At 37.2% G+C, this 115,343-nt stretch carries 115 protein-coding genes and 2 riboswitches (2 of these 117 cut by a window edge); of the genes, 33 read left to right on the top strand and 82 right to left on the bottom strand.

The features are described 5' to 3' along the window. The 25 genes from ispD to ACQKNZ_RS17215 form a co-directional block, all read right to left on the bottom strand. Nucleotides 1–73, bottom strand: the start of a protein-coding gene (ispD, locus tag ACQKNZ_RS17095; protein WP_151112034.1) for a 2-C-methyl-D-erythritol 4-phosphate cytidylyltransferase. It extends 620 nt beyond the left edge of the window; only the first 73 of its 693 coding nucleotides appear in the window; its start codon is at nt 71–73; its stop codon lies beyond the left edge, outside the window. A gap of 64 nt (nt 74–137) precedes the next feature. Continuing rightward, entirely contained in the window at nt 138–1,229 is a 1,092-nt protein-coding gene (locus tag ACQKNZ_RS17100; RefSeq protein WP_144540921.1) for a PIN/TRAM domain-containing protein, read from the bottom strand. 240 nt (nt 1,230–1,469) lie between these two features. Continuing rightward, on the bottom strand, nt 1,470–2,840 hold the full coding sequence (gene radA, locus ACQKNZ_RS17105) for a DNA repair protein RadA (RefSeq protein ID WP_144540919.1): 1,371 nt from the start codon (nt 2,838–2,840) through the stop codon (nt 1,470–1,472). A gap of 196 nt (nt 2,841–3,036) precedes the next feature. Then, nucleotides 3,037–5,487 (bottom strand): ATP-dependent Clp protease ATP-binding subunit, encoded by a 2,451-nt coding sequence (locus tag ACQKNZ_RS17110; RefSeq protein ID WP_151112030.1) that lies wholly within the window; start codon nt 5,485–5,487, stop codon nt 3,037–3,039. After that, the gene (locus ACQKNZ_RS17115; protein ID WP_144540916.1) at nt 5,484–6,581 is read right to left on the bottom strand and encodes a protein arginine kinase; all 1,098 of its coding nucleotides are present in this window, start codon (nt 6,579–6,581) and stop codon (nt 5,484–5,486) included. The genes ACQKNZ_RS17110 and ACQKNZ_RS17115 overlap by 4 nt, the downstream gene beginning before the upstream one ends. Then, nucleotides 6,571–7,113 carry a UvrB/UvrC motif-containing protein gene (locus ACQKNZ_RS17120; protein ID WP_144540914.1) on the bottom strand — a complete coding sequence of 181 codons (543 nt, stop codon included), beginning with the start codon at nt 7,111–7,113 and terminating at the stop codon, nt 6,571–6,573. Before ACQKNZ_RS17120 ends, ACQKNZ_RS17115 begins: the two co-directional genes overlap by 11 nt. Before the next feature lie 15 nt (nt 7,114–7,128). Next, nucleotides 7,129–7,602, bottom strand: coding sequence for a CtsR family transcriptional regulator (locus ACQKNZ_RS17125; RefSeq protein ID WP_144540913.1), 474 nt, complete (start codon nt 7,600–7,602; stop codon nt 7,129–7,131). A gap of 166 nt (nt 7,603–7,768) precedes the next feature. Continuing rightward, on the bottom strand, nt 7,769–8,227 hold the full coding sequence (locus ACQKNZ_RS17130; protein WP_144540910.1) for a GNAT family N-acetyltransferase: 459 nt from the start codon (nt 8,225–8,227) through the stop codon (nt 7,769–7,771). A gap of 11 nt (nt 8,228–8,238) precedes the next feature. Next, nucleotides 8,239–9,246, bottom strand: coding sequence for a ribosome small subunit-dependent GTPase A (gene rsgA, locus ACQKNZ_RS17135; RefSeq protein ID WP_144541042.1), 1,008 nt, complete (start codon nt 9,244–9,246; stop codon nt 8,239–8,241). A gap of 381 nt (nt 9,247–9,627) precedes the next feature. Beyond that, on the bottom strand, nt 9,628–10,527 hold the full coding sequence (locus ACQKNZ_RS17140) for an ABC transporter permease (RefSeq protein WP_144540909.1): 900 nt from the start codon (nt 10,525–10,527) through the stop codon (nt 9,628–9,630). Further along, nucleotides 10,505–11,428, bottom strand: a complete 924-nt coding sequence (locus ACQKNZ_RS17145) for an ABC transporter ATP-binding protein (protein ID WP_144540906.1) — start codon at nt 11,426–11,428, stop codon at nt 10,505–10,507. The genes ACQKNZ_RS17140 and ACQKNZ_RS17145 overlap by 23 nt, the downstream gene beginning before the upstream one ends. A gap of 99 nt (nt 11,429–11,527) precedes the next feature. Beyond that, on the bottom strand, nt 11,528–12,256 hold the full coding sequence (locus ACQKNZ_RS17150) for an ATP-binding cassette domain-containing protein (protein ID WP_427660835.1): 729 nt from the start codon (nt 12,254–12,256) through the stop codon (nt 11,528–11,530). Next, nucleotides 12,253–12,621 (bottom strand): GntR family transcriptional regulator, encoded by a 369-nt coding sequence (locus ACQKNZ_RS17155; RefSeq protein ID WP_144540902.1) that lies wholly within the window; start codon nt 12,619–12,621, stop codon nt 12,253–12,255. The genes ACQKNZ_RS17150 and ACQKNZ_RS17155 overlap by 4 nt, the downstream gene beginning before the upstream one ends. After that, the gene (locus ACQKNZ_RS17160) at nt 12,614–13,414 is read right to left on the bottom strand and encodes a hypothetical protein (protein ID WP_427660837.1); all 801 of its coding nucleotides are present in this window, start codon (nt 13,412–13,414) and stop codon (nt 12,614–12,616) included. The genes ACQKNZ_RS17155 and ACQKNZ_RS17160 overlap by 8 nt, the downstream gene beginning before the upstream one ends. Before the next feature lie 531 nt (nt 13,415–13,945). Further along, on the bottom strand, nt 13,946–14,908 hold the full coding sequence (locus ACQKNZ_RS17165; RefSeq protein ID WP_427660839.1) for an ABC transporter ATP-binding protein: 963 nt from the start codon (nt 14,906–14,908) through the stop codon (nt 13,946–13,948). A gap of 11 nt (nt 14,909–14,919) precedes the next feature. After that, nucleotides 14,920–15,843, bottom strand: a complete 924-nt coding sequence (locus ACQKNZ_RS17170) for an NlpC/P60 family protein (RefSeq protein ID WP_427660841.1) — start codon at nt 15,841–15,843, stop codon at nt 14,920–14,922. Further along, a complete protein-coding gene (locus ACQKNZ_RS17175) occupies nt 15,840–16,934 on the bottom strand; it encodes a mandelate racemase/muconate lactonizing enzyme family protein (protein WP_154312059.1) in 1,095 nt (364 codons plus the stop codon). Before ACQKNZ_RS17175 ends, ACQKNZ_RS17170 begins: the two co-directional genes overlap by 4 nt. 14 nt (nt 16,935–16,948) lie before the next feature. Further along, the gene (locus ACQKNZ_RS17180) at nt 16,949–17,872 is read right to left on the bottom strand and encodes a S66 peptidase family protein (protein ID WP_154312058.1); all 924 of its coding nucleotides are present in this window, start codon (nt 17,870–17,872) and stop codon (nt 16,949–16,951) included. Between the two features lie 82 nt (nt 17,873–17,954). Further along, entirely contained in the window at nt 17,955–19,613 is a 1,659-nt protein-coding gene (locus tag ACQKNZ_RS17185) for a peptide ABC transporter substrate-binding protein (protein WP_427660844.1), read from the bottom strand. A gap of 57 nt (nt 19,614–19,670) precedes the next feature. After that, the gene (locus ACQKNZ_RS17190; RefSeq protein ID WP_144540889.1) at nt 19,671–20,795 is read right to left on the bottom strand and encodes an ABC transporter ATP-binding protein; all 1,125 of its coding nucleotides are present in this window, start codon (nt 20,793–20,795) and stop codon (nt 19,671–19,673) included. A gap of 6 nt (nt 20,796–20,801) precedes the next feature. Continuing rightward, nucleotides 20,802–21,749, bottom strand: coding sequence for an ABC transporter permease (locus ACQKNZ_RS17195; protein ID WP_427660846.1), 948 nt, complete (start codon nt 21,747–21,749; stop codon nt 20,802–20,804). Then, complete coding sequence (locus ACQKNZ_RS17200) at nt 21,749–22,684, bottom strand: ABC transporter permease (RefSeq protein WP_154312054.1); 936 nt, start codon at nt 22,682–22,684, stop codon at nt 21,749–21,751. The genes ACQKNZ_RS17195 and ACQKNZ_RS17200 overlap by 1 nt, the downstream gene beginning before the upstream one ends. A gap of 13 nt (nt 22,685–22,697) precedes the next feature. Beyond that, a complete protein-coding gene (locus ACQKNZ_RS17205) occupies nt 22,698–23,522 on the bottom strand; it encodes a M55 family metallopeptidase (protein ID WP_427660848.1) in 825 nt (274 codons plus the stop codon). Between the two features lie 210 nt (nt 23,523–23,732). Beyond that, a complete protein-coding gene (locus ACQKNZ_RS17210; RefSeq protein WP_427660850.1) occupies nt 23,733–24,053 on the bottom strand; it encodes a hypothetical protein in 321 nt (106 codons plus the stop codon). A 125-nt stretch (nt 24,054–24,178) separates the two neighbouring features. Next, a complete protein-coding gene (locus tag ACQKNZ_RS17215; protein ID WP_427660852.1) occupies nt 24,179–24,916 on the bottom strand; it encodes a cyclase family protein in 738 nt (245 codons plus the stop codon). 394 nt (nt 24,917–25,310) lie between these two features. Between ACQKNZ_RS17215 and ACQKNZ_RS17220 the strand changes: the two genes are divergently transcribed. From ACQKNZ_RS17220 to ACQKNZ_RS17230, 3 genes are all read left to right on the top strand, one after another. Then, entirely contained in the window at nt 25,311–26,801 is a 1,491-nt protein-coding gene (locus tag ACQKNZ_RS17220) for a glycine betaine uptake BCCT transporter (RefSeq protein ID WP_151112010.1), read from the top strand. A gap of 107 nt (nt 26,802–26,908) precedes the next feature. Next, nucleotides 26,909–27,871: a magnesium/cobalt transporter CorA gene (gene corA, locus ACQKNZ_RS17225; protein WP_427660854.1), complete on the top strand. Its 963-nt coding sequence runs from the start codon at nt 26,909–26,911 to the stop codon at nt 27,869–27,871. A gap of 20 nt (nt 27,872–27,891) precedes the next feature. Then, nucleotides 27,892–28,986, top strand: a complete 1,095-nt coding sequence (locus ACQKNZ_RS17230; RefSeq protein WP_191697376.1) for an RtcB family protein — start codon at nt 27,892–27,894, stop codon at nt 28,984–28,986. Between the two features lie 61 nt (nt 28,987–29,047). On the opposite strand, the gene ACQKNZ_RS17235 is transcribed toward ACQKNZ_RS17230, so the two are convergent. From ACQKNZ_RS17235 to ACQKNZ_RS17250, 4 genes are all read right to left on the bottom strand, one after another. Beyond that, on the bottom strand, nt 29,048–29,857 hold the full coding sequence (locus ACQKNZ_RS17235) for a hypothetical protein (RefSeq protein WP_427660857.1): 810 nt from the start codon (nt 29,855–29,857) through the stop codon (nt 29,048–29,050). A 468-nt stretch (nt 29,858–30,325) separates the two neighbouring features. Beyond that, complete coding sequence (locus tag ACQKNZ_RS17240) at nt 30,326–30,700, bottom strand: hypothetical protein (RefSeq protein WP_151112008.1); 375 nt, start codon at nt 30,698–30,700, stop codon at nt 30,326–30,328. A gap of 18 nt (nt 30,701–30,718) precedes the next feature. Continuing rightward, nucleotides 30,719–31,222 (bottom strand): acyl-CoA thioesterase, encoded by a 504-nt coding sequence (locus tag ACQKNZ_RS17245; RefSeq protein WP_144540869.1) that lies wholly within the window; start codon nt 31,220–31,222, stop codon nt 30,719–30,721. A 52-nt stretch (nt 31,223–31,274) separates the two neighbouring features. After that, complete coding sequence (locus ACQKNZ_RS17250; RefSeq protein ID WP_191697374.1) at nt 31,275–32,237, bottom strand: DUF4003 family protein; 963 nt, start codon at nt 32,235–32,237, stop codon at nt 31,275–31,277. 93 nt (nt 32,238–32,330) lie between these two features. On the opposite strand from ACQKNZ_RS17250, the gene rluF reads away from it, so the two are divergent. After that, the gene (rluF, locus tag ACQKNZ_RS17255) at nt 32,331–33,035 is read left to right on the top strand and encodes a 23S rRNA pseudouridine(2604) synthase RluF (protein ID WP_154312051.1); all 705 of its coding nucleotides are present in this window, start codon (nt 32,331–32,333) and stop codon (nt 33,033–33,035) included. Nucleotides 33,036–33,080: 45 nt separating this feature from the next. Here rluF and ACQKNZ_RS17260 read toward each other — a convergent pair whose 3' ends face one another. Then, complete coding sequence (locus ACQKNZ_RS17260) at nt 33,081–34,622, bottom strand: Mur ligase family protein (protein WP_225216064.1); 1,542 nt, start codon at nt 34,620–34,622, stop codon at nt 33,081–33,083. Nucleotides 34,623–34,887: 265 nt separating this feature from the next. Next, nucleotides 34,888–35,181 carry a DUF6509 family protein gene (locus tag ACQKNZ_RS17265; RefSeq protein WP_154312049.1) on the bottom strand — a complete coding sequence of 98 codons (294 nt, stop codon included), beginning with the start codon at nt 35,179–35,181 and terminating at the stop codon, nt 34,888–34,890. A 96-nt stretch (nt 35,182–35,277) separates the two neighbouring features. Here ACQKNZ_RS17265 and ACQKNZ_RS17270 point away from each other — a divergent pair, with 96 nt between their 5' ends. After that, entirely contained in the window at nt 35,278–35,460 is a 183-nt protein-coding gene (locus ACQKNZ_RS17270) for a hypothetical protein (RefSeq protein ID WP_144540072.1), read from the top strand. A gap of 3 nt (nt 35,461–35,463) precedes the next feature. Here ACQKNZ_RS17270 and ACQKNZ_RS17275 read toward each other — a convergent pair whose 3' ends face one another. The 4 genes from ACQKNZ_RS17275 to ACQKNZ_RS17290 all read right to left on the bottom strand — a co-directional run bounded on the left by ACQKNZ_RS17275 (nt 35,464) and on the right by ACQKNZ_RS17290 (nt 40,507). Continuing rightward, on the bottom strand, nt 35,464–36,483 hold the full coding sequence (locus ACQKNZ_RS17275; protein ID WP_427660861.1) for a serine hydrolase domain-containing protein: 1,020 nt from the start codon (nt 36,481–36,483) through the stop codon (nt 35,464–35,466). 23 nt (nt 36,484–36,506) lie between these two features. Continuing rightward, the gene (locus ACQKNZ_RS17280) at nt 36,507–39,128 is read right to left on the bottom strand and encodes a cation-translocating P-type ATPase (protein ID WP_427660968.1); all 2,622 of its coding nucleotides are present in this window, start codon (nt 39,126–39,128) and stop codon (nt 36,507–36,509) included. 268 nt (nt 39,129–39,396) lie between these two features. Next, a complete protein-coding gene (locus ACQKNZ_RS17285) occupies nt 39,397–40,050 on the bottom strand; it encodes a glyoxalase (RefSeq protein WP_151111998.1) in 654 nt (217 codons plus the stop codon). Between the two features lie 13 nt (nt 40,051–40,063). Further along, nucleotides 40,064–40,507: an ASCH domain-containing protein gene (locus ACQKNZ_RS17290; protein WP_151111996.1), complete on the bottom strand. Its 444-nt coding sequence runs from the start codon at nt 40,505–40,507 to the stop codon at nt 40,064–40,066. Between the two features lie 202 nt (nt 40,508–40,709). Between ACQKNZ_RS17290 and ACQKNZ_RS17295 the strand changes: the two genes are divergently transcribed. The 6 genes from ACQKNZ_RS17295 to ACQKNZ_RS17320 all read left to right on the top strand — a co-directional run bounded on the left by ACQKNZ_RS17295 (nt 40,710) and on the right by ACQKNZ_RS17320 (nt 45,951). Then, nucleotides 40,710–41,882, top strand: coding sequence for an alanyl-tRNA editing protein (locus ACQKNZ_RS17295; protein WP_427660864.1), 1,173 nt, complete (start codon nt 40,710–40,712; stop codon nt 41,880–41,882). Nucleotides 41,883–41,945: 63 nt separating this feature from the next. Next, nucleotides 41,946–42,380 (top strand): hypothetical protein, encoded by a 435-nt coding sequence (locus ACQKNZ_RS17300; protein WP_191697370.1) that lies wholly within the window; start codon nt 41,946–41,948, stop codon nt 42,378–42,380. Between the two features lie 153 nt (nt 42,381–42,533). After that, complete coding sequence (locus ACQKNZ_RS17305; protein WP_144540086.1) at nt 42,534–42,938, top strand: MarR family winged helix-turn-helix transcriptional regulator; 405 nt, start codon at nt 42,534–42,536, stop codon at nt 42,936–42,938. A 6-nt stretch (nt 42,939–42,944) separates the two neighbouring features. Further along, nucleotides 42,945–44,120 carry an MFS transporter gene (locus tag ACQKNZ_RS17310; protein ID WP_427660866.1) on the top strand — a complete coding sequence of 392 codons (1,176 nt, stop codon included), beginning with the start codon at nt 42,945–42,947 and terminating at the stop codon, nt 44,118–44,120. A 194-nt stretch (nt 44,121–44,314) separates the two neighbouring features. Beyond that, entirely contained in the window at nt 44,315–44,851 is a 537-nt protein-coding gene (locus ACQKNZ_RS17315) for a superoxide dismutase family protein (RefSeq protein WP_427660868.1), read from the top strand. 17 nt (nt 44,852–44,868) lie between these two features. Then, entirely contained in the window at nt 44,869–45,951 is a 1,083-nt protein-coding gene (locus ACQKNZ_RS17320; protein ID WP_427660870.1) for a CAP-associated domain-containing protein, read from the top strand. Nucleotides 45,952–46,003: 52 nt separating this feature from the next. Here the strand turns inward: ACQKNZ_RS17320 and nfsA are convergent, their stop codons facing one another. The 3 genes from nfsA to adh form a co-directional block, all read right to left on the bottom strand. Continuing rightward, nucleotides 46,004–46,735 (bottom strand): oxygen-insensitive NADPH nitroreductase, encoded by a 732-nt coding sequence (nfsA, locus tag ACQKNZ_RS17325; protein WP_427660872.1) that lies wholly within the window; start codon nt 46,733–46,735, stop codon nt 46,004–46,006. A 206-nt stretch (nt 46,736–46,941) separates the two neighbouring features. After that, on the bottom strand, nt 46,942–47,304 hold the full coding sequence (locus ACQKNZ_RS17330; protein ID WP_144540310.1) for a DUF779 domain-containing protein: 363 nt from the start codon (nt 47,302–47,304) through the stop codon (nt 46,942–46,944). A 26-nt stretch (nt 47,305–47,330) separates the two neighbouring features. Further along, nucleotides 47,331–48,851 carry an aldehyde dehydrogenase gene (gene adh / locus ACQKNZ_RS17335; protein ID WP_427660874.1) on the bottom strand — a complete coding sequence of 507 codons (1,521 nt, stop codon included), beginning with the start codon at nt 48,849–48,851 and terminating at the stop codon, nt 47,331–47,333. A 314-nt stretch (nt 48,852–49,165) separates the two neighbouring features. On the opposite strand from adh, the gene ACQKNZ_RS17340 reads away from it, so the two are divergent. Next, nucleotides 49,166–50,062, top strand: coding sequence for a YitT family protein (locus ACQKNZ_RS17340; protein WP_404814897.1), 897 nt, complete (start codon nt 49,166–49,168; stop codon nt 50,060–50,062). Nucleotides 50,063–50,414: 352 nt separating this feature from the next. Here ACQKNZ_RS17340 and ACQKNZ_RS17345 read toward each other — a convergent pair whose 3' ends face one another. The 3 genes from ACQKNZ_RS17345 to ACQKNZ_RS17355 form a co-directional block, all read right to left on the bottom strand. Continuing rightward, nucleotides 50,415–51,932: an acetyl-CoA hydrolase/transferase family protein gene (locus ACQKNZ_RS17345; RefSeq protein WP_427660876.1), complete on the bottom strand. Its 1,518-nt coding sequence runs from the start codon at nt 51,930–51,932 to the stop codon at nt 50,415–50,417. A 227-nt stretch (nt 51,933–52,159) separates the two neighbouring features. Continuing rightward, entirely contained in the window at nt 52,160–52,804 is a 645-nt protein-coding gene (locus ACQKNZ_RS17350) for a LytTR family DNA-binding domain-containing protein (protein ID WP_144540100.1), read from the bottom strand. Between the two features lie 25 nt (nt 52,805–52,829). Beyond that, nucleotides 52,830–53,783 carry a TRM11 family SAM-dependent methyltransferase gene (locus ACQKNZ_RS17355; RefSeq protein ID WP_427660879.1) on the bottom strand — a complete coding sequence of 318 codons (954 nt, stop codon included), beginning with the start codon at nt 53,781–53,783 and terminating at the stop codon, nt 52,830–52,832. A 157-nt stretch (nt 53,784–53,940) separates the two neighbouring features. Between ACQKNZ_RS17355 and ACQKNZ_RS17360 the strand changes: the two genes are divergently transcribed. Continuing rightward, a complete protein-coding gene (locus ACQKNZ_RS17360; RefSeq protein WP_427660881.1) occupies nt 53,941–55,599 on the top strand; it encodes an FAD-binding dehydrogenase in 1,659 nt (552 codons plus the stop codon). A 104-nt stretch (nt 55,600–55,703) separates the two neighbouring features. Here the strand turns inward: ACQKNZ_RS17360 and ACQKNZ_RS17365 are convergent, their stop codons facing one another. Continuing rightward, complete coding sequence (locus ACQKNZ_RS17365; protein ID WP_427660883.1) at nt 55,704–56,513, bottom strand: serine hydrolase; 810 nt, start codon at nt 56,511–56,513, stop codon at nt 55,704–55,706. A gap of 94 nt (nt 56,514–56,607) precedes the next feature. Here ACQKNZ_RS17365 and ACQKNZ_RS17370 point away from each other — a divergent pair, with 94 nt between their 5' ends. After that, nucleotides 56,608–57,504 (top strand): AraC family transcriptional regulator, encoded by an 897-nt coding sequence (locus tag ACQKNZ_RS17370; RefSeq protein ID WP_340863922.1) that lies wholly within the window; start codon nt 56,608–56,610, stop codon nt 57,502–57,504. Nucleotides 57,505–57,712: 208 nt separating this feature from the next. On the opposite strand, the gene ACQKNZ_RS17375 is transcribed toward ACQKNZ_RS17370, so the two are convergent. After that, nucleotides 57,713–58,945 (bottom strand): MFS transporter, encoded by a 1,233-nt coding sequence (locus ACQKNZ_RS17375; protein WP_427660885.1) that lies wholly within the window; start codon nt 58,943–58,945, stop codon nt 57,713–57,715. Nucleotides 58,946–59,047: 102 nt separating this feature from the next. After that, nucleotides 59,048–59,236, top strand: a riboswitch (cobalamin riboswitch). 270 nt (nt 59,237–59,506) lie between these two features. On the opposite strand from ACQKNZ_RS17375, the gene ACQKNZ_RS17380 reads away from it, so the two are divergent. Then, nucleotides 59,507–59,683, top strand: a complete 177-nt coding sequence (locus tag ACQKNZ_RS17380) for a hypothetical protein (RefSeq protein ID WP_427660887.1) — start codon at nt 59,507–59,509, stop codon at nt 59,681–59,683. Nucleotides 59,684–60,030: 347 nt separating this feature from the next. On the opposite strand, the gene ACQKNZ_RS17385 is transcribed toward ACQKNZ_RS17380, so the two are convergent. After that, nucleotides 60,031–60,207, bottom strand: coding sequence for a hypothetical protein (locus ACQKNZ_RS17385; protein ID WP_427660889.1), 177 nt, complete (start codon nt 60,205–60,207; stop codon nt 60,031–60,033). Between the two features lie 334 nt (nt 60,208–60,541). Between ACQKNZ_RS17385 and ACQKNZ_RS17390 the strand changes: the two genes are divergently transcribed. The 5 genes from ACQKNZ_RS17390 (at nt 60,542) to ACQKNZ_RS17410 (ending at nt 66,006) form a co-directional block, all read left to right on the top strand. After that, on the top strand, nt 60,542–61,459 hold the full coding sequence (locus tag ACQKNZ_RS17390) for a metal ABC transporter solute-binding protein, Zn/Mn family (RefSeq protein ID WP_427660891.1): 918 nt from the start codon (nt 60,542–60,544) through the stop codon (nt 61,457–61,459). An 11-nt stretch (nt 61,460–61,470) separates the two neighbouring features. Continuing rightward, nucleotides 61,471–62,220, top strand: coding sequence for a metal ABC transporter ATP-binding protein (locus tag ACQKNZ_RS17395; protein ID WP_427660893.1), 750 nt, complete (start codon nt 61,471–61,473; stop codon nt 62,218–62,220). A gap of 15 nt (nt 62,221–62,235) precedes the next feature. After that, nucleotides 62,236–63,129, top strand: coding sequence for a metal ABC transporter permease (locus ACQKNZ_RS17400; protein ID WP_427660895.1), 894 nt, complete (start codon nt 62,236–62,238; stop codon nt 63,127–63,129). After that, on the top strand, nt 63,122–64,009 hold the full coding sequence (locus tag ACQKNZ_RS17405; protein WP_427660897.1) for a metal ABC transporter permease: 888 nt from the start codon (nt 63,122–63,124) through the stop codon (nt 64,007–64,009). Before ACQKNZ_RS17400 ends, ACQKNZ_RS17405 begins: the two co-directional genes overlap by 8 nt. A 71-nt stretch (nt 64,010–64,080) precedes the next feature. After that, nucleotides 64,081–66,006, top strand: coding sequence for a GTP-binding protein (locus ACQKNZ_RS17410; RefSeq protein ID WP_427660900.1), 1,926 nt, complete (start codon nt 64,081–64,083; stop codon nt 66,004–66,006). A gap of 101 nt (nt 66,007–66,107) precedes the next feature. Here the strand turns inward: ACQKNZ_RS17410 and ACQKNZ_RS17415 are convergent, their stop codons facing one another. From ACQKNZ_RS17415 to ACQKNZ_RS17425, 3 genes are read right to left on the bottom strand one after another with little or no spacing between them, the layout of a single operon-like run. Further along, nucleotides 66,108–66,716 carry an SAM-dependent methyltransferase gene (locus tag ACQKNZ_RS17415; RefSeq protein ID WP_427660902.1) on the bottom strand — a complete coding sequence of 203 codons (609 nt, stop codon included), beginning with the start codon at nt 66,714–66,716 and terminating at the stop codon, nt 66,108–66,110. Between the two features lie 19 nt (nt 66,717–66,735). Beyond that, a complete protein-coding gene (locus tag ACQKNZ_RS17420; RefSeq protein WP_340863927.1) occupies nt 66,736–67,797 on the bottom strand; it encodes a CapA family protein in 1,062 nt (353 codons plus the stop codon). 24 nt (nt 67,798–67,821) lie between these two features. Beyond that, nucleotides 67,822–69,021 (bottom strand): MFS transporter, encoded by a 1,200-nt coding sequence (locus ACQKNZ_RS17425; RefSeq protein WP_340863928.1) that lies wholly within the window; start codon nt 69,019–69,021, stop codon nt 67,822–67,824. A 479-nt stretch (nt 69,022–69,500) separates the two neighbouring features. Here ACQKNZ_RS17425 and tatC point away from each other — a divergent pair, with 479 nt between their 5' ends. Next, nucleotides 69,501–70,265 (top strand): twin-arginine translocase subunit TatC, encoded by a 765-nt coding sequence (tatC, locus tag ACQKNZ_RS17430; RefSeq protein WP_144540129.1) that lies wholly within the window; start codon nt 69,501–69,503, stop codon nt 70,263–70,265. A 102-nt stretch (nt 70,266–70,367) separates the two neighbouring features. After that, on the top strand, nt 70,368–70,571 hold the full coding sequence (gene tatA, locus ACQKNZ_RS17435; RefSeq protein ID WP_144540131.1) for a twin-arginine translocase TatA/TatE family subunit: 204 nt from the start codon (nt 70,368–70,370) through the stop codon (nt 70,569–70,571). A gap of 55 nt (nt 70,572–70,626) precedes the next feature. Here the strand turns inward: tatA and ACQKNZ_RS17440 are convergent, their stop codons facing one another. After that, nucleotides 70,627–71,625 carry an EAL domain-containing protein gene (locus ACQKNZ_RS17440; protein WP_313955912.1) on the bottom strand — a complete coding sequence of 333 codons (999 nt, stop codon included), beginning with the start codon at nt 71,623–71,625 and terminating at the stop codon, nt 70,627–70,629. A gap of 208 nt (nt 71,626–71,833) precedes the next feature. After that, nucleotides 71,834–73,000 (bottom strand): TraB/GumN family protein, encoded by a 1,167-nt coding sequence (locus ACQKNZ_RS17445; RefSeq protein ID WP_144540133.1) that lies wholly within the window; start codon nt 72,998–73,000, stop codon nt 71,834–71,836. 326 nt (nt 73,001–73,326) lie between these two features. Here ACQKNZ_RS17445 and ACQKNZ_RS17450 point away from each other — a divergent pair, with 326 nt between their 5' ends. Continuing rightward, nucleotides 73,327–73,665 (top strand): heme oxygenase, encoded by a 339-nt coding sequence (locus ACQKNZ_RS17450; RefSeq protein ID WP_144540135.1) that lies wholly within the window; start codon nt 73,327–73,329, stop codon nt 73,663–73,665. Between the two features lie 59 nt (nt 73,666–73,724). On the opposite strand, the gene ACQKNZ_RS17455 is transcribed toward ACQKNZ_RS17450, so the two are convergent. The 7 genes from ACQKNZ_RS17455 to safA all read right to left on the bottom strand — a co-directional run bounded on the left by ACQKNZ_RS17455 (nt 73,725) and on the right by safA (nt 80,677). Further along, nucleotides 73,725–74,432 carry a GNAT family N-acetyltransferase gene (locus ACQKNZ_RS17455; protein ID WP_151111972.1) on the bottom strand — a complete coding sequence of 236 codons (708 nt, stop codon included), beginning with the start codon at nt 74,430–74,432 and terminating at the stop codon, nt 73,725–73,727. An 11-nt stretch (nt 74,433–74,443) separates the two neighbouring features. Beyond that, complete coding sequence (locus tag ACQKNZ_RS17460; RefSeq protein ID WP_427660907.1) at nt 74,444–75,418, bottom strand: sensor domain-containing diguanylate cyclase; 975 nt, start codon at nt 75,416–75,418, stop codon at nt 74,444–74,446. Between the two features lie 16 nt (nt 75,419–75,434). After that, a complete protein-coding gene (locus ACQKNZ_RS17465) occupies nt 75,435–76,238 on the bottom strand; it encodes an alpha/beta fold hydrolase (RefSeq protein WP_427660909.1) in 804 nt (267 codons plus the stop codon). 164 nt (nt 76,239–76,402) lie between these two features. Next, complete coding sequence (locus ACQKNZ_RS17470) at nt 76,403–77,137, bottom strand: ATP-binding cassette domain-containing protein (RefSeq protein ID WP_144540143.1); 735 nt, start codon at nt 77,135–77,137, stop codon at nt 76,403–76,405. Nucleotides 77,138–77,154: 17 nt separating this feature from the next. Continuing rightward, entirely contained in the window at nt 77,155–77,916 is a 762-nt protein-coding gene (locus ACQKNZ_RS17475; protein WP_144540145.1) for an amino acid ABC transporter permease, read from the bottom strand. A gap of 111 nt (nt 77,917–78,027) precedes the next feature. Beyond that, a complete protein-coding gene (locus ACQKNZ_RS17480; protein ID WP_144540147.1) occupies nt 78,028–78,864 on the bottom strand; it encodes a transporter substrate-binding domain-containing protein in 837 nt (278 codons plus the stop codon). 127 nt (nt 78,865–78,991) lie between these two features. Beyond that, a riboswitch (Lysine riboswitch) is annotated at nt 78,992–79,174 on the bottom strand. An 897-nt stretch (nt 79,175–80,071) separates the two neighbouring features. Continuing rightward, nucleotides 80,072–80,677 (bottom strand): SafA/ExsA family spore coat assembly protein, encoded by a 606-nt coding sequence (gene safA / locus ACQKNZ_RS17485; RefSeq protein ID WP_427660912.1) that lies wholly within the window; start codon nt 80,675–80,677, stop codon nt 80,072–80,074. Nucleotides 80,678–80,977: 300 nt separating this feature from the next. Here safA and pgeF point away from each other — a divergent pair, with 300 nt between their 5' ends. Further along, nucleotides 80,978–81,739 (top strand): peptidoglycan editing factor PgeF, encoded by a 762-nt coding sequence (gene pgeF, locus ACQKNZ_RS17490; protein WP_427660914.1) that lies wholly within the window; start codon nt 80,978–80,980, stop codon nt 81,737–81,739. A gap of 279 nt (nt 81,740–82,018) precedes the next feature. Here the strand turns inward: pgeF and splB are convergent, their stop codons facing one another. From splB to ACQKNZ_RS17515, 5 genes are all read right to left on the bottom strand, one after another. Beyond that, entirely contained in the window at nt 82,019–83,047 is a 1,029-nt protein-coding gene (gene splB / locus ACQKNZ_RS17495) for a spore photoproduct lyase (protein WP_144540153.1), read from the bottom strand. A gap of 14 nt (nt 83,048–83,061) precedes the next feature. Further along, nucleotides 83,062–83,283 carry a transcriptional regulator SplA domain-containing protein gene (locus tag ACQKNZ_RS17500; RefSeq protein WP_144540155.1) on the bottom strand — a complete coding sequence of 74 codons (222 nt, stop codon included), beginning with the start codon at nt 83,281–83,283 and terminating at the stop codon, nt 83,062–83,064. A 108-nt stretch (nt 83,284–83,391) separates the two neighbouring features. Next, a complete protein-coding gene (locus tag ACQKNZ_RS17505) occupies nt 83,392–83,901 on the bottom strand; it encodes a QueT transporter family protein (RefSeq protein ID WP_225216060.1) in 510 nt (169 codons plus the stop codon). A gap of 132 nt (nt 83,902–84,033) precedes the next feature. Next, the gene (locus tag ACQKNZ_RS17510) at nt 84,034–84,789 is read right to left on the bottom strand and encodes a 3-oxoacyl-ACP reductase (protein WP_427660917.1); all 756 of its coding nucleotides are present in this window, start codon (nt 84,787–84,789) and stop codon (nt 84,034–84,036) included. Between the two features lie 51 nt (nt 84,790–84,840). Next, nucleotides 84,841–85,065 (bottom strand): DUF2829 domain-containing protein, encoded by a 225-nt coding sequence (locus tag ACQKNZ_RS17515; RefSeq protein WP_427660919.1) that lies wholly within the window; start codon nt 85,063–85,065, stop codon nt 84,841–84,843. Nucleotides 85,066–85,450: 385 nt separating this feature from the next. Here ACQKNZ_RS17515 and ACQKNZ_RS17520 point away from each other — a divergent pair, with 385 nt between their 5' ends. Then, nucleotides 85,451–86,866, top strand: coding sequence for a LysM peptidoglycan-binding domain-containing protein (locus tag ACQKNZ_RS17520; RefSeq protein WP_427660921.1), 1,416 nt, complete (start codon nt 85,451–85,453; stop codon nt 86,864–86,866). 139 nt (nt 86,867–87,005) lie between these two features. Here the strand turns inward: ACQKNZ_RS17520 and ACQKNZ_RS17525 are convergent, their stop codons facing one another. The 3 genes from ACQKNZ_RS17525 to ahpC form a co-directional block, all read right to left on the bottom strand. Then, nucleotides 87,006–88,565 carry a malate:quinone oxidoreductase gene (locus tag ACQKNZ_RS17525; protein ID WP_154312021.1) on the bottom strand — a complete coding sequence of 520 codons (1,560 nt, stop codon included), beginning with the start codon at nt 88,563–88,565 and terminating at the stop codon, nt 87,006–87,008. Nucleotides 88,566–89,029: 464 nt separating this feature from the next. Next, the gene (gene ahpF, locus ACQKNZ_RS17530) at nt 89,030–90,592 is read right to left on the bottom strand and encodes an alkyl hydroperoxide reductase subunit F (protein WP_154312020.1); all 1,563 of its coding nucleotides are present in this window, start codon (nt 90,590–90,592) and stop codon (nt 89,030–89,032) included. A gap of 263 nt (nt 90,593–90,855) precedes the next feature. Continuing rightward, nucleotides 90,856–91,419 (bottom strand): alkyl hydroperoxide reductase subunit C, encoded by a 564-nt coding sequence (gene ahpC, locus ACQKNZ_RS17535; RefSeq protein ID WP_144540167.1) that lies wholly within the window; start codon nt 91,417–91,419, stop codon nt 90,856–90,858. A gap of 185 nt (nt 91,420–91,604) precedes the next feature. On the opposite strand from ahpC, the gene ACQKNZ_RS17540 reads away from it, so the two are divergent. Together ACQKNZ_RS17540 and ACQKNZ_RS17545 are read left to right on the top strand one after the other, a co-directional pair. After that, entirely contained in the window at nt 91,605–92,804 is a 1,200-nt protein-coding gene (locus tag ACQKNZ_RS17540) for a hypothetical protein (RefSeq protein WP_427660924.1), read from the top strand. Nucleotides 92,805–93,011: 207 nt separating this feature from the next. Continuing rightward, nucleotides 93,012–93,602: a hypothetical protein gene (locus tag ACQKNZ_RS17545; protein WP_427660926.1), complete on the top strand. Its 591-nt coding sequence runs from the start codon at nt 93,012–93,014 to the stop codon at nt 93,600–93,602. A gap of 131 nt (nt 93,603–93,733) precedes the next feature. On the opposite strand, the gene ACQKNZ_RS17550 is transcribed toward ACQKNZ_RS17545, so the two are convergent. From ACQKNZ_RS17550 to ACQKNZ_RS17565, 4 genes are all read right to left on the bottom strand, one after another. Next, nucleotides 93,734–95,293, bottom strand: a complete 1,560-nt coding sequence (locus ACQKNZ_RS17550) for a polysaccharide deacetylase family protein (protein ID WP_427660928.1) — start codon at nt 95,291–95,293, stop codon at nt 93,734–93,736. A gap of 145 nt (nt 95,294–95,438) precedes the next feature. Beyond that, the gene (locus ACQKNZ_RS17555) at nt 95,439–96,311 is read right to left on the bottom strand and encodes an RsiV family protein (protein WP_427660930.1); all 873 of its coding nucleotides are present in this window, start codon (nt 96,309–96,311) and stop codon (nt 95,439–95,441) included. Next, nucleotides 96,311–96,808 (bottom strand): RNA polymerase sigma factor, encoded by a 498-nt coding sequence (locus tag ACQKNZ_RS17560; protein WP_144540175.1) that lies wholly within the window; start codon nt 96,806–96,808, stop codon nt 96,311–96,313. The genes ACQKNZ_RS17555 and ACQKNZ_RS17560 overlap by 1 nt, the downstream gene beginning before the upstream one ends. Nucleotides 96,809–97,473: 665 nt before the next feature. Next, a complete protein-coding gene (locus ACQKNZ_RS17565) occupies nt 97,474–98,280 on the bottom strand; it encodes an SDR family NAD(P)-dependent oxidoreductase (protein ID WP_427660932.1) in 807 nt (268 codons plus the stop codon). Nucleotides 98,281–98,546: 266 nt separating this feature from the next. Between ACQKNZ_RS17565 and ACQKNZ_RS17570 the strand changes: the two genes are divergently transcribed. Next, entirely contained in the window at nt 98,547–99,092 is a 546-nt protein-coding gene (locus ACQKNZ_RS17570) for an ECF transporter S component (protein ID WP_144540179.1), read from the top strand. A gap of 176 nt (nt 99,093–99,268) precedes the next feature. Then, nucleotides 99,269–99,883, top strand: coding sequence for a hypothetical protein (locus ACQKNZ_RS17575; RefSeq protein WP_427660970.1), 615 nt, complete (start codon nt 99,269–99,271; stop codon nt 99,881–99,883). A 247-nt stretch (nt 99,884–100,130) separates the two neighbouring features. Here ACQKNZ_RS17575 and ACQKNZ_RS17580 read toward each other — a convergent pair whose 3' ends face one another. Continuing rightward, nucleotides 100,131–100,898 carry an SDR family NAD(P)-dependent oxidoreductase gene (locus ACQKNZ_RS17580; RefSeq protein WP_427660934.1) on the bottom strand — a complete coding sequence of 256 codons (768 nt, stop codon included), beginning with the start codon at nt 100,896–100,898 and terminating at the stop codon, nt 100,131–100,133. 135 nt (nt 100,899–101,033) lie between these two features. Here ACQKNZ_RS17580 and ACQKNZ_RS17585 point away from each other — a divergent pair, with 135 nt between their 5' ends. Beyond that, nucleotides 101,034–101,450 (top strand): Rrf2 family transcriptional regulator, encoded by a 417-nt coding sequence (locus ACQKNZ_RS17585; RefSeq protein ID WP_144540183.1) that lies wholly within the window; start codon nt 101,034–101,036, stop codon nt 101,448–101,450. Nucleotides 101,451–101,680: 230 nt separating this feature from the next. On the opposite strand, the gene ACQKNZ_RS17590 is transcribed toward ACQKNZ_RS17585, so the two are convergent. Both ACQKNZ_RS17590 and ACQKNZ_RS17595 read right to left on the bottom strand, forming a co-directional pair. After that, nucleotides 101,681–102,523 carry an aldo/keto reductase gene (locus ACQKNZ_RS17590; protein ID WP_340863992.1) on the bottom strand — a complete coding sequence of 281 codons (843 nt, stop codon included), beginning with the start codon at nt 102,521–102,523 and terminating at the stop codon, nt 101,681–101,683. A gap of 22 nt (nt 102,524–102,545) precedes the next feature. Then, nucleotides 102,546–103,739 carry an MFS transporter gene (locus ACQKNZ_RS17595; RefSeq protein ID WP_427660973.1) on the bottom strand — a complete coding sequence of 398 codons (1,194 nt, stop codon included), beginning with the start codon at nt 103,737–103,739 and terminating at the stop codon, nt 102,546–102,548. A 202-nt stretch (nt 103,740–103,941) separates the two neighbouring features. Here ACQKNZ_RS17595 and ACQKNZ_RS17600 point away from each other — a divergent pair, with 202 nt between their 5' ends. Next, a complete protein-coding gene (locus ACQKNZ_RS17600; protein WP_340863936.1) occupies nt 103,942–104,313 on the top strand; it encodes a winged helix-turn-helix transcriptional regulator in 372 nt (123 codons plus the stop codon). Between the two features lie 437 nt (nt 104,314–104,750). Here the strand turns inward: ACQKNZ_RS17600 and ACQKNZ_RS17605 are convergent, their stop codons facing one another. From ACQKNZ_RS17605 to ACQKNZ_RS17615, 3 genes are all read right to left on the bottom strand, one after another. Further along, nucleotides 104,751–105,407 (bottom strand): zf-HC2 domain-containing protein, encoded by a 657-nt coding sequence (locus ACQKNZ_RS17605; protein WP_154312015.1) that lies wholly within the window; start codon nt 105,405–105,407, stop codon nt 104,751–104,753. Then, nucleotides 105,394–105,885, bottom strand: coding sequence for an RNA polymerase sigma factor (locus ACQKNZ_RS17610; RefSeq protein WP_427660938.1), 492 nt, complete (start codon nt 105,883–105,885; stop codon nt 105,394–105,396). Before ACQKNZ_RS17610 ends, ACQKNZ_RS17605 begins: the two co-directional genes overlap by 14 nt. Before the next feature lie 286 nt (nt 105,886–106,171). Next, the gene (locus ACQKNZ_RS17615; RefSeq protein WP_154312013.1) at nt 106,172–106,612 is read right to left on the bottom strand and encodes a cell wall hydrolase; all 441 of its coding nucleotides are present in this window, start codon (nt 106,610–106,612) and stop codon (nt 106,172–106,174) included. A gap of 207 nt (nt 106,613–106,819) precedes the next feature. On the opposite strand from ACQKNZ_RS17615, the gene ACQKNZ_RS17620 reads away from it, so the two are divergent. Together ACQKNZ_RS17620 and ACQKNZ_RS17625 are read left to right on the top strand one after the other, a co-directional pair. Next, a complete protein-coding gene (locus tag ACQKNZ_RS17620) occupies nt 106,820–107,449 on the top strand; it encodes a TetR/AcrR family transcriptional regulator (RefSeq protein WP_154312012.1) in 630 nt (209 codons plus the stop codon). A 105-nt stretch (nt 107,450–107,554) separates the two neighbouring features. Continuing rightward, nucleotides 107,555–108,289, top strand: coding sequence for a glucose 1-dehydrogenase (locus tag ACQKNZ_RS17625; protein ID WP_144540199.1), 735 nt, complete (start codon nt 107,555–107,557; stop codon nt 108,287–108,289). A 156-nt stretch (nt 108,290–108,445) separates the two neighbouring features. Here the strand turns inward: ACQKNZ_RS17625 and ACQKNZ_RS17630 are convergent, their stop codons facing one another. The 8 genes from ACQKNZ_RS17630 to walK all read right to left on the bottom strand — a co-directional run. Next, entirely contained in the window at nt 108,446–109,294 is an 849-nt protein-coding gene (locus ACQKNZ_RS17630; protein WP_144540201.1) for an MBL fold metallo-hydrolase, read from the bottom strand. Between the two features lie 299 nt (nt 109,295–109,593). Further along, a complete protein-coding gene (rlmH, locus tag ACQKNZ_RS17635) occupies nt 109,594–110,073 on the bottom strand; it encodes a 23S rRNA (pseudouridine(1915)-N(3))-methyltransferase RlmH (RefSeq protein WP_427660941.1) in 480 nt (159 codons plus the stop codon). A 69-nt stretch (nt 110,074–110,142) separates the two neighbouring features. Then, complete coding sequence (locus ACQKNZ_RS17640) at nt 110,143–110,328, bottom strand: CxxH/CxxC protein (protein WP_427660943.1); 186 nt, start codon at nt 110,326–110,328, stop codon at nt 110,143–110,145. 167 nt (nt 110,329–110,495) lie between these two features. After that, entirely contained in the window at nt 110,496–111,716 is a 1,221-nt protein-coding gene (locus ACQKNZ_RS17645; RefSeq protein WP_154311991.1) for a S1C family serine protease, read from the bottom strand. Between the two features lie 455 nt (nt 111,717–112,171). Next, entirely contained in the window at nt 112,172–112,960 is a 789-nt protein-coding gene (locus tag ACQKNZ_RS17650) for an MBL fold metallo-hydrolase (protein WP_154311990.1), read from the bottom strand. A 12-nt stretch (nt 112,961–112,972) separates the two neighbouring features. After that, nucleotides 112,973–113,779 carry a two-component system regulatory protein YycI gene (locus tag ACQKNZ_RS17655; protein WP_144540247.1) on the bottom strand — a complete coding sequence of 269 codons (807 nt, stop codon included), beginning with the start codon at nt 113,777–113,779 and terminating at the stop codon, nt 112,973–112,975. Beyond that, nucleotides 113,766–115,118, bottom strand: a complete 1,353-nt coding sequence (locus ACQKNZ_RS17660) for a YycH family regulatory protein (protein WP_186318237.1) — start codon at nt 115,116–115,118, stop codon at nt 113,766–113,768. The genes ACQKNZ_RS17655 and ACQKNZ_RS17660 overlap by 14 nt, the downstream gene beginning before the upstream one ends. Then, nucleotides 115,115–115,343: the end of a cell wall metabolism sensor histidine kinase WalK gene (gene walK / locus ACQKNZ_RS17665; protein ID WP_144540251.1), read on the bottom strand. Its footprint extends 1,589 nt past the window's final position; the window shows 229 of its 1,818 coding nt (coding positions 1,590–1,818); its start codon lies beyond the right edge, outside the window; its stop codon occupies nt 115,115–115,117. The genes ACQKNZ_RS17660 and walK overlap by 4 nt, the downstream gene beginning before the upstream one ends.

Below are 115,343 nucleotides of genomic sequence, written 5' to 3' on the forward strand. Positions count from 1 at the left end.
TAAAAAGCTTGTTATGCTCTGCTCCCATTCTTTTGCCACTTCCCGCAGCTGGTAAGATTACTGTGTAAGCCATTTCGTTTTCCTCCTCCGTTACAAAGAAAAAGGGTATGCTCCTAAAAGGAAACACCCCTTACTACTTATTTCGTTTCCTGTGGTTTCGCAAAGATCATTCGTCCTGCCGATGTTTGAAGGACACTTGTCACTTCCACATTAATCGCTTGTCCGATGAACGCTTTACCACCTTCAACTACAATCATCGTGCCATCATCTAAATAAGCTACACCTTGATTATGCTCTTTTCCATCTTTAATCACAACAACATGCATTATTTCCCCGGGAATAACTACGGGTTTGACAGCATTAGCTAAGTCATTAATATTCAATACCCGCACTTGATGCAATTCACATACTTTGTTTAAATTAAAATCATTGGTTACTACTACGCCACCCATTTTTTTGGCTAGACGCATTAGCTTTAAGTCGACCTCTTGAACATCATCAAAGTCTTCCTCCACTATTAAAACCGCAGTGCTTCTTTCATCCTTCAATTTGTTTAAAACATCTAGACCTCTTCGTCCTCTTGTTCTTTTTAACGTATCAGAAGAATCTGCGATATGCTGAAGCTCCGTTAAAACAAATTGAGGAACTACTAGCACACCTTCCATAAAGCCCGTTTCCGATATATCTGCTATTCTTCCATCAATAATGACACTCGTGTCTAGCAGCTTATAGGTACCCAACGGAAGTTCCTTGGCTTCCTCCTCAGCTGTTTTTTTCTTCAAAGAAGGTAGTTTAGAGGACGGGGTGAACACGTGTAGCAATTCGTCTCTCTTTTTGTATCCTACCTGGAAACCTAGATATCCTAAAATAATGGTTAAGAGAACAGGGGCAACCGAACGAATGACTGGTAGCTCAATAGTTGATACAGCCGAGCCAAGGAAGAAAGCTACCACTAACCCGATTACCATCCCTAGTGTCCCAAATAACAAATCTCCGATTGGGGCCTTTAAAAGCCTTTCTTCCATCCATTTGATAAAATGTATTAAGTAATCTGTTAAAAATAGGGCAGCCACATACAGCATGATTGCTCCGATTATTACGGAAACATATAAATTATTAATCAAAGGGTTGTCGGATAAATTGATTAGTTCATATAAGTGCGGTAAGAATAGCAACCCTAATGTTCCACCTATCAATACAAAAGCAATTTGGATAATCCACTTTAACAAATTTTCCACCTCCATTTAAATTTTATTATACTTCCTGTTTTCCCTATACGTCTAATAAGTCGCAAGGAAGAAGGTTATCCCTTGCCCGCTAAACTAACATGAAAATGTCAGATTGACACTCTAACGTGTACAACCAAAGCAAAGGATTACCTATCTGTTACTTTTAAATCTATGAGTACACCCAGTTAAAACAAGAGTTAAACTTGAATACTTTATTCCCCCGCAACATCTTATTTCTTTTTATGAAAAGGCTTCTTTCATCACCTGGTTTACAGACTCTACTCCAATAACCTGCAGACCCTTCGGATAATCCCAGCCCCCCATATTAGATGCAGGGATAATTGCTCGTTTAAAGCCTAGCTTAGCTGCCTCTTGCACTCTTTGTTCAATCCTAGATACTCTTCTTACTTCTCCTGTTAATCCTACCTCACCTATAAAACAGTCGGTTGGAGCAGCACCCGTATCTCTAAAACTAGATACGATACTTACTAGGACGGCTAAATCGATGGCAGGTTCGTCTAATTTTACTCCACCGGCAACTTTTATGTAGGCATCCTGCGTTTGAAGTAGCAGTCCCATGCGTTTTTCTAGCACGGCCATTAATAAAGAAATTCGATTTTGATCAATCCCTGTGGCCATCCTTTTTGGATAATTAAAGCTCGATTGTGTCACAAGCGCTTGAATCTCTACTAAAATCGGTCTTGTCCCTTCCATTGAGGCAACAATGGCAGATCCAGCCGCTCCCTGGGAACGCTCCTGTAAAAATAATTCAGATGGGTTAAGTACTTCCCTTAAACCCTGTTGCACCATCTCAAAAATAGCAATCTCATTGGTAGAACCAAATCTATTTTTTTGTGATCGCAATATGCGATGATTATGATGACGTTCTCCCTCAAAGTATAAAACAGTATCTACCATATGCTCGAGTATTCTTGGACCAGCAATTTGGCCTTCCTTAGTTACATGTCCCACCAAGAAAATGGCAATATTTTTAGTTTTCGCAATCCGCATTAGCTCAGCTGTACTTTCACGCACTTGGGATACACTTCCTGGGGCACTTGTTACCTCTGGATGATGAACCGTTTGGATAGAATCCACTATTACAAACCGTGGGCTTACTTGTTCAATCGTTTCATTGATCAGCTCTAAATTGGTTTCCGAATAAATATAAAGTTCATTTGAAGTGACTCCTAAACGTTCCGCTCGGAGTTTTGTCTGGCGGATTGATTCTTCTCCTGATATATAGAGTACTCTTTCCCCTTTATTCGCAAGAAGAGCAGAAACTTGTAAAAGAAGCGTTGATTTACCTATACCTGGATCTCCCCCAATTAAAACTAGGGAGCCTGGCACAATTCCTCCGCCTAATACACGATTCAATTCTACTAAATCAGTTTGTACACGTGGTTCCTCGACTGTTTCAATGGATATGATTGGGGTTGCTTTTTGAGTGACTCCAGACGAATGCTGAAAGGAATGTCTAGGTCCCTTAGAGACTACCTCTACCTCTTCCACCATAGTGTTCCATTCTCCACACCCCGGACATCTACCCATCCATTTGGCAGCCTCGTAGCCGCAAGAGTTACACATAAATTTTGTTTTCTTTTTAGCCATATGAACCTCCTATTAAGAAAAGCACAAGCGCCTATGTCTGCCACGACAACAAAATGGAGAAAAGCGGATGAGCAGCTTTTTTCCATTTGACCTCTAGTGGCTAGGTGCTGGAGCTAGACAAATACTTTACACAAAAATCATAAACTTTCTTAACCTGTAAAAAAGGCATTCCGGTAATCTCGGAATGCCTATATTATTAACTTTCTGTGACAGGTTCTGTTGTACGAACAACAAATTCGTCATTTTCTACATCAAATACTACACGCTGACCCGTTAAAACTTCCCCTTTCAACAATTCCTCTGAAAGGCGATCCTCCACATGTTTTTGTAATGCACGGCGCAACGGACGTGCTCCGTATGTTGGATCGTAACCTTCGGTAGTAATTTTGTCTTGGGCAGCTTCCGTAAGCACTAGCTCTATTCCTTGTTCTTTTAGACGCTTCGCTAGCTGTTCTGTCATTAATGTCACTATTTGTTTTAAGTGTTCTTTTTCTAATGAGTGGAACACAATCATTTCATCCAAACGGTTTAAGAATTCTGGGCGGAATGCTTTTTTCAATTCTTCAAGCATTTTACCTTTCATATCTTTGTAATCCGTTTTTCCAGCCTCTTGTAGATTAAATCCTACATGCTTATTGTATTTAAGTGCGTCAGCTCCAACATTTGACGTCATAATTACTACTGTATTACGGAAGTCCACCGTACGTCCTTTAGAATCTGTTAAACGACCATCTTCTAATACTTGTAGAAGGATGTTGAAGACATCTGGATGTGCTTTTTCGATTTCATCTAAAAGAATAACCGAATACGGCTTGCGACGAACTTTTTCCGTTAATTGACCACCATCATCGAAACCTACATATCCAGGAGGTGAACCTACTAAACGAGAAGTAGAGTGTTTTTCCATGTACTCAGACATGTCTACTCGAATCATTGCATCCTCGTCCCCGAACATTACCTCTGCCAATGCGCGAGCTAGTTCTGTTTTACCTACTCCTGTAGGACCTAAGAAGATAAACGAACCGATTGGACGCTTAGGATCTTTTAGCCCTGCGCGAGCACGACGGATAGCACGAGAAATAGCATCTACAGCTTCTTTTTGACCTATAACTCGTTCATGTAATTTGTCTTCTAGTTTTAATAATTTCTCAGATTCTGTTTGAGCAAGCTTGGAAACAGGGATTCCCGTCCACATAGAGACAACAGAGGCAATATCCTCTACAGTAACTTCTGATTCTTCTTTGCCTTGTTTTTCTTTCCAAGTGTTTTTCATTGTTTCTAATTTATCTTTTATCTTCTGTTCTTTATCACGGAAAGATGCTGCTTTTTCAAATTCCTGGCTTTGAACAGCTGCATTTTTCTCAGAACGAACAGCTTCTAACTTAGCTTCTAATTCTTTTAAATTAGGAGGAGTTGTATAGGAACGAAGTCGTACCTTAGAACCAGCCTCATCGATTAAGTCTATCGCTTTATCAGGCAAGAAACGGTCTGAAATGTAACGGTCTGACATTTTAACAGCTGCTTCTACTGCCTCATCTGTAATTTTCACTCGGTGATGCGCTTCATAGCGGTCACGTAATCCATAGATAATTTGTATCGCTTCTTCAGCAGAAGGCTCGTCAACTTGAATCGGCTGGAAGCGACGTTCCAGTGCAGCATCTTTTTCAATATATTTGCGATACTCATCTAAAGTAGTTGCACCGATACATTGAATCTCTCCACGAGCTAGAGCAGGCTTCAAAATATTAGAGGCATCGATCGCACCTTCTGCTCCACCAGCACCAATTAATGTATGAAGTTCGTCGATGAATAGAATGACATTCCCTGCTTGGCGAATTTCATCCATTACTTTTTTCAAGCGGTCTTCGAATTCTCCACGATATTTAGTACCAGCAACAACCGTACCCATGTCTAAAGTCATAACACGTTTATCTCTTAATATTTCCGGTACCTCATTTTGTACAATTTGTTGAGCAAGACCTTCTGCAATTGCAGTTTTACCAACACCTGGTTCTCCTATAAGAACTGGATTGTTTTTCGTACGACGAGCCAAAATTTCTATAACGCGTGTAATTTCCTTGCTACGGCCGATGACTGGATCTAGCGTACCTTCTCTTGCAATTTGAGTTAAATCCCTTGCTAACCCGTCTAACGTAGGCGTGCTAGCTGGAGCGACCCCATTGGAATTGCTATTACTATGAGATTGATCGGAGCTTCCTAATAATTGAAGTACCTGCTGGCGCGCTTTGTTTAAGCTTACACCTGCATTGTTTAACACTCTTGCAGCTACACCTTCTCCTTCACGGATTAACGCGAGAAGTAAATGCTCTGTTCCAATATAAGAATGACCAAGCTTTCTAGACTCATCCACTGAAAGTTCAATCACTTTCTTAGCGCGAGGCGTATAGTGAACAATAGGGCCGACTTCCTCTGCCCCAGTTCCAACTAGCTCCTCAATACCTGCTTCTATTACTTTTGGATCTACTTCAATTGCTTCTAAAGCTTTTGCCGCAATACCACTGCCCTCTCGAATAAGTCCAAGTAATATATGTTCTGTTCCTATAGATTCGTGCTTTAAGCGAATAGCCTCTTCTTGAGCTAATTGTAAAACTTTTTGCGATCTTTGCGTAAATCGATTAAACATCATGCAGGTTCCTCTCCTTTTGTTTTCTCTTTTTCTCCTTTTTGCAAACGTTCCCTTAACAGCTTAGCTCGAAACATATCACGCTCCGAAGCATTTAAAGTTGTACCAGCATACTTTTGTAAAAATCCTGGCTGCATAAAAACCATACATTCATTTAAGATAGACATATCCACATCTTGAATAAGTCCAATATCTATCCCTAAGCGTACATCGGATAGGCATCTTGCTGCCTCCTCCGTTGTCATAAGACGAGCATAGGATAAGGTTCCTAACGAACGATAAAGACGATCCTCTAGTGTATTGGGAGAATGCTTTAATAGTGCATCTCGTGCTTCTCTTTCTTTTTGAATAATTTGTTCCGTAATGCTTTGAAGATCAGCAAGTATATCCTCCTCAGTCTTACCAAGTGTCGTTTGATTTGATACCTGATAAACATTGCCGAGCGCTTCACTACCCTCTCCATATATCCCTCTTACTACCATTCCAAGTCGAGAAATAATGGTTACTATTCGATTCATTTGTTTTGTTTTCGTTAATGCAGGTAAATGCATCATAACTGATGCCCTAAGTCCAGTGCCCGTATTAGTAGGGCAACTTGTTAAATATCCAAACTGTTCATCGAATGCGTAAGGTAATTCTTTTTCCAATAAGCTATCTATATTATCTGCCCGTTTATAAGCCTCTTCAATTTGGAGGCCTGGAAAAAGGCACTGAATCCTAATATGGTCCTCTTCATTTACCATGAGACTAACAGATTCATCCTCCGATAAAAGGACGGAGCCTGTATTCGGAGAATTTGCCAATTTGGGACTGATCAAATGCTTTTCTACTAACACTTGGCGTCCGAGCTCAGATACATCTTTTATCTGAATGGAGGAAAATTTCATTTGCAATGCTTCATCAGCAGCATCCAACAAAGTGGCTGAAACAGATTGGTCAATTTTATGCGCTTCGTCCTCTGTAAATGCAAGAGGGAAGCGAAATCCATTCAGATTTCTAGCCAATCGGATCCTTGTGCTCATCACAATGTCAGAATGCTCTCCTTCCCCTTCCATCCAACTAGATCTGGAATTATCTAAAAAGTTATCAACCGACATAGTGGTCGCCACCTCCTTCGACAAGCTGTTTTTCTAGTTCTTTTACTTCATCTCTCAGCTTAGCGGCATCCTCAAATTGTTCATGCTCGACAGCATCCTTCATTTGTGTACGTATTGCTTCAATTCTTTTCTTTAAAGCTATTTTTTCACCAAGTACCCCTGGTGCTTTTCCAATATGTGTCGTATTGCCATTATGCAGACGTTTTAAAACTTGGGGTAAATGAGGACGAAAGCTTTCATAACAAGAAGCGCATCCAAACTTACCTTCCTCTAAGAACCTCTCAATAGACCAGCCACATTCATTACATTCAAGTGTTTTCTGTTGTTTTTGTTGAACCATCTGCTGATCCGCGTGGTTAAACCAATTAGATAGAAGCTGATGGAGAGATAATGGGTCTTGTTTATATTCAACATAAAACGGGTGTAGGCTATTTGCACAAACCTCACAATAATGTCGTTCAAAGTGTTCTCCGTTATGCACCTGTGTAACCGTCACTTTGGCCGGTCTTTGCTTACAATTTTCACAAATCACTTTTCAACACCCCGTTCATTTTTCACTTTTTTCATATTTTAACGTTAATAGCATCGCACAAAGTATTCGTGCTCTTAGATCGTCTCTTGCAGGCAGTGGGATGGCTAAAGTCGTTCTGGCTAAGGCTGCTAAAATAATTTTTGCTTCTCGCTTAGTTATCACTTCTTCATCCAATAATCTAAATACAATATCTTCTGTCGCGGACTCAGACGCCCCGGCTTCCAGACTTTGTATTATATGCTCAATCAATTCAGCTTTTGTATGGGCCCGAACGCGGAGGATTCGAATATACCCACCACCACCTCGCTTACTTTCCACCAAATAACCACGGTCCTGTGTAAATCGAGTGTTTATAACATAATTTATTTGCGAGGGGACACAGTGAAATTTTTCAGCGATTTCACTTCTCTTTATTTCAATCTGCCCTCTACTTTCTTCTTCGATAATTGACTTCAAATAACCTTCAATAATGTCAGATATATTTCTCATCTTCTCTCACCTCTTCTCATTAAAACTGACTTTGACTATATTTGACTATATTATATAGCGAAATTTTTGTATGTGCAATTGATATGCCTAACATAAAAACAACAAAAAAACTACCAACATTTATTGTCAGTAGTTTTAGGTTGTATCAAAATGGAAACTTATATTCTTATATTTGTGAATTGTATTTGAGTTGTGTAATAAAAAAATTAGGCTCTACTTCAATGTCCTTTATTTTGGAAAAGTTGTGTCTTTCGTACAAAGTAAGCGCCGGTTTATTTTTTGCACCAGTAGTTACTATAACACTTACACTATCAGGAGCGAGGTCCAATACGTATTTTAACAGCTCAGTAGCTATTCCCTTCCTGAAATGATTAGGGTGGACAATTAGCCTACAGATATCCATTTCATCTCCATTAATTTCATATGAAATAAAACCAAGCAGTTGTTCCTTTTCATACTTTCCTATATAAATTTCTTTAGAAGCTTTAATATCCTCTGTAGTTTCCTTAAGCTGCGGAATGCCATCAAAACCGATAATCTCCGCTTCCTTTCGATAAGCCGGAAGCTGTACTTCAAGCATTTCTTCTGCTACAGATTGATTGTGATGATCAAGTAATAAAATCATTGAGTACCTCTTTAAACTTTTCTTTTTTTATTGTTTTTTTGGGCTTTAGATAATTGCTTCCATTTATCTCGCTCTGTTTTTTGTGCAGCCAAGTCGTTTTTACGTTCCATATGGGCTAGTTCACGTAATAATTTTACATAGCTCCTATAACGATCCTCTTTTAGCACACCAGAACGAATAGCCTCCTGAATCGTACAGCCAGGCTCTTTTTTATGCTGACAGTCTCTAAATCGACACTGCATTGCAAGCTCTTCTATATCTTGGAAGCTGTTGCTAATCCCCTCGCTTGAATCCCATAGCTGAAATTCTCTCATCCCTGGTGTATCTATCAATAGCCCTCCTCCAGGTAACAAAGAAAGCTCTCTATGAGTTGTTGTGTGACGCCCCTTACTATCATCCTCTCGAATGTCACTAACCGCCATCACTTCTTCTCCTGATAGAGCATTTATCAAGGAGGATTTACCTACACCTGAAGAGCCAAGTAATGCACCTGTCTTCCCTTCGCCAAGAAGAGCGGCCAAGTCTTCTATTCCTTCTCCTGTAACACTAGAAACAGCAAAGATTTCGACGCCAAATGCAATAGATTCGACTTCATTGATATAATAATCCAATTGCTCACAAGCATCTTTTTTCGTTAGAACAACTACTGGTGTCGCCCCCGAATCCCAAGCTGCGAGTAAGTAACGCTCTAACCTTCTAACATTGAAGTCTTGGTTGAGTGACATCACTAAAAACACATAATCTACATTCACTGCAACCAATTGAATTTCCATAGTTGTACCAGCCACTTTTCTTGAGAATTGCGATTGTCTCGGTAAAACCTGTTGAATAATCCCTTTCTCTTCTCCTGGCATTTGCTCTAAAACAACCCAATCTCCTACTGCCGGAAAAGCTTCTCGATTGTTGTCAAATTTAAACTTACCTGAAAGGGAGCATAGCCACTCTCCATCATTTGTGACTACTCGATATAAATGTTTATGCTCGAGTAAAACTCGGCCTACTAATCCTTTGCTCGTCATCTTTTCTTCCCATTTACTATTCCATCCATACTTTTCGATTAAATTCAATTTAAATTTCCTCCTAATTTTCCCTAAAAATATTTTAATCGCCATTTTTTATTCGGCGAAATACTGGGCAACAAAAAAACCATGATTGCACGAATCAGCAATCATGGTTTCCCGATCATTAGTAAAGAAATTTCAAAAAGTATGGAGAAATAAGCTCGATTGTCTGTTTACAATCAAACCAATACCTATTCAGCCTACATTTAGAAAATTACAGAGTGGGACATCATGAACTTACTGATTCGTTTTGTGTTATATACAATAGCCATAATGCCTCACTCCTTTCCTTAAGTTAAATTCAGAATACTACAAGTTTTTGAAATATGCAATAGGCAATTACGCCGTTACATCACGTTTTGTAAATGACCAGTAGCTTGTTACTAGGAATATTAACAGATACACGACAATTATTATAATAGAAAAACTTAAGGTCATGCTTTCTATTAGCGGTGTATTTGTTCCGATAAATTGACTTAAATTTGTATTGGCAAATATAATGTATTTCGGAAATTCAAAGTCCAGCATTGCAAGAATTTGAGTTACTTGTACTCCTGCAAACATTAGGAAAATAGATATTCCAATTGCTAATGAGCTAGAGCGGAACACTGAGCCAATCATAAAAGCTAAGGATCCAATTACAAATACATTTACTAAAGACAGAGCAGTTAAAAGCAATAATCTGCCCCAGTACGAAACCTCCACTACCTTGCCATCGACTAGCTCTAACTGCGTACCTGGAATATTATCAAAGAAAATGTATCCAAAGATTATTCCCGAAACAAGAAGAACTATCGACATCATAATTGCAAACAGACCAACTGTGATTAGTTTAGACGTTAGAATTTTCCATCGCTTCATTGGTCTCGTTAGTAACATTTTAATTGTTCCTTGGGAAAATTCAGAAGCTACTATTCCACCAGCCACTACTACCGTAAATAATGTGACAACGGACATCATATTTGGAAGACCGCTGATAAACCCTTGTGCACTATCATCGACGATAGGAGACAAATTATTATCAGTTCTATATTTAGTTAGTTCAGGACCCTCAGAAATGGCAGTCATCTCTTCTACAGTAATAGTTTCTCCTTCACTACTCTGTGAAATATCTATTGAATAGACCCATTTTACAAGACCAGCCGAAGCAAGCATTAACAACACGAGCAATATAGTCATTACCCATGTTGATTTTTTAGTCCAAAGCTTTAACCACTCATTTCGTACGAGATTCAGCAATTTGCCCACCTCCTGTAATTTCTAAGAATTGATCTTCTAATGTTTTTCTATGTGGTGTTACGGAATAGATTTGTAAATCATTTGTAATCATTTCTGCAACAAAAGCAGGAACTTCTTCTTTGTTTAGAGGGATTACATAGCCAGTTCCTAAAGACTCAAAGGTGATTTCCTTATAATTAAAGAAATCTACTACCTTTTCTTGATTTGATGCTTCAATGTAATAATGAGATTTTTGCTGTTCATTTACCTCTTTAATAGATAAGAGCTTCCCATTTTGAATCACTGCAATTCTATCGCACATTAACTCTATCTCAGCGAGCAGATGACTTGAAACAAAGATAGACACACCTTGCTCTACTGCTATTTTTCTTAAATACATACGAAATTCACGAATACCTGCTGGATCTAGTCCATTGGTAGGCTCATCTAAAATGAGAAATTTAGGCTTATGTAAGATAGCCTGCGCTAAACCTAGACGCTGTCTCATTCCTAGAGAATAAGTAGATACCTTTTCGTTAATACGCTTTTGAAGTCCTACCTGAGCAATCACTTCGTCAATGCGTTCCTTGGTTATATTCTTATTCATTCGTGCAAAATGAACTAAATTCTTATACCCACTCATATATTTATACATTTCAGGGTTTTCTACAATCACCCCGACCTTGCTCATGGACTCCTCAAAATTCTCTGAAATAGGCTTCCCCTCTATAAATACCTCTCCTGATGTCGGCTCCATAAGACCTGTCATCATTCGAATAGTGGTTGTTTTCCCAGCTCCATTCGGCCCTAAAAATCCTGTTATTTGTCCAGGATATAAATCTAATGTAAGATCATCAATAATTTTCTTTTTCCCGATTACTTTAGTAAGATTTTGTAGTCTTACTATTGGTTTTCTCTCCATTTAATTCACCTTCCTTATCAATAATTTTGTTCTTATTAAGGTATACGTCTATAAACTAAATAAGTTCTATAAAATTCCATTTATATTTTTCTTGGAAATTTAATACGACTTTGCTGCTTCTAACTCGTTCTCTCTTTGTTCTTGGAATAAGTTGGTCATCCAAGACGTAATATCTTTTCTTTGTGATTCTCTTATATCTTCGACCAACTCATGAGCAATAACCGAGCCCTCACGCATCACGACAATTTCATCTAAAATTGGTTCCATATCCTTCAGCTCGTGAGTAGATAAAATTATAGACTGTGTCTCTATATCTATAAACTGTATAAACCCTCTTATAATAGACTGTCTTACCATTGGGTCTAAGCCAGAAAGAGGCTCATCTAGCAGATAATAATCTACCTCTCTCCCTAGTGTAGCGGCAATTTTTGCTCGCCCTCGATTTCCCTTTGATAATTTTTTTAAAGGGGCATGTAAATCTAGCTGTAAAAAATCTGCTACGATACAAGCCTTATCATAACTAAAATCATCGAACTGAGAATCATAGAATCGAAATAGCTGTTTCACTGTGAAATATGGAAAAACGTCATCCGCGTCTGGTAAATATGCTATTTTTTTAGCTACGAGATATGACACAGGCTCTCCATCAATTTGAATGGACCCACTTTTAGTAAGCAATACCCCTGCCATCAGCTTTAAAAGTGTAGATTTCCCACTTCCATTTTCACCGACTAAACCAATTATTTTACCTTTTGCAAAAGAAATTGTTACATCATTTACCGCTATTTTGCCTCCATACCTCTTAGTTAACCCTTTTATATCAATCAATTCAACTCACCTCTTTTACGGGAGGATAATTGGACAATAATCTCCTCTTCTGTAAATCCAAATGACTCCATTTGATGAAGAAATGTAGTTACTAGCGTCTGCTTCATTTCTTCTCTTAGCTCTTCTAATCTTTGCATATCCTCAGTCACGAACGTCCCCTGCCCTCGTTTGGTCTCTGTTAGGTGCAACAACTCCAGCTCCTTATAGACACGTTGCATTGTATTGGCATTAACACCGAATTCTAGTGCATATTCTCTTACCGAAGGTAAACGATCTCCAGGCTTCACGTTTCCCTTTAATAAATCCCCAAAAATTTTCTCCATGATTTGTTGATAGATGGGCTTATCCGGAAGAAAATCAATCATAGGTGTATCCTCTCACTTTCCTTTGTAAAACAAATGTTGAGATTATAAATAAGCATGTAAAAACAACAAATTCCAATATAATTTGTCCTACGTAAAAGTGATCCGTAACCTCTAAAAACATATAAAAATCTTTGGAGCTAATTTCTCCTACATTCATCTCAGGCAGGTTTACTTTCCAATAGCTAGTTAGTGTTTCATATAGCTTACTTTCTGTAAATTTTGCGTAGTTATGGAATGCAAAGAAAAAGAAGACGATAGATACTATATTAGATAACGCTTTATTGATTGGCCTTAAAAGTCGGCCAAGCACCCAAGTAACCAAGATTCCGATAGTAAAAGTAAGTGCTGCAAAAGCTGAAGTAAATAAAAAATATACCTCTAATTTCATAATCCATACCATACTAATATCCTCTAAGGGTTGGAAAAGCCAATAACCAATCATTGCAGTTATTATGACAACTAAAAGTGATATAAAGGTGAATACAAAAAATGCAAATAGCTTTGCCCCAAGCAGCTTATACATAGATGCATTTGAATGAAACCACATGTCCGAACGTTTCATATCCTTTTCTAAGCTTGCAAAGAATAAAATAGGCATTCCTATAATGTGCCCCAAAACCCAAATCGATGATAAAACAAGCAGTACATTCCCTAAACTAAAATCTATTCCGAAGATTACCTTTAACAAATATGGGCCCATTAGTACTACCAGTACATTAATAAGTAATCCAATTAAAAGCAAGGATTTATACGCCATCCATTCTTTCCAAATCAAGCCTTTCCATTGACTCATATTTCATCCTCACCATCCTAGTGTATTAGTTACATAATACACTAGGATTTAACATAGAGTCAAACAAATTTTCAATTTAATTCCTTTCATGGGAATAGCGTATGAAAGAATGAAAGGCAGATTCCGTCAACCATAGCCCTTTCTATTTGATATCAAGGGATAATGTTTGTAAAGCTAGATCACCACTTTGAAAAAAATAGAAAAGCTCCAGCACCTTTTTATATTTCTAAAAAAGTAAAACTTGGAACAAGTATGGTGGTTTACCGCTTTATACGGACGCTTTCCGCGTGGGAAGCGATAAGTCATCACCCCACTGGAGTCGTCGCCTGTCGCTTCAATCCACAACATTATAAATGTTGGATGAAGAACAAACTCCTATATATAAAATTAAATTTTTCTTTAAAAGATCTTTTTGATCTGCTCAACTTCGCTAAACTTAAAGGTCTATAGCTTGTGGGACATAATTTATATAGTTCTCAGTAAATAAAAACCACCAATCCAATGTTAATTAGACTGGTGGTTTTTAAAATATCAATTATAAAGATGACATGCTACAAAGTGACCCGGCTCTTGCTCTTGCCAAATCGGCTTTTTCTCTGAACATATTGCCATAGCGTGCGGGCAGCGAGTGCGGAATACACAGCCTGACGGTGGATTGATCGGACTTGGCAACTCACCTTGAAGGATAATTCGTTGACGAGATTCTTCGATATCCGGATCTGGAATTGGGATAGCGGACAACAATGCCTGAGTGTAAGGATGTAATGGGCTATCGTATAATTGGCTACTTGTTGTCAGCTCAACCATATGCCCTAAATACATTACACCGATACGATCAGAAATATATTTAACCATAGACAAGTCATGCGCTATAAATAAGTAGGTCAAGCCTTTTTCTTTTTGAAGGCGCTGTAATAATTTTACTACCTGGGCTTGTACCGAAACATCCAATGCTGATATTGGTTCATCTGCTATGATAAATTCCGGATCTAAAGCAAGGGCTCGAGCAATTCCAATACGTTGTCTCTGCCCTCCAGAGAATTCATGGGGATATCGATTGGCATGATCACGATTAAGACCAACATCCTCTAACAATTCATAAACCCTTTCTTTTACCTCTTTTTTAGAGTTATATAGTTTATGAATTTCCATAGGCTCAGCGATAATTTCTAAAACAGTAGACCTTGGATTTAAGGATGCATAGGGATCTTGGAATATCATTTGCATTTTCTTTAAATAATTTTTGCGTTCTTTATCGTTCATTTCATGTACATTTTTCTCTTCGAACAGCACATCTCCCTCTGTTCGGTTATACAAACCTAAAATAGTGCGACCAGCAGTAGATTTTCCACAGCCTGATTCCCCAACTAGGCCAAATGTTTCTCCCTTGAAAATTTCAAAGCTAATACCGTCAACTGCTCTTAATGTACTGCCCTGACCTACATCAAAATGACGTTTTAAATCCTTTACAGATAATAGAACATTCTCCGTCATATGTTTCCCCCCTAACCGTCATATCTTCTTACTGCACATATCTCTTTTTCTAATTTTGAGCCTTCTAATACTAAAATCTCCACCGACTTACCTGTCGAAGGCGAATGTAATAATTGGCCGTTCCCATAGTAAAACCCAACATGTCGCACGGGTCCAGTTCCTTCATCATTTGCAAAAAACAACAAATCTCCTCTTTTCCATAAAGAGGGGTCATCCTTCGACACTTCTTTTCCTTTTATGGCCTGATCACTTGCGTCACGAGGGATCAAATAGCCACACGCCTTTAACATATTGTATGAAAAACCAGAGCAATCATAGCCGTATGGGGACATTCCTCCCCATAAATAAGGTAAATCTAAATATAATTCTCCCAGCTTCACCGCTTCCTCTGGTGGAAGTTTTGGTAGTTGCTCAATAGACTCTGCAAATTGTACATTTTCTTTTCGGAGCAATGTCTCTCCATTTGGAGCTTGAACCTTATAATAGCTACTTGTTTCCGATATAACAGGAAGGATTGCATTAAATGGTAGAACAAGTAGGGGTTTCTCTTCCATATCCCATAGCTGAGTTTTACTATCCTTCACTCGGACAATGCCTTTATTTTCGACCTCAGTTACTTCTTTTAATTGGACTAAAGGCACCCAACCAGGATATCCTCTTACATCTTTTTTAGATGGTTGCCACACTGCGATAATTTTAGCCCAACCGTCACTTATCTCATCCACAATAACCGGCTCACCATAGAGGAGTTGGGTTTGAACACGATTTTCATCACATAAAGCAAGACGTTCCTTGTATGGAAGAGCTTCTAGCCACTCTCCTAACTGAACAGGATTTGAAATTCCTGGACTGTCTACTTCTCTAGCAGAAGCAGGCTCTGTCCAAACAGTTGCTACCTTTACTGCACAAATCCAATGATTACTTACTAACGTCATTGCTTCTCCCCCTCCGTTTTTATGCTCTCAATCCCTAATCCATAGCCTTCTGAAAATGTCATGCTGCTAGCTTGATAGATTACACCACCAGTGACTATGTCCTCTGCAAGCATTAATGGAGCATCGAAATCATAGAATTGAACATTTGGTTGGCTTGCTGCGAAATGAGCAGCTGCTGTTATGCCTAATTTAGTTTCGATCATGCTGCCTACCATACATATAACTCCACTTGCCTCTGCTAATGCGTTAATCTTTATAGCTTGATGAATACCGCCAGATTTCATTAATTTAATATTAATCATGTCAGCAGCACGCATGTCTAACACACGTTTGGCATCATATACAGAGAAAACACTTTCATCCGCCATAATAGGAGTGATTGTTCTTTCAGTTACGTATTTTAAGCCCTCTATATCATCTGAAGATACTGGTTGCTCAACAAATTCAATATTTAGCCCTGCGTCTTCCATTGTTCCGATAGCACGGACTGCTTCTTTTGCATTCCAGCCCTGATTGGCATCTAATCTAATTTTAATTTCTTTCCCTACTCGCTTCCTAATAGCCTGAATACGATTAATGTCTTCTTGAATTGTACCTATTCCAACTTTCACCTTTAACGTTTGAAAACCTTGACCAACATAACGATAGGCATCCTCTGCCATCTCAATAGGATCATTAACGCTTACTGTAAAATCAGTAATCAGCTTGTTTCGATATCCTCCTAAGTACTGGTATAGTGGTAGTTTCGCATATTGACCCAAGAGATCAAAGATAGCCATATCAACAGCAGCTTTAGCACTCGAATTTCTGACAATAGCTTTATGAATTCTTTGAAAGATTAACTCTTTCTCTAATAAAGAAAGCCCAATTACTTGTGGGGATATTACTTCGTTTATAGCGTAACGAATACTTTCCAAAGAATCACCAGTAATTACATGTGTTGGAGGAGCCTCCCCAAAGCCCACTCTTCCTTCTTCGGTAGTTACCTTCACGACTATGGAATAAGCAGTAGTGACCGTACGAAGTGCGGTTTTAAAAGGTTTTGTCAGTGGCACTGCCACATAAAATGTCTCAATAGATTGTATTTTCACTCGTGACCCCCCCCTTACTCAACTCCAGGTAATATTGCTAGCGTCAAATTCTCCGTATTCAGTACCGCTTCCACTCCTAAAGGAATTGCAAAGTGCGGCTGACAATGACCAATCAGAAAACCTTTTAATGCTGGCTTCCCTAAATCCCCTAAATAATGATTAAAAACTTCATCCATCGTTAATGATTTTTTTCCTCTCTTAGGCTCCGCATCACAGAAATCTCCAATGACAAACCCAGCTGCCGCGTTTAGCTTACCCGCTAACCTTAGTTGATTGAGCATACCGTCCACCTTGTAAGGCTCTTCTCCAATATCCTCTATTAATAACAGCTTCCCTTGAGTATCAACTTCATATTTAGTCCCTATCCCACTTGCAAGAAGTGATAAATTACCGCCTACAAGTTCTCCTCTAGCGACTCCAGGCGAAACAACTGATAGAGGAGATATATCCTCTGTATAATGTAGCTCCATTGGCTGGAATAATTGAAGAAACATTTTTTTAGATAAATCACTAAATGTACTTTTTCCAACGTCTGACGCTAACATAGGGCCGTGAAATGTAACGATATCAGAGTATAAATTCATGCTAGTATGTAAATATGTAATGTCTGAGTAACCCCAGAAAACTTTAGGGTTTTCATTCATTAGTTGATAATCTATTTGGTCAGCATACCTTGCCGTACCATAGCCTCCACAAGCACATATAATACCGTCTATATTTGGGTCCGCGAACATCTCATGTAAATCTTCTAGTCGCTCTTCGTCTGTGCCCGCTAGATACCCATTAACTTGTTCTACACTTTTTCCCATCCTATAAGATAATCCTAATTCCTCTAAAAACGATAGGGAGCGATTCAGTTGATCTATATTAGGTGGACTAGCTGGAGCAATAATCCCAATTGTGTCCCCTTTTTTTAATCGTTTTGGTCTTATTTTCATATGTATAATCTCCTTTGTTTATAAAGAAAAGGGGCGGCACTCGTAAAAGTGCCGCATCTTTTTTTAGGGAATAAATCTTTATTTATTCTTTATCTGCCCATTTTAAATCCATGTATCCAACTGGATGTCTAACAATTCCTTTGACATTGGACTTCTCAAGCGTAACTTGGTTGTAATAGTGAATAGGAACAACCGGCATTTCTTCCATAAGGAATTTATCAGCTTGAATCAGCATATCCCAACGTTTTTGCGGGTCTGTTTCATTTTTGATATCCGCTATTAATTTATCAAATTCTGGGTTAGACCAAGTAGTACGGTTCATAGAAGAACCAGTAATAAAGCTTTCTAATGCATTAACAGGGTCTGCATAGTCAAATAAGAACGAAGAGCGTGATAACATATATTTAAACTCTTTTTGTTCTGAAGCAAACACGCTTGCCTCTACATTTTGTAGGGCTATTTCCACTCCAAGAACTTCTTTGAACTTACTTTGAAGTGCTTCTGCAATTTTCTTATGAGTATCACTAGTTGAATAAGTTAAGGTTACTGTTGGAAGTTCATTGTATCCTTCCTCTTTCATACCTTCTTCTAAAAGTGCTTTTGCTTTTTCAGCATCATGTTGAATGAGCTTTCCAGCAGTCTCTCTAAATTCCTTGCCATCTGGACCAATAAATCCGTAAGGAACAAATCCTTCTGCTGCTTTTTCACCATTTTTTGTTACGAATTCTACTATTTCTTGTTGGTCAACAGCCATACCGAACGCCTGGCGAATTTTTTTGTTTGTAAAAGGTTCCATAGAAACGTTGAAACGATAGAAATACAGACCTGCTTGGTCTTCATTTTTTAACTCCGGATCGTTCAACAATTGATCTGCAAGTTCAGATGGTACACCTGAAACGTCTAAATCACCAGTTTTATACATTTGATACTCCGTATTAGAATCATCAATCATTGCCCACTCAACCTTGTCTAGCTTAACAGTATCTGCATCCCAATAGTTCTCATTTTTCTCAAAAGTAAAGCTTACATCGTGATCCCAGCTAGCTAATTTAAATGGACCATTTCCTACAAATGATTCTGCTTCTGTAAACCATTCAGGGTTTTCTGTAGCTGCCTTTTCATTTACAGGGAAGAAGCTTGGATTTGTAATAATATTTAAGAATGCCTCTGTTGGCGCAGCAAGTTTAACTTCAAATACTTTCTCGCTAACTGCTTTAATAGCAACCGCGTCAGCTGCTCCTTCTCCATTATTGTAAGCTTCTGCCCCTTCAATGAAGTAAGCTAAGAATGCTGCTGGAGAAGCAGTTTCAGGATTTAACATATGCAACCAGCCATAAACAAAATCACCTGCTACGACAGGATCTCCATTTGACCATTTTGCATTCTCACGAATTGTAAATGTATATGTTAAACCATCCTCTGATACGTCAATCTTTTCAGCTGTAGCTTCTTCTGCTTGATGGTCCTTATTTAGTCTTACAAGACCTTCCATCAAATTGTTTAATGCGCTCCAAGATACCGCATCAAACCCTACTGATGGATCAAATGACGTAGGTTCGTTACCGTTGTTTAGCTTAAGTACTTTTTCCGTTTCCGCTACAGGTTCTTCTTTTCCTTCACCTTCTGTCTTTGTAGTCGGCTCTGTCTCAGTCGGTGTTTTCCCAGCCTCTTCATTGGCTGTACACGCGCTTAACACAAGAACAAACAAAGCCATAATTAATAATGAAAGCCATTTCTTCATCCTATTTTCCCCCTTTGTTTTCTATATGTGAATGCACTTGCGCGCCCTCATCCTGTTTTACTTTTGTACTTGTAATACTTTTGCTCTCTCATCCTGAAGCCAACAATCTACTGCATGAGCATCTGATAGCTTACTAGTGTATGGATAAACATGATCACACACTTCCATTGCAAATTTGCAACGAGCAGTAAATGGACAGCCAGTTGGTGGAGCGAAAAGATCGGGTGGTGTTCCATCTATTGGTTGTAGCTCCTCCTCCATTAAATCTAACCGTGGAACAGAATTGAGAAGCCCTTGTGTATAGGGGTGCTGTGGAGTGTAAAAAATTTCTCTTTTATCACCTATCTCCACAATTTTACCAGCGTACATTACCGCAATGCGGTCTGCAATTTTTGCCACAACACCCAAATCATGTGTGATTAAAATAATGGAAATATCCGTTTTCCTTTGAATTTCCTCAAAAAGTTCCAATATTTGTGCTTGTATAGTTACGTCTAAAGCGGTCGTTGGCTCATCTGCTATAAGGAGTTCTGGATCACAAATTAAAGCAATTGCAATAACAATACGCTGCCTCATCCCTCCTGAAAATTGGTGAGGATATTGCTTTAACCGTTCTATTGGATTTGGTATGCCTACTAGGTTAAGCATTTCAATTGCCTTTAATTTTGCTTCATGCTTCCCAATTTTTTTATGGGTGCGCAAACCTTCCGTTAACTGCTCACCAATAGTGAGCGTTGGGTTTAACGCAGTCATAGGGTCTTGAAAAATCATAGATATGTCTATACCTTGGATTTTTCTTAGTTCAGATTTGCTGAGCTTTGTTAACGCCTTCCCTTTAAACAAAATACTACCATTCTTAATCCTTCCGGCTGGTTCAGGTATCAATCCCATAATTGCATTAGAGGTGACACTTTTCCCACAACCAGATTCGCCTACGATTGCCAACGTCTCACCCTTGTAAAGATCAAAATTGACCCCTCTTACTGCTTCTACTTCTCCACCATATGTTTTAAAGGAAACTTGTAGGTTATTAACCTGTAAAATTTTCTCGTCTGTAATTTTTTTTCTTTCTTTTTTACCATTCCGACTCACTAGTGAGTCATCAGATTGTAAAGATACTGCTACCTCATCCACTTTCCCTCGAGCAAGTTCCTTTGCATGATCTAATTGATGTTCATTCATCCATTCTTACCTCCTAAGCTTTGGATCAAGGGCATCTTGTAAGCCGTCCCCTAATACGTTAAATGCAAACATCGTCACAGAGATAAAGAATGCAGGGAAAAACAGTCTCCACCAATGACCAGATAAAATTACAGGTAGTGCATCGTTTGCCATTACCCCCCAACTGGCAGCTGGTGCAGATACTCCTAACCCTAAAAAGCTAAGAAATGCTTCGGCGAATATAGCACTCGGAACCGTAAGAGTCATTTGTACTATAATCGGCCCCATTGTGTTTGGTAACAAATTTTTACGAATGATTCTAGAGCTTTTTGCACCAAAGGATTTGGATGCAGTTACAAATTCGTAGTTTTTAATCTGTAAAACTTGGCCCCGTACGATCCTGGCCATACCTACCCAGCCGGTTACAGTTAACGCAACGATAATAGTCGTAAGGCTTGGCCCCATAACTACCATCAATAAAATAACTACCAATAAATGCGGTAGACCATAAAGTACTTCAATGATGCGCATCATTAGCGCATCGGCTCTTCCACCCTTATAACCACTAAAACCACCATAAATTACACCTATAAAGAAGTCGATCAATGCAGCCATTACCCCTACAAATAAGGAAACTCGTGCACCATACCACGTCCTTGTAAAAACATCTCGTCCTGCTTCATCTGTTCCAAACCAGTGCTCTGCCGATGGTCCTTGATTTTGCATTGGATAATTCATCTCATCCATAGAATATGGGGAAAAAATTGGTCCAAAAATAGCAAACAGAGTTAAAAGGATTAAAAAGAAAAGACCACCCATTGCCAGCTTATTTTTCTTTAACCTTCTCCAAGCATCCTTCCAATAGGATAAGGAAGGTCTTACAACGGATTCCGCCTCTCCGTCTGACTTTTCTTTAGGACGGAACCATTCATCCTTTATTTCCACCGGGGATACTATCTCTTGCGTTTTAGTCATTATGCATCCCCCTCTTTACGATGTAATTTAATACGTGGATCTAGTACTCCGTAAACAATATCTACTAAAAAGAGCATAAATACTAAGAATGCGCTATAAAATACTGTAGTTCCCATAATTACGGGATAGTCTCGATTGTTAATGCTTTCCACAAAATATTTTCCCATTCCCGGAATAGCAAAAATGCGTTCGATTACAAAAGTACCTGTCAAAATACCTGCCAGCATTGTACCCATAATCGTTACAACAGGCATTAAGGCATTCCTTAAGGCATGTCGAAAAACAATTCTAGCTGGTGAAAGTCCTTTAGCTCTAGCCATTTTGATATAATCCTGTGTTAACACTTCTAGCATGCTGGAACGCGTTAAACGAGCAATAATTGCTGTAGGACCTGTGGCTAATGCTAGAGTTGGAAGAATCATATGCAACGGACTACTCCAAGTAGCTGGAGGCAACAGTTCCCAATTTACCGCCACCTGTTGAATCAACAAAGTGGCCAAAACAAAGTTAGGAACTGATATACCAATAACAGCAAAGGTCATTGCTAAATAATCAATAATACCGTTATGCCGGAGGGCTGCCAATGTACCTAAAAGAACACCTGACAATAATGCAACTAAAATAGTCGACATACCCAGTTCAAAGGAAATTGGAAATCCCCTTGCCAACAGTTCGTTTACCGATTCATTTGGTTTCTTAATGGATGGTCCAAAATCAAACGTTACAATCGATTTTAAATAGTTTAAATACTGCACATACATCGGTTGATCTAGCTTATAAAACTTTTCTAAGTTTGCTTGAATAGTAGGATTAGAAGTTCTTTCTCCATCAAATGGAGAGCCCGGTATCGTGTGCATTAATGCAAATGTTAGAGTTGCAATGATGAGGATTGTTGCAATCATCATTAAAAAACGCTTAATAATATACTTTGTCACGGAAGGCTTCCTCCTAACAGAATTTGGTTTGCATTGCTAGCTCTACCATGACAAGCATTGCACGATATGCTTCTAGAATGTCTTTTGCTTCAAATTTTACAATTGTTGTTCCTTCTATGATTTCACATCCTGGCATTAGTGCTGCCCACTCCGCTTGTCCATAATTAGTAAATTCAATTTTTAAAACAGGTTGTTCTGGTGGTATAAGTGGTAGTATTTCATCTCTTTTCTTAATAGCCTCTGCCACTTTTTCTTTAAGAAGAGCTTGCGACTTTTGAGGGTGTAGGGTTTTAACAGCAGACCTAGATATAGATTGTTTTACCGCAGCTGTTATAATACCTGGAATGAGAGCCACCGCCTCTCTACAAGCTCCGTCATCTCCAGCAACCATAATGACAGGAACTCCATAATAACCAGCCACGTATGCATTAAGACCAAGCTCTCCTATCACTACATCATTGATGTACATATTTCGAACTCCAAAAATCATAGAATGACTCATGACACCTGGTTGTCCAGCTCTAGAATGGTATCCAGCAAAAACTGCTCCTATGTAGCTTTCATCTAAAGATTGAACCATAGAATATGGCTTTAAATCTCCGGTTATCAAAGATGCCTCTGGATGTAACTCCTCCACTAAAAGATTATTCATTTTGGAATGACTATCATTAACCAGTACCTCTTTAACACCTGTAGAAAGAGCCCCTTCTACAATAGCATTGGCTTCCTGTGTCATTATTCGTCTCGCTCTTTCGTAATTATGCTTGTTCGATTCCACAAATGTGTAATCCGGCAGGCCTGTTATGCCCTCCATATCAACTGATATAAATAACTTCATCTCTTCTTCCCCCAACCTTCAACTCTATTTTTCTATTGGTAAACATCACTTTATCAAAATATACGGAAAATTACAACATCTCGTTTTTGCTATCAATTGGCGGATTTATATAAAATAAAAAAGCAAATGCACCTCATATTAAGGGCATTTGCAATATTCGATAAATATAGACACTAAGCTGGTTAAGTCGACGCTACACTTCTATAGCTTTTAACGGAATCTAGAGAAAAATCCTCGATGGGATCCCCCTTGGGATGGGTTGTTAACAGGGTATGCTTGTTGAACTCCTGGTACTACTACGGTTTCATTTGACTCTGTAACGAAATATTGAGGAACATTTACGATGTGCTCTCTATTGACATTTACAATCGGTTGAATGACTGGCTGCATTCTTGGTACGAAAGAGTCACAAACACGATATTGTGGTGGACAAACAATCGGTTCCGCTGCTGGTAATTGTCGTCGGCAACCACATGATTGACCCCAACCTTTTGTTTGGCCGCACGAATGACACATATGGTGATTATTCATTATTTTCACCTCCTCTTGCACTTATACTAATAGATGCAAGAAAGTGGCAGACAACCTAGACAAACACCTCAATGCCCAATAAAAAAAGAATGCCTTTTTTTAAAGACATTCTTTTTTTACTATGCTTAAGGTAAAATGGCAAAGGACCTTACGGGAAATCCAGATGCTTTTTCAGGTTTTGGTATTATATTAAAAATTACTGAACCTTTGGCAGGGATCTTATCCAAGTTCGTTAACAGTTCGATTTGATATGTATCCCGTTCTAGCACGTAGTATTCTCCTAGTAATGTTCCGTTTCTTTGATAATCAATTGCCGAGTCAGTGTCAAATGTTTCATGACCAATAGCTTTAATTTTTCTTTGCTCAAACAAAAATTTTAATGCTTCTATTCCCCATCCTGGAGCTCGATTATTCCCCTCCATATCCTTATTATTAAACGCTTCTACATCTGGCCAGCGCTTGCTCCAATCTGTTCTAAGCGCTACAAACGCACCCTCTTCAATTTCCCCATGCTCTTCTTCAAACGATATAATATCTTCTTTTGTTAAAGTATAATTATTGTCCTCCTTCGCTTCCTTAGACTTGTCAATTACCACTAAAGGAAGGACCAGTTCTTTTAATTCTAGTTCCTCTAAATAACGAGTGTCTCTTACAAAGTGAATTGGAGCATCAATATGTGTTCCATACTGACCTGCAAATGTAAAAGCTTGGGCAAAAAAACCGTCATCATGGTTAAACAATGTTTTTATTTCTGCAGCATCAAATGCTGAAAAATGTGGGGAGTTGGGACCGAAAGTATGTGTAAGATCTACCCATTGTTTTTCTTTTAATACTTTTAAAGCCTGCAGCAGTTCTAATGACATTTGTTCATTTCTCCTTTATGTAAGATTGTTGAAACAAAACTACACCCCTATTTAAATAAGAAGAGGTTTACACATCCATGTTATAATCTCGCTTCTTCTTTAAGACCTATGACCCCTAGAATTTAGCAATATGTAGGCTTTTTATAACTATTAATATATATTGGTTAAAATTAGATTAAATTTAATCAGCTAAGCTGTCAATAAAATAGTTATTTTATTCAAATAATTTAAACTTTTTATATTTCATACAAAATAACTAGTTTAAATGTTTAATTATATTAAAAAATGGCTATAAATATAAACAATACGATGATTTTGGGTATATGGGTTGATTAAACAACTTTATCTTAGTATAGTATTACACTTAACTTAGTTGATTTTAAAAGGAGGAAACATGAAGAATATTTCAAAAGTATTTTATATTACAATAGGCCTTATCATTTTGGCCGTCGGGTATGGAGCCCTAGCTCCCGAGAGTTTTGAGGCTATTACTACTCGTGCTAAAACATTTGTTTCCACAACATTTGGTTGGTATTACATGCTACTCATGTCCGTTATGGTATTAATTAGCATCTTTTTTATCTTCAGTCCCTACGGGAAAATACGATTAGGGAAGGATACCGATCGACCAGATTTCAGTTTAATATCTTGGCTTGCCATGCTATTTTCAGCAGGTATGGGAATCGGACTTGTCTTCTACGGAGCAGCTGAACCTCTATCTCACTTCGCAACTAGTCCTGCCACTGAAGATCCTAATACTAATGCTGCATTTAAAGAAGCCTTACGACAATCCTTTTTCCATTGGGGATTCCATGTATGGGCTATGTATGGAGTAGTTGCCTTATCTCTTGCTTACTTCCAGTTCCGCAAAGGGGAACCGGGATTAATTTCATCAACGCTGAAGCCAATCTTCGGCAAAAAAATGGAAGGTCCTTGGGGCGTCCTTGTCGATGTGCTAGCTGTTTTTGCTACAGCATTTGGAGTAGCAACTTCCCTTGGCTTCGGCGCTGTTCAAATTAACGGAGGTCTTAACTATTTATTTGGTGTTGAAATGGGCATCTTCTCACAATTTGTCATTATTGCGGTTGTTACTGTCTTATTCATAGGATCTGCATGGTCTGGCCTAAGTAAGGGCATTAAATATCTTTCCAATCTTAACTTAGTCCTAGCTATTGCTCTTTTAGTTTTTGTAATTGTTTTAGGACCAACCTTACTAATCTTGAACATGTTCACGGATTCATTTGGTGGTTACTTATCAAATATTGTTCAAATGAGCTTCAGTACTGCTCCACTAGATTCTTCCAACAGAGAATGGTTAGATATGTGGACAATATTCTACTGGGCTTGGTGGATTTCGTGGGCACCATTTGTTAGTATGTTCATTGCCCGCGTTTCTAAAGGAAGAACCATTCGTGAATTTATGCTCGGAGTACTAGTCGTACCCACTCTTTTGAGCGCCATTTGGTTCTCATCTTTTGGTACAACAGCGATTGATTTACAAAAGAAAGGCCTTGCAGATTTAGCAAGTCTTCCGACAGAATTGACTATTTTTGAAATGTTTAATACAATGCCATTCTCTTTAATCATTTCTCTATTTGCAATTTTGTTAATCGCATCTTTCTTTATCACATCTGCAGACTCTGCAACATTTGTTCTCGGTATGCAGTCGACCAATGGTTCACTAACGCCACCTAATAGCGTTAAACTTACATGGGGCGTTATTCAATCGACCGTTGCACTTATTTTATTGTCGGTTAATGGACTCACCGCCTTACAAAACACTATCATTATAGCGGCTCTGCCATTTTCTTTCATAATGATACTTATGATCATATCACTATTTAAATCACTAAATGATGAAGCTAAGTTAATAAAGAAAAAATAAACAAAAAAAATGCCAGGATTATTCCTTGGCATTTTTTGTTTTAATTTATTTTTTAAGGGATATTATGAGATAATATACAAAGAACTGGTTGAAAGTGTGGTTTACTCATGATAAAGACGATAGGTAGAACAACTAGCCAAGAAATAATTTTGGATTTTCCATTAGAATACATACAAACGAATCAACTAGAATGGTATTGGGTCGATATTGGCGAGCCTACCAAGGAAGAAGAGAAGCTCTTAAGTACTTTCTTCCACTTTCACCCTCTCGCTATTGAAGACTGTTTATTAATGCTTCAACGTCCAAAAATGGATCACTATGAGCAACACGAATTTTTTGTCCTTCATACCTTTAATGAGAAACTGATGGAGGCAGAGGAGTTAAATTTATTCGTTGGTAAGGACTTTGTAGTTACTTTTCATTTCCCACCGATGAGAGAGTTAAATGATGCGAGAGAGCGTATTAAGCTATATTCTAATGGTTGGGATAGAGGAACCATGCTCGTCACTTATAATATTGTGGATAAAGTGGTAGACACTTACTTTCCAATTGTTTACCATATCGAAGATTATTTGAATGAAGTAGATGATAAGTTATCAATGGATATGAATCACTTGTCTATGGATCAGGTATTTGACCTACGTAGTGACTTATTGCGTTTACGAAGAACCATCATTCCTATGCGAGATCTGCTATACCGGGTGATGTATTCAGAACGCATTAATTTAAATCAGATGGAACGGGCATATTTCGATGACATTTATGATCATCTTCTAAAACTAACAGAGATGGTAGAAGCAAATCGAGAGCTAACCGCAGATATAAGGGATAGCTATGATTCGATCAATGCTAGTCGGATGAATCGAATTATGATGATACTAACCATTGTATCTACTGTATTCATCCCTTTAACGTTTATCGTCGGAGTGTATGGCATGAACTTTTCCAATATGCCTGAATTGGAGTGGAAGTATGGTTACTTTACCGTGGTTGCTTTAATGATAGTTATTGCGACTGGAATGATTGCTTGGTTCAAATACAAGGGCTGGTTTAATCTGTTTAGAAATTAAAAATTATTTGAGGTGATTGCGTGATTGAAATTAAAGGTACACATAATAATGCGGTGGTTTATACGGATACAATAGAAGACACAGCCAAATCTCAGGTAGAGCAGCTTTGTAGTCTACCCTTTCTCCAAGATACTAAAATTAGAATGATGCCCGATTTACATGCCGGAAAAGGTTGCACAGTGGGCACTACTATGACTATTACCGATAAAGTGGTTCCAAACTTTGTAGGCGTCGATTTAGGCTGTGGAATGATATGTGCAAAGCTCGATACAACGAAAGAAAAAGTGGATTTTGCAAAGCTCGATAAGACTATTAAAAAAAATGTACCGAGCGGAACTCGCATTCGACAAAAAGAGCATCGAAATACTATAGAAATTCCTTTTGAAGAGGTATCTGCTCCTATCAATGAGCAACGCGCACGGCTGAGTCTTGGTACACTTGGAGGAGGCAACCACTTTATAGAACTCAATGAAGGCGAAGACGGTAGTATCTATCTAGTGATTCACTCTGGAAGCAGAAACTTAGGAAAACAGATTGCTGAGCATTATCAACAAGTAGCATCTGATGCTTTAGGTAATAGCGTATCAAGGGACCTTGCTTATGTAGAGGGAGACAATATGAAGGATTATTTATACGATCTTTCTATTGCCCAGAAGTACGCGGCTTTTAACCGCAAAACAATGGTTGACGTTATTTGTAGAGGGATGAATTGGAGTGTCCAATCCGAGTTTGACACCATTCATAACTATATTGATTTAGACAACATGATTTTGCGAAAGGGAGCAATATCTGCACAGAATGGTGAAATAGTTATTATTCCAATGAATATGCGCGATGGTTCACTTATCTGTCGTGGAAAGGGAAATCCCGAATGGAATTATTCTGGCCCCCATGGAGCAGGTCGCCTCATGAGTAGGTCTCAAGCAAGAAAACAAGTAGCTTTGGAGGACTTCCAAGCTTCTATGGAAGGAATTTGGAGCACCTCTGTCGTTTCAAGCACTGTAGACGAGTCTCCTTTTGCATATAAGGCTATGAAGGATATCCTTGCGCATATTGATGAAACCGTAGATGTATTGGAAGTTATTAAACCGATTTATAACTATAAGGCGCACTAAGAACGCCAGAGAGGTTGATCATGATAATTTCATGTTCAACCTCTCTTTTTACTTATGGCCATCAAGACTGGTTTGCTGTCCAATAATAGAACAAAGCAGTAAAGGTTAGCTTTTCTATATTTGAAAGTCCTTCTGCAAGTGAAACATGAACATTCATCCCTTGTAGCTCAAAAGCCGGGTGGGTAGCATAAGGAAACATACCAAAACGATAGGATGCTAATCTTTTGCCATTAAAGTCGTTTATATCTATATCTCCATACATACTTTTTGCTTCCATTTGATGTGTTTTTTCACGATTTGAATCAAACACAATTGCTCTGTTTTTTACTGAAAAAATTGGAAGTACTGCCGTTGAAAGATGTACTTGGTTATGATCATATACTTCTATTTGCATAAATTTGAGTTTGTTCGCAATAGTAAACTTGCTAACCAATTGACCGTCCATCGTTACAACATCATAAGTAACCGGTAATAACATTCCCTTTCGGATAAATGGAAATGCATTAAGCCTTCTTACAACTGGCTGCTCCTCCGTAGGACTGATGCTATAAAGTCTCTCACCAGTATGAGACACTAAATAGCTCCTCGGAATAATGGAAACATCGCTTTGGTAGTTTAATTCCTTTAATGGAAATTCGGAAGAAAATTGTTGTGTATTTGTCTTTTGCTCTATTGGTAATTTGTTGGCTGCTTGCTGGAACATGAAGGCTACGCTAAATAATATAATTAGTGTCCACCCCATCGTTATATGCAGTTCAAAATCCTTTAATAGGGAGTCTCTAAAGATTATAACTAACGATATGTACATGACTAAACCAATTAGGCATCCCATTTTGGCATATTGGGCGGTACGTTCGTATATGTGCTTCATCTTAATCACCTCTATTATTTTACGATAATCTCTTTAAATAGTTTCAAGAAAAGCGCAAGCGTCCTTTAAGTTCAAAACAGTGAGGACAGACTTATTCTCTATCATTATCATAAAAATTTTGGAGATGATGGTCTTTTACCCTCCTAACACCGCATTTAGTAGCTTCTGGTGTATCTAACTATTGTCTATTATAAAAAACCGTTCTCTTAAAAAGCTTTTCTACTTTATCCATTTTATACACATGAAATCACTTTGTTGATTGTAGCGGCAGGCGGCGACTCCAGCGGGATGAGTGAGACAGATAAGACTTCACAACGACGCGCAAGCGACGGTGATGGCTTATCGCTCACCCCGCGGAACGCGTCCGCCTAAAGTGGAGATCAACCATTTATTATTCAAAATGAATTTTATATTCTTCCTTACCATTCAAAAACCCCTCCAGAAAAATTATATCCTGGAGGGGTTTTACTAATGCTCTAGAGCACGTTTAAATAATTTTTTTAGGAATTGCCAGAGGACATAAAGACCGATCGCTAAAAACAAGACGAGTAGTATTGTTTCTACTGCTGAAGGTAGACTAAATGGCTCTATAAAAATTTGAAGCAACACCAACAAATATACAATACCTGCAATTCCTGCAATAATAACAACTCCCATTATCGCAAGCTGTGAGTAGGAGAGCTGTTTTATCTGGTGACGATGTATGAATAATTCTAATACGATTACCAGTAGAATGACGGTAAATGTAATAGTTACCTCATGTAAGTAGATGGAATTTATTAAATAGATAGCAAGAAATAAAATCATTAGGTACTTATAATTTTCATCGACTAGCTTTAGCATACAGCCACCCACCTGCTCTTAGTATTTCATATTTAATCGTTGTCTTCGATGCTCACGTCTTGCTGGACCCGTTTCGTATAAACGTTTTTCATCTTCCGTTTCAGGATGTATGCCTGGCACCGGAACTGGTTTACCTTCTTCATCTACAGCTACCATTGTTACAAATGACTCCGTTGTCAGCTTCTCTGCACCTGTCAGGAGGTTCATGGAAGTCACTCGTACATACACCTCCATGGAAGTGCGTCCTGTCGAAGATACAATTGCATCTAGTTCAATTACATCTCCAACTTTCGCTGAAGATAAAAAGTCTACTGAGTCAATAGAAGCAGTAACTACAGCACCTTTTGCATGCTTCATAGCGGTGATTGCTGCTATTTCGTCTATAAACGCCAAAACTTTTCCACCAAATATTGTTTCATGGTGGTTAGTGTCTGGAGGTAAGATTAAATGGGTTTGGATGGTTCTTGATTGACTCATTGGATTTGTATTCACAATAATCTCTCCTTGATGATTAACTTCCATAAGATCTTAAGTATTACTTAAAATCTTATTAACTTAGTATAACATTTCTTGTTTAATTTGAGTTGGATGAAGACGCGATACTGGTAGCTGCAATGGAAGAAATCATCATTGCCTGTTGCGCTTGAATAAGCATTTCAAGAGAAGTAGCCATGGATATAGCGGCTGTTTCATACACATTCTTCGAAGATTTCAAGGACAAACCAAATGCAATAGGGAGTGCGGATTCCTTATACCAAGAGAATAGCTTCATACTAGTCAATGCTCTATAAGATTCTACAATGTCCATGAGCTCACTTTCGTTCAATTTTAATGCAGCCATAAAACCGATTATTGGATACTGTGGAGTAGAGACTTTAATCTTTACACTTTTCATTCCATCTCTAATAACTACGACCCTTGACACCGCTTCTGGATCGAAATGTAAATTCGTATATGTTAGAACCTGGGACATCCACTGCAATTCATTTCCAGGGTAGAATTTATGATTTTTTAACTCCTCATAGTATCTATTCATCGTTTCTGCGCGTACAGCAGTATCCCCTTCCAGCTTACCTAGGAACATAGCGTACGGGTAATCATCACTAGCTGTCAAAAAGCGATGATGGACTTTCATAGCTGCCATCAGATCTTTTGCTCGACTAATCTCATAATCCCATTGTTCTTTTTCATCCGACATCATTAAGGCAGCGAGATATGAGTAATTGTTCATCTTAAACGAATTTTTCTTTAGTTCCTCGACTTTTACTAGCAACAGATCTACCGCTTCCTCTGGCTCTAATCCACTAACATCCAGTGTTGCAGTAAATAGTGGCTGTAGCTGCGAACGTAAAGGAGAGAACATACTCACTCGTTTCTTAATAATTTCGGATATTTCCTTGAACCTTTTCTTATCGATTTCCTTATCCAATGCCGCGTAATATCCTGCAAGGGACAATATTATTCTTTTGTCTATACTCCACCCCAAAAGCTCTTTCAGTTCATTATAAGTTGCCTCTATTTTTTGTACATCTAACAATTTCCTCACTCCTTTACTTTTTTACTGTTTAATATCCATAAAGGTTTCACTAATTTGTTATACTATTACCACTAAGAAAAGTAGGTGTTGAATATGCGTATTAATAAATACTTAAGTGAGTCTGGGATAGTATCAAGACGTGGAGCGGATAAGTGGATTGCAGATGGCAAAGTAACTATTAACGGGAAATTGGCCGAACTCGGTAGCCAAGTGGAGGACGGTGATGATGTCCGAGTCGACGGTAAGCCGGTGGTTGTCGAACAGCCTCTAGTATATCTCGTTTTAAATAAACCCGTTGGAATCACAAGTACAACGGAACGCCACATAAAAGGAAATATTGTAGACTTTGTTAACCACCCTCTTCGCATCTTTCATATTGGACGTTTAGATAAGGATTCAGATGGTCTGATTTTGTTAACAAACGATGGAGATATAGTAAATGAAATATTACGTTCAGAAAACAAACATGAAAAAGAGTATATCGTTACAGTTAACGAAAAAATTACTGATACATTCATTGAAAAAATGGCTTCAGGAGTAAATATTCTTGGGACTAAAACATTGCCGTGTAAAGTTAGAAAGATGGGTCCTAACACATTTAATATTATATTGACTCAAGGTTTGAATCGGCAGATTAGAAGAATGTGCTCTGCACTAGGATTTACCGTAAAGAGACTTCAACGTGTGCGTATAATGAATATCTCGATTGAAGGACTTACCATTGGAGAATGGCGTGAACTGACAGAGCAGGAACGAAAAGAATTATTTGCCCAATTAAATTACGCCCCAAAACGATAGTATTAGAAAAGCAGTCCTACATTTAATGTATGGACTGCTTTTAAATTAGGAATTACCAGCTACACGTTTTTCTAATGGCTGATATAATTTCTTTTTATCTACATCTGGTAGGATGGTTTCTAACTGTTCCAGTGCAATTTTTGCACCGTAGTCCATTCCCTGACAGCCACCTAAAAGTACTAAATCTCCTTCGGAAACTTCTCTTAGACTAGAACTGATGGCTTCTGGAAGTTCCTCATATAGACGAACAGTAATACCTGCTTCATCCATTACTTCTTTGAATACGGCAAGCTCTTGGTCGGAAACAACATCCTTTTGGGTAACATGGGAACGACTTAAAGTAGCAATTACCTCATCAATACCTAATCTTGGTGCCCACTTGGCAATTGCCTCCGCATTTTCTCTATTAACAATTACTCCTCTGTCCCCACGAATAGCATAGACGAGGGAAATACGATTAAAATCCATTTTTTCTAACGTGCCAAGTGTTATATCTATATTTCCGCTGTTTGCAAAGTGATCATCGATTATTTTAAAATCGTCTTCAAAAATGATTTCAAAACGTCTCTCCACCCCTACAAACTCAAATAAGCTCTTTTGAATCGTCTTAACAGGAACTCCACATAACAATCCTGCAACAATACTTACCATTGAGTTATAAACAGAATGATATCCAGGTGTAGAAAGTTCAATAGAGAATTGTTGACGAGGAATTACAACATCTTCTGCCACTAAATCTCTTTGAATCTCTACCGTAAATTTCGCTCGTCCAGTTGATAAGTCTAAATCCTTACATATTACATCTGCTGACTGTTCTTCTATTCCAATTGTAATAACTGAAGCTTTCGTTTTATTTACTAGTGAGGCTGAATACGCATCATCCAAATTTAAAATTGCTATTTTGTCTGCACCAGCGTTACGTATTAAACTTGATTTGTGCTCAAAATACTTTTCAAAGGATGAATGTAAATCAATATGCTCTCTACTTATATTATTTAACGTCACTATGTCAAAATCGACACAGCCTACACGATTTAACTCCAATGCAGAGGACGAAACCTCCATTGTAGCGTGAGTTACACCTTCGTCTACCATCTTAGCGTAAAATCTCTGTAAATCGAGAGATTCTGGTGTGGTTAGTTCTGAAGGCTCTGCATAATCACCAATTTTAACTACTACAGTTCCCATTAAACCTGTTTTAAGACCATGATTCTCTAAAATAGCATTAGTCATAAAGGAAGTAGATGTCTTTCCATTAGTAGCGGTAATACCTATTGTTTTAAGCTTACGTGTTGGATGACCGTAGTAAGCAGATGCAAGTGCAGCTAAAGCTTTACGTGCATCCTCCACCTTGTATTGTGGTACTTCTAAAGCGTCTATAAAATCCTCTACTACGAGTGCCACCGCACCATTTTCTACAGCTTGTCCAGCAAATTTATGGCCGTCCGCCTTAAAGCCTTTTATACAAACGAATACTTGTCCTTCCTCCACCTTACGTGAATTATAAGCAAGTCCTGTAATATTAATATTTTTAGCATTTTTGACGTCAATTATAGATAGTTGATTCATCAAATTTGTTAGTTCCATCAAAATAGCCACCTTTTATTTGTAAAATCTTCTCTGTCAATTTTACATCAATTCAAATAAGAAGGAAACTAAAAGGGAAACCAAGATTCCGGAAAAGACGTTACCAAAATAGTCCTTCAATTGAATCAATTTCATAATTGGTGTTTATACGGACAAATAAAACTGTCACCCGCATGCTATTACAATTGGGAAAGTGCCATTTACGAAATTACTTCAACTATAAAAATAAAAAGGCCGTAAGATTTTCTTCTTACGACCTCACTTTTTATTCTACTTCGCTATAATGTTCTACACAAAAAGCAAGCACAACTGACTCTTCACTTTCCTCTAACCCGTAATCTAATACTTTTCCATCTTTACGATCAAGGAAATGATATTGTACAATCTTTGACTCCGTATCTAAAACAGCTAAAATAACTCGTAAGTCTAATGAGCTTGCCTCTTCAAATAATTCGTCGTCCTCCGGAACCTCAAAGCCTAGTAAAAATTCATATCGGTCACCTGCAATAATTCCTGTTGGATCCTTTATCTTTTCAACCTCATAAGATGTTATATTCAAAAAGTCCACCTCCGTCTATAGTTTATCATTTTTACAGAGCATTTTCTTATTTAGTTAGCTATAATAGAGAGATTAAAATAGAGAAGGAGAATCACCATGCTTAATCCAGAAAAAATAATTTATATTCTTGTTCCCGTCTTTCTTCTCCTATTGGTGTTTGGGGATGGACTTAATAATATCGTCTATTCTATCTTATCGTTTCTTTTAGGAATATCGATGCTCTATCTAGCATTTACGCTGTTACGTAAACAACGTGAGGAGCGAAAGAATCGTAAATAAGGATTAAAGCTCTTGTGTTTGCTCAATCACTTTCAGCATAGCAAAAGCACCCTTAGACTTATTGGAGCAGACTGCAAGTTTAATTTGTTGAGCTGGATAGTAGGCTGAATGAAAGCTAACACCTGGGTCATATCCCATCACATGATACTTGTTAATATTGTTCCCACTTTTCTTTATCCATACTCCGTATCCGTAGTAATCATCATCTTGTTCCTGTACATGTGGATAAAGCAAGGCAGATGTGGTTTTCTCACTTAAAAATGTATTATCTAAAAGGGCCTCCCAGAAAAGAACCATATCCGCTGCTGTGATAAATGCTCCGCCATCTGCGCCCCCTTGGACAGGTATAGAATATATATTCGTTTTCCATGTCCCATCTGCTTTGTCTATATAGCCTAAGGCTGTATTTTTAGGTAGTGCATCCATTGCAAAATACCCTGAGCTTTTCATTCCTGCTTTTTCAAATATATTTTTTTCTATATATTGTTGAAAGGACAATCCTGAAGCCTGTTCTATTATTAATCCAAGTAAAATATATCCTGCGTTATTGTAATGAAATCTTTCTCCTGGGTTGAATTTCATCTTCCCTTCCTGAAAAAATGGTAAGAAATCCTCCAGCTTACGCATATGATACATCGGCTTATCTATCCATAGTTCCTCAAAGTCTTCCATAATTTCTTCATCAAAATAGTCTGGTATTCCAGAAGTATGTGTTAGCAGATGATGAATAGTTATTGATTCATCAAAATAAGGGAAATTATAAGACAAGCAATCCTTTAACTTTTGGTCAAAATACAATTTCCCTGCCTCTACTAACTGACTAACAGCTACTGCAGTAAAAATCTTACAGCCTGAAGCAATACCATATCTAGTGTCTGCTATGTTAGACAATTCCTCCGAACGATTGGCATAACCAAAACTACATTCTGCTAGTGTAGACTTCCCTTGTTTTACGAAAATACTTCCTGAAAACTGAGACTCTCTTTGAGCTAAGATAATTTGTTGATCTATTGAGTTCTTCATTTTATTTCCCCCATATGAATCTTCTATTTTTTAACAATCTTCACTACTTCATTTAAAACTAAAGGAAGTAGGCTTAGTCCAATAACAATTAACCAATCTCTAGCTTGTAACGACTGTACACTAAATAATTCAGAGATAGGCCCAACAGAAACAATGACCACCTGCAGTGCCACACCTAACAGTGTGGAATAGACTAACAGTTTGTTTTTAAATAATCCTGCTTTAAAAACGGATTGGTTCATAGAACGAAAGTTAAAAGAATGAATAAGCTGAGAAAAGCTTAAAGTGATAAATGCCATGGTTTGAGCATGTGTAAGCAATTCCTCCGAGACATTACTTGTGACTCCTTTTAGACCAATTAAGAAGGCTGCTAAAGTAATAATTCCTATTAAAAGTCCGTTCACTAATAAGAACGGAAGCATCCCGTGAAATAATTGTTCCTTTTTAGGTCTTGGCTTTTCCTTCATCACTCCTGGTTCCTCAGGATCCATACCAAGAGCTAGAGCTGGGAAAGTATCCGTTACTAAGTTTACCCATAAAATATGGATAGAACGTAGTGGTGTCGGCCAGCCGGCAATAATTGCAAAAAACAATGCAATAATTTCCCCTAAATTACAGGACAATAAGAAAATAATGGACTTTTTAATATTTTTATAAATATTTCGTCCTTCTTCAACTGCCTTAACAATGGAGGCAAAATTGTCGTCCGTTAGTACCATGTCTGAGGCACCTTTTGCAACATCCGTTCCAGTAATCCCCATAGCCACTCCTATATCGGCCTCTTTTAAGGATGGTGCATCATTCACTCCATCACCCGTCATCGAAACAGTGTTACCTGCTGCCTTCATCGCTTGCACAATTTTAACCTTATGTTCTGGAGAAACTCGTGCAAATACATTAATCTTCTTACATGTCTCTATTAGTTTCTCTTGCTCTAAGGAGTCTAACTCTATTCCTTCCATGACCTCAGAATCTGATGAAGCTATTCCAAGATCCTTTGCAATAGCAAATGCTGTGTCTTTATGATCTCCCGTAATCATTACTGTGCGAATACCTGCACTTTTACAAAGAGCAATTGAGTCCTTTACCTCTAACCTTGGAGGATCAATCATACCTACGAACCCTACGAAAATCAGGTCCTTTTCTGCCTGTTCAACAGCTACATCATTTTCCAACTTGTATGCTGCTGCCAGCACTCGAAGTGCTGAGCTAGACATAGAATGGGGGGCATTTAAAATACTTTTTTTATCCGCCTCTGTTAATGTTTTAACTTCTCCATTCATCCAGATTCTATTACAACGACCAAGTAAGCGATCAATTGCCCCTTTTGTCATATAATAGTAGCCATCTTCAGATTTATGGATCGTTGTCATTAGCTTGCGTTCAGAATCAAATGGAATTTCCGCAACTCTTTGAAGCTCAGCCTCTAACAGTGTTTTTTCTAATCCATGATTTACTCCTGCTACAATTAACGCAATTTCTGTTGGATCTCCTGTTTCTGCATCCTTTGTATAAGTAGCATCATTACATAAAACAAAAATTTTCATTAAATGCTCATGTCCAGCACCAGCTCGTCCTAAATCTGCTATCTCTTGAATCTCTCCATTCAAGAAAAATTTAGTTACAGTCATTTTGTTTTGTGTAAGCGTACCTGTTTTGTCAGAACAAATAACGTTAACAGACCCCAAGGCCTCAACGGCTGGGAGTTTACGAATGATTACATTTTGTTTAATCATTCTTTGCACGCCAATTGCCAACACAATTGAAACAATTGCAGGCATCCCCTCTGGAATTGCTGCAACTGCAAGACTGATTGCGATCATGAACATTTCTAGTAAATCTCTTCCTTGAATCATGCCGATTAAAAAGATAAGTAAGGAAATACCTATTGCAGCAAAACCTAGATACTTACCTACCTGTGCTAAGCTTTTTTGTAATGGAGTCTGTTCATCGCCTGTATGTAACATCCCTGCTATTTTACCAATTTGTGTATTCATACCTGTTCCTACTACCACACCTGTTCCCCTACCTGCAGTGACAAGTGTAGACATGAATAACATATTTTTTTGGTCTCCCAGCGGAATAGTCTTTTCCTCCACATTAAGTGTTGTATATGCATCTTTTTCCACTGGAACAGATTCTCCAGTTAATGCCGCTTCCTCTACCTTAAGATTAGCGGATTCAATTAATCGGATATCACACGGTATATACGATCCTGCTCCTACCACCACTATATCCCCAGAGACTACTTCAATGGAGTCAATCTCTTTAGTTTGACCATCTCTTTTCACTACCGCTCTCGGAGTGGACATATTTTTTAGCGCTTCCAATGCTTCCTCTGCTTTTGACTCTTGTATGACTCCAACAATGGCATTGATAATAACTACTATCCCAATAATAATGGCGTCAGTTATTTCTCCTACAAAAGCAGATACAAATGCAGCAATAATAAGAACATAAATAAGCACATTATTAATTTGGGCAAAAATTCTTTCTGGCCATGACTTCCTTTTAGCAGTTGCCAATCGATTTGGACCATTTTTTTCTAACCTTTGCCTGGCTTCCTCGGTTGGTAGTCCACCTTGTACATTCACTTGCAATTCTTTTGCTATCTCTTCAGAAGATTTTTTATACCACATGGATATTCTCTCCTCCTCTTTAAGGATATCTTACCTTAATAAATACATTATAATGTAAAAAATAATAGTTATAGCAGAATTTTTAGAATGCTTTAGAATTTTAAATGTTTTATTTGTGACAATAGAATATAAAGAGGAGTAATTGCAGGGTCTAAATAAAGAACTCATAGATCTTTTGATGAAGAAATATTAAATCTATTTTCCTCTAAAACGACCCTTGAATATATTAAGAAAAAGCGACTGTAACACACAGAAGTGTTATCAGTCGCTTATATTATTCCTCCGATAATTCTCCAGTTTCTAGGACAGTAATGCTTTTGCCATTAGTTAGCTGGATGCTTATTGGGGATGTAACGCTCATTCTTTTAGAGAAATACCATCTGCGCTTTGGGGGAACTAATAATATAAATGTATCCTTTCTGCCTAAGAAATTCAGTTCCTCCGGCTCAATGCTGACATGGCCGGATACAGAAATACCTAACGCTTGAAGCTGTTCGCCGACCTCTTTTACAAAAGGTGTCGTTATACTTACTTCACTTACATTTAGTAAAGATTCAATGGTGAAATCACTCCATTTATCCACATGTCTTCTAGCGATAAACTCAATCACATTCCCTGCCGGGTCCTCAAAGTAAAATGCGTCTGCATCAAACCGAGCATAATAAATGTCTTCCAACCCATCCTCTCTATTTAGCAATACTCTTTCTTTTGCCCATAGCTTAGCAAGTGTGTATTGGTTGCCTGGAATGTTAATGGCAAAATGATATAGCGAAGCGTGTTCTGATTCTTTAAAAACAAGCTTAGACTCACCAATATCCATTTGAAAATAATGGTCTCCTGCTTCGGTAATTTGGAACTCTAATACATTTTCGTAAAAGCCGCGCAGTTCCTGTAACCTGTTTGTATACATTGTTACTATTTTAAACATCCTCGCACCCCTCTTATTTAACGTCTACTAATTCAAAGCGCTCACAAACTAACAATAGATCTTCTTCAAACTTTAAGCCTATTTTGTTTAATTCATCAGTAAAAAAATTTATGTGCGTTTTTTTCCAATAATCATAACTTCTGTCACCTTCACCCTCTGCGTAGGCAAACTCCTTTGAAACCTTATTCATCGGTTCAATACTGACATCAGAAGTTCTTATAATACACACCGGTTCATCCCTTGCATTTAAGATAATACTATAATCACCGACCTTTGGAAGTGGCTCCTTTTCAATCTCATATAGTATATGTGCCGAACAGGTAGCAGATTTCACTTTGTCTACTACAAGTCTTGCTAATGTATCAGCATCATCTCCAAATTGCCAAGCAGATACTTCTGGCTCTTCCTCATTGTCTTTCCAAAAAAAGTTCCAATATTCTCTTGATGCTATATTCATTTTTGCATACCTCTTTTATTTAATATTTCGTTAATTTTAGTATAGGGAAGGATTTTTAAAATTACTATTGATATTTTTGCCCGTTCTCTTTAAAATACATAAATTAACCATTTGAATATGAAAAATGAAGGATTTTAAAAGAAGCGGGATATATACAGTATTAGAGGAAGAACTATCCTCATAAAACAAGGGAGCTAATGAAATGACTAAAAAATTATATTACGAAGATCCTTATCTAACTACCTTTACTGCCAATATCGTAAAACAAGAACCGGAATATGTGGTTATTTCAGAAACAGCTTTCTATCCTACAGGTGGTGGGCAGCCATGTGATTTAGGTAGATTAAACGGTATTTCAGTGATCAATGTAGAAGTGGTAAATGATGAAATCAGACATTTTCTTGCCGAACCGCTAGATCCGGATATTACAAAAATTGAAGGAAAGATTGAATGGTCAAGACGTTTCGACCATATGCAGCAGCATGCTGGTCAACACATATTATCTGCAGCGTTCGCCGAGCTTTTCCAGCTGCAAACAGTAAGCTTCCACCTAGGCAAAGAAAGTGTCACTATAGATTTAGATGTACCCGAGATTTCTGCTGAGCAATTACAAGAAGTAGAGGATTTAGCCAATCAAATTATCCTAGAAAACCGTCCTATTGAAACAAAGTGGGTTACGGAGGAGGAGCTAGCTCAATATAATTTACGTAAGGCGACAAGTGTAAAGGAAGATATTCGATTAGTCATTATCCCTGATTATGATTACAATGCTTGCGGGGGGATCCATCCCTCTACTACCGGACAAGTGAGCTCGATCAAAATTCTACAAACTGAGAAACAAAAGCGCCAAGTTCGTGTAGAATTTGTTTGTGGACAAAGGGTTATAACTCAGTTTCATCGTAAGCATTCCATCCTGCTCAATCTGATTAGCACTCTTAGCACACCTGAGGAAAAACTGGAGGACGCAGCAAATAGCATCCTATTCACAAATAAATCACTAGAAAAACAAATAACTGAATTAAACAACAAAATCCTTCAATATGAAGCGAAAGATTTATTAAATGAGTCTAATAATGAAGTTATAGGTGTCACCTTTGAAAATAGAACTAACCAGGATCTTCAAAAGCTAGCTCGCTTCCTTGTGGAGGAGTCACCTAACTCATTGTGTATTTTTGTATCACATAATGATGAAAAGCTTCAAGTTGTGGTGGCCAAGGGGAAAAACAGAGAAGAAAATATGAAATTATGGATTCAGCAAATAATACTTCCTATAAACGGCAAAGGTGGTGGCAACGAAATGATTGCTCAGGGAGGTGGAGAGGCATTACTTTCTAGTGCTGACCTTTTAAACAACGCTTTAACCCATGTTAGGTAATACCGTGCCAATTAACTCCTTCATACATATACTAATTTGACTAAGTAGAAGGAGGGCTTTAATTTGACAAATCAATTTAATTTTCCAGGTGGATTTCCGGGAGGACCCGGAGGACCACCTGGCGGGCAGGGCATTCCAGGCTTCCCTGGGATACCTGGGATGCCTGGGATGCCAGGTTTCCCTAATAGACCTCCTGGCGGTCAAGGGAGCCCCGGTAGACCTCCTGGGCAAAATACTCAAGGAGGTGCTCCAACTAGCCCTCCTCCCTCGTTTGTTCCCCAACAAAGACAGGATGTAGGCGTTTTTGCAGTTGACCCTGGTGCTATAAGAAGCTGCCTATTTCGCAACACGTATATTTGGTTGAACAACGGTAGAAGCTTTTGGATTTTCCCAACGTATGTGGGAAGAAACTCTGTATCTGGTTTCCGCTGGAACGGTTTTCGCTGGACCTTCTACGGAACTGATCTTGGAAGAATTACATCCTTTCAATGTTTTTAAAAGAAGCCGAGTTTTCTCGGCTTTTTCTAATGCTATTAAGTGTATAGGTTAAAATAATGTCATTTTCTTCTAATTCACTTTACAAATTTTGTCCTACGAATTAAAATAGAAACTTAGCTAGTTAAATATATTTCCAGATAAGGAGTCATTAAGATGACAAATCCACTTATTCATGAGCTTTTTCAAAAGACTCGTTTTTTATCCTATGAAAGTAACAAAACGCTAAAGGATTATAGTCTTTATTCCTCCCAATGGTCGGTCTTAAACTGTGTTTATAAACATACCGAGATGACATTGACTCAAATTTGGAAGTATTTAAATGTAGAAGCACCTACTATTACCCGCACAGTCAATCGATTAGCCACTTTAGGCTGGTTAGACATAAAGACTGGAAAAGATCGTCGCGAAAAAATAGTTAGGCTCTCAACTAAAGCTCTACAGGAATTCCCTAATATCGAAAGCTCCATGAATGCTTTTGAAAACGAAATGCTTTCTGCCCTTTCTAAAGAAGAGCAAGAGCTTTTTATGGGATTGCTAAAAAAAATTAACAAGGAGTAATGTTTTTTGAGTAACAAGGAACCAATATGGACCAAACCTTTTATCAGTTTGTTCAGTACAAACTTCTCCATATTTATCATTTTCTATGGCTTAGTAACCGTCCTTCCTCTTTACGCTACAGATGTATTAGATCGTTCGGATGAAGAGGCTGGCTTACTAATGACCATCTTTTTATTATCTGCAATCATTATGCGTCCATTTACCGGTAAGCTTTTAGATATAGCTGGCAAGAGAAAAATGCTCTGGATTAGCTTAATTTTATACTTGATATGTACAGTGTTGTATTACTTCATAGAGCCCTTTACTATCTTACTTGCTTTACGATTTGTACAAGGTATCTGGTTTAGTATCGCCACAACTGCAAGTGGCTCTCTGGCAGCAGATAATATTCCACCATCTAGACGCGGTGCAGGTTTAGGGTACTTTACTATGTCTACTAACTTAGCGGTAGTAGTTGGCCCTTTCATAGCACTAACGATTGTACAATATTTCTCCTATGATATATTCTTTATTGCTATGAGTGTACTTCTACTGATTGGTGCTTTATCAGCATTATCTATTCCAGCAGAAAAACAGCCAGCAGTACCACCTGTAAAAACAAGAATGACACTAAATGATTTATTTGAGAAAAGATCTTTACCAATAGCATTAATCGGTAGCTTGATTGCTTTTTCATATGCAAGTATTCTTTCTTATTTATCTATTTACTCACAGCAAAAAGGTGTACTGCATCTAACAAGTAGCTTCTTTGCCGTATTTGCTATCGTGATGCTTGTTACTCGACCGTTCACCGGAAGAATTTTTGACGAAAAAGGGCCTAGATACATAATAATACCTGGATTAATATCCTTTATGTTTGGACTAATTTTATTGGCATATATGGATAGCCCTTTTACATTTTTATTATCTGGTGCTTTTATTGGTCTAGGATACGGAGCAGTTGTGCCTAGCTTCCAAACGCTAGCTATTCAATCTACTACTCATGAACGGAGCGGATATGCAACTGCTACCTTCTTTACATTGTTTGATACAGGCATCGCTATAGGGTCTTTTGTTCTCGGCATTGTCGCATCTAAGCTGGGTTACCAAGGTCTCTATCTATTATCTAGCGGCATTGTTGTTTTGACATTGATTGTATTCTTAATGCGAATGAAACAATTGAGAGCTAACCTTTATAAATAAAATTGTTTTACTTCATTTGGACATGCATTCCTTTACTATATAACTATACTAATAATCGAATCTAATATTCTAAATACAAAGCACAATGCAGAATAAACAACTGCATTGTGCTTTTAATTTAAATAGATGTATATAAACCCTATATTTGGTAAGACTTATGTGGAATTATAATTATAAAATTAGGAGGGGCATAAGTGTATAAACATATTGTAGGCACTATAGTACTAACTAGTGTTTTATTAGCTGGATGTAGCTTTTCTTCAGTTGATGCCAACTTAAGTGAAAAGGTTGATGTTTCATTGATTAATACAGAAGGTAAACAAGTAGGAACTGCCACCCTTTCAGAAACCTCCAAGGGTACCCATATCTTGTTAAAAGCAGAGGGGCTTACTCCTGGAGTAAAGGCCATCCATTTTCATGAGACCGCCAGCTGTGAGAAGCCAACATTTGAATCAGCGGGAAGCCATTTTAACCCCGCTGGAAAAGAACATGGTTTTCAAAATCCAAAAGGATACCATGCAGGGGATTTGCCAAATATTGAGGTAGATAAGGATGGAACTATAGAATTAGAAACAATCTCACCTGCAGTAGTATTAACGCAAGGGAAAAGTAATTCTTTGTTAGACGCTGATGGTAGTGCTATTGTTATTCATGAAGGTGCTGATGATTATAAAACCGACCCTGCAGGGAATTCTGGCAAAAGAATCGTATGTGGAGAAATTAAGAAATAAGTTGGAGTGTGAAACGCGTGAGAAAAGTAGGCTGGTTTCTTCTTTTGTTAGTAGCCATTTTCTTCTCAAGACCGTTGTGGGAAGAATATACAACTGAATATGTTGATCTCTCTTTTCTTCAGCCTGTAGATGAATGGATAGATTCTATGGAGGTTGGTCAGTATCTTAATGAGGCAAAGGCATACTGGCAAGAGATGAAATCTACTCCTACATCATCACCCACTGAAACAAACATCCCTCTTTCTGATACTGGCATTGAGCTAGATCAGATTAAGATGGGTATGAAAAAAAGTGAGATTGAAACGATATACGGTAAAGCCCAAAGAGTTAGCTTAAACGAATATGGCTTAGTTTGGCATACTCATCATGAAAACTACCAAAACTTTATGATGATCTCTTATGACTCACAAAATAAAGTAAATGCCATGTTCACCAATCAACCTTCTAACTCTATGTTTTTAGGATTGACTATGGATAGCAACAGAGATCAAGTTGTTGCAGCTTTAGGTGAGCCTATTAAACGTTTGAAAAAAGGTAACATTGTCTACCTCCTGCCAGACTCTGGTGAGTATGATCTGTTTTTGATAAATAACAGCTATATTACATTTTTTTATGATATACATGAGAGCAGTACGATTACAGCGATTCAAATTGTAGAAGAATCTGTAGAAAAAAACCATAAAGCAACCTTTGGTGAACCTTCTGAGGAACTCAAAAAAGGATTTGAATATCAGCTTTTCGATTTAACAAATGCAGCACGTGCCATTCGAGGTTTACCTATCCTTACATACGATGAACCAGTAAGTGATACGGCACGAAAGCATAGTGAAGATATGGCTATTCATAATTATTTTAGTCATGATAACTTACAGGGTCTGACCCCCTTTGAACGAATGGAGCAGGATGGTCTTAGCTTTACCTATGCTGGTGAGAATTTAGCATATGGACAAAGCAGCAGCATCTTTGCACATGAGGGACTAATGAACTCACTTGGTCATCGCAAAAATATTTTAAGCCCGAACTATAGGAACCTAGGAGTAGGTACTGCATTTAATGATACAGCTACTCCCTACTACACGGAAAACTTTTTTACAAAATAAAAAGCAATGAAAGAGGATCTCGACTAATTTCGAGATCCTCTTCTTTTAATACTCATTTTAAGTTAAATCCTTTGCTCGCTAAAAATTTCTTCATATGAGGTCTCCGAGGGCTTTCTAAAAAATCTGCCATTTGATTTGTCCAAGTAGATACTTTTTGATTTGACCCACGGCTCAAGTAATATTCCTTCATCGTTTCATCGTATACTTTTAAAAGTTCAGCGTACTTATCAGAATCATAATCATTTTCATGTAAAATAGCCTCTACTGGTAATCTTGGCTTTACCTCGTTATGTTGATCTGGTACCCCTAAGGTGATTGCAAAAAGTGGGAATACTCCCTCTGGCAGATTAAACATAGTGCTTATTTCATCAGGGGCATTTCTAACCCCACCAATATAACAAATCCCATAGCCCTTGTCTTCAGCTGCAATAACAAGATTTTGAGCGAACAATGCAACGTCTACCGCTCCTACTAACACGTTTTCAGTAGTATCGATTGTTATTTCCTTCTCTTGTATTTCCCCTGCTGCTTGCAATCGATTAAAGTCTGCACACATTAATAGAGCTGCTCCCGCAGTGCTAAATTGTGTAGGATTTTTGGATAGTCTACCTAGCTCTTTTCTTTTCTCCTCATCCGAGACCCATATAACACTATAGGCTTGTACAAAGTGAGAGCTTGCTGCATGCTGTGCTGTTTCTATAAGCTCTGCAACTTCTTCTCTTGATAGCTGGTAGTCCTTATATTTTCTTACGGAAGCATGTGCTCGTAACAGTTCTTTCACCATCTGATTTCCTTCTTTCTTTGTGTGTTGTAATTTTAGTATAGCTTAATTTATTTTAGGAATGAAACAAAGCAAACTATAGCATTGAAAAGATAGCTTAAGCGTCTTAATACAAATAAAATGGAGAGAGTAAGATCGAGCTCTCCTATTTAGTAAATCAAATAAAATAAGCACAGAAAGAGGGATATCCATTTCTGTGCTTACTATTATTATTTTCTACTACTAAGCTGGCTGTTTTCTTCAGAGGTAAATGCCCTAGACCTTGTTAAGAAACGTTTGCCCTCCACCCCTTCGAGTGAAAACATTCCTCCTCTTCCTTCTACCACATCTATGATGAGTTGTGTGTGCTGCCAGTAGTCAAACTGATTTTTATGCATATAAAACGGCACATCGCCGATATATCCAAGGAGTGTGTCCTGATCTCCTACAATTAGCTCTCCATTTGGATAACACATAGGAGAGGAACCATCACAACATCCTCCTGATTGATGAAACATCAATGGACCGTGCTTACTTTTCAATAATTCAATTAGCTCTAGTGCAGTAGCTGTTGCGATAACTCGTTCAACGATATACACGCACCCTCTCTTATTTTTGCTTAAAAGAACCCTAATTTGTTTTCACTATAGCTCACTAATAGATTTTTTGTTTGTTGATAATGACTGAGCATCATCAAGTGGTTTTCTCGTCCTATTCCAGACATTTTATAGCCACCGAAAGCCGCATGGGCAGGATACTGATGATAGCAATTTGTCCATACCCGCCCTGCTTGAATGGCACGTCCAAAACGATACGCAATATTCATATTGCGTGTCCATATTCCAGAACCTAAGCCATATAAGGTGTCATTTGCTATTTCCAATGCCTCTTCTTTCGTTTTAAAAGTGGTAACGGATACCACTGGTCCAAAAATCTCTTCCTGGAATATACGCATTTTGTTATGACCTTTGAAGACAGTTGGCTTGATGTAATACCCTTCTGCCAAATCACCCTCTAATGTATTACGTTCTCCACCGATTAAGCATTCTGCACCCTCTTGTTTTCCAATATCTAAATAGGAAAGGATTTTTTCCATTTGTTCAGTAGAAGCCTGGGCTCCCATCATTACATTCGGATCAAGAGGATTCCCTATATTAATAGATTCCACCCGGGCTAGTACCCTCTCCATAAATTTATCGTAAATAGACTCTTGAATAAGCACCCTAGAAGGACATGTACATACCTCGCCTTGGTTAAGGGCAAACAATACAAAGCCTTCTATCGCTTTATCTAAAAATGCATCATCTTCATCCATTATGTCCTCAAAGAAGATATTTGGTGATTTACCTCCAAGCTCTAAAGTTACTGGAATAAGATTTTGAGAAGCATACTGCATGATTAAACGACCAGTAGTAGTTTCACCAGTAAAAGCAATCTTACTAATTCTAGGACTAGACGCTAAAGGTTTACCTGCCTCCAAGCCAAATCCGTTTACGATATTTACTACTCCCGGAGGAATTAAGTCCTCAATTAACTCCATTAGCACCATTATAGATACTGGCGTTTGCTCTGCTGGTTTTAGTACCACGCAGTTACCTGCCGCTAATGCAGGAGCAAGCTTCCATACCGCCATTAGAATTGGAAAGTTCCAAGGGATAATTTGTCCAACTACACCAAGTGGCTCATGGAAATGATAAGCAACCGTATCCTTGTCAATTTGACTCAATTTGCCTTCTTGTGCTCTTATTACACCTGCGAAGTATCGGAAATGGTCAATAGCTAAGGGTAAATCTGCATTTAACGTTTCTCTTACAGCTTTACCATTGTCCCATGTTTCTGCAACAGCCAGCATCTCTAAGTTCTCTTCTAAACGGTTCGCAATTTTGTTTAAAATGTTCGAGCGTTCTGTGACTGAGGTCATACCCCATGCATCCTTAGCAGCATGAGCAGCATCTAATGCCAATTCAATATCTTCCGCAGTGGAGCGTGCAACTTGGGTAAACACTTTCCCTGTCACCGGGGTAACATTCTCAAAGTACTGTCCCTTTACTGGTGGCGTCCACTCTCCGTTAATATAATTTTCATACTTGTCCTTAAAGGAAACCTTTGCCCCATCTGTATTTGGAAATGCATAAACCAACTTATATTCCTCCCTTTTTTATTAGCGCATTTAAATAGTATGCAAAAAAATAATTATGTATGCGCTTACAAAATATGTTTTTTATCACACGAGCTTTCTGAAAAGATAGGTTTATTGAACTCCCTTCCTTCTATTAAAGCTAACCTAAAGTTATATTAACAGACTTTAATAAATTTTTAAACTATTTAGATAACGATAGTGTTAAATAGTATTTTTTAGATTATTTTATTAATATATTGGATTACTCTTTTAATTATTTGAATTTTTTTATAAAATAGAAGAATGGCTATTTTTTTAGAAAAGAGGAGATTAAATTGAGTGAAGTAGCGATTGAGCTAGCAAAGTTAAAAGTACCCCACAGAAGAACCCCCAAAAAAGTTGTTGCTGGACGAATGATTATGATAGCTATTGGAGCTATCTTGATGGCGGTCGGCCTAGAACTTTTCTTAGTCCCCAATCAAATTCTCGATGGTGGAGTTGTAGGAGTTTCTATCATCATTTCACACTTAACAGGAGTTAGATTAGGAATTTTTATCTTCATATTAAACATCCCATTCTTTTTCCTAGGCTACAAACAAATCGGGAAAACCTTTGCCCTTTCTACCCTTTTCGGTATTACTATACTGTCTCTCTGCACCTCTTATTTGCATCATATCGATCCCTTTACAAAGGATTTACTGTTATCTACAGTATTTGGAGGCATCGTTCTTGGTGTTGGTGTAGGATTAGTTATACGTAACGGAGGATCATTGGATGGTTCCGAAATACTAGCTATTTTATTTAATAAGTCCTTACCCTTTTCCGTTGGGGAAATTATTATGATTATCAATCTTGTGATATTCTCCATAGCAGGATTTGTCTTCAATTGGGAGCAAGCTATGTATTCTTTTTTAGCCTACTTTGTAGCATTTAAAACGATTGATATAGTTATACAAGGTTTGGATGAATCTAAGTCCGTCTTCATCATTAGTGAAAAGGTAGAGGATATTGGAGACACTGTAATGGACCGTCTCGGCCGTGGAGTAACCTATCTACATGGAGAAGGCGCTTATACAGGAGACAGTAAGAAGGTAATCTTTACCGTTGTCACTCGATTAGAGGAGGCCAAGCTAAAATCTATTGTGGAAGAGATAGATTCCCATGCCTTTTTAGCAGTAGGTAACATCGCCGAGGTTCAAGGCGGTAGATTTAAGAAAAAAGACATTCATTAATGAAAAGCTAAAGAGACATTTCTTATTGTTTCGGTATGTTTGAGTAAAGACTTATCAATATCAATACTAAGGAAATCTTGAGAGGATATCCGTGACTTGAGTCACGAATACCCTCTTTTTCAATAATCTAAGGACGTTTGTCTGTCCATTGCCCTTCTTCTATGTCCAGACTCCTTAACCGGTGCTACATATGTGTGATTGGAGCGACAGGCGGCGGAACGCGTCCGGCGAAAGCGGAAATCAGCAATCTATCATTCATGCTTTTCATGTATGTTTATGGGATGGATACAAATAATCACTCATTGTCTTTAAATTTAAAATCCGTATCCAACAATAGGATACGGGTTCTCTCTTATGCTAATGATTCTTCTTTGTCTAACATAGTTCCTGTTTCTGCAAACTTTGAATGGAAAGAGAATGCCTTCTCCAATACATGTGGAGTTTGTCCGCCTCTAGAAAGCGCCTCCACAAAATAACTACTTAGCTGATCTCTGTACATCGGGTGCACACAATTATTAATGATTAATGACGCTCGCTCACGAGGTGCTAAACCACGTAGGTCTGCATAGCCTTGTTCTGTCACTACTACATCTACATCATGCTCCGTGTGATCCACATGTGAAACAAATGGAACGATACTAGAGACATTACCGCCTTTAGCAATAGACTTTGTTACAAAAATAGCTACCTTGGCGTTTCGTGCAAAATCTCCAGAACCACCAATACCATTCATCATTTTTGTTCCGCAAACGTGAGTGGAGTTAACATTTCCATATATATCAAACTCTAATGCTGTATTAATCGAGATTAGACCAAGACGACGAATTACTTCAGGATGATTCGTGATCTCCTGTGGTCTTAGTACTAGCTTGTCACGATACTGATCGAAGTTGCCAAATACCTGTTCCATCTTTTCATCTGATAGAGTAATCGAGCACCCAGAAGCAAAATCTACCTTACCCGCATCTATCAAATCAAAAACAGAGTCTTGTAATACTTCTGAGTATACTTCAAGGTTCTTAAACTCCGAATCAATCATTCCATGTAACACCGCATTTGCTACCGAGCCTATACCTGCTTGAATAGGCGCTAGCTTTTCTGTTAATCTTCCAGCTTTTACTTCCTCACGAAGGAAAGCTAGTAAATGGTCTGCCATTTCCTTTGTTTCCTCATCAGGTGGAACAATTGTAGACGGAGAGTCCGTATACTTAGTAAAAACTATCCCCTTAACCTTAGAAGCATCAAAAGGAATACCGATTGTTCCAATACGTTCACCTACAGAGCTTACAGGAATTGGCTTTCTATTCTCTCCTTGTGGTGCCGGTTCGTAAACATCATGTAAGCCTTCAAATTCTTCTAGTTGTGCTACGTTTATTTCAATAACAATATTATTTGCATGGGTAACGAAGGTCGCAGAATTACCTACTGAAGTAGTTGGTATAATCATCCCATCCTCAGTAATTGAAACCGCTTCCACAATAGCGAAGTCGACTGTCGGTAAAACTCCATTACGAATTAATTCGGATGTATGAGACAAGTGCTGATCAACAAATAGATGATCACCTGCATTAATGTGCTTTCTCATAGTTGCATCCGCCTGGAATGGTAAACGTTTGTTGATGATTCCTGCTTCTGATAGAAGCTTATCTATATCAGAACCTACAGAGGCCCCCGTAAAAATATTCACTTTAAATGTTTCTTTTTTCGCTCTCTCTACTAATGCTAATGGAACCGCCTTCGCATCACCCGCACGTGTAAATCCACTTAAACCCAATGTCATTCCATCTTGGATCCAGGAAGCAGCTTCTTCTGCGCTTACTATTAAGTCGTGTAGTTTTGAATTTTTTACACGATTAAGATTTTTTAACATACAGACACATCCCCCTCGTTCGTTGCCTTGTCTAATTATTTTATCGTGTATCGTCACAAATTTGATAAAAACAGTCGAAGACACTTTTAAAGCGGATAAAACAGAAAAAACAATGACTAAAACAGAGAAAATTTTTTTAAAAATTCATATTTGACCGTCTCAGAAAAAGGAACAAATAAAAAAAGCTTGAATAAAAAGAGATTATCCCCTTATCCAAGCTTTGTAATTTAAAATCCTAATAATTTCCTAAAATAGCTAGAGTATGATTGACTGACAGATACCTTCTCTCCCGTATGCATAGCTAATACAAAGGTTGAATGAGTATCTGGGTATATTTCTTTAATCTGATGAACATTGACGATAAAAGAGCGGTGGCAGCGAATAAAGGACTCTCTTGGCAGTCTATATTCAAAGTCCTGTAAAGAACCTGCATGGGTGCCAGTAAAATCTTTCGTCACGATATGTGTCTTTCGATCTCTTGCTTCCAAATAGATAACATCTGAAAAAGGGACAGGCATCCAACCATCTAGCGTTTTGATGGTGATAACGGATTTCCCATCAGTTAAAGCAGGATAGATGGCTAATACAGTTCCCTCCACCTCACCATTATGCTGCAAGGGTACAGCCATTCCATGATAAGGAACGCCAAACATTTCTCGATTGATAAACTCAGAGACCTTTTGGTTACTATGCAACGCTTTATACGCTAGTGTTCCTTCTTTTATAGGGTCACCTGGTTTTATCTTTAAGTCTATGCGTGTGCTTGGTCTATAGTATATGTATTTTTCTTTATCCGAGACGGCTATCGATATCTCATCAGAAAATAATTGACCAACTACATCTAAAAGTCCACCTAGAGAGAGCTCTTGCATCCTTTCCTCCCCTTTCTAATACTTTTCACTCACAAACTAAAATTTCTCGCTCAAACTGTTGTTTTGTTGTAGTACAACGATCCTTTATATGAAGTCCAATTGATTTTAATCGATCGTCCATAGATTCAATCGTCACAATCACTACCCGCTTAGCAATTCTTTTCGCGTGCGTTAATATGGTCAATTGTTCTTCCCATGAAGCATGAGTATATAGATTATATGGTAAATCAATGATTGCAACGTCATAGGTTTCCTCAATATCTTGAATCGCACCCTTTTTCACATCGCCTGTTAATCCAAAGTATTCTAGATTTTCTCTTGAGCCTATACAAACTAGCGGGTTAATATCTCTTCCTACAATATCAATTCCCATAGACCGAGCCTCTACCAGCACCGTTCCAATACCACAGCAAGGATCGATTGCTCGAATACTAGCTGGATGAGGAACAGCAATATTAGCTACAGCTCTCGCTACTCTCGTACTAAGTGCAGTAGAATATTCTCTCGGTTTTTTTATATGATTAAACCAGATGGGCTCACTTTTTTTATATGTCCCAAAATACCAGCGCTTTTCATAGGGAACAACAGCAAACAGTTGATCTGGATTATGAAGATCAAAATCCCCCATCATTTCAGAGCCAATAGCTCGTTCAATTTGAAGTCGCTCATTGTTTTGGATCTTATCGTCTCCTTGCCTATCATTTATCTTGAGAAAGACCACCTTGTTTGTCTCCCCCTCTTTACCAAATAGATGGGCAGTAGTAATAATTTCTTCTATAGTATCTCCCTCTGCTAATATGTCGATTCTTCCCTTCATAAAAGGGCTTCGACTAGGATTTATCCTTATATCACTTCTCAGTATTTTCTTTTCTGTATCATATCCAAAAAAAGAGCGCATCTCTAGATGACAAAGAGAGCGTTCTGCATCGTTGTATGCAAATGTATAAATAAATGACGGATACTCGTTTGAATTTTTCAACGTATTACCTCCAATAATATTTCCATTATAACATGGGTCACTTTTCAAAGTCTGTTATCATAACCCAATAGTTAATTAGCATAAAAAGGAAGTATAATAGTATTAGGTTAATTATTTTCAGAACTATTTGTATATTTTTGAAAAAGGGGATAGGAGAATGAATTTTGATGTAATTGTGGTTGGAGCAGGATTAGCTGGGCTGGTTGCCACGACCGAACTAACCGATGCTGGGAAGCGGGTTTTGCTATTAGACCAAGAACCAGAAAGCTCTCTAGGCGGACAAGCCTGGTGGTCATTTGGAGGGCTCTTTCTTGTAGACTCACCTGAGCAAAGAAGAATGGGCATTAAGGATTCCTATGAGCTTGCTTGGCAGGACTGGTTAGGAACGGCAGGGTTTGATGGCGATAATGAGGAAGAATACTGGGCAAAAAAATGGGCAGAGGCTTATGTACGTTTTGCCTATGAAGAAAAAAGAGCCTGGTTGCATGAAAAAGGGGTTCGATTCTTTCCGGTAGTCGGATGGGCAGAGCGAGGAGGATATTTAGCAGATGGGCATGGCAATTCAGTTCCTCGGTTCCATATTGTTTGGGGCACTGGTCCCGGCATCATCTCTCCTTTTGAAAAACGTGTGCGAGAAGCAATTTCAGAGGGGTTAGTTACTTATAAGCCACGTCATCGAGTAGATAGTCTACTTACTAATAATAATGGAGTGACTGGTGTAGGCGGATCTATTTTAGTGGCAAGTAACGTAGAAAGAGGACAAGCCAGTTCAAGAGAAGTGATTGATCAGTTTGAGTTCTTTTCTAAAGCCGTGGTAGTTACAAGTGGAGGTATTGGAGCTAACCATGACCTGGTTCGTCAAAATTGGCCAAAACGCCTTGGACCCCCTCCTCTTAACATGATTTCAGGTGTTCCAGAGTATGTAGACGGCCGAATGATGGAAATTGCAGAAAAAGCCGGTGGTCGTTTGGTCAATAAGGATCGAATGTGGCACTACACTGAAGGTATTAAGAATTGGGATCCAATATGGAAGGAACATGGAATCCGTATCCTGCCTGGTCCCTCATCCATTTGGTTGGATGCAGAGGGCAATCGCTTTCCCGCGCCAAACTTCCCTGGCTTCGATACATTAGGTACATTAAAGGCCATTCAAGATACTGGATATGATTACTCTTGGTTTATCCTCACAGAAAAAATAATTGAAAAAGAATTTGCATTATCTGGCTCAGAGCAAAATCCTGACCTTACTAAAAAAAGCATCAAACAAGTGCTAAAACGTATTTTACCTGGCCCAACTGCTCCAGTTAAAGCTTTCATGGATAAGGGAGAAGACTTTGTCGTCGCTTCAAATTTAAAAGAACTTGTCGAAGGAATGAATAAAATTACCGGCAATAGCTTATTAAATTACGAAAGTATAGAAAAGCAGATTATAGCTCGTGACCGGGAGATGGATAATAAGTTTACAAAGGATCTTCAAATCACTGCCTTAAGAGGATCTCGTCATTACATTGGAGACAGGCTTATTCGTGTAGCAGCTCCTCATAAAATATTGGACAGTAAAAATGGTCCCTTGATTGCTGTTCGTTTGAATATTCTAACCCGTAAAACATTAGGTGGGCTCCAAACAGATTTAGGCGGTCGTGTCCTAAATTCAGAAGGATATCCTGTTCCTGGCCTCTATGCCGCTGGTGAGGTCACAGGCTTTGGTGGCGGAGGAATGCATGGATATCGTTCTTTGGAGGGAACCTTTTTAGGAGGCTGTCTTTTCACAGGAAGAGAAACAGGGAGAGCTTTAGCCAAAGAACTATCCGAATGAACATATAAAAAACTTTGACCATCAATCAGTCAAAGTTTTTTCCTTTTATACAGTTTCTTTTTCTTTTAAGAATATTAATATACACACGAAGGAATAGTTATTCTCTATTCTCCTTTACACAAGTACTGATATATTTCATAGCCTATTTGAGAAAGAATCCTTTTGGCGAGAACGTCATCCTCCTTCTCCGAAAGCACGGTTGCAACTAATTTTCTATCTCCTACAAAAAATATTCCCACATCATGTCGAGTACCCGGTATCCAACCTCCTTTATTTGCGAATTCCCAAGCAGGCATCCCATTATCAAAGTTAGAGTATGGAGAAGGAAGCTTCTCTGGTAAACAATCTCTCATCTGTTGTTTTTTCATGATTTCTATCATCTGCTTGCTTGCTTGTTCACTAACAATCTCTCCTTGAGCTATTTTAGTCAGCAAGATACCAACATCTTTTGCAGCAATACGATTTGTGCCATGTGGATTTGGCTTACTCAACATAAGCTTGTTATAAAATGTACTATGTTCCATACCAGCTTCTTTCATCGTCTGTTGAATATTTTCTACTCCAACTAAATCTATTAAAAGATTCGTTGCTGTATTGTCGCTTTGAATAATCATCAGAAGTATGATATCTGATAGTGGTAGTGAAGTACCTGGAGTTAAATGCTGAAGAACTCCAGAGCCCCCCACATACTCATCCTTATCCAATATTATCAAATCTGATAATGATAGTTCAAGACGTTCCACCGCTCGAAAAACTGCAACCATTATTGGTACCTTAATCACACTCGCTGCGTAAAACAGCTCTTGTTCATTGTATTCCCACTTATCTCCTGTATTTAAATCCTCTAATACAATTCCCCAAGTTCCCTTGGAAGGTTTAATCAACTTTTGAACCTTACTTATAAGCTCCTCCATTATCCATCCCCCTCTAGTCAATCTCTTTCTTTTATTATAGACTATTATATATTATATTTTTTGAAAATTTAAATTTTATGGAGAGTATTTTACAATGACGCAACTATTACAAAAGGTAATTGACTATATAGATGATCATATTAAGGAAGATATAAGTACTGATACCCTATCAAAGCTTATCGGTTATTCTCCCTTTCATTTTTCTCGTATTTTTCATCAAACTATTGGTTATACACCGATGGATTATGTACAAAAAAGGAAGCTACAATATGCTTTGGTAGATTTGATAATGGGGAAAAGAATTATTGATATAGCATTTGAGTATGGATTTGAAACACATGCCGGCTTTACTAAATCATTTAAGCGCTGTTTCGGTAGTCCCCCAAGCCTATATAAGATGCATTGTCCCATTTCGTTACCCCAAAGGCTATGCTTAGAAAGTCTTCTACAAAAGAAAACAGGGGGAATAGTTCTTCAGCCTAAGATTCTTTCTATGTCTCCTTTTACAGTCGCAGGAAAAACTTTTGAAACACGCTTAAGGAATATAGCCTATACAAGAGATGCTCCTGCCTTTTGGGATCAAAGAATATCTTCCGAAGAATCTATTGAGACCACTCTATATAATCTCCTGTCCCCTAAAAAGCATGGTGAATACTGCTTTAATCTTAGTGGACCTGAGCTAGAAGATCATTTCACATATTTATTTGCGGTAAATTTTGACGAGGGAACAACGATCCCAGAGGGAATTCTTAAGTTTCATGTCAAAGCTTCTACATATGCGGTATTTAAAACACCTATGGTTCCAAAAGAGCAATTTGTTTCCTCTATCAAAGGAACTTGGCAATATATTTTAGAGGACTGGCTACCAGACTCTCATTATGAAGTAGATGAAGATAGCTATGATTTTGAATACTATGATGAACACTGCCATGATTGGGAGTACGACAAAATCTACATGGAGATATACCTTCCGGTTAAGGAGAAACAATAAATATAGAACAAGTTTATTTTCCGATTTAGGAGGTTGCTTTTAGCCGGAGAAAATCCAGCTCAAACAAGCATATGTAGAATTTCTTTCTATTTGCTAAATAGAACTGGTTATCAATACTCCATCAGGTTTCCTCCATACAAAAAAGACCATGAACATAGTATTGTGTTCATGGTAGCTAAAATTTCTATACCTGCTGGTCTTTATATTGTTATTCCCGACCCTTAGCTCTCTTCAAAAGTATGTGATATAAAAACAGGACTGGACTTAAAATTACGGCACTTACAATGATGGCAGTCCTAATGGCAAAGGTTGTGGCAATATATCCAATAACAGGCCCACCACTTATTTGTCCAATGGCATCCACTTGACCTTTGACTGAGAAAAACGTTGCTCGAGTCGAGGAATCTGGAATGATTTTATTTAACCAAATATCCTCCAATGGGTACATTACTTTTCGACTCACTTGAATTAAGACATAGCAAATAAACAAGCCAATGAAATACTTCGAAACTGCAAAGCCGATTAATGCTACCACTATACTGAAGCTACCAATAAAAAGACCGATATATATCGTTCGCAGATCCTGATAAATTGTACTTTTATTTAGAAAGTGAAGTATTGCAAATGACACGAGTACTATCACCAGCTGAATACCACCAGTCAATAACACTAGCTGTTCATTTGGCAAACTGGTTATTCTAGCCATCTCCAGTAGATGGGTAAGCCACAAACGATCAAAGCCCTCGCTATAAAAACCTATAAACAGAGCAATTAGAAATAGCATTCGCAGGATAAAGCTTGCTTTTGAATAATGAATGATTTTCCCTAAACTCTCTTTCATTGTCTCCAATGTATTAATTCTTTCAGTTATTTTTATTGGTTTAAAATGATTCTCTTTCATAAAAATTATAAGAAAAATAGCCAAGCCTATCATACATACGCCTCCCACAATAATAGGAAGATTAATCATGTAGTAACCGGTTAAAATACTTAACGGAATGGCAATTAATTGGCCCAAATTTCCAGCCTTAGCTCCCCTCATATATGCTAAAGAGGCCTTCTCTTCTCCTATTTCATCTGCAATCCAAGCTTGCTGTGATCCGCTTGTAAAGGTATAGCCTATCCCCCATGCCACCTGGGCCAATAAAACCGTTATAAAATAAGGAAACAAACCCTCCAATAAAAAACCCGTCCCTATCAAAAAATAACCAATAATAATGGACAGCTTCCGGCTTTTTAAGTCAGATATGACGCCTGTTGGAATTTCAAAAAGAAATACGGTTAGCTCTAACACAGTTCCCACTAAAACAAGCTGCAACGGATCCAGCTTAACAACGCTTACTTGATACAACAGATTGACTGTAAATATATAAGTAAAAAATAATTGCGATAGAAAGCAAATATGAATATACAGCCGATACGAATCTTTCATTCTAATCATTTCCCTCACCTCTCTATTGATTATAAAAAGGGAAACCATCGGCCGCTTATCCAAATTTGCTATAATGAATACCTTTCTTTATGTTATAGTGAAAGAACAATTAAATAATGTGTAGATTTAGGTGTTCTTTTGTTAGCAAGAGAACTTAAAAGGGAAGTTCGGTGAAAGACCGACGCTGTCCCGCAACTGTAAATGGGAGCGATTCTTTATAAACCACTGTAAGGTTACTACGGGAAGGAAAGAAGAGCGATGAACATGAGCCAGGAGACCTGCCTATTTCAAGTACACACCACAAGCCTACGCGGATAGGGGGTGTTAAGTGCAGCTATGTACAAGCAATAGCTTGAAAATACTGTCGTACGAAAAACATAATAAAATCACTGGAGCTATTGGGCTCCTGTTTTCAGTGTGGATTTTATTGAGTTTCCAAGCGTACTGACCATTAAATCATACTAACTAGCATCTTCTTTTTTATAAAAGAGGATGCTTTTTTATGTTAAAGGCGAAAGGATTTTGAAAATGAGAAAAGAGATTTTTATTGAACAATATAAACAAGTATTAATGACAAATTATGTTGCAAGTACATCAATATCTCTACAGTCTATCTATGATGAAATGAAAAAAGAAATTGAACTTAGTTCAACCTGGAGTATGAACGAAAAAAATATTTTTCTTCAAAATCTCATTGATGCCCATCATCAGATTAAAAATGAAATTTCAGGGAAATTGGAGGAATAAGTAAAGCGCATTCGCACGCTTCCAAAATGGTTTTGCCAATATTAACTTTGAAAAAAAGAATATATCTAAATTCTAGCTCCATGAACCCAGTGTTCAATTTATTTGGTTCGTCCAACGATCATCATTCATTGTATCTATTTATCAAACCAAAAGGCTCTCTTCTATTGGAGTGGCAGGCGGAGACTCCAGTGGAGGATCGCAAGCCACGGGTACCGCTCGCCGCGCCGAACGCATCCGCCTAAAGCTAAATCAAGCATGTCCCGAGTCATTTCAATACAAGTAGGATCTTAATTAAGGATATAAAAAACGAACCAAATGAGATTAATCATGTGGTTCGTTTTTTTGATTTAAAGGTCTTGGTAATCCCTTTGATATTTCCCGCCGTCTTTAACTTCTGAATGGTACAAAGCTTTAAGAGCAAAGCTTTTTTCTAGGTCATGCTCCTTCATTACTTTCTTCAATCTTTTTGCTAAGTCAGGACTAAATTTTACTAGCTCTTCCATTTTAGATTTTGAATATTGCATATCGTTACCTCCCTACTATCATTGTTCATACAGTATAGCACTTGTATAAAATACATACGAAAAAATAAAGGTTTTTCGAGTATCTCCTTTTTGGAATTCTTTCTAAACAAAATGCCCCTCACTTGCGTATTCTGCCCCAGATTTTCTTAACAACATATAGTCACCTTTTTTTCATTTTTACATAAAGTACTTTGACAATTCAAAAAAGAAGTGTTAACCTATTGAACAAATCTTTCCTTAAGGAAATTTATTATCATAAAAGAAAATAATATTTTTTTAGTCTAAAAGTTTCCTCAAGGAAATACTTTATAACAAAGGAAAAGGAGTGTGCTAAGTGAAAAAGATCTTATTTTTATTTATTGTGGCTGTTTTATTGGTTGGCTGTGGTAACAATAACGCAGGGGGTTCTGGGGAAGAAAAACCACTTGTCGTTACAACTACAGGGCAAATTGCTGATGCCGTAAGGATAATTGCTGGAGATTCTGTGGAGGTAAAATCCTTAATGGGCCCTGGTGTAGATCCACATCTTTATAAGGCTACTCAAGGCGATTTACAAGTATTAGAGGATGCAGATATTATTTTTTATAATGGTCTAGCTCTTGAGGGGAAAATGAGTGATATTTTTGAAAAAATGCAGAAGGACAAATCTGTAGTGGCTATTGGAGAAGTAGTTCCGAAAGATAGAATCTTAAATGACGAGGCTCATCCAGAATTATTTGATCCACATATTTGGTTCGACATTGAGGTTTGGAAATTGGCTACACACGAAATCACAAAATCACTTACGGAGGAATTTTCCACTGATGGAGATCAGTTTGCAGAAAACGAAAGAAAGTTCTTTGAGGAACTAGATGAGCTAAATGGTTGGACGAAGGAACGCATTAGCGAAATCCCCGAAGAGCAACGGGTTCTTGTTACCGCTCATGACGCCTTTAATTACTTTGGTGAAAGCAATGGGATGGAAGTTCGAGGATTACAAGGTCTTAGTACAGATGCTGAATACGGTCTAAAGGATATACAGAATATCGTTAATTTCTTAGTAGAACAAAATATTAAAGCGGTCTTTATCGAATCCAGTGTGTCAGACAAAGCCATGAATGCTGTAATTGAAGGTGCGAAGGAAAAGGGACACACCATACAAATTGGAGGAGAACTGTACTCGGATGCAATGGGAGCTGAAGGTACAGAAGAAGGAACTTATATCGGAATGTATAAGCATAATGTCAATACGATTGTTGATTCACTAAAATAGGAGGTAGCAAAATGAATGCATTACAGGTAAAGAGCTTATCTGTTGCTTACGAGGAAAAAGTTGTGTTGAGCAACATCAGTCTAACCATTCCGAAGGGACTAATCACAGGGATTATTGGACCAAACGGAGCAGGGAAATCTACATTGATTAAAGCCGTGCTAAATCAGCTTCCAAATAAAACCGGCTATGTTGCAATATTAGAGCGTCCGCTGAATCCAAAGAATCATATTGTTGGATATGTTCCTCAGCGTAATGCCGTAGATTGGGACTTTCCAACAAATGCATTGGACGTAGTATTAATGGGCCGATATGGACATATCGGCGTGATGAGAAGACCTTCTTTAAGAGACAAACAAATAGCGCTGAATTGCTTAAGAAACGTAGGAATGGAAGCATTTGCAGAACAATCAATAGGGCAGCTTTCCGGAGGGCAACAACAGCGTGTGTTTTTGGCTAGAGCTCTGGCACAGGAAGCGGAGGTTTACTTCATGGATGAACCATTTGTTGGAGTAGACGCTGCAACTGAAAGAACAATCATTTCCATCTTGAAGGAGTTAAAATCACAAGGAAAATCAGTGTTCGTCGTTCATCATGACTTACAGACAGCAGCTGATTATTTTGATTGGATTGTGTTATTAAATAAAACAACTATAGCTTCTGGTCCTACCGAGGTTACCTTTACACCAGATAACCTACAAGAAGCATACGGTGGTAAGCTATTTTTTATGGATCAAGCTAAGTCAGGAAAAAATGACTTATGAAAGAGGTGACTATTAATGTTATCCGGTAATCTTCTTTGGGTTCTCACTGGAGCTATTCTTTTAGGGGTAGCAGCCGGTTTAAACGGTACATTTGCTTTTCTTCAAAAGCAAAGCTTAGTAGGAGATGCAGCCGCTCATGCTGCACTTCCTGGTATTGCCCTTGCTTATTTAATTTTTGAGAAAAAGGATTTGCCTATCCTCATGATAGGCGCTGCTATCACTGCTGCACTTTCTGTATATATGATTCAATGGATTGTGAATCATTCTAAGCTGAAGGCTGATGCCGCTATTGGATTAATATTATCCGTCTTTTTTGGAATAGGCATTGTATTAATAACAATTGTTAACCAAAGTGGCACTGGTAATCAAAGTGGTTTAAATGACTTTATCTTTGGTAAGGCAGCAACGATGGCAAAAAGTGATCTTATTTGGCTATCTGGCAGCGCCGTATTAATCATCCTTATGTGCTTGTTGTTCTTCAAGGAATGGAAGCTTATGATTTTTGATCCCATCTTTGCAAAGGGGATTGGATTACCTGTGGAGCGTTTACGTACGTTGTTGACCGCATTGACTGTTTTGACAATTGTTACCGGTATTCAGGCAGTAGGGGTTATTTTAATGGCAGCCATGCTTATAATACCTGCAGCCGCTGCAAGATTTTGGTCCAGTCACCTTGGTATAATTTTGGTCATGAGTGCCTTTTTTGGGGCCTTATCGGGAGCTCTCGGCACTATGATTAGCTCTATACGTACTGGCTTGTCCACTGGGCCAATAATCGTTTTAGTAGCCGCAGCTTTGTTTTTAATATCTTACTTTCTCGCTCCAACAAGAGGGTTACTTTCTAAAATACGTAAAAAGCGTTCATTTAAGCGGCAGCGCATAGCCCAAGAGGTGACAAGCAATGAATGAATTTTGGGTTCTTTTAACTGGCTCCCTTGTCGGAATTACTTGTGGCCTAACGGGGGTCTTTCTAATCCTCAGAAAAACTGCCATGATAGCCGATGCCATTAGTCATACAGTGCTGTTTGGAATTGTAGTTGCCTTCATGGTTACACAATCTTTAAATGGCGTTTGGATGCTAATAGGTGCGGCTCTCGCAGGGCTACTGACCACTTTTCTAGTACAGGTGCTTCAATCAGGAGGATTGCAGGAAGACGCGGCTATAGGGGTAGTATTTACTTCACTTTTTGCCTTAGGGGTATTATTAATTACCTTGTTTGCAGGAAACGTTCATTTGGATGTGGAGCATGTACTAATGGGTGAAATAGCATTTGTTCCTTGGGATACTTGGAGTATTTTAGGGTTTGAAATGCCAAAAGCGGTTTGGATGCTATTATTTGTACTATTCCTTAATATTGCTTTTCTAGTTTTATTTTATAAAGAAACTAAACTCTCTACCTTTGATCCTGTGTTCGCTTTATCCATTGGGTTACCTATAATGGGGATGCATTACTCTTACATGACACTTGTCTCCCTTACGACTGTCGCTGCGTTTGATAGCGTGGGGGCAGTATTGGTTGTTGCTATGCTCATCGGACCTGCTGCTACTGCTTATCTAATGAGCAAGAGCGTTCGCGGGATGATTATATGGAGTATGACTTTTGGTATTACAGCAGCTATATCTGGATACTACTTGGCAAAGCTTTGGAACACCTCTATTGCAGGTATGATGGCCGCTATGATTGGCGTTCTATTTATGCTCGTCTTTCTGTTTAAGCCTCATGACGGTTGGGTTTGGAAAGCTGTTAATCGAATGAGGGCAAATGGCTCCAAGGCTCTTTCTAGATAGCACACTATCACCTTTTGTTTATCCTCCCTTTTGCTATAATACAAGGAAGGACGTAAACAAAAGGTGATGTTATGTATAAAACTATAGGAATTCTAGCACACGTCGATGCGGGGAAGACCACTTTTTCAGAACAGCTACTCTTTCATACGAAAACAATTAGACAACGAGGTAGGGTCGACCATAAGGATTCCTTTCTTGATAGTCACTCCATAGAAAAAAACAGAGGTATTACCATTTTTGCTGACCAAGGGGTTTTTTCCTATAATAATTCTACATATTATATTATCGATACACCGGGTCATGTAGATTTTTCTCCTGAAATGGAGCGAGCTATCCAAGTCATGGACTACGCAATCATCATAATAAGTGCCGTTGATGGAATTGAAGGGCATACAGAAACAGTTTGGCAGCTGCTTCGAAAACATAAAATACCTACCTTCTTCTTTATCAACAAAATTGATTACGATGATACTAATGCTGATGCTGTTTTACAGGAGATTTTTGCTAACTTATCGGAGGATGCTTGTCACATAACTAATAGCTATACGGAAGAATTAATTGAATTTATCGCTGAGCGAGATGAAGTTCTTTTGGAAGCTTACATGGAAAATGGATTTGATGAACTACTTTGGACAAAGAAGTTCAAGCAAATGATTGAGGAATGTATCGTATTCCCTTGTGCGTATGGCTCAGCCTTAAAAGATATTGGGGTGTTGGATTTTTTAGAATCTCTCGACAAGCTTACAGACACACACTACAACAACGACCGAGCTTTTACAGCTCAAGTATATAAGATACGGCATGACGAGAGTGGGAATCGGGTAACCTTTCTAAAGGTCTTAAGTGGAAATCTGAGAGTAAGGGATGAAGTGAAAATTGGAAGTGAGCATGAGAAAATAACACAGCTGCGTCAATATAACGGTAGCAAGTTTAAAACAATTGATGAAGCTAATGCCGGTGAACTAGTTGCTGTAACAGGATTAACTGCTGCTTCTATTGGAGATACAATTGGTGCTAATCAAAGTAAGACCCATTTCGATTTGATACCCACTTTAAAGTCAAAGGTAATCTTTGACGATTCCATCCATGTAAAAGAGGTACTAAGATCCTTTAGGCTACTAGATGCTGAAGACCCCTCCTTACGGGTTTATTGGGATGAGTATTTTCAAGAGATTCATGTGCACGTTATGGGTGTTATCCAGCTCGAGGTACTAGTACAAATAGTGAAGGAGCGCTTCCACTATAATGTAACGTTTGGAGAGCCTAAAATTCTTTATAAGGAAACAATCGAAGCACCCGTGAGAGGCTATGGGCACTTTGAACCCTTAAAACATTACGCCGAGGTTCACCTTCTGATCGAACCTATAGGGAGAGGATCTGGGCTGACTTTCGATAATATTTGTCACGCCAATGATTTGTCTATAGGTAACCAGAATCTTGTGAAGCACCACCTTTTAGAGAAGGATCATCATGGAATACTTACGGGCTCTGCACTGACCGATGTTAAAATCACTTTACTGACCGGAAGAGGTCATAATGAACATACCTCTGGTGGCGATTTTAGAGAAGCAACCTACCGAGCCTTACGACAAGGATTAGAAAAGGCTCAAAATATCCTTCTGGAACCTTTTTATGACTACAAAATCAAAGTGGATATGAATTTAATCGGAAGAGTTTTGTCGGATGTTCAGCAAGCTCACGGGACATTTGAGTCTCCAGAAAATACTGGTGATAAGGTTATTATAAAGGGAAGGGTTCCTGTAGCTACTTTTATGAACTACAGCACTACTTTCGCCTCCTTTACTCACGGAAAAGGAACGCTTAGCCTTTTATTTGGTGGCTATGACCGATGCCATAACCAAGAGGCAGTAATAGAAAGAATTGAGTATAACAAAGAGGCAGATCCGGAATACACCTCCACCTCTATCTTTTGTGCAAAGGGCACCGGATATAAGGTTCCTTGGCAGGAGGCAGAAAAAGCGATGCATTGTCTCTAAGAATTCGATACATCTAAAACTACCAGACATCTTTGAAGAAGCTACCCACAGATTTAATACACAAAAGAGGAAGAATCTTAAAAACAGATTCTTCCTCTTCTTTATATTTCATAGCGATAAATCATAAAACGTTCATTGTGATTTTGTTCGTAAAGCTCTGGTATTCGTATTTCTCTCCAAAGAGTGAAAGCAGTTGCCTCCTCCAAAAACTGAAGATATTCCGGGGTTGGGTAGTAGAGAATAATATCAACTGTTCGCTCCACTTCCTCTAATGACACTAAAATATTATGAACAACCTTTTGAAATATAGGAGTAGAGAAGGGATTAAAAAAATAGAAGCAGTCTTCCTGTGAATCTATTTTGTATTCCTCGGCCAAGCAGCATTCAAATCTAATGGAAGCTCGAGTTGGCTTAGCTTTTTCCATATACTTCATGAGGTTTTCCATTGACTCCTGATAAAGCTGTCCATTCATCTCTATTCCAGTTACAGAAAAGTTATAAAAATAATGGACATAAAAAGGAAATCTACCTTTTCCACAGCCGAAATCAACCATTCTATTAGTAGCCTTCCAATCATACAATTCAAATAATGTTTGTAATGCGCTATATGGGGTTGCCTCATAACGATTATAATGGGAGGACTGATATTGCCATTCTCTCATTCCAGCTGTCTGTATTCTTAATAATCGCTCATAGTCTGACTCGTTCATCCCAACCTCCTTGATTTTTTTATTCACCAAAAACTTGGTGCTGAACCCAATCGTTTTTTTGACTGTTAGCCTCTTCAAGCAAAGACACCTTAAAAGGTTCTCCCTTTGAGACAATCGTCCCTATAAATGAAGGATTTTCAATACGGATCATCACTTTATCCTGAACCACTCTTTTCGTGATTTGTAGCCTAGCAATTCCACCGATATTGGTACTATCAAATTGTTGAGCACTAAAAAAATTACCTAGTGAGTAGAAGACATGGGTATCTCCTTTGCTAGTGGATATTTTTTCATAGGGCTGAACAACATGAGGATGGTGACCAAAAATAATGTCTACCCCCGCATCAGCCAACCATTGCGCCAACTCTTTTTGAGTTTCATTGTTCTTTAGGGCATACTCTTCTCCCCAATGAATGCTCATTACTACAACATCCACCTTTTCCTCTAAAGCTTGAATGTCTTGTTTCATTTGTTCACGATCAATTATATTTACTAAGTATTCTTTACCCTCAGGGATTCGATGGCCATTTAATCCATAAGTATAATTTAAAAAACCTAATCTTACATCCTTTACCTCAAATATTCTATCGGTTTGTTGGTCTTCTAATGATTTATAGGCTCCCATATAAGGCATCTCGTTTGCTTTCATTGACTCAATAGCAGCTAATAAACCAGCTTCCTTTTGATCTAGCGTATGGTTATTTGCGCAGGATAATAAATCGACTCCAGCGGCTTTGAGATCCCTAACGATATGAGCAGGACTAGAGAAATTAGGGAATCCAGACAAACCGAATGACGTACCTGCTGGTATGGACTCCTGATTTGCTAGCAAGAAGTCTACTCCTTGCATCTCTTTTTCTACCTCCTGAAAGGAAGGTAAGAAGCTAGAATATTCATAGAGGGGACTGTGCAATAAAATATCTCCTACCATACCAATCTCTATCTGACTCTCTTTATACTCTTGCTGAAAATTGGTTACGTGTTTACCTTGAAAGTCTTCTTTAAAGGGATTAGTTATTTGCGCATTGAAAAAAGATAAAACAGTGATAAATACTAATAGAAATGGGAGTAAAATTTTCATCAAGTAGACCTCCTTCTATCATCTTTATCTATTTCGTTGTCGAATATACACATAGAAAAATCCCCCAGCACCTAACAATCTTAAACACGAATTAATTGTCATTGCTGACTCCATTCCAACCATCTCTAATAAAATAATACCCACTTGAGGAGCAACAAACGCAACTAATGCCAATAAAACATTATATGTTGTAATACAATACGTTCTAGACTGTTCCGGTGACTTTTCTAAAAGTAAATTAAATAAAATGAGCACAGTTCCTGAAAGAAAAAAGCCTGACGTTGTTTGAATCATAGTTAAGTAATATAGGTTGGTAGACAGCACGACGAGAAAAGGAGTAGTAGCCATACCTATTGCCGCCCATATAAACATCCGTAAATTGCTATATTTATCTGCCCAACGTTTCCATAAAGGAAATGTAAAAAACTGCATTAGCATACTACCTACCGAAAACATACTAACCCAGAAAATAGTAGCACCTGCTATTCGCACATTATATATATTAAACAAGCCCCAAGCCATCTGCCAGGCAAAGTTAAAAAACAGTGCCGCTCCTAAAAAAGATACGTAATTGGAGTCTCGAAAAATAGACCAATCCATCGATTTCTTCTTTAGAAGACTTTCTTCTACCCTAACAGGTTCTTCCTTATGTTTCATGATAAAATACACTTCTAAAATTCCAAATAATAAGGCTACTAAAAACAAAATTTGATATGCCCCTGTACTAGCAGAAGCCTCCCTCATTACGATACCGATAAATAAAGTAGCTATAAGTCCTACTAATGTCAGTAATCTATTACGGTCACTAAAAAATTGTCCTCTTCGCTCCTCTGCAATCATCCCACTGATGAACGTCTGCCAGCCGATATTGGCAACCGTATTGGGCACGCTGATTAAGGCGATAATAATTAGAAAGGACCACGCCTGCATAGAATGAGACGGTAAATAAATGACTAATACAATAAATATGAAACATAATCGTGCAAGCAAAATGGACCCAGCGACAAGCTTCTTTTGCGTGTAAGCTTTGTTTAAAAGAATAGCTGCTGGCACTGTCATTAGCAAAGCGATTAACGGTGGAAGGGAACTGATTAAGCCAACCTGATAATTAGTTGCCCCTAAAATAGTAATAGCAAAAATCGGGAAAAAATTATTAGAAAAGTTTAAAGCAATAGTAGAAGCCATACCATGGTAAATACTGACCTTCTCGTTATACGTTCTCATGCTTTCATTCCGTCCATTTCATGTGAGATAGATAGAATTATATACTTCCTTTTCAGGAAAACAAGAGTGTTTATACAAATATTTACCTGGCGATAATAAAATATAAATGAATAAAAGAAGAGACTAACCGACTATATAAATTGTTTCTCGAGAATACTTAAGTCAGAGTAATTTAAGTGCGTAAAAGTCATGAGAATAATTTCAACATCATGATTGGAGAATTATTTTAGTATATTTCTTCATAAAAAGTACACAAAAATGCAACTTTGAATATTTCATTTTTTTTATTAAACCCTTAGAATATAAGGAGTTATCAGTTTTTCCCTTATATAACAAATATAAAGTTATCTAGTTTACAAATTCATGGGAAAGAGTATAATGGGTAGTTGGTACAGGACAAACATGTAACAAATTGCTTTTTAAGTACTAAATATAAACACTGCTTCCCTTTGTTTAAATAAGATGGGGTGATAAACATAATGGCAATTCCGCAAGAGCCAGAGCTAACGCTTGTAGAACATTTGGCTGAGTTAAGAAAAAGGTTAATTGTAATTGCGGTAACCTTTGTCCTATCTCTTGCCTTAGGATTTTGGATGGCTCCTAAAACATTAAATTTCCTAAAACAACAGCCTACAGCTGCACACGTAGAATGGAACATTTTTGGCTATACCGATGGACTGCTAATTTACGTTAAATGTGCATTAGTTTTAGCCATTTTAGTAACTTTGCCCATAGCTATGCACCAAATATGGCTATTTGTTAAGCCAGGTTTGTTGGATAAAGAAGCAAGAGGTACGATTTACTTTATACCAGTCTCTTTTTTCCTATTTCTGGCCGGTATTAGCTTTAGCTACTTTATTTTATTTCCTTTAATGTTAGACTTCATGTCTAATATTAATGAGTCTATAGGTGCCACAGAAACCTATGGAATGCAGCAATATTTTACATTTATGTTCAATTTAATTATTCCAGTTGGAATAGTTTTTGAGTTACCAGTAATTATTTTATTCCTTACGAAGCTAGGAATTATTACTCCAGATCGACTACGAAAGATGCGAAAAGTTTCGTACTTTGTATTAGTTGTTGTAGGGGTATCTATTACGCCTCCTGACTTTATTTCTGATTTCATCATTATCATACCTTTATTGTTATTGTTTGAAATTAGTATTCTTGTATCAGCTTGGTCTTATAAGCGTCGGTTAGCCAAAGAAGCTCTTTTAGAAAAAGAACTTGAGGAAAACTAATGTGAATAAGCTTTACTAGCATGCTACAATAGCATTGCACACATAACTAACACTCATGTCACTTGAATAGATAGACAATTATATCCATTAGGAGGAAATCACATGCCAAATATCGGCGTACCAGGTTTAATAATCATTCTAATCATTGCATTAATCGTATTCGGTCCATCTAAATTACCTCAATTAGGTAAAGCAGTAGGACAAACACTTAAAGAATTCAAAAACTCTACAAAGGACATTGTGGACGATGTAGCAGAAGAATTTAAATTAGAAGACAAAGATACAAGTGCTAAAAAGAAAGCATAATAAAAAAACCGAGCATATTATTGCTCGGTTTTTTTTATAGCTTTGGTTACTTAAACTATTTAGAATCTTCCAGAGGATGTGGGAGAGGTTTCCCAAAATAGTATCCTTGAAATAATTGATATCCTTTCTTTTTTAACCATTCCCAATCTTCTTTTTCTTCTATCCCCTCTGCCAATGGGATGGAATAGATTTCTTTAGCTTTATGTAGAAATTGTAAAGCAACTTTTTGTTTCTCTATATTGGTAGCTACTCCTTGAACATATTTCATATCTAGCTTCATATAGTGAGGCTTAATCTCTTCTAACATTTGGAGCGTACTATGCCCTTCTCCTACATCATCTAATGCATATTGAAACCCTCTAGCTTTATAAAAGGCCATAATCTTTTTTAAATGATTGATATCCTCTACTTTTTCTGTTTCAACAACTTCAAAAACTAAGTTTCCAGGATTAACACCGAGGCTATTTGCTACCGCAGTGGTGGATCTTAGACAATGCTCAGGAGAGTATATAGAAGTAGGTATAAAATTTATAAATGCTTTTGTATTATCTAGTTTTGCTGCGTACTTTACTGCTGTCATTCTACATATCCGATCTAAAGCATATAAACGCCCTCTCTCTTTAGCAGCGCCAAAAACTTCTCCAGGATATAGGATATTCCCTTCCTCATCTAAAAATCGAGAAAGCATCTCATAGGCATAAATATTTTTCTCTGTATCTACAATTGGCTGATAGTAGCAAATTACTTGTTCATTCTTAATCACCTTGTCAATCCACTTAACCTCTAACATTTCCTCAATTTTATGGAAAGGTTTCCAGTCTTGTTTAGGAACTCGAAAGGAAATATGAGAGATATCCATATGGTCTTTACTAAAGTCTATAAAATCCTGCGCATCATCTTCTTTAAGAGTGAAATAACGGCCGTTCTCTTCTAATCTTAATGCCCTCTTTTGGATAAAATCCATTACATCTGGCAACACTTGAAAATTAGTTTCACCTTCGATTTTAAACTCCAATACTAAGTCTCTTACCATACAGCCACTACATTCCACCATTAATCCCTCCGACCTATTGTTTACCCCTAAAAATTAAGCATTTTTTCCTGGTAACTAATATTATAGTAGAACTCATCTGCCAATCATAATCAGAAGTCTTCCACTTTTAAAGATACATAATGTTGAAACATCATAACAAAAAGAAAAATCTATTGCTTAAAAATAGAAAAAGGAGGAGCGAAAATGACCGCTACTCCTTTAGTGATAATTATAGGTTTTTAAAGAACACTCTGATGACATCAGCACCACCGATTATTGTACCAAGTGAACCAAATAGATTAGTTAGAACTAAAACGAGTAATACACGTGTAACTTTATTCTTCCAGAACCCTTTTATCGTAAACACGTCTTCGGACAGTCTCTCAAAGTCGCCAATTGTGGGGCGTTTCATATAAGCTTGGACCAAGCCAGAAAACCAACCGGAGGCTAATATAGGATGCAATGCTGTTATTGGAGCCACTATGAAAGCTGTAACAATTGCTAAAGGATGTCCTAAAGCTACAATTGCCCCAATTGCTGCCATCGTTCCCGTCCAAATAATCCAGCTCCATGCCTGATCCCATCCTGCTGTTGGGTTTGCTATAAATGTATAAGCGATCAATGCAATGATAAGGATAGGAAGCGACCATCCAATTATTTTAGGTAAAATTGATTTGGGTGGGACTGTAGAAAGTCTTTCTAAATCCTGATGTTTGTAAATTTCTTTTGTAATACCAGGAACATGTGCCGCTCCTAATACTGCTACAATTTTTTTACCCGGGGCTTCCTTAATCTTTTGAGCTAAGAACTGGTCTCGTTCATCAATTAAAGGTGTTTTCAGCCTTGGAAATGACTCTGTAAATTCTGCAAGTACTGCATTTAAAGTGTCCTGCGATTTCATCTTCTCTAGCTCTTCTTCGGAAATGGTGTCTTTACTAAAGATGCTATAGAAAACCGATGTAAGAAGCTGAGACTTACCTAACCAACCAAGATTATGCCAGATACGAGAGAATGTTATTTGGATATTACGGTCAGCTAGTACAAGTTCTGCTCCGGTTTCTTTTGCACTTTCAATTCCTTGAATCATTTCTTGGCCTGGTTTAATGTCGAACTGCTTGGCCATACGATTTTGGAAGGAAGAAATAGCTAAGTTCATCAATAATAAAGTCGCTTTCTTCTCTTTTATGATTTTAAAAATATCTGTTTCTTTCCATTTGTTATTATCAGTAATAGATTGATATCTTTGTTCATCTAACTCTATACACACGGAATCAGGATTTTCTTTTTCAATCACTTCTTTAACCTGCTCAGCGCTCAACCTAGAGACATGAGCAGTACCAATTAAAATAATTTCCTTGCCATCAACCTCTAAACGAGTTATATTTGCTTCCGACATAAACTACTTCCTTCGTGTAAATGTATTTCTTTTACATAATCGTCTGTTTATTGATTATGAAAAGTCTTGTATCTATAATAATGAAGCACTTGAGCATAAAATTCAATTTGTTTATGTGAAAAAGCTAGAAGATCTAATCATATTCTTACTAGGACGTATCTAGTTCTCCTCCTTTTAGTAGAATTCATGCTAGCTCGTCTACTTTACCCCTTAAGCTTCCTCATTAAAAGATCTGCCTATGAATATCTGTTTAGATACTATGAAAAGATATATCGTATAGGAAATGTTATAATTACACTCAAATAAGTAAAAAAGGAGAATGTCTAATGATTATCGTAACAAATCGTATTAAAACAAAACCAGGATTTGCTGAAAGAATGGCTCCAAATTTTACAAAGCCAAGTCCACTTCAAGAAATGGAAGGCTTCATCAAAGTAGAGGTTACTATTACACAAGGTACAACTGAATATGATGAAATGAATGTAAATATGTATTGGGAAAATGAAGAAGGTTTCCAAGCTTGGAGAAATAGTGATATCTTCAAGGAAGCCCATAAACGTCCAGAACCTGGTTCTGCTGAAGCTTCTAAAGAATCTCCGCTATTAGGAAGTGAATTAATAATTTCTAAAGTGGCTTCTACTGTAGAAGCTATTTCCACTAAATAAGTAATATTAAAAGGAGCGAGTGATTTAACATCACATGCTCCTTTTTGCTTAACCTAGTTTTATTTATCTATCCGATAAATTCCTTTTTTATCTCTTAATATGCAACCATTTGCTTGGAAAATTCTTATCATATATTCATTGTTTTCGTCTGTACTTCCTACATAATAAGTAGCGTTCATTTTTTTTAATAATTCTAGAGAATACAGATGAAATACTTTTCCGAAACCTTTGCCTCTCTGTTCTGGTACTACTCCAAAGTAAAATAGCCTGCCTTCTTCGACCGTTCCGTCTTCTATATGCGGAATACTGATACCCATGGGTTCTTCACCTTTAAAGAAAATATGACAATAATGACGCCAATTAGATCCTAGCTCATTCACAAAGGCTTCCATTATCTGTTCAATGGAAAATAAATTATTTTTGTTTGCAGATCCACTTCTGCATTTATCGTATAATAGGGCAAATTCCTCGTCTACGAGCGAACTTCTTGAAAGAGTTAACACATGAAAAGCATCATCTAGAGTAAAATTTTCATCTAGTAGACGTGTATATTCCACAATAGAGGAAACCTTATAAAAGCCTTCATTCATTAGCTGTTGTTCGTATTCTTCATCCATTAGAAGGGACAGGTAATTCACCTGTTCGTCCTTCCAATCTTTTAAAAGACTTTTCAATTTTGACCAGTATTCATCTTTAGACATATCCATCTTTATTTGGTCAGCTAACCAATATTCCTGGTCTTTTTTAATAACACTAAAAGCAACCATTTATATTCCCCCTATAAGTCGTTTATATGGGTAACTCTATTTCGACCATTCCTCTTAGAATAATACAACGCATGATCAGCCTTCTCCACCACTGTTGTACGAGTATCCTCAGACGTGTAAGTTGCAACTCCTACACTTATCGTAATTTCGTCAATTGGCCAAGTAGTCTTTTCAATTTCCAACCTTAAACGTTCCGCCTGATGGTTAGCCTCTTGTGCATTTGTTAGTGGGAGAAGTACAATAAATTCCTCTCCGCCGTATCTAAGCACCGTATCTTTCGGACGTACAGTTTCTTCTGCTATCTTGGCCAACCTTTCTAGCACCTGGTCTCCCATCGCATGACCCCAAGTATCGTTGACCTGCTTAAAATGGTCAATATCTATTAAGCATAAGGAAAAGGACTGTTTGTTCTGCTCAAATTGCATAATCATCTCTTCTAGCTTGATATGAAAATAACGACGATTTTTTAAACCAGTCAATTTATCCGTTATGGCTAATTTCTCTAGCTTACCATTTAGTTCAATAAGTCTTTCTTGCTTTTCCTCTATTTCCTCATGCAATTCCTCTAATTTAGAAAGCGCCAGTTCCTTTTCTCGGAACGCTTCCTCCAACTGTTTTTTTGCTAGTCTAATTTCTTGTTCATAGCCTATTCTCTTCCCCATAGAAACCATTACACAATCAATTACCTCTATACCTTCTCGATTTGCTTTTTTTCCATTTAACAATACTGGAACGCTTTGACCATCCTTATGCAGTAGACTTAGAAATAACTCTTCGACGTGTCCGTATAATCGAATATAGGGATAAAAATAAGTATGAAATATAAACTTATTAGTCTTAGACATAATTGTTTCTATATGCTTTTGAGCAATCTCTTCATACGTAAACCCTGTCATTTGAAGGAAGGTTTTATTCATATCGATTAGCATACCTTCTTGGCTGATAGTAACGTAACCACAAGGCGCAAGATTTAAACGCTCATCCATACATATACCATTCCCTTCACTGCATTTGGTAAAGATACTCTTTAATCAGCTGTATTGTTTCATGTGGGTGACTTAGATGAGGATAATGTCCCTTCACATCCATTATTTTAAAATCACTTTTCTCAATATGGCGATGTAAGTATTCACCTACCTGAATAGGAACAATACTATCTTCTGAGCATTGGATGATTAATGTTGGAATAGATGATTTCTCTAAATCCTTACGATGGTCGGAAAAGAATGTCACCTCCGCAAATTGCTTTGTAATCTTCGGGTCGGTTGAGCTAAAACTTTTTTCTACTTCTTTTGCTACCTCAGGGTGCACGTCATTAGCGGCTACTATTGGAGCCATATAGCTTGCCCATCCTATAAAATTCATCTCCATCATATCTAACATTTCATAAATATCTCTTTCTTCGAATCCTCCAAAATACTCTCTATCATTAAGATACCTTGGAGATGGACCAATCATAACCAAACTTTTAAATGCCTCAGGTTTTTGAATGGCTGCTAGCATACCGATCATGGAGCTAACGGAATGTCCAACAAAGATTACTTCGTGAAGCTTCAATGCCTCTATTATATCTAGCACATCTTGAACATAGCCTTTAAGTGAACCATATTTCTCAGAATTATAAACCTTTAAATTTGAATCTCCTGACCCAACATAATCAAACAAAACAATTTGATATTCTTCTTCAAATGAAGGGACAATATTTCTCCACATGGTTTGATCACAACCGAAACCATGGGCAAACATTATTACTTTTTCCTTGTTCCCTATTACTTTTACATTATTTCGTTTTAGTACTTCATTCATGAAAACACCTCTAGTTTTTTTCCTTATATAAAAGGCTTCCTCTTCTTTTAAAAGGGAAGCCTTACATAGATTTGATAATTTATCCATTGCATATATTACCAATATACTATTTTATCTATTTTTTTTCTACACAAAAAGGTGAATTGATACTAACAACCTAGAGTTTATTTCAATGTTCTTTTTAAGAATTCTCTCGTTCGATCTTGTAGAGGATTGTTAAAAATTTGCTCTGGAGGGCCTTCCTCCGCAATAACTCCCTTATCCATAAAGACTACTCGATCGGAAACCTCCTTGGCAAATTCCATTTCATGAGTAACAATTAACATTGTCAAACCAGTGTTCGCAAGTTCTTTCATTACTTTTAACACTTCCCCCACCATTTCTGGGTCAAGTGCTGATGTAGGCTCATCAAAAAGCATTACATCAGGCTCCATAGACAAGGCTCGTGCAATAGCAACTCTCTGCTTTTGACCTCCGGACAATTGCTTTGGTTTAGCATTAACGTAGCCATCCATGCCTACAACGTTTAAGTATTTCAGTGCAATTTTCTCGGCTTCTTCCTTAGAACGCTTTAATACCTTTACCTGTCCAACTGAACAGTTACCTAACACATTGTGATTATTAAACAGATTAAACTGTTGAAAGACCATTCCAAGCTTCGTTCGGTAGGAATGGATATCGTGCTTATTATCGAGAATATTCTCCCCTTGATAAATGATTTGCCCACCACTTGGCTTTTCCAACAAATTAATGCAGCGGAGAAGAGTCGATTTTCCCGATCCAGAAGAGCCAATGATGCATACAACCTCGCCTTTTTTAACAGAGAAATCGATATCTTTTAATACTTCATGTGCTCCAAAGGATTTGCTTAAATGTTGAATTTCAATTACTTTTTCCATAGTTGCTCCTCCTTTGCTTACTGATTTTCATGTGGACCTTTTGGTAGGACTGCCATTTGCATCGGTTGACCAATGACTGTATAGTTTTCAGGTCCATCCAATTTCTTCTCAAAATGACGTAATATCAAGGTAACAGCAAATGTCATGATGAAATACAAGATACAAGCTACAAAAAATGACTCAAAATATCTAAAGTTATTTCCTGCAACTGATTTTGTTTGGAAATACAGCTCAGTGACTCCGATTACATTCAACACAGAGGTATCCTTAATATTAATGATAAATTGGTTACCTGTTGCAGGAAGTATATTGCGGATAACTTGAGGTAACACAATATGAAGCATCGTTTGAATATGCGTCATCCCTATTGCTTGAGAGGCTTCAAATTGACCCTTGTCTATGGAAATAACTCCGCCTCGAACAATCTCCGCCATATAAGCACCCGTGTTTATAGAAACAATGAAAATAGCAGCGAGTAGACGATCCATGTCTAAGCCAAAGGCCAATGAGGAGCCGTAAAAAATAACCATTGCTTGTACTATCATTGGTGTGCCACGGAAAAACTCTATATAAATAGAGAGCATTAAGTTAACCAGCTTAAGAAAGTATCTTTTAATCCCCTTTTCCGGCATAGGAACAGTTCTTATAACTCCTGCCAGCAAACCGATGATAGCTCCGAAGATAGTTCCAATAATGGATATTAAGAGGGTTACTCCGGCTCCTCGTAAAAACATTGGCCAATTATTTGTAATGATGGATATAATCCATTCTAAACTCATAGTCTTCCTCCTTACATACTAGCTGACCCATAAACACACTTTCCAAGGAAAGTCAGTAAATGCTGTAAATAATGAAACGGCTGCAAAATAGTAGCAGCCGTTGTTATATGCTTATTCTGCAGCTGGTTGATTTAAAATAGCATTGTCCATAATTTCTTGTCGCTCTTCTTCTGAGATTCCTGCTAAAATTTTATTGATTTTGTCTGTTAAGTCACTTTCCTTTTTCAATCCTACTGCAACGGCTGTTTCCTCTTCATCTGCCACGAATCCTTCTGTAAATTCGATCATTACAAATTTATCATTTGCTGATGAAGCACTAATCCCTTCTGGACGTTCAGATACATAGCCGTCAATCATTCCAGATTCTAGTGCCACACGCATTGCAGGGAAATTATCTGATGCCGGTTGTTTTTTTACTCCTTCAATTTGGTCAATAACCCCGTAGTGAGAAGTATTTAATTGGCCAGTAATTTTCGCACCCTTAAAGTCTTGAATGGAGGTAGCATTTTCAAATGTCCCGCCCTTTTTTACCACCATAACAAAGTTGGAAGTATAATAGTTTTCGGAGAAATCAATTGTTTTTTTACGCTCTGCAGTTGGTGACATCCCTGCAATAATTGCATCAATTTTGCCGGATGTTAGGGCTGGAACTAAACCGTCCCATTCCGTTTTAACAACAACGAGCTCTTTACCTAAGCCCTCAGCTATTTTTTTAGCAATTTCTACATCGTAACCACCAGCATATTCTGCATTACCGTCAATTTTTACGCCACCATTTTTGTCATCCATTTGAGTCCAGTTAAATGGTGCATATCCTGCCTCTAAACCTACTGTAAAAGTATCTTGATCAGAAGCTGATCCAACGCTTTCTTCCTCTTTTGTTCCACAAGCTGCAAGCAGTAAAATGGTTGATAATAATAATGTTAAAGTGAATAGACTTTTTTTCATCTCTATTAATCTCCTTTTTTAAATTAGTATATGTATGCATGCATACAAAAAGGACAACCGTACAAAAAAAGACCTGAGATAGACTCAGGTCATATATGTATGGTTGCCCTAAATCCTCTACTTTTCCCCATGAGATAGCACACCATTATAAACCGGGACGTTTATAACGGACAGTCCTGCAATTATTCACTGCAGACCCAGCATGTAATAATGAGTTTATTACAAACTTCGGCGACATTTCCTTCTCCCTAGCATCACAGCTACTCAAGCTCCACTAAGGACTGTTAAATATCGCGCCTCTACCTCACTTCTATAAAGCGAGGTTATATTCAATTATTGTTCATAGTCTACAACAGAGATTTTCATCTGTCAACATCTGTTCTATTGATTAAACCAAATATTACTATTATTAGATTGTAATCTCTTTAGAATTATTTCATTACCCATTTTTAAAAAAAGCTAATAATCCGAGGAATTGCTAAGAAAAGTCTGCTAAAGTAAACGCATTTTCAACTTTATCAGACTTTTTCTTTTTCCCTTTGGGCATAGGTTCCGAGGGGGAGCGATAAGCCATCACCGTCGCTTGCGCATCTTTTATGAGGTCTTATCTGTCTCAGTCGTCCCACAAGAGGCGCCGCCTGCCGCTCCAATCATAAGTTTTATAGTAAAGAGAAAGGAATATAGATAAAACTAACTCATTTATTTAAAGCTATTAATAAAATACTTTTCACTTTGACTATTTGATTAACAAATGATGGTTGATTTCCGCTCTCAACGGACGCTTTCCGTGGGGTGAGGATAAGCCATCACTGTCGTTTGTGATGTCTTATCTGTCTCACTCATCCAACCGGAGTCGCCGCCTGCCGCTCCAATCAAATAAAGCCCGCTTTAAAAGCCTCCATATACATTCTAGGATCTCTTAGACCATTCGTTGATTGGTTGAAGCCCCTTTCTAGGAGAATTTCCATTTTGAACGGGAAGAAAAATGTTTCACATGAAACTTTATATTATAAAAAAACATGAGATAAGCTGGTTTCACATTACATGCGACAGTATGGCTTATCGCTATACTCCACAGAAAGAATTCGTTTAAAGCGCAACTTTAGCTATTTATCATTTACGCTTTTCATTTTTCTCATCTTATCGGATAACTGCAAAAAAAGAGCGCAAATGACTTGGCTACTACCTTCATTTGCACCCTTTTTACTTATTTTTGTATAAACATTTGTGTCCAGTAGTTACCGTCTTTTACATAACCTACACCAATATGAGTATAGTTTTTGTTTAAGATATTCGCCCTATGACCTTCACTGTTCATCCAAGCATCTACTACTGCTGAGGCTGTTTTTTGACCCATAGCAATATTTTCTCCTGCAGATTTATAGCTTATACCAAAATTCTTCATCATTGTAAATGGAGTTCCATAGACAGGACTAGTGTGACTAAAATAGTTTTTATCGTGCATATCCTGTGATTTATATTGCGCTACTCTTCCAAGCTCCCAATCGTATTTTAATGCTGAAAGACCCGCGTTTGCTCTTTCCACATTTACAAGTTTAATTACTTCTTGTTCTATACTATAAGAATCGTTTGAAGGGACATTGATTTTTTGACCTGGATAAATAAGGTCCGCATTTTCTAATTGAGGATTTTCCTTGATTAATTCTGAAACACCTGTTTGTGTCTTCACAGCAATTTTCCATAAAGAGTCTCCTGAAACTACTGTATAGGAATTAGCTGCAAATGTAGTGATAGGCATTAATAACGTTAGTGTTAGTAGTCCTACAATTGCTACTTTTATTTTTTTAAACAATTTAATCTTCCTTTCCTTTTTTAACTCTACTAATATAGTAAATTAAAAAAAGAATGGAAATCATCCCTTAATAATTGGATGCAATTTTACAGGTATATTACAAAGGAAATGAATAGAGAACCGAAGCTCGCTATTAAGCGAATTCACGCTTGTTTAAAGGTAATATTTTTGAAATATTCAAGGAGGAAAATTCCTCTATAGACAAAATCTTTTCCGATTATCCCTTCTTTACTCGAACTGACCATTCTGCTCTCCTATACAACTACCAAGGATTATACTATATTAAAAGTGGGTGATTATATGAATATTAGGAAATATTTAAATAACGAGCGTTTTGTCATAGGAACGACAATGAAAGACGTTACTGCTTTAGAAGAGAATAACATGGCTTTACACGTTTGTGAAAATCCAAAGAATATATTGGAAAATCGTAAGAGACTGGCGGAGCAACTCCAATGTGATTTGGATGATTTTGTTTGCGCCAATCAGACACATAGCGCCAATTTCCATAAGGTAACTGCAGCTGATAAGGGGCGTGGAGCAAGGCTGTTAGATACTGCCATTAAGGATACAGATGCTCTTTATACATTTGAACCAGATCTTTTGTTATGTAGTTTTACAGCAGATTGCGTCCCTGTCATTTTCTACAATGAAAAAAATAATCTGGTGGGAGTAGTACACTCTGGCTGGCAAGGAACGGTCAAGGAAATTACAAGGAAGCTGTTTGAGTATTTAAAACAACACGAACACTGTAATCCAAATGACTTTCATGTACAAATCGGCTCTGCACTTAGCCAAGAAAAATTTGAGGTAGATGAAGATGTCTATAAAAAGTTTAAAGATTTAGGCTATGCGAACGACTTTATGTACTATAAAAATGAAACTGGTAAATTTCATATCGATAACCAGCTCACCGTCCAAAAGCAATGTGAGCTTGCTGGTATTCCACTTGAACGTATTTCAATCGATCGAACATGCACATTTTTAAACCCTGGTGGTTTCTCTCATCGAGAAGACAGAAATACAGGTAGACATTTAAGTTTTATCATGCGGAATAAATAACCTTTAAAACACATCACTAATTGAGCTGATGTGTTTTTTTTATTGAAGACATCCATTTGAATAAAATTTCTTTATATATTACTTTAAATTTCTTTTTGGCTGGGGGAAGTCTATCTTTTTTGGAGCTACTAGAGAACACTAACATTACTTCACCATTTGAGAACGATAGTATAGAGAATGCTTTACTTTTTGTTGAAAAATGGTTAATAAAAAAAGGTTATTTCATATAAATTATAAAATAGCCTGATTCCCCTTTTGAGGAATCGGGCTATTTGCTTTTTAAGTAAAATATTCAAATTTAGCATTAGGAAAAAACTTTTCCATATAACTGTAGAGATGTTCTTTAATATCTTCCTCTTCTTCTTTTTGATAAATATATTTCCCTATCCCATATTTTCCCCACTTTATTCTTCTGGATTCTTCATCTAGCTCAAGCTTGGTCATAGGATAGTTTTTTTCGATTACTTTTTTAGCTGGTTTAGTAAAGCGATGCTGTATGAATTCAAAGGTTATATTATCGCGGGCGTCCTTTGGAAGTTCAGCATCTAATCTTTCAAACATATGATAATATCCTTCTTTCCAACCTTCATGAAGGTAAATTGGAGCTACGATAAATCCCAAGGGGTAGCCTGCTCTAGCAACCTTCCCAGCTGCCTCAATACGCTTATCCAATGGAGAAGTACCTGGTTCGAAATTTTTAATCACATAATCAGCATTCACACTAAAGCGAAATCTCGTGTTCCCATTATGCTTTGCGTCCAATAAGTGATCTACAAAGTGAAACTTTGTCACAAATCTAAGCCTGCCAAATTCTGATTGACCAAAATGTTCAATTGCCCTTTTTAATGTATGTGTAAGATGGTCGATTCCCACTATATCAGAAGTACAGGATGCTTCAAATCTTGTGATTTCTGGTGCACGTTCCTCAATATACTTGTCAGCTGCTCCGAGAATTTCCTCCACATTTACATACGTTCGAATATACGGCTTGCTTCCCATCGTCGTCTGTAAATAGCAATAATGACAATGCCCCATACATCCCGTGGCGAAGGGAATTGCATATTCAGCTGAAGGCTTAGAGGAATCAAATTTCAATGTCTTACGTATACCAACTACTAGCGTAGACTTAGCAATACGATATTTTTGAAAATCATTATCGCCTGGAAGGTTTCGTATTTGGTTGTGGGAAGTCGTATAGTGAATTTCTTTTCCCAGCTTTTCAAATTTCTCTTTCAGCTCTCTACCTAGAGGATATTCAAGCGCCTTTGGCTCAAAATATACAAGCTGGGGTGTAAATGGTTTTCTCATGTCCAACCTCCGTCTTATTGAAAATAATGACGATATGCTTGTTCCGCTTCATAGGCGCTTGCATAAATAGCCATGTCAGTCGTTAAAGGGTAATACGTTTCATAAACAAAAACAGCCAATTCGTCAGGGTTTTCTGGGTTGTTTACTACTGCCGCCGATTGAATGTTAGCTACGCTTTGAATATGTGGGTTACGGTAAAAAATATAAACAATATCACCTGCTGTATAATCTTCCATCTGCTTCTCTCACTCCTAGCTTTTCCACCTAGCTTGGTTTTCCTGAGAGAATTTATGTAATAAATATAAGTGAAAAAACCACATTCGCTTAAAGCGAATATGGTTTAGTTATTTAGACAAGTCTATTCTCTTATTTAATAAATATATAGCAATTCCACCAACAGTCATCGAGAACAATTCACTTAGCCCGACTGTTAAATAGGTATACCAAAAAGGAAATTCCAGCATAATAGCTAACTGCCCTGCAACTGTAAACATGGAAAGCGCAAAGATAATAGCTGTAATCGCTATTTTCCATATTTCACTGGTCAATCTCTTAGTGACCTTCCGACAAAGTATCAATACAAGGAAAGTTGCAATTCCACCAATAGGCACATCGAGCATCCAGGTTGGGGACATAAAATTAGCAAGGACTACACCTAATGTAATTGCCACAACATAGCGCTTATTGTATAAAGCCAAATAATTAAACATCTCAGCTAAACGTAGTTGGATGTTTCCAAAGCTAAAAACAGCTAAAAGTACTGTTACGGCAACATATAAAGCTGCAACCATAGCTGTCTTCGTTAACTCATTTACCGAGGAACGACTTGAGTCCTTCAAAAAGGTAGTATTCAATTTACATTCTCCTTTATAAAATAGCAAACTGCTATTTTAGTAATAACTACGACCAAAGGATTCCAAGTGCCGTAGTGCAAGCAAAATTGCTTACTCGGATAGTATATCAGGAATTATTGCCATTTAATATAACTATTTGGCAATCCATCCTCCATCAATGGGTACGACTGCTCCATGAATATAATCTGCTGCATGACTAGCAAGGTAAAGAGTTAGGTTTGCCACTTCTTTTGGCTGTGCCCACCTTCCTGCAGGTGTTTCATTGGCTACCCATTTTGCTATTTCTCCTTCTCCTGCAAAATCAGCATTATTCATTGGGGTCTGAATCGCCCCTGGAGCAATAGCATTTGCTCTTATGCCCTCACGGCAGTAATCTATATCCAATTGCTTTGTGTATCCTATAATGGCGTGCTTAGAGGTTGTATAAGCTGCTCCTCCACCTCCTGCTACTAATCCGGCAATAGAAGCCATATTGATAATGACTCCTGATTTTCTTTCAATCATTTGAGGGAGAACTGTGTTTGTTACCAAATAGGTTCCTTTCACATTGGTTTCCATGATTTTATCCCAAAGTGTTTCATCTGTTTCTAGAGTCTTTGAATAATTGTCTAAAACCCCAGCTGTATTGAGTAAAATATCTATTTGCTTAAATGTCTTGATTGCTATCTCAAATGCTTCCTCTACGCTCTTTTTATCGCTTACATTTCCAATGTAGTACGAAAAACAAGACTTATACTGGTCTTTTAATGATTTAAGTCCGGCTCCATCAACATCTAAACCAAATACGTTGGCCCCACACTCGATAAATGCTATAGCTTGAGCTCTCCCTATACCAGAAGCAGCTCCAGTAATAAGAACCGTCTTCCCTATGTACTCCTCAAATTTCAATATGATTCCTCCTAAATATGAAAAGTCCACGATATCTCGTGGACTTTTAGTTTATTTGCTTACAATAACCCAATCCTCAGCCAATAAGTCACAAACAGTTGGGGTAAACATTGTATATCCTTCTCCTTCTACATTAATCAAAAAGTAAGGATTTAGATTTTCTCCATCATGCTTGCTTTGTCCAACTAGCATTACGTACAATTCCGCACCACTCCAGCCTTGTCTAATTACTTTTTCCCCAGATTTTAAACGTGGTAATATCTCTTCAAACATCATTGTTATTCACCCTTTATCTTCCCTATATATTTTCTAACCAAAATTATACTAGATTGTAAAATGTCAAACAACTAAAGGTATAGCTGCTCTTTTCATCTCCTTATTTTTATACAGATCTTGTATGTAGAAGATGTGATTATTTTAGTCAAAATTCTTTAGCACCTAAAACACAGAATTTTGTATATTAGTCGATTGTAGGGGCCAGTACGGGATGAGTTAGTCAGATTAGGCATCCATTTTTGCTTTGTTCTTTAAATTCTTTTATCTTTTCCGGTCGTTTTGGATTTTGGAAATCTATTGATTTGATAAAAATAATAAGTTTCACATTTATATTCGTTTAACAAAACATATACTTTATTAAACCTAAGAAAAAAGGAGCTGCCCATTGATCATATATGTCGTCAATAATGGTGATACGCTTTGGGGAATTGCTAATCGTTATCAAATAGATGTAAATGCCATTCAACAAGCTAACCAATTGCCTGATCCAAATAATCTTCTAGTAGGCCAATCTCTTGTCATCCCTATCTATGGGATTTACCATACGGTTCAAAATGGAGAAACTTTATGGTCGATTGCTCAACAATACGGGGTTTCTGAACAATCTATTCTTTCTTCTAACAGACTGCCTAACCCAAATCTCTTATATCCTGGTGAGCGAATTTTTATTCCTCCTATTGTTCATGTGGTACAGCCCGGAGAAACGCTACGGCAGATTGCTAGCCTTTACGGAACTACTATCCAAGCTCTAATCAGTCAAAACTCTCTCCAAACTCCCGGTCTCCTATACCCAGGAACACAATTGATTATTCCAAGACCAAAGCCTGTAACTGAAGTGAATGCCTACACCTATCAGAAAGAGGAAGATGCCGTTCAGACGGTCAACAGTCTTCAATCTCTACTGACCTATATTAGTCCCTTTGCTTACAAGTTAACAGAGAATGGGGATTTAGAACCCTTGAAGGATGAACTTGTATTAGAAGCAGCTACTGCCAATGATATTGTACCAATGATGGTCATCACCAATTTTTCTTCCACAGAAGCCGGCACTAATCTAATGCACGTCATTTTCTCTAGCCCAGACATATTAACAAAATTAATGGCAAATATACTTCAGATCATGGAGGACAAAGGCTATCGAGGTTTGAATATTGACTTGGAAAATGTGTTACCGGAGGATAGAGATGCTTATACTGCCTTTCTCCAGCTAGCAGTAGACACACTACATCCTAAAGGTTACTTTGTTTCAACAGCTGTTGCTCCTAAATTTAGCGACACTCAGTCAGGTTTACTTTATGAAGCACATGATTATGAAGCACATGGGAGAATTGCAGACTTTGTTATATTGATGACGTATGAATGGGGTTGGCGCGGCGGACCTCCTCAAGCAATTTCTCCTATCAATCAAATGAAGAAAGTAGTAGAGTACGCTTTGACTGTTATGCCAGCCGATAAAATATTTTTAGGCTTTCAAATTTATGCACGAGATTGGCGAATACCTCACGCGCAAGGACAAATTGCGGAGACATTTAGCCCTCAGGAAGCTGTTAGAATAGCTACTGAGCATAAAGTAAGAATTCAGTTTGATTCAATCGCTCAATCTCCTTTTTTTACCTATACCGATGAGCAAGGTCAAAAGCACGAGGTTTGGTTTGAGGATGCCCGTAGCGCTCAAGCTAAATTTAACTTGGTCAAACAATACCGTTTAAGAGGTATTAGCTATTGGGTGCTTGGCTATCCCTTCCCTCAAAATTGGGTATTGTTAGATGATAACTTTGAAGTAAAGAAATTAAAAGAATAAGCGCTGGACCTTGGACTAAGAGGTAAGTCGCTTTTACTGGACGAACATTTGAAGTACACTTACTTCCTTATTCTAAAACAAAAAACCTACCATCTTTAAATAAATGGTAGGTTTTTTGCACATTTATATGGATAAAAGCTTAGATGATATCATCGATTGCTTCTTTTACATCTTCCAAAGGTTCGATGTTCTCTATCGTTTTTCCTTCACCTTTAAGTTTAAGCGTTTCCGCTGTTTCCGCATGTACTTCCTTAAGTAGTTCTGGATTATTCATTAAGGACAGACCATAAGAAGGAATCATTTCTTTAATCTTTGGTTCCCAATCATTTATATGCTCTGGGAAGCAACGTTTAAGGACATCCAACATAACTGGAACAGCGGTAGAAGCTCCTGGAGAAGCTCCTAATAATGCGGCAATAGAACCATCCTCAGCTGTGATAACCTCTGTACCAAATTGAAGAGTTCCTTTTCCGCCTGCTTCCGTATCCTTGATAACTTGTACACGTTGACCTGCTACAACTAAATCCCAATCCTCTGCTTTAGCATCTGGGATAAATATACGTAGCTCTTCCAAACGTTGTTCTTTTGATAACATTACTTGTTGGACTAAATATTTTGTTAAAGACATTTCTTTTGCACCCGCAGCTAGCATTGTAAATAGGTTATGTGGTTTAACAGAAGTAACTAAATCCAGCATAGATCCTGTTTTTAGGAACTTTGGTGAGAAACCAGCGAACGGTCCAAATAGTAGTGATTTTTTATTGTCAATAAAGCGAGTATCTAAATGCGGCACAGACATTGGTGGAGCTCCAACTGCAGCCTTACCGTATACCTTTGCATGATGCTTCGCTACTACGTCTGGATTGTTACATACCATGAAGATCCCGCTAACTGGGAAACCGCCAATATGTTTTCCTTCTGGAATACCTGATTTTTGTAGAAGATGCAGACTTCCTCCGCCACCGCCGACAAAAACGAATTTTGCAGTATGAGACTCGATTTTCCCCTCAGCGTTGTTCTTCACTTTCACTTCCCACTTACCGTCTGGCGTACGATTCAAATTTTCTACACTATGCTGGTAATTCACTTTTACATTTTTGCTCTTTAAGTGTTCAAATAGCATACGTGTTAAAGCGCCAAAGTTAACATCTGTCCCAGAGTCAATTTTAGTTGCAGCAATTGCTTCATTGGCCGCACGGTTTTCCATGATTAGTGGAATCCATTCTTTCAATTGTTCCGAGTCGTCAGAGAATTCCATTCCCTCAAACAATGGGTTCTGTGTCATCGCTTCAAAACGTTTCTTTAAAAATTCAACGTTTTCTTTCCCCTGAACCATACTCATATGAGGTAAAGGCATTATAAAATCCTGTGGGTTCTGGATTAACTTACTTTTTACAAGATGTGACCAAAATTGCATAGAAACTTGGAACTGTTCGTTTACATTGATTGCTTTTGTGATATCGATAGAACCGTCTGGCTTTACAGAAGTGTAGTTAAGCTCACATAGAGCTGCATGTCCTGTACCAGCGTTATTCCATTCATTTGAGCTTTCTTCTCCTGCACTATCGAGCTTCTCAAATACTTTTATATCCCACTCCGGTACTAATTCTTTTAAAAGTGTCCCTAAGGTCGCACTCATAATACCGGCACCAATTAAGATAACATCTGTTTTAGTTTCTGTGTTGCTCACTTTTACCATCCCTATACTTTATATTTGCAGAAACAATGTTAACGCTACCAAAACAAATGGTTAAGTTAACAACGTTCCTGACTCTATATAACCATGACTTTGCTTGAAATTTGTTTATAAGTTCAGAATATCTATTCTATTATAATATAATTGTCCCTTTTTTTAAAGTATGTAGAAATTGTGAATTAATTCTGATTGAATCAATTTCATCATTCCTGTTTTTACGAAAAGAAAACGAACAATAAAGAAAGAAACAATGATATATACATGCTTTTCTTAGAGTATAATGTACTTGATTTCCGCTCTAGGCGAAAACTTTCTTCCAGGTAAGCGATAAGCCATCACCTTTGCTTACACGCGCCGTTGAGGAGGTTGCTTGATATGCATTAAAATACCCTCTCGAATTGGAAAGGGTATTTTAAAAAGTAATTCATATTACTTCCTGACATATATTTTATTCATAAATAATTGTATTAAACTTTAACAAGTTCAGAATTTGAGGGAGCTATGTTACGAATCATATAATCAAATGCTCCTAGCGCTGCTGTTGCACCAGTTCCCATTGAGATGATGATTTGTTTGTACACTGTGTCTGTACAGTCACCAGCAGCAAATACTCCTGGCATGCTTGTTGCTCCATGCTTGTCTATAATTATTTCTCCATGTGCGTTTAAATCAATTGTACCTTGTAAAAACTCGGTATTTGGTAATAGACCGATTTGAACAAATACGCCTTCTAATTCAATGTGATGTACTTCTCCTGTTACACGATCTAAGTACGTAAGACCGTTTACTTTATCCGTACCTGTAATTTTCTGTGTGGAAGCATTTGTTAGTACAGTTACATTAGATAAGCTATGTAAACGCTCCTGTAGGACTTGATCCGCTTTAAGCTCATCATTATGCTGAAGTACTGTTACATGATTAACTATTCCTGCTAAGTCTATTGCTGCTTCAACACCCGAATTACCGCCACCGACAACGGCTACATTTTTTCCTTTGAAGATTGGACCATCACAGTGTGGGCAGTATGCTACCCCTTTATTTTTGAACGCTTCTTCCCCTGGTACATTTAATTGGCGGTATCTGGCTCCTGTTGAAAGGATAACAGTTTTTCCTTTTAACACTGCACCATTTTCAAGCACTACTTCCACCTGCTCTTTACGTACTATGCTGGATACGCGTTGAGATTTCATCACTTCAATTGGATAATCTGCTACATGCCCTTCTAAGCTTGAAACGAATTGAGGACCTTCTGTTGCTTTTGTACCAATGATATTTTCAATTGATAATGTGTCATTTACTTGGCCACCAAAGCGCTCTGCCACAATTCCCGTTCGAATTCCTTTACGTGCTGCATAAATAGCTGCGCTTGCACCCGCAGGACCACCACCAACAACAAGAACATCAAATGGTTCTACATCATTAAATTCAGATCCATCTGATCTATTTCCTAATTTATTTAATATGTCTTCAATTTCCATACGACCGTTTGCAAAATTTTCACCATTTAAGAAAACTGATGGAACAGCCATAATATCTTTAGCTTTTACTTCGTCTTGAAATGCGCCCCCTTCAACCATTACATGGGAGATATTCGGGTTTATCACAGCCATAATATTAAAAGCTTGAACTACATCCGGACAATTATGGCAAGTTAAGCTCACGAAAGTTTCAAAGTGCATTGGATCTTTAATTGCTTGAATACGCTTGATAACTGCATCATCAACTTTCGGAGCACGGCCACTTACTTGAAGTAAAGCCAAAACTAATGAAGTAAATTCATGTCCTAAAGGTAAGCCAGCAAAAACAACACCTGACTCCTCACCAGCTTTGTTTATACTAAAACTTGGCGTGCGCTCTAATTGCACATGCTCGACTGAAATGCGTGATGACATCTTTTCTAATTCTGTTACTAGCTCTAATGTATCTTGAGATACTTTATCATCACCTACACTAACCTTTAATACAAGATCGCCTTCAAGCAACGCTAAATATTGTTGTAGTTGTGCTTTAATTTGATTGTCTAATACCATCTATTCTTTGCTGCTATACGAGTGATTTTGATAGGTTAAGGGTAACTGCGTTCTATCAGTATTTAGCAGTGCATCTAACTCAAAACATATCTAAATCACTTACTCTCCAGGCATAGCAGACCTGCCACCTCTCTTTTCATCTCATATTTTAGACAGAGAGCATTTGTCTATTTCCTTCTTACTAAAAATAGAGCGACAAAAATCAACCATAAAGATAAGATTGTTTTTGTCGCCTATATGATTATCTTATAAATTACTAAATCTTAGATTTTACCTACTAAGTCTAAGCTTGGAGTTAGAGTTTCAGAGCCTTCTTGCCATTTAGCTGGGCAAACTTCTCCTGGATTATTGCGAACATATTGAGCTGCTTTAATTTTGTTTACTAATGTCGAAGCGTCACGACCGATACCACCAGCATTTACTTCGTAAGCTTGTACGATACCATCTGGATCAATAATGAACGTACCACGTTCTGCTAAACCATCTTCTTCGTTTAATACGTCGAATGCTCTAGAGATTTTATGTGTTGGATCACCAATCATGATATATTCAATTTTACCGATTGCTGCAGAAGAATCATGCCATGCTTTATGTGTAAAATGAGTATCAGTTGATACTGAGTAAACTTCTACCCCTAATTGTTTTAATGTAGCATATTCATTTTGTAAGTCCTCTAATTCAGTTGGGCAAACAAATGTAAAGTCTGCTGGATAGAAGCATACTACACTCCATTGTCCTTTGAAGTTTTCTGAAGTTACGTCGATGAATTCTCCCTTTTGAAATGCTTTTGCAGAGAATTCTTGAATTTCTTTACCTATTAATGCCATAATAATTCCTCCTGTAGTCTCTTATTGGTGCTTTAGCATCATAATTATTTTAGAATAATTACAATTCAATATGTAGAATTATCATATACATTTGTGCTTCAGTCAACCTGTAAGGGTAACTAATGAATTTAAAATGTTTTTAAAAAGCTGAAATGTAAGGAATACACGTGAAAGTAGGTCAAATAATGATACAAAATTTTATAAATAAAACGATTGTTAAAGAAGTACAAGAAGACGACATAATTTATTATTATACAGAGAAAGAGGAGCCTTTAGCAGAAACTATTTTATTGGATGGATTTATCTCCAATGTTACATTTTTTGATCCGAAGTCTCATCCTTTTTCAACCTCTGAAGAAAAACAACATTTCCTGAGCTATGTACAAAAAGTACTTGAAAGAGAACATTTAGTTTTAGACGAAATAATAGACTTCGACTCTCATTACATGGTGCTTCTTACTTTGAGAGAGCCGAGATATAATATTCCAGTCCATTCAACTGGAATGAATTTAACGATTGGAAAAAACGGGACATTAGAAGAAGTATCTTTTTCAAATGAACAAGTGCACTTTGCATATCCAGAAAAACTCATTTCAAAGGACCAAGCGAAAGTAATTATTCAGCAACAACAATTAATGACGTTGACTATACGCCCAGATATTGGCTGGCATTATGTATATGCTCCTGACTTTAATCTAGTTGGAGTAGAAACAGACGGTAAAGTCCGTTATATGACTGATATGCCCGAAATGGAAGGCGCTTGCTTTGAACCATTGCCAACCGTAGAAGCAGTGGCAGATTTGAAAGTATTTTTAATAGCGGGACGTAATGCAACACTTGATGTCTATGAAACGGAGGATATGAAGAGTTGGGAGATTTTTAGTGATGAAGAGGAGAAAGCTGTGGCTGGTAATCCTTTGGAAAAGGCATGTATCGCTTTAAGAACAATTGTTGGAGATGAATATAACCGATTTTACTTAGAAAAAACACCCAATTTACATAAGGCTCTAGGAATTGAAATAGAAAATGACTTATTTAAATCGTATCGTTTTGTGTATGTGAATAATAATATCTCTTTAGACTTTCTAGCAACCGAAGTAATTGTTAATACAGAAACAAGCAATATTCAGTCAATAAATCATTCTCTCATCCCTTATGAAAAATTCAAAAATTTAAGAAAACCATCCATTAGCTATAAAGAGGCTAATGCCATCGCTCAACGATTAGTAGATGTAGATTTAGCACTTGAACGGCAACACATAGATTCAATTGTATATTCCTTCGTTTACTTGATTGATTATCCAAGTTCTCCGACTAAAGGACATATTCATTATATTGATGCATGGACAGGAGAAGTTTATTTCGTTGAAACAGGATTTCAATAATATAAGGGCTTAGAAATATTGCTCATTTCTTCTTTGCAGAATTTATCCCATCTAATAACTTTAACCTAGTAATTTGTAGTACCCTTCAGTTATGGATATATTTTCCTCGTTGGGTATGTTTTTGCAACCACCTGTTTGGAGGATTTAAATGATTTATTCGGGGTATCTATAAGACTTACGAGCTATTCGTTAGGAAGTGATACTTTTATGTTTGGACTATCGGATCTCTTGTCATTGATTATTTCAGCATTTATTATCTTACCTGTCGTAGTATTTCTACGAGAGTCTGGCTATTTAATCGTCAGCTGGTTATTTGGCGTTGTTAAGCCAAGGCTAACAATTGGTTCTGGGCCCAGGCTTATTAAACTTGGAATGATTGATATACGCAAGTATTATCATCTGTATAGCTGGTTTTCATACGATGACTTAAAGCGTAAAAGTAAGTTTGCTTACGTTTGTATTTATTCAGGGCCAATATTGATAAATTTGTTTATTGCCCTCCTCATTAATTTTTTAATTGCCAACGGATGGGCAGAGGAATACAAAACTTTTTGGGATCGCTTTGTTTTCTATGCTTTTTATTACGTGGTATTCGATGTAGTACCCATGACGACTATCAACGGTAAGCCTAATAACGGAATGATTATCTATGAAATGATTCGTTACGGAAAAAGAGTCGATTTTAACGATGAGTCCTTCCTTCCAGCTACTTCAGATGTAGAGGAAGAGTATCATGAACAGATGGAGCAAATGGAGGAAATAAAAAAAGAACGAGATGAGGAAAAGTATAATCGCTAACCTATAATATAATGATAATTCTCACGAGCCAGATGTAATGTCCCAGAGGAATAAGAAAAGATAGATACTCCATTAAAAAATGCCGATTTAAGATTAAATCTTAGATCGGCTAGTTTTTTTATAAAACCTCATTAAAGTGAATCTCTATTCGTATAAACCTGTCCAGCATAATGGATACCTGGCGCATTTAAATTCAATAATTCGCTGACGGTTACAAACTCATAACCCTGTTTCGTTAAGTAGTTTATGACACTCTCTAAAGAAGCTGCTGTCGTTTCATAAATATCATGCATTAAAATAATACTTCCATCGCAAGTAGACTTTTTAACCATTTGCAAAATACTAGCTGGATTTTTTGTTTTCCAATCAAGTGTATCTACTGACCATAAAACAAGAGGATTATTAACTGCAGCTTTCACATCCTGATTATATGCTCCATATGGTGGGCGAACCAGACTAGGAGCTTCTCCTGTTATTTTAATAAGTTCATTGGAAGTACTTAAAATCTCTTTTTCTATTTCTTTCATCGATAGCTTTGTCAAAATAGGATGGCTCCATGTGTGGATACCAATTTCATGTCCTTCTTCATACTCTCTCTTAATAATATCAGGATACTTTTCTACTCTATTACCTAATACAAAAAAAGTAGCTTTAATCTTGTGTTTGTTTAATATGTCTAAAATAGCAGATGTGCTTGATTTATTTGGACCATCATCAAATGTTAATGCTATGTATTTTTTGTTCGGATCTAAAGGTTTGATAGATTGGGTATTTCTTTCAACCATAGTCGAACCATTAAAAGCATCAGAATAAATGGAACGTAAAAATGAATCTTGAACAATTCCCGTTAATAGACTATATGGTATGGATACATGAAAAGGTTCTAAAATACTGTCATCCAATACCCCTTCACTAAACTCAATTTGGAACCCTCGATCTGTAAAGTAAAAAACTTTGTAGTTTTCTTCAGTAGCAGATATTTCTTTAACTAGGGTTACTTCTTCTGGTGTATAATTTTGATCCTCATTTTTTTGAAGTACTCTTTCCAGGCTTTCTTTTAAGTATTGGATAGAACCTTCATTAACCATTATATCTTGTAGGCTTAGGGCCTCTCCTGTACTTCGGTCTATATTTAATGAGATTGTTTCTTTTTTCCCGTTTTCTCCAATAACATCGGCATGAATAATCACTGATAATAACTCTTTAGAGACATATTTTATAGATAAATCTATGTTTAAAGTAGGGACTTTTTTATTCGTATCTTTCTTAAATATATCCTTAATAAAATTTTTATCTTTGTTTTCTTTAGCGATAGCTGCTTCTATAAACGTATCTCTTTTCTTTTGGACAAACTTTTCTATAAACTTATCCGCATCGTTATCTGTAGACAGATATTTAACCGTATATTCATATACTTCATTTTCAACTGTTTCCGTTTTAATTTGAATACCTTCATATTCAGTTTCTTGAGTACTCACTTGTGCTTTCACTGCTTCATTAGATGAAAAAGAAGTATCCGATATTTCTATAGTAAAAAACAAAACAAGAAAAAGTAATAATAATAAAAAAACAAACACTGGTTTTTTTCTAATTTTTCTTTTAACTTTGACCTGTTCATTTTTTCTGTGAGAGTACGAAGTTGACGGTACCCTTCCTTCCTCTTCATATGTTTTCCTTCCTGTCTTACCCATGTTAAACCACCCTATTTATACAATTGAATTATTTTTATCGTCTTTATAGTCGTAAAGTGTAGCTATTCGTACAAAAGAGAGGAGATGTTTGCATCTAGCATACATCTCCTCTTCTAACATTTTATGATTTGTGTTAGTAAGCTATTTACTGGATGTATTCATCATTCATGCGAGTATCTTTTATTAGCTCCGTTGGAATTTCGAATTCAATGACACCCATATAGCCAGGTGCCACCTCATACTTGTCAAAGACTATTACGAGCTTGTTCTTAGCAGTAATATAAAAATTTTGTTCCGGACGGATGGAAGTAAAGGTATCTACTAAATCTTCATCTGCTAAACCTGCACCCTTTACCCAATACACTTTTTCCTGATTCGTTGCTAGCATCTCTTCTTGCATTTTCTCCTTAATATAGTCACTAATTATTGAGATATAACTATCATCTTTAAATAAGCTTGGAAGAGTCAGTACAATTTCTTTTTGCTTATCGATTGTATCGTACTGCATCACTGTAGAAGATGATCCTACGGTATTGACTACATAACGTCCAATCGATAATAATTTTTCTGTATCTGTTGCTACAATGTAGCCACTGTCTACTCCTAAATGTCCTCCCTCAACCTGTTGCATCCCTTCCATCTCCTTTTCAAATTGCTCATATAGCGCCTTTCCTTCTTTTGCGTATTTTTCGTTAAGGGCATTAATCGCGTCTGAGTTTCCTGAGATTAGCGGAACGTCAATATTAGCTGAATACGTATCCTCTTGCTTTTCGTAATGGACAAAGGTCAGTACATGGACAACATCTCCAAGTAGCGGCAACTCTCCTAATGCCTTAGCCATGGTAGGACTCATATTAAGGCTTGCTATAAATAGAGCAGCCGCAGCCGCCATACCCAGAAACCATTTTGGCATTTGTCTCTTACGATTCTTCTTCAAACTGGCTTCTACTACAGCATCCAAATTTTCTGGGATAGGTATATTTTTGTATTTTTCTTCTAACTTTTTCAACTTGTCCATCATGTCAACTCCTTTTCCGTCAATTCGATTTTAAGTAGCTTCAATGCTTTGTAGATTCTCGATTTAACAGTATTGATATTTACATCCAATATGTACGCAACATCCTCTATTTTTAAATCCTCAAAGTAGCGAAGAACAATGACCTCTCTTAAAGTAGAAGGTAAACTTTCCAGTGCCTCATTCAAATCCATATTTTCATATGTATCATTTTGGTGTGGGGTTAGAAACTCTAATTGTTCGTCATTCATAACTTGTATGCGCTTGTTTTTTCGTAGGAAGTCAATAGCTGTTCTTACGACAATTTTATAAAACCAACTTTTCAGTTGCTGTTCGTCTTTTAATGTGTGTAGAGACTGCAATGCTTTTTGAATGCTATCTTGTACTATATCTAGTGCATCTTGTTCATTTTTCATATAGCTATATGCAAGCAAATAAAATCTCTCTTTATTTGCCCGGATGAAAGTCACAAATACTTGTTCAACATGTTGATGCTTCATCTCTAAGAGCTCCTTTTTCAGTATTTGTTAGTGTATACATAAGATAGACGGATACATAGCCTAAAAAGTTGAACATATAATCATTTTCTTTACTAAATAGTTTTCTCCGAATAAAGAATTAAATGAATCAATTTCATAATTTCTTTTTATGCGTTCAAAAGAAGAGGAAATAATGAGATATACAAGTTTTCTAAGAATATAATTTAATTGATTTCCACTCTAGGCGGAAGCGTTCCGCGGGGTGAGCGATAAGCCATCACCGTGGCTTACGCCTCGCTTGTGTTGGCTTATCTGTCTCACTCATCCCGCCGGAGTCGCCGCCTGTCGCTACAATCAATAAATCTGAGATGTTCGCGTTTAGTTGGTACTGTGATATTAATGAAATTAATACCATTATTTAGTGTTTAAAACTTTTTTATCTCAGGTTAAGAAAACGAAATTCATTCTTTATAAAAATACTCCCAATAAAAATGATATGGATGTTTTATTTGAATAACAGAAATAGAATCCAAAGATAAACTCGCCAATTGGAATGTAGAAAATAATCTAATGAAATAAAAAAAGCCCATAATGACTTCTATTCAAATGTAGTAACTACACATACACTTGAATAGAGAAAATCATTATGAGCTAAACTCATCTTACATAATTTGAACACGAAAAATTTATTTTTGTGCCTTATTCATTAAGTCCTTAAAATCTGGAACACTTGGATTTGCTATATAATGTCCGCCTTCTACTTGAATTGTTTGCCCCGTTATAAACTTAGACTCATCGGAAGCTAGGAACACTACTGTATGTCCTATATCGTCGGGCTCACCATGGTATGGCAAAGCATTATACTTAGCGAAAATATCCAATACCTCAGCGCTCATATTATTCTCAGCTGCAGGTGTTAAAATCAATCCTGGTGCTATTGCATTACAGCGGATTTTATCTTTGCCATATTGTGCAGCAATATATTTCGTGAGATTGACAACAGCCGCTTTCGATGCACCGTATGCAGAACGTACAGCATCTCCTGTAAATCCAGCCATAGATGCTGTATTGATAATCGAACCACCACCAGCTTCCACCATATGCGGGATAGCAAATCTACTACCAAGCAACACACTCTTAATATTGATATTCATCAGTCGGTCCCACTCATCTAAATCTAGATTTACAACATCTAGATCCTTCTGAAGATTAGTTAATCCAACATTGTTAAATAGTATGGATACTGTACCAAAATGTTGAACTGTATATTCGATAGCTTCCTTTATGGAATTTTCATCTCCTGCATCAAGGAATATTCCTACAGCCTCCCCACCATGTTTCTTTATATTTTCAGCTGCCTGCTTTGCGCCTTCCACATTGAAATCAGCAATGACTACTTTTGCTCCCTCTTTTGCCAATAATGCTGCTGCAGATAATCCAATACCTGATGCTCCTCCTGTTACTATAGCCACTTTATTCTTTACTCTTTCCATGAACTAACACTCCTTTTTATTGCGGATAACCGTATATTTTATCAACTATATCATCAACTGCATTCTTTTCCACTTAGAGTGGTTTAAGACATGTATAAACAACTATTTCTATCATTACTTACCAAACTGACCACTACGTTTTTTGCAAAATTGATACTTTTAAAAAGATCAATCATTTGCTAAGTTTAGCTTGAAATAGGAAAACTTTTTAAAGGCAATCTCTGCAATTATTTATAATACCTCTAAAAAAAGGACGGTTTAGAACTATGCAAAAAACAACAAGCTATTCAAAAACAAATACTTTTGATTTAATCTTATCCGCAATGTTAATCGCACTCGTATTTGTTGCAACTCTTACATTAAATATTAAACTACCTATCGCAGCTAATGGTGGGTTAGTTCATCTTGGAACAGCTATGCTATTTATCGCATCCATCTTATTCGGCCCTAAAAAAGGGGCACTTGCTGGAGCTATAGGTATGGGTTTGTTTGACTTAATATCTGGTTGGACTTTGTGGGCACCCTTCACAGTGGTAGCACGTGGTTTGCAAGGATATATCGTTGGGAAAATAGCATGGTCGCTCGGTCGTAAAGGTAATAGTATTACTTTCAATTTACTAGCCATTTTTACTTCAATACCAGTTATGTTAGGGGTTTATTATATTTGCGAAAGGGTCTTATTTGGTAGCTGGGTTATACCACTGGCTTCAATTCCAGGGAACATAGTTCAAAATGTAGTTGGGATTCTTGTAGCCATTCCAGTTTGTATTTTATTGAAAAAAGTCTCTGTTTTGAATAATAGGAAACGCTAATTCTCTGCGCTAAGAATAAAAACATTAAATTATCGTCCTAAAGTCAATTTATATTTTATGAAATTTAGCTATTATGTCCAAGCTCACTTATTTCACTTTCATATACTACTAATAAAAAAGGAAGTGAGATAGTGAGAAATAATACATTTATCTCTTCACGCAAAGATGAAGAGATAATGAGTAATAATGAGCATCCCACTACAGTAAAAATAGAAAAAGCACACCAAGAGTGTATTGACCGTGCTTATCGTATCCCCATATTTTTAAGTACTACAACTCATTTAAATGAAAACCAACAACGGTTTTTAAATCGTTTAATTTTTGAAATTGAAAATGCTTTGCTTTTTCCACGTACATTACCTCTAAGCGAAAGTTATCCCGAATCTATCCTAACTGATATTCGTCGATTAGTTTCATCAAGCTATGGAATGTTGGCGGTAAACTTTCGGCGTTTTAAAATTCAAACGGTCGATGTTAATACAGGGCCCCTTCCCCCACCCACTCCATTCTGGGAAGGGTCCGTTTACTCTCAAGTAGAGCCTTCCATGGCGTTTCAGTTTGGTCTCCCCTTATTATTAGTAAGGGAAGAAGACACTGACACTAATAATGGGATTTGGGCAGGAGGAATTGCTCCACTCAATCTATTCATAGTTTGGCGTTCTGAAACTCAAACTGTTGATCAATTTTTTGAAACTCCTGAATGGAGATCAGCCTTTGCAAATTGGAGTGCCCAAGTAAGAAATGCGTTTTATATTCAGACAGAACCGACGTTCAGATACAGATGTGATTAAAAACAAGTACTTTAATTTTATGTAGAAAATATACGTGACCTTCGATTTTCATAGGTTAAGTGATTGTTTGGTGCAAAAAAGGTAATACACTCAGATTTAATAGAATAATTAGCTGAACTAACTCGCCAATAGCATGAAATTTATAAAAAATCCGATTCATAAAATATTGCTGAATCGGATTTTTTATATATCTTTAATGACATAGACATATATACTTTGAGAAATGTGATACCATTTGAAATCTTTATTATTTCGATTGCTTAGAACTCCATCCACCATCAATGATTAACTCTTCACCAGTAACAAATTTTGATTCATCTGAGGCTAAATACAAATATCCATTAGCAATATCAATTGCTTCTCCTGCAAATGGTGGTAACGGAATAGTTCCTTCAAATGCTTTTCCTAAAACCTCACGAGATGTTACGCCATGACGTTGTGCTGCACCGGTTAAGATTGCACCAGGGTAAATAGAGTTTACACGAATATTATCTTTTGCGAAGTTAATAGCTGCATGTTTTGATAAGGCTCTAACGCCACCTTTTGCCGCAGCATAAGCAGCTGCACCATTGTCAGCACTACCAATAATAGCTGCTAATGAGACACAGTTTACGATTGACCCACTACCATTCTCTTGCATATGAGGAATAACTGATTGCATTCCTAAAAACACAGACGTTAAATTTAGGTTAATTGTACGATTCCAACCATCTAATGTTTCTTCTAAAAGAGTTTTGTGAAATGATACACCAGCATTATTAACTAAAATATCAATTTTACCAAAAGCTTCTTTTGCTTTATCCATTACATTTTTCCATTGTTCTTCCGAAGTGACATCTAATTCCACACATAAAATTTCACCTTCTATTGCTGCTGTCACGTCTTTTAATTGATCAATTGCGATGTCTGTTGCGACAACCTTTGCTCCTTCTTTTGCAAATAGGTTACTAGCAGCTAGTCCCATTCCTGAAGCAGCACCAGTAATAATAGCTACTTTGTTTTCTAAACGTCCCATCATAAACCCTCCCCAGTTTTAATTGTGATAATAATTCACAATTGAATTTAACAAATTATTTCACTTTAAGTCAACTATTCTTTCTTTAATTTACTTGAAGGCATTGCTAAAATAAATTTGATAGGAAGTGAAATTATGGATAGCCTTTTACAATTAAGCTACTTGGGAAAAACAAACTTCATAGTTGCCATTAAATCATTAGCTCTATTAGCAAATGCAAATGAGCTAATAACAAGTAACACATTAACTGAGAAATTAGGCATTGAATCGAGCTTTATACGAAAAGTATTAGCTAAATTAATGCAAGAAAATATTGTAGAGGGTTTCGGAGGACGCTACGGAGGATATAAACTGCTAGTTAACCCTGAGGAAACTACCTTGTATGATATTTATGTTGCGATTGCAAAAGACGCACATCCAAATGAAGTAGCAAAAGAAATTGATGATATGGACCAATTTATCTTAGAAATAGTGCTAGAATCACAACAGAAAATAAAAGAAATCTTGAGTAAATACTCTATTAATGACCTTGCATTAGGAAAACATAAATAGTATTAAAAACATACTTTAAGCAGGAATGTAAATAACATTCCTGCTTTCTTATAAATTATGTGCATTTGAATTTAAATCCCCCTAATGTTTGTCGGACTAATCTTAACAAGTAACTGACGTTGATTTCGTCCTCTATCTTGCTCTTATGGTCTCTTATCTGCAAAAAAGGAGAAGCTATAGTTGCTTCTCCTTTTTAAAGTCTATGCTTTACAAACTCAGTACATCTACTATTAGAAGTCAAAATTGTCTGGATCTGGTCCAACACGATAATTTTGATTCAAGCCATCAATGATTTGCATCTCCTCTTTTGTCAATATAAAATCAAATACATTCGAATTTTCTATTATTCGATGCTCTTTTGTTGATTTCGGAATAATGACAATCTCATGTTGAAGATCCCAGCGTAAAATAATTTGAGCAACTGATTTATTATACTTGTCCGCAATTTCCTGCAAAACTTCGTTATCTAGCAACTGTCCTTGCATTAATGGTGACCATGCTTCAAGCTGAATATTGTTGTCTTGACAAAAAACATGTAAATCTTTTTGAGTTAACCGAGGGTGGAGCTCTACTTGATTAACCATTGGTTTAATTTCAGCGTTCTTCATTAATTCTTCCAAATGATGTATTTGAAAATTACTAACACCAATTGCTTTTACTCGCCCTTCTTTATAAAGAGTTTCCATTGCTCTCCAAGCTTCTTTATATTTCCCTTCAACTGGCCAATGAATCAAATATAAATCTAAATATTCTAAGCCAAGCTTCTGTAGACTCGTTTCATATGCGTTAATTGTTGACTCATATCCTAAATCTGCATTCCAAACTTTAGAAGTAACAAATAGCTCTTCTCTTAAAATACTCGCTTCTTTTAAGCCTGCTTGTATTCCTTTACCCACGCCTTCTTCGTTCTCATATATAGCGGCAGTATCAACACTACGATATCCATGTTCAATAGCAGTTTTTACTGCATTTACTAATTCAGGACCTTCTTCTACTTTAAAAACTCCAATTCCAAGCCAAGGCATTTTCACACCATTATGCAAAGTTGTTGTATCTTGTAAATTTTTTACCATCATCTTTAAAACCTCCAATAATTTATATTTTACTTACTTGATCTTTTCGCTCTAAAGCTCTGCTAACTCCCGTTAAGAGCGCAGCCAATAAAACCATGAGAGCTCCGATCCAAGTGGTATGGATTAGTCCTATTGAGTCTGTAATAACACCTCCTAAATAGGAGCCAATCGCAATTCCGGCATTAAATGCAGCAATATTAATTGCAGATGCCACGTCTGTTGCACTGGGAACAAAGCGTTCAGCCAGCATTACAACATATACTTGTAAGCCTGGAACATTCATAAATGCTAATAAGCCCATCAATAGAATTGTAATTAATCCCGCAATTTTAAATGGTGCTGTAAACATTAAAATAAATAAGATAATAGCCTGAACTATAAACATATAGAACAATGCACCAATTGGATTATGATTCGACAACTTACCACCAATCATATTGCCAATGGCAATTGTGATTCCATACGCTAATAAAATAATAGCCACAGCTCCTTCTTTAAACCCAGTGATATCCAGAAGCAAGGGAGATAAAAAGGTGAACACCACAAATGTTCCACCATATCCTAATGCCGTAATGATGAATAAAATTAATAATCTACCATTGGTCACAAGCTTAAGTTGATCACGAAAAGTAGTTTTTGCTCCTTTTCGTAAATTAGATGGAACCAAAATACTATTTGCAATTAAGGCAATTACACCAATAATGACAATAATAATAAAGGCGCTTCTCCAACCTAGCTGCTGTCCAATAAAGGTGCCAAATGGCACACCTGTAACTGTCGCTACTGTAAGACCTGTAAACATTATTGAAATTGCAGTAGCTCTACGGTTTTCTGGAACTAAATCGGCAGCTATTGTCGAACCTATTGACATAAAGACCCCATGTGAAAATGCTGAGATTACTCGTGCCAATAGTAACAATTCAATTGTTGTAGAAACTGTAGCAATAGTATTGCCAACAATAAAAACAATCATAATCCAAATTAATAGAGTCTTACGTGACATACGAGATGTCAAGGATGTCAAAATGGGAGCTCCAAATGTTACACCTAAGGCATATAAAGAAACCGTTAACCCAGCAGTGGTCACCGGAATACTTAAATCAGTTGAAATAAGAGGTAGCAATCCGACGCTGATAAATTCAGTTGTTCCGATTGCAAAAGCACTAACCGCTAAAGCGAGTAAGGCTAATGTACTTTGCTTTTCATTTATATCCATATTCACTCTTTCCCCCCTTTTGGTTATATAATTGAAAACTTACTTTAATGAAAAGTAAGTTATAAGTGAAAGTATGGTGTGCTACTTCAACAAATGTTATTATGATACATATCATTCATAAAGAAAAGTACGCACTTAAAAGTAATATAGATACCAAAAAGTAATATAGGTACTTTTTTGTTCCTATAAAAGGAGAATTAATATGCAAAGAAAGAAGTACAATATCTCTGTCGAAGCAACATTGGAAGTAATAGGAGGGAAATGGAAATGCGTTATCCTTTGCCATCTAACACATGGCAAGAAACGTACAAGTGAATTGAAACGTCTAATGCCAAACATTACACAAAAAATGTTAACCCAACAATTACGAGAATTAGAAGAAGATAAGGTTATCAACCGTATCGTGTATAATCAAATTCCTCCTAAAGTGGAATATGAGCTCAGCGAATATGGCCAAAGCTTAGAAGGTATCTTAAATTCACTATGTGTGTGGGGAGAACAACATATTACGAATGTATATGGGGATAAATTTGCTGTGTTAGAGAAAAGTGTTTTAAATGATAACTTAAAGTAACATTCAAAGAAACTATCGATTACAAAAATTTATAATCTGTCTTTTATGCTAATTAATCGCATACTTTCTATGTACAAAGCTTCTCTTGTATTTAATTTGTGTTCTTCCAGTAATACTTTCTCCTTTTTCCAATCACTAATTCATTAGAGGCATCATCTCTTATTGAAATATAATGAATAATTCTCAAATAAAAAGCTAGAACATCTTTTCGGATGTTCTAGCTTTTTTTATGATACGGTTGAACAATCTTAAGCAAAAGCTTATTCAATTCTGATGTCGTTTGGAAATAAACTAACAATGCTATAACCAATTTCTAAAACAAATTTCTTTCGATCTAAGATTTTTTTAAATACACATGCATTATTTTTTTATCCATTCATGCTTCTTTGATTTGTTACTATTAAATCCATATGGTCCTAAAATAAAATGCATTTATTCTATCTCTCCCAAACTAACGTCATCTCTTGCAAAAGTTCTTTCCATGATTGCTCTTTTGTAATGATTACTTTTTCCAAATCAAAGTCCCCGTAATATACAGCATCTACAGTTTTACTATCCGGTAACGTAGATTGCTCAGGACCTATTCTTTTATCCTCTCGGAAAAAATTGCTCGTAGGTGAATTAGCCATTGTTTCAACATAACTGATTAGGCTGATATATTTTGTTTCTCCATCTATTTCAACTTTCATCGGGTGCGTCATATAAGTCCCCGCGTGACTTTCCCCAAAATAATTAGAAACAAGTGTCCCATCTTCTTTCTCTTCAATCACAAATAAGTCCTTTGAATAAGGAATAAGTTTTTGATAGTGAAACACGTATGAGAATACAGTAAAACACAATAATGTAGTCATTAAAACCGATCCACCAATAAGTATCATTTTTTTTCGATTCCATTTTTTATTAAGCTTTTCAAACAATGTCACTTTATTTTCGATCGGCACATACAATGTTTCCGTCATTTGCTCGTACTCCTTTTGGCAAGCTTGACAGGTTTGTAAGTGTTGTTCTACCAGCTCTTTTGTATCTTCACTTACGACGTCATCTACATAAAGCGGTAACAAATCTTGAATAATTGTACATTTAACTTCCTTCATCTCGTTTCGCCTCCATATACGCTAATATTTTCTTTTTCGCACGGTAAAACGTTACTCTGGCCCAGCCATCACTTTTTCCAAACAACTGACCTATTTTCTCAAATGACAGCTCACCAAACGTACGAAGGGAGAAGACTTCTTTATAAGGCTCTTCCATTGTGTGCAAAAAATGATGAATTTCAAAAGCTTGTTCTTCATTCACTAAATACTCTACGACTCGAATATCATCTGGCACTGATACTTCCACCTGATTGACTTCGCGTTGCTTTTTATTGTAATGGGTAAAATATGTATTTTTAGCGATTGTAAAAAGCCAGGCTCGTATATCTTTTTTGCCATCAAATTGGTGCATAGACCTCAGTGCCTTAAAAAATGTTTCCTGTGTTATTTCTTCTGCTATATTTTCATCTATCGCCAGTGATCTCGTATACAAATAAACGTCATGAAAATATGCTTGATAAATTTCCTCAAAGTCCATTGTCTCCCCTCCTTTAACTAAATAACTAGCGAAATATTAAAACGTTACAAGATTTTGCAAAAAAAAATAGACATATTCATTTTATCTGAATATGCCTAACTAATGATTAATAATATATGAGGTTGTTGAAGTACTTATCATTTTAACTTCATTTACTGTGATGTATCTAAATGATGTTTTTATATTGAACTGGAAATATTATTCTCGAATCTATTTCTAGGATGCTAAGCTAGCATTAAACAAGATTTACTAAAACTTCAGATTTAATTAAGCTCCCTTATTTAACCTATCCTATATAAACACTTTCACATGTTCCAGCTGCCGGTTCATAATAACAATGATTTTTATACTGACCAGAAAAAGGCTGTCCGTACCATGTCGGAGGACACGGAGCGTAGGGATTAAAATACCAAAGTGCATACTTCGCTGGGTGTTCTCTCCAATAGTCCAAAGTTTGCTTTGCTAACCTTTTTTCAGAAGTTCTCGCTCTTTCATAGAATAAATTACCTTTTTGAACAGCTTCAAAAGAATAATTTCCTCCTTGTACCTGAAAAATGACTTGCTCAATAGTTCTTACATCTTGAAAGTCTAAGCAATCTGCTTTAGTTCGATTTACAATTACATTTCCAACATATAACATCCCTTGTTTTCCTTCACCCTCGGCTTCTGCTCTCATCATCCTTGCCATTAGGTCAATGTCTTTATCTCGGTATTTAACTCTTGCCATTTTTTCACCCCTAAATATTGTATGAAAAAATGCCTGAATTGATGTCATTTTATACCCTTTATCCAACAACCCCATTATTTTAATGAATAACATAATAAAAATAAATAACAAGTATCGTGACGCCCCATATGAATTGAATACAAGTTGATACCTCTAAACATGTTACAATTAATGCATGTAGATGTAGAACAGTTGGAGTGACGAAAATTGAGTAAACGAGAACAACAAAAACAACAACGCCGCCAAAACATTATCCAGATTGCAAAGGATTTATTTTTGGAGCAAGGCGTACAAACAGTACAAATGCAAGATGTCGCGACAGCATCTGGCATAGGGATTGCGACTTTATTCCGCTATTTTCCTAAAAAAGAGTATTTAATGATTGCGGCAACGAATGCGATCACAGATGAAATGGCAACGGATATTGGGCAGATTATCGAACAGAGTATAACTGCATATGAAAAAATCGAACAAATTTTAGAGTATTATATGGGCATAATGAAGGACCCACAACTACGTTTAGCGAAGTATTTCGACTCCTTTGATTTGTATGAAAAAACAGCTGAAGAATCCCCGGAGCAATATGCTGAATATTTATCAGCAAGAAGCAACTTAGCCCGTGTTTTATTAAAAATAAGTGAGCAGGGTAAGCAGGACGGCTCGTTAAGACCAGGTATTGATTTGGATGTTTTTGTCATGACAATGGTGCAAAATTTTAGCATATTTACTTACAAATCAAGCCTAACAAAGCATGATACGAATCTTTCAACGCTACTTTCTGCGGACAAGCAGCTTTTGATGATGAAGGATGTATTTTTACGCTATATTCAACCATAATAAGTAACGGTCATATGAATTGACATTCGATCAAGAAAGTTGTTTACTAATAAAGATGATAGTCAACTATCACTTTATATGAATCTACTTTAGGGGGCCATTTACATGAGTCGTTTATCAGGTAAAATCGCAATTATTACAGGTGCAGCACAAGGTATGGGTGCAGCACATGCAAAATTATTTATCGAACACGGTGCAAAAGTTGTTTTAACAGATTTGAATGAGGAAAAAGGAAATGCATTCGCAGCTGAATTAGGGGAAAATGCCCTTTTTGTTAAACAAAACGTAACATCTGAAGAAGATTGGGCAACAGTTATTGCTAAAGCAGAAGAAGCATTCGGTCCAGTAAACGTATTAGTAAATAACGCCGGTATTACAATGGCGAAAAACATGCTTGATATTACAGTAGAAGAATACCGTCGTATCGTAGACATTAACCAAGTGTCAGTATTCTTAGGCATGAAAACAGTAGCAGCTTCAATGATGAAAGCAGGTGGCGGTTCAATCGTCAACATTTCTTCAATGAATGGCTTAGTTGCTGGTGCTGTAGGTTATACTGATACAAAATTTGCAGTTCGTGGTATGACGAAAGCAGCGGCAATCAACTTAGCGCCAATGGGCATTCGCGTAAACTCTGTACACCCTGGCGTAATCGCTACTCCAATGGTTGTACAAGAAGATACAAAAGCAGCTGTTGAAGAATTCGCTAAACATATTCCATTAAAACGCGTAGCACAGCCAGAAGAAGTATCTAACATGGTACTATTCTTAGCTTCTGAAGAGTCTAGCTACTCAACAGGTTCAGAATTCGTTATCGATGGCGGATTAACTGCACAATAAGAGTAGTACATGAAACCATCTATATAAGATTTGTAAAAATGTCGATTTTCTATAACTTAGAAAATCGACATTATTTTTTTATCTAATTAATATCCACACTTATTTATGGTAGGGTTCTCCGTAATATTTTAAATTCATCGATAACGCAGCGATAATTTAATAACCATTTGCAAAATTGGAGATTGTCTCCATTTCATCTTCGGTAAGTTCCCTTTTTACGTAGTTTTCGTATTCCTTCATTATTTTCAGCTTATCACCATTACAAATATCTGTATATTTCGCAATGGTCCGAAGCTTAGCAACTTCCATTTCAAATGTCTCTTTTGAAATTGGTTGTTGATGCGAAGGTATATATGTTTCTGCATCAAATGATTCTAATTCATCTAACAATCTTAAGGTTTCATTTATTGTATAGTGTACTTTTTTGGCATACATTCTTGGATAAATGCAGTCCCCAAGGAAGAGAATCTTCTCTTCTTTAATATACACAATGACAGAATCTGCAGCATGGTCCCCTCCAACATGTTGTACGATACAAGTCACTCCACCAAGATTTATTTCTGCTCTTCTTTCAATCGTAATATCTGGCAAAGTAATCATAATATCACGATGATTCGTGTATTCTTCTTTAATTGCTTTGGCACAAAATTCAATTTCTACGCCTTCTTTTACTCGTGCATCAATGGCTTCATCTGACCATGAAAATGGAATAAGCTTCTCCATTTCTCTTTCAGTCTCTTTAGAGGCAATTGAAACTGTATCAGTTAATGCGGAAAGACCAAGAATATGATCCCAATGCCAATGTGTTAGTACAACTATATCTGGATTGGGGATTTCCCTTTTTTTAAGTTCTTTCAGAAAATAATTTACATGCTCTTCCGAGTTACCTGCATCAATCATTAATATCTTTTTAGTGCCAATCACCATTCCTAGAATCGGACGGTCGGACAACGATGTAGGAGTGATATACCAAAAACTATTTCCTATTTTATGTATAGAGTGAATAAAGGTCGCCCCCTTTCTTTTTTATATTTTAAGTCAAATGACCGTTGTTTGCTCATATGGAATCTTACAAAAAACACTCCTACTTGTGATACGTTCCACCATGAGACGCACCTAAATAAGGTTTTCTTAGACTTTTTTGAGATAAAAACAGAATTACCTGTCCACCTCAATTATTTTCAATAGGATATCTGTTTCTTAATTAAGAAACTAGCGAAAGTGAAATAAGCGGAACTTGTCCATCTATTCATTATTCACCTAGATTGGTCACTTAACCTGATCTCCCTACCAATAAAACCAAGCTATTTGTGGTACGGTTCACCCTTCATTATCCTAAAAGCTCGATAAATCTGCTCCACCAATACAAGCTTCATGAGCTGGTGTGGCAGGGTCATTTTGGAGAAGGAGAGCTTTTCGTCACTGCGCTTCATTACTTCCTCATGCAAACCTAGTGATCCACCTATTACAAAGGCGATTTTGCTTTTTCCATAGGTCATCAATGACTCGATATCTGCAGCTAGCTGCTCGGAGGATTTCATTTTTCCTTCGATTGCTAGGGCTATCACGTATGTGTCTGCTCCGATTTTTGCTAGGATACGGTCTCCTTCTTTTTTCTTAACGATTTCCATATCTGCATCGCTTAGGTTTTCAGGGGCTTTCTCATCTGCTACTTCTATTAACTCCATTTTAGCGTAGCTTCCAAGTCTTTTTGTATACTCTTCTATCCCCATTTTCAAATATTTTTCTTTTAATTTTCCTACAGATATAATTTGTATATTCACAGGTTATCCACCTTTACATTTCATTTACAAACAAGTTATTAACATGACTTATACACATATCCACAATAGTTATCTACATCTTGTGTCATCATTTTCATGAGCCACAAGATATATTGCAGAAATGTTACAATAGGTACAACTTGTGGATAACATTTCTTCCTCGTTTAATTTCTCCATCATTGGAAATGTTTTTTCCTCTGCTACAAACATGTCTAAAGCGTGATTTATATGGGTTTCGCAACTGAATATTCTCACTATTTATCTCCTCTTCTCATTTAAATTATTCAACATAGTTATACACAATTCATCTATTGTTATCCACAATCTATTTTAACAAAGAAAAAACGAGTAGGAAAGACAAGCTTTTCTTTCACTACTCGTTGTGTAAAACTTTTGTTAATAAATTTTAGTTATCCACATCTTTATAAGTCATTGGAATCTTTTAATGTTAAAGTTAATTCTACTATTTCACCTTGTCTATAAACCTTAACCTTTAAATTATCTCCAATTTCTGTTTCGTTGTATAAATGCTTTCTCAAGTCAATCGAATTCTCGACTTTCTCCCCATCCATCTCTACGATAACATCATATGTTTTCATCCCCGCATTAGCAGCTGGAGTTCCTTCATACACTTCGTCTACTACAACTCCAGTAGTTACTTCTGCTGGCAATTTTAAAGTATCGCGTTGATGGAATGCTGGAACATTTGTTAAATCCATTAATGTAATACCCATAGACGGTCTTATAACTTTTCCATTTCTCTCTAAGTCCTCAATGATTGGTAAAGCTGAGTTCACCGGAATTGCTAAGCCGATTCCTTCTATGGTCGATTCGGAGATTTTCATAGAGTTAATTCCTATCAGCTGGCCAGCTAAGTTGATTAATGCTCCTCCACTGTTTCCGGGATTTATCGCAGCATCTGTTTGTAAAACTTCTGCTTGCCAGTCTTCAACACCATCTTCATTAATATCTACCGGTATTGCACGGTCAGTACCAGAAACTACTCCAGTTGTAACTGATCCATAGAAGTCTAAACCAAGGGGATTACCTATAGCAATAACAGTCTCTCCTTGTTTCAACGTATCTGAATCTCCAAATTCAAGTACTGTTTCAATACCTTTATCGTCTATTTCTAGAACTGCAAGATCTGTCCACATATCGCTACCTACTAGCTTAGCTTCAGCCTTAACTCCATCCTTTAAAGTTACCTCCAAAGCTTCGGCTCCCGCTATTACATGGTGATTAGTTACAATATATGCTTTTCCGCCTTCTTTTTTATAGATAACTCCTGATCCAGTACCTGCCTCCTGTTCGGAGGAATTTTGACTCCAAAAATTTCTTGCCGATTGGATATTGGAGATACCGACAACTGCATCCGAGGCTTTTTCGACGGCTCCTGTTACATCCGTCGTTATATCAACACTTAGTTGTTCTGTTTTAGCTGCCTTATTTGTTGCCGTTTCACTTTCTGTTTGTGCTGGTAAATTGTTTACGACGGAAGGGGTTATAAACCAAACAAGAAGTGCTCCGACTAATACACCTGCCAAACCACTGAAGAAATATCCTGCAACCCCTTTTTTCTTTGCTTTATTTCTTACTTTTGGTGGTTCTTGTTCAGGACCATATGAATTATAGTAACCCATTTGCACTCTCCCTTTCATTAAACAATATGTTTGTGTTTTTAATTTACCCATTAAACATTAAAATTAAATGAAAATTAACTAAAAGTTATATAAAAAACACAAATAGCAATAGCAAATAGAGAATGGTTTGTTAATAAACCTTAAAGAGGGTGGCGGACGTTGCGGAGATGAGCATAAACCTTGCAGAGATGACTCCAAGCCTTGCGCAAAAGGAGTACAATGTTGCAGAGATGATGCAGAACCTTGCAGTGAGCCCAGAAATTTGCGAGACGAACCCAAACTATGACGTCTGATTTTACTAAAAGGAGAGAATTGCTCTAGTTTACACAAATAAAACACGAACATTGGTCACTTTGGTTGATAGATCCGGCAGTCGGCGATGACTTATACTTACCAAATCGGAACGCTACCATATAAAAAAGCTCCAAAAGCTTATAGGCTCTTGGAACTTGTAGTTATACTAAAACTAATTCAGTTGGCTGATTGGCATCTGTATCATGTAAGTGAACGAACTCACCGGCAATAATACCGCAGGATTGCAAGGTTTGGGTCACACTCATTCTTGCCAGATCCTTCATGTTGTTGTCTTTACTTAAGTGAGATAGGTACACATTAGTTGGTTTAATATCAATTACCTCACTCATAGCAACTGCAGCATCCTCATTAGAAACGTGACCCACGTCACTTAAAATTCGGCGTTTGACTGACCATGGATAACGGCCCATCTGTAGCATACTGACATCATGATTGCTTTCAAAGACAAAAGCATCTGCTCCTTTAATATGTCCCTTCATGCGATCACTCACATACCCTGTATCGGTTATTAAAACAAGCTTTCGCCCATTTTCATGGAATATATAAAACATTGGATCTGCAGCATCATGGGAAACGGCAAAGGATTGGATATCCATGGAGCCAAATGACTTCACGGTTTCCATATCAAATTGAAAACGCTGCTCTAATGGCACTTTTCCAACAAGTGAATCCATTGCTCCCCATGTTTTTTCATTGGCATAAATCGGCACGCCATATTTTCTGGCAACTACTCCGAGTCCCTTAATATGGTCGCTATGCTCATGGGTGATGAAAATTCCAGAAAGATTTTTTATATCTCTTCCGATTCCTCTAAAGAGCTCATCCATTTTCTTACCGCTTAGCCCTACATCTACTAAAAATGAATGTTGCTCATTTTCCACATAGATTGCATTTCCGCTGCTTCCACTAGCTAGTACACTAAACTTCATCATCAAAACTCCTTATTTTACTGCTGATGAATCTTCTTCTGTTGGTATTTCAATAATTCTTCCTTCTACCGCATTTACAAAATGCTCATCAATTTTTCCATCCTCACGCTCAACTAGTATTCGCCACGTTGGTGCAAATACTTGCGTATCAGCTTGTTGTACCAATGTAGAATACCCTAAGCTAATATCAGTTACTGTTGAGTTTGCAACTAACAAGCCTTTGGAATATAAATTGGACATTGCTTGAATGGTAGGTAAAAGGTTTTTGGACTCACTATAATCTTCCAGATTATCTAACATGGTTTGTTCATATCTTACAAGCTCATTTTCCTCATTCCAATAGACTACCAATCTTGCCTTTTGATTATAATACACAAGACGGTCGTTTACCTTTTGAAAAAAAGTAGCATTTCGATTTTCCTCATCTATTTTCCATAATCCATATGATGAACCCTTTATTATATTGTCTTGCACAAGTTTTTCAAGCTTGTTCTCCTCGGTAATTGGAAGTGGTTCAATAAACGTACCGACAATTTGGGATTCCGGCTTAAACTCAATCGTTTGATTTTCTAGTTCTTCTATTTCCTGTGATTCAAATTTATGCACACTACCAGAAACATAATAGGCATCTTCCACCATAACACTAGAAGCTTTGGAAACATTAATATTGTCTATTGCCAAACGTTCCTCTACAGTTGTTGAGCTTAAAACTTCTATGTTCTGACCCTCAGTATATCGGTTCAAATATAATGTAAACAAAAAGACGTTTAATATGGAAAACACTATGATAAAAATAGTCTTTGTTTTACTCCAATCCAAAGGTACCACCTCCTAAATCTTCTGGAGATAGTCTTATCCATACACCATTCACTAAGTAATACCAGGATGGCACAAGTGTAAACAAAGGCTGGTCTGCGTCCCTAGAGAGATAATAACCTTGTACCATTTCTTCTATCATAGAAACTTGTTGATTTGGAACTAAGCTTAATAACTCATATGCTTCTCGTCCCGAAAGCAACTCTATATCTTTAGAGGAGAACGGCTGATCATTTAATGTAAAATACGGTCTATTATATCGATATACTCGATTACTTCCCCAAGATTGCATAATTTCTGTGGACATAATATGACTGAAAACAGGTAATCCCTCAAAATAAAGCTGAAAATTTACTTGATTGGATTCCTTATTCATCCTACTAAAACGAAAATCATCTGTCCAGCCGTCATGCTCATTCACAAAACTCAAGCTATTATATAGAAGCTCTGACGACTTACCGAGGAATTGACCTTCTGCAGAAGGAAGTACATAATTTAATCGCATTGACATAGGGTCTACCGTCATTAAAGCATTATCATCCGTATACTGTTCGCCAGATCCTACTGGATTACTTCGGCGTACGACCAGACTTGGTATGTTAAAAAGGGCATCCTTAAATCTATTAATATCAATATCTTCTATCAGATAAGAATACTGAACAATCTTTTCTGGATTACCAGTAGTAAATATAGAATATTTACCACCTCTAGCTATTTCAGTGTACACCTGCATAGCATTTGCGGTTTTAATCATATGTTCAGAAAAACTATTGATATCTTCCTTTGACACATCTGCTGAGTAAATTTTGTTTTGAGTAGTACTGATAAAGTATAGGGTTAAGCCCTGACTTGAATTCTTTTCACCCTCCGTACCTTCAGCGTCGGAAGAGTTCCAGTCTATAACTAAACGGTTGAAGGAGGTATTAGGAAAAATAGGATCGACAAATTTTAAAATGGAACCATATGACTCAATAGGGACATCCGCTTGAAAGAATAAGGTACTTGCATATGGTTGATTTATTAACTCGTTCACCTGCTGAACATTGGTATTGTTACTAAAGAGCTTAACCGTTCCAATTTCCCAGTTTTTCATAGAATTAATAACGCTATTGATATCTACGAGAGAATTAGAGCCTTTCAGATTATCAGGCTGACTGATTAGTAGACGATATGGTCTTACTACCTCTTCCATTTTCTTTTTCTCTGCAATTGAAATATCAACTACTGGAGTATCTGTTTCTGGATAGTTAGGTGAATAAGTCCAAATTGTAAAGGTAAGTGTAAGACTTAGCAGGATGAGTATGAGTAAAATAATCGATTTTACTGGTTCTATATACTTCAATCCCACTCACCTTCCTCGTCTAATAGTATCTCTAATGTAAAGAATATAGTCGTCCCATGGCCCTCTTCACTTTCGGCCCAAATCTTTCCGCCATGGGCTTCTATCATTTCCCGGGCAATTGCGAGACCAAGGCCTGTCCCTCCCATAGAGCGTGCTCGTGCTCGGTCTACCCGATAAAATCGATCAAAAATTCGATTTACATTTTCTGATGGTATACCCATGCCA

This window comes from Psychrobacillus sp. NPDC093200, from assembly GCF_050280345.1.
Lineage (GTDB): Bacteria > Bacillota > Bacilli > Bacillales_A > Planococcaceae > Psychrobacillus > Psychrobacillus faecigallinarum.

Bases quoted from the DNA above. Each gene is read 5' to 3' on its own strand.
- pgeF (WP_427660914.1), top strand. From the start codon at position 80,978: ATGAATATTAGGAAATATTTAAATAACGAGCGTTTTGTCATAGGAACG.
- ACQKNZ_RS17295 (WP_427660864.1), top strand. From the start codon at position 40,710: ATGACTAAAAAATTATATTACGAAGATCCTTATCTAACTACCTTTACT.
- ahpC (WP_144540167.1), bottom strand. From the start codon at position 91,419: ATGGCATTAATAGGTAAAGAAATTCAAGAATTCTCTGCAAAAGCATTT.
- ACQKNZ_RS17360 (WP_427660881.1), top strand. From the start codon at position 53,941: ATGAATTTTGATGTAATTGTGGTTGGAGCAGGATTAGCTGGGCTGGTT.
- ACQKNZ_RS17460 (WP_427660907.1), bottom strand. From the start codon at position 75,418: ATGGATGAGCGTTTAAATCTTGCGCCTTGTGGTTACGTTACTATCAGC.
- tatA (WP_144540131.1), top strand. From the start codon at position 70,368: ATGCCAAATATCGGCGTACCAGGTTTAATAATCATTCTAATCATTGCA.
- ACQKNZ_RS17190 (WP_144540889.1), bottom strand. From the start codon at position 20,795: ATGAATGAACATCAATTAGATCATGCAAAGGAACTTGCTCGAGGGAAA.
- ACQKNZ_RS17555 (WP_427660930.1), bottom strand. From the start codon at position 96,311: ATGGACAAGTTGAAAAAGTTAGAAGAAAAATACAAAAATATACCTATC.
- ACQKNZ_RS17565 (WP_427660932.1), bottom strand. From the start codon at position 98,280: ATGGAAAGAGTAAAGAATAAAGTGGCTATAGTAACAGGAGGAGCATCA.
- ACQKNZ_RS17130 (WP_144540910.1), bottom strand. From the start codon at position 8,227: ATGATTTTATTACTTGATCATCACAATCAATCTGTAGCAGAAGAAATG.
- ACQKNZ_RS17415 (WP_427660902.1), bottom strand. From the start codon at position 66,716: ATGAACGAGTCAGACTATGAGCGATTATTAAGAATACAGACAGCTGGA.
- ACQKNZ_RS17115 (WP_144540916.1), bottom strand. From the start codon at position 6,581: ATGTCGGTTGATAACTTTTTAGATAATTCCAGATCTAGTTGGATGGAA.
- ACQKNZ_RS17270 (WP_144540072.1), top strand. From the start codon at position 35,278: ATGCTTAATCCAGAAAAAATAATTTATATTCTTGTTCCCGTCTTTCTT.
- ACQKNZ_RS17440 (WP_313955912.1), bottom strand. From the start codon at position 71,625: ATGGTGGAATGTAGTGGCTGTATGGTAAGAGACTTAGTATTGGAGTTT.
- ACQKNZ_RS17525 (WP_154312021.1), bottom strand. From the start codon at position 88,565: ATGGTAAAAGTGAGCAACACAGAAACTAAAACAGATGTTATCTTAATT.
- ACQKNZ_RS17210 (WP_427660850.1), bottom strand. From the start codon at position 24,053: ATGAATAATCACCATATGTGTCATTCGTGCGGCCAAACAAAAGGTTGG.
- ACQKNZ_RS17220 (WP_151112010.1), top strand. From the start codon at position 25,311: ATGAAGAATATTTCAAAAGTATTTTATATTACAATAGGCCTTATCATT.
- ACQKNZ_RS17125 (WP_144540913.1), bottom strand. From the start codon at position 7,602: ATGAGAAATATATCTGACATTATTGAAGGTTATTTGAAGTCAATTATC.
- ACQKNZ_RS17600 (WP_340863936.1), top strand. From the start codon at position 103,942: ATGCAAAGAAAGAAGTACAATATCTCTGTCGAAGCAACATTGGAAGTA.
- ACQKNZ_RS17455 (WP_151111972.1), bottom strand. From the start codon at position 74,432: ATGGTTGCTTTTAGTGTTATTAAAAAAGACCAGGAATATTGGTTAGCT.
- ACQKNZ_RS17395 (WP_427660893.1), top strand. From the start codon at position 61,471: ATGAATGCATTACAGGTAAAGAGCTTATCTGTTGCTTACGAGGAAAAA.
- ACQKNZ_RS17385 (WP_427660889.1), bottom strand. From the start codon at position 60,207: ATGCAATATTCAAAATCTAAAATGGAAGAGCTAGTAAAATTTAGTCCT.
- rluF (WP_154312051.1), top strand. From the start codon at position 32,331: ATGCGTATTAATAAATACTTAAGTGAGTCTGGGATAGTATCAAGACGT.
- ACQKNZ_RS17465 (WP_427660909.1), bottom strand. From the start codon at position 76,238: ATGAATGAAGTACTAAAACGAAATAATGTAAAAGTAATAGGGAACAAG.
- ACQKNZ_RS17515 (WP_427660919.1), bottom strand. From the start codon at position 85,065: ATGATGTTTGAAGAGATATTACCACGTTTAAAATCTGGGGAAAAAGTA.
- ACQKNZ_RS17375 (WP_427660885.1), bottom strand. From the start codon at position 58,945: ATGATTAGAATGAAAGATTCGTATCGGCTGTATATTCATATTTGCTTT.
- ACQKNZ_RS17365 (WP_427660883.1), bottom strand. From the start codon at position 56,513: ATGGAGGAGCTTATAAGTAAGGTTCAAAAGTTGATTAAACCTTCCAAG.
- ACQKNZ_RS17645 (WP_154311991.1), bottom strand. From the start codon at position 111,716: ATGGGTTACTATAATTCATATGGTCCTGAACAAGAACCACCAAAAGTA.
- ACQKNZ_RS17470 (WP_144540143.1), bottom strand. From the start codon at position 77,137: ATGGAAAAAGTAATTGAAATTCAACATTTAAGCAAATCCTTTGGAGCA.
- ACQKNZ_RS17275 (WP_427660861.1), bottom strand. From the start codon at position 36,483: ATGAAGAACTCAATAGATCAACAAATTATCTTAGCTCAAAGAGAGTCT.
- ACQKNZ_RS17260 (WP_225216064.1), bottom strand. From the start codon at position 34,622: ATGGAACTAACAAATTTGATGAATCAACTATCTATAATTGACGTCAAA.
- ACQKNZ_RS17585 (WP_144540183.1), top strand. From the start codon at position 101,034: ATGGATAGCCTTTTACAATTAAGCTACTTGGGAAAAACAAACTTCATA.
- ACQKNZ_RS17625 (WP_144540199.1), top strand. From the start codon at position 107,555: ATGAGTCGTTTATCAGGTAAAATCGCAATTATTACAGGTGCAGCACAA.
- ACQKNZ_RS17285 (WP_151111998.1), bottom strand. From the start codon at position 40,050: ATGTTTAAAATAGTAACAATGTATACAAACAGGTTACAGGAACTGCGC.
- ACQKNZ_RS17400 (WP_427660895.1), top strand. From the start codon at position 62,236: ATGTTATCCGGTAATCTTCTTTGGGTTCTCACTGGAGCTATTCTTTTA.
- ACQKNZ_RS17240 (WP_151112008.1), bottom strand. From the start codon at position 30,700: ATGCTAAAGCTAGTCGATGAAAATTATAAGTACCTAATGATTTTATTT.
- ACQKNZ_RS17420 (WP_340863927.1), bottom strand. From the start codon at position 67,797: ATGAAAATTTTACTCCCATTTCTATTAGTATTTATCACTGTTTTATCT.
- ACQKNZ_RS17305 (WP_144540086.1), top strand. From the start codon at position 42,534: ATGACAAATCCACTTATTCATGAGCTTTTTCAAAAGACTCGTTTTTTA.
- ACQKNZ_RS17195 (WP_427660846.1), bottom strand. From the start codon at position 21,749: ATGACTAAAACGCAAGAGATAGTATCCCCGGTGGAAATAAAGGATGAA.
- nfsA (WP_427660872.1), bottom strand. From the start codon at position 46,735: ATGGTGAAAGAACTGTTACGAGCACATGCTTCCGTAAGAAAATATAAG.
- ACQKNZ_RS17650 (WP_154311990.1), bottom strand. From the start codon at position 112,960: ATGAAGTTTAGTGTACTAGCTAGTGGAAGCAGCGGAAATGCAATCTAT.
- ACQKNZ_RS17445 (WP_144540133.1), bottom strand. From the start codon at position 73,000: ATGTCGGAAGCAAATATAACTCGTTTAGAGGTTGATGGCAAGGAAATT.
- ACQKNZ_RS17215 (WP_427660852.1), bottom strand. From the start codon at position 24,916: ATGTCATTAGAACTGCTGCAGGCTTTAAAAGTATTAAAAGAAAAACAA.
- ACQKNZ_RS17615 (WP_154312013.1), bottom strand. From the start codon at position 106,612: ATGGCAAGAGTTAAATACCGAGATAAAGACATTGACCTAATGGCAAGG.
- splB (WP_144540153.1), bottom strand. From the start codon at position 83,047: ATGAGAAAACCATTTACACCCCAGCTTGTATATTTTGAGCCAAAGGCG.
- ACQKNZ_RS17170 (WP_427660841.1), bottom strand. From the start codon at position 15,843: ATGACGTTAGTAAGTAATCATTGGATTTGTGCAGTAAAGGTAGCAACT.
- ACQKNZ_RS17500 (WP_144540155.1), bottom strand. From the start codon at position 83,283: ATGGAAGATTATACAGCAGGTGATATTGTTTATATTTTTTACCGTAAC.
- ACQKNZ_RS17610 (WP_427660938.1), bottom strand. From the start codon at position 105,885: ATGGACTTTGAGGAAATTTATCAAGCATATTTTCATGACGTTTATTTG.
- radA (WP_144540919.1), bottom strand. From the start codon at position 2,840: ATGGCTAAAAAGAAAACAAAATTTATGTGTAACTCTTGCGGCTACGAG.
- ACQKNZ_RS17245 (WP_144540869.1), bottom strand. From the start codon at position 31,222: ATGGAAGTTAATCATCAAGGAGAGATTATTGTGAATACAAATCCAATG.
- ACQKNZ_RS17205 (WP_427660848.1), bottom strand. From the start codon at position 23,522: ATGAAGTTATTTATATCAGTTGATATGGAGGGCATAACAGGCCTGCCG.
- ACQKNZ_RS17235 (WP_427660857.1), bottom strand. From the start codon at position 29,857: ATGAAGCACATATACGAACGTACCGCCCAATATGCCAAAATGGGATGC.
- ACQKNZ_RS17450 (WP_144540135.1), top strand. From the start codon at position 73,327: ATGATTATCGTAACAAATCGTATTAAAACAAAACCAGGATTTGCTGAA.
- ACQKNZ_RS17575 (WP_427660970.1), top strand. From the start codon at position 99,269: ATGAGTAATAATGAGCATCCCACTACAGTAAAAATAGAAAAAGCACAC.
- ACQKNZ_RS17580 (WP_427660934.1), bottom strand. From the start codon at position 100,898: ATGGGACGTTTAGAAAACAAAGTAGCTATTATTACTGGTGCTGCTTCA.
- ACQKNZ_RS17590 (WP_340863992.1), bottom strand. From the start codon at position 102,523: ATGGTAAAAAATTTACAAGATACAACAACTTTGCATAATGGTGTGAAA.
- rsgA (WP_144541042.1), bottom strand. From the start codon at position 9,246: ATGACGAGCAAAGGATTAGTAGGCCGAGTTTTACTCGAGCATAAACAT.
- ACQKNZ_RS17605 (WP_154312015.1), bottom strand. From the start codon at position 105,407: ATGAAGGAAGTTAAATGTACAATTATTCAAGATTTGTTACCGCTTTAT.
- ACQKNZ_RS17155 (WP_144540902.1), bottom strand. From the start codon at position 12,621: ATGATTGATTTTCTTCCGGATAAGCCCATCTATCAACAAATCATGGAG.
- tatC (WP_144540129.1), top strand. From the start codon at position 69,501: ATGGCAATTCCGCAAGAGCCAGAGCTAACGCTTGTAGAACATTTGGCT.
- ACQKNZ_RS17185 (WP_427660844.1), bottom strand. From the start codon at position 19,613: ATGAAGAAATGGCTTTCATTATTAATTATGGCTTTGTTTGTTCTTGTG.
- ACQKNZ_RS17480 (WP_144540147.1), bottom strand. From the start codon at position 78,864: ATGAAAAAAAGTCTATTCACTTTAACATTATTATTATCAACCATTTTA.
- ACQKNZ_RS17410 (WP_427660900.1), top strand. From the start codon at position 64,081: ATGTATAAAACTATAGGAATTCTAGCACACGTCGATGCGGGGAAGACC.
- ACQKNZ_RS17550 (WP_427660928.1), bottom strand. From the start codon at position 95,293: ATGGGTAAGACAGGAAGGAAAACATATGAAGAGGAAGGAAGGGTACCG.
- ahpF (WP_154312020.1), bottom strand. From the start codon at position 90,592: ATGGTATTAGACAATCAAATTAAAGCACAACTACAACAATATTTAGCG.
- ACQKNZ_RS17405 (WP_427660897.1), top strand. From the start codon at position 63,122: ATGAATGAATTTTGGGTTCTTTTAACTGGCTCCCTTGTCGGAATTACT.
- ACQKNZ_RS17350 (WP_144540100.1), bottom strand. From the start codon at position 52,804: ATGCAAGAGCTCTCTCTAGGTGGACTTTTAGATGTAGTTGGTCAATTA.
- ACQKNZ_RS17345 (WP_427660876.1), bottom strand. From the start codon at position 51,932: ATGTTAAAAAATCTTAATCGTGTAAAAAATTCAAAACTACACGACTTA.
- ACQKNZ_RS17595 (WP_427660973.1), bottom strand. From the start codon at position 103,739: ATGGATATAAATGAAAAGCAAAGTACATTAGCCTTACTCGCTTTAGCG.
- ACQKNZ_RS17475 (WP_144540145.1), bottom strand. From the start codon at position 77,916: ATGAGTTTAGAATGGATTATATCCATCATTACAAATAATTGGCCAATG.
- ACQKNZ_RS17180 (WP_154312058.1), bottom strand. From the start codon at position 17,872: ATGAAAATAAGACCAAAACGATTAAAAAAAGGGGACACAATTGGGATT.
- ACQKNZ_RS17545 (WP_427660926.1), top strand. From the start codon at position 93,012: ATGTTTGGACTATCGGATCTCTTGTCATTGATTATTTCAGCATTTATT.
- ACQKNZ_RS17165 (WP_427660839.1), bottom strand. From the start codon at position 14,908: ATGACGGAGAATGTTCTATTATCTGTAAAGGATTTAAAACGTCATTTT.
- corA (WP_427660854.1), top strand. From the start codon at position 26,909: ATGATAAAGACGATAGGTAGAACAACTAGCCAAGAAATAATTTTGGAT.
- ACQKNZ_RS17145 (WP_144540906.1), bottom strand. From the start codon at position 11,428: ATGGAGAGAAAACCAATAGTAAGACTACAAAATCTTACTAAAGTAATC.
- ACQKNZ_RS17380 (WP_427660887.1), top strand. From the start codon at position 59,507: ATGACAAATTATGTTGCAAGTACATCAATATCTCTACAGTCTATCTAT.
- ACQKNZ_RS17425 (WP_340863928.1), bottom strand. From the start codon at position 69,021: ATGAGAACGTATAACGAGAAGGTCAGTATTTACCATGGTATGGCTTCT.
- ACQKNZ_RS17570 (WP_144540179.1), top strand. From the start codon at position 98,547: ATGCAAAAAACAACAAGCTATTCAAAAACAAATACTTTTGATTTAATC.
- ACQKNZ_RS17290 (WP_151111996.1), bottom strand. From the start codon at position 40,507: ATGAATATAGCATCAAGAGAATATTGGAACTTTTTTTGGAAAGACAAT.
- ACQKNZ_RS17110 (WP_151112030.1), bottom strand. From the start codon at position 5,487: ATGATGTTTAATCGATTTACGCAAAGATCGCAAAAAGTTTTACAATTA.
- ACQKNZ_RS17370 (WP_340863922.1), top strand. From the start codon at position 56,608: ATGACGCAACTATTACAAAAGGTAATTGACTATATAGATGATCATATT.
- ACQKNZ_RS17160 (WP_427660837.1), bottom strand. From the start codon at position 13,414: ATGAGTCAATGGAAAGGCTTGATTTGGAAAGAATGGATGGCGTATAAA.
- ACQKNZ_RS17560 (WP_144540175.1), bottom strand. From the start codon at position 96,808: ATGAAGCATCAACATGTTGAACAAGTATTTGTGACTTTCATCCGGGCA.
- ACQKNZ_RS17540 (WP_427660924.1), top strand. From the start codon at position 91,605: ATGATACAAAATTTTATAAATAAAACGATTGTTAAAGAAGTACAAGAA.